104 protein-coding genes (1 of these 104 running past the window's edge) are annotated in these 115,343 nt (G+C 44.4%); 43 read left to right on the top strand and 61 right to left on the bottom strand.

The features are described from left to right. Nucleotides 1–264 carry the start of a LysR family transcriptional regulator gene (locus L4D09_RS09440; protein ID WP_428457250.1) on the bottom strand. It extends 624 nt beyond the left edge of the window, so only the first 264 of its 888 coding nucleotides appear in the window; the start codon lies at nucleotides 262–264; the stop codon falls past the left edge of the window. Between the two features lie 161 nt (nucleotides 265–425). On the opposite strand from L4D09_RS09440, the gene L4D09_RS09435 reads away from it, so the two are divergent. Continuing rightward, on the top strand, nucleotides 426–1,403 hold the full coding sequence (locus tag L4D09_RS09435) for a zinc-dependent alcohol dehydrogenase family protein (RefSeq protein ID WP_428457249.1): 978 nt from the start codon (nucleotides 426–428) through the stop codon (nucleotides 1,401–1,403). A 98-nt stretch (nucleotides 1,404–1,501) separates the two neighbouring features. On the opposite strand, the gene L4D09_RS09430 is transcribed toward L4D09_RS09435, so the two are convergent. The 7 genes from L4D09_RS09430 to L4D09_RS09400 all read right to left on the bottom strand — a co-directional run bounded on the left by L4D09_RS09430 (nucleotide 1,502) and on the right by L4D09_RS09400 (nucleotide 9,845). After that, nucleotides 1,502–2,440 carry a universal stress protein gene (locus tag L4D09_RS09430; protein WP_428457248.1) on the bottom strand — a complete coding sequence of 313 codons (939 nt, stop codon included), beginning with the start codon at nucleotides 2,438–2,440 and terminating at the stop codon, nucleotides 1,502–1,504. Nucleotides 2,441–2,710: 270 nt separating this feature from the next. Continuing rightward, nucleotides 2,711–3,448, bottom strand: coding sequence for a DUF3726 domain-containing protein (locus L4D09_RS09425; protein ID WP_428457247.1), 738 nt, complete (start codon nucleotides 3,446–3,448; stop codon nucleotides 2,711–2,713). Next, entirely contained in the window at nucleotides 3,445–5,145 is a 1,701-nt protein-coding gene (locus L4D09_RS09420) for a hypothetical protein (protein ID WP_428457246.1), read from the bottom strand. The genes L4D09_RS09425 and L4D09_RS09420 overlap by 4 nt, the downstream gene beginning before the upstream one ends. A gap of 127 nt (nucleotides 5,146–5,272) precedes the next feature. After that, nucleotides 5,273–6,847, bottom strand: a complete 1,575-nt coding sequence (locus tag L4D09_RS09415) for a BCCT family transporter (protein WP_428457245.1) — start codon at nucleotides 6,845–6,847, stop codon at nucleotides 5,273–5,275. Between the two features lie 97 nt (nucleotides 6,848–6,944). After that, complete coding sequence (locus L4D09_RS09410; protein WP_428457244.1) at nucleotides 6,945–7,934, bottom strand: membrane dipeptidase; 990 nt, start codon at nucleotides 7,932–7,934, stop codon at nucleotides 6,945–6,947. 9 nt (nucleotides 7,935–7,943) lie between these two features. Next, nucleotides 7,944–9,392: an aldehyde dehydrogenase family protein gene (locus tag L4D09_RS09405; protein ID WP_428457243.1), complete on the bottom strand. Its 1,449-nt coding sequence runs from the start codon at nucleotides 9,390–9,392 to the stop codon at nucleotides 7,944–7,946. A 60-nt stretch (nucleotides 9,393–9,452) separates the two neighbouring features. Beyond that, nucleotides 9,453–9,845 (bottom strand): RidA family protein, encoded by a 393-nt coding sequence (locus L4D09_RS09400; protein ID WP_428457242.1) that lies wholly within the window; start codon nucleotides 9,843–9,845, stop codon nucleotides 9,453–9,455. 153 nt (nucleotides 9,846–9,998) lie between these two features. On the opposite strand from L4D09_RS09400, the gene L4D09_RS09395 reads away from it, so the two are divergent. Together L4D09_RS09395 and L4D09_RS09390 are read left to right on the top strand one after the other, a co-directional pair. Further along, a complete protein-coding gene (locus L4D09_RS09395; protein ID WP_428457241.1) occupies nucleotides 9,999–10,883 on the top strand; it encodes a LysR family transcriptional regulator in 885 nt (294 codons plus the stop codon). Nucleotides 10,884–11,675: 792 nt separating this feature from the next. Further along, nucleotides 11,676–12,107 (top strand): VOC family protein, encoded by a 432-nt coding sequence (locus L4D09_RS09390; RefSeq protein WP_428457240.1) that lies wholly within the window; start codon nucleotides 11,676–11,678, stop codon nucleotides 12,105–12,107. A 91-nt stretch (nucleotides 12,108–12,198) separates the two neighbouring features. On the opposite strand, the gene L4D09_RS09385 is transcribed toward L4D09_RS09390, so the two are convergent. Next, a complete protein-coding gene (locus L4D09_RS09385; protein ID WP_428457239.1) occupies nucleotides 12,199–12,594 on the bottom strand; it encodes a DoxX family protein in 396 nt (131 codons plus the stop codon). A 193-nt stretch (nucleotides 12,595–12,787) separates the two neighbouring features. On the opposite strand from L4D09_RS09385, the gene L4D09_RS09380 reads away from it, so the two are divergent. Then, nucleotides 12,788–13,702, top strand: coding sequence for a LysR family transcriptional regulator (locus tag L4D09_RS09380; protein WP_428457238.1), 915 nt, complete (start codon nucleotides 12,788–12,790; stop codon nucleotides 13,700–13,702). A gap of 24 nt (nucleotides 13,703–13,726) precedes the next feature. Here the strand turns inward: L4D09_RS09380 and L4D09_RS09375 are convergent, their stop codons facing one another. After that, complete coding sequence (locus L4D09_RS09375; RefSeq protein WP_428457237.1) at nucleotides 13,727–14,032, bottom strand: hypothetical protein; 306 nt, start codon at nucleotides 14,030–14,032, stop codon at nucleotides 13,727–13,729. A gap of 510 nt (nucleotides 14,033–14,542) precedes the next feature. Next, on the bottom strand, nucleotides 14,543–14,854 hold the full coding sequence (locus L4D09_RS09370) for a hypothetical protein (protein WP_428457236.1): 312 nt from the start codon (nucleotides 14,852–14,854) through the stop codon (nucleotides 14,543–14,545). Between the two features lie 362 nt (nucleotides 14,855–15,216). Between L4D09_RS09370 and L4D09_RS09365 the strand changes: the two genes are divergently transcribed. After that, on the top strand, nucleotides 15,217–16,920 hold the full coding sequence (locus L4D09_RS09365; protein WP_428457235.1) for an exonuclease/endonuclease/phosphatase family protein: 1,704 nt from the start codon (nucleotides 15,217–15,219) through the stop codon (nucleotides 16,918–16,920). 114 nt (nucleotides 16,921–17,034) lie between these two features. Here the strand turns inward: L4D09_RS09365 and L4D09_RS09360 are convergent, their stop codons facing one another. The 4 genes from L4D09_RS09360 to L4D09_RS09345 all read right to left on the bottom strand — a co-directional run bounded on the left by L4D09_RS09360 (nucleotide 17,035) and on the right by L4D09_RS09345 (nucleotide 19,604). Further along, on the bottom strand, nucleotides 17,035–17,454 hold the full coding sequence (locus L4D09_RS09360) for a GNAT family N-acetyltransferase (protein ID WP_428457234.1): 420 nt from the start codon (nucleotides 17,452–17,454) through the stop codon (nucleotides 17,035–17,037). An 87-nt stretch (nucleotides 17,455–17,541) separates the two neighbouring features. Further along, nucleotides 17,542–18,138, bottom strand: coding sequence for a glutathione S-transferase family protein (locus L4D09_RS09355; protein ID WP_428457233.1), 597 nt, complete (start codon nucleotides 18,136–18,138; stop codon nucleotides 17,542–17,544). A 162-nt stretch (nucleotides 18,139–18,300) separates the two neighbouring features. Beyond that, a complete protein-coding gene (locus L4D09_RS09350; protein WP_428457232.1) occupies nucleotides 18,301–19,299 on the bottom strand; it encodes a Gfo/Idh/MocA family protein in 999 nt (332 codons plus the stop codon). Further along, the gene (locus L4D09_RS09345; protein ID WP_428457231.1) at nucleotides 19,296–19,604 is read right to left on the bottom strand and encodes a putative quinol monooxygenase; all 309 of its coding nucleotides are present in this window, start codon (nucleotides 19,602–19,604) and stop codon (nucleotides 19,296–19,298) included. The genes L4D09_RS09350 and L4D09_RS09345 overlap by 4 nt, the downstream gene beginning before the upstream one ends. A 103-nt stretch (nucleotides 19,605–19,707) precedes the next feature. Here L4D09_RS09345 and L4D09_RS09340 point away from each other — a divergent pair, with 103 nt between their 5' ends. The 4 genes from L4D09_RS09340 (at nucleotide 19,708) to L4D09_RS09325 (ending at nucleotide 23,597) form a co-directional block, all read left to right on the top strand. Continuing rightward, nucleotides 19,708–20,583: a LysR substrate-binding domain-containing protein gene (locus L4D09_RS09340; protein WP_428457230.1), complete on the top strand. Its 876-nt coding sequence runs from the start codon at nucleotides 19,708–19,710 to the stop codon at nucleotides 20,581–20,583. 104 nt (nucleotides 20,584–20,687) lie between these two features. Then, the gene (locus L4D09_RS09335; protein ID WP_428457229.1) at nucleotides 20,688–21,635 is read left to right on the top strand and encodes an endonuclease/exonuclease/phosphatase family protein; all 948 of its coding nucleotides are present in this window, start codon (nucleotides 20,688–20,690) and stop codon (nucleotides 21,633–21,635) included. A gap of 164 nt (nucleotides 21,636–21,799) precedes the next feature. Then, on the top strand, nucleotides 21,800–22,714 hold the full coding sequence (locus tag L4D09_RS09330) for a D-alanine--D-alanine ligase family protein (RefSeq protein WP_428457228.1): 915 nt from the start codon (nucleotides 21,800–21,802) through the stop codon (nucleotides 22,712–22,714). Nucleotides 22,715–22,853: 139 nt separating this feature from the next. Beyond that, the gene (locus tag L4D09_RS09325; protein ID WP_428457227.1) at nucleotides 22,854–23,597 is read left to right on the top strand and encodes a hypothetical protein; all 744 of its coding nucleotides are present in this window, start codon (nucleotides 22,854–22,856) and stop codon (nucleotides 23,595–23,597) included. A gap of 82 nt (nucleotides 23,598–23,679) precedes the next feature. Here the strand turns inward: L4D09_RS09325 and ascB are convergent, their stop codons facing one another. The 3 genes from ascB to L4D09_RS09310 form a co-directional block, all read right to left on the bottom strand. Next, nucleotides 23,680–25,110, bottom strand: a complete 1,431-nt coding sequence (gene ascB / locus L4D09_RS09320; RefSeq protein WP_428457226.1) for a 6-phospho-beta-glucosidase — start codon at nucleotides 25,108–25,110, stop codon at nucleotides 23,680–23,682. A gap of 68 nt (nucleotides 25,111–25,178) precedes the next feature. Next, entirely contained in the window at nucleotides 25,179–26,669 is a 1,491-nt protein-coding gene (gene ascF / locus L4D09_RS09315) for a PTS cellobiose/arbutin/salicin transporter subunit IIBC (RefSeq protein WP_428457225.1), read from the bottom strand. 136 nt (nucleotides 26,670–26,805) lie between these two features. Then, on the bottom strand, nucleotides 26,806–27,423 hold the full coding sequence (locus tag L4D09_RS09310) for a bifunctional 4-hydroxy-2-oxoglutarate aldolase/2-dehydro-3-deoxy-phosphogluconate aldolase (RefSeq protein ID WP_428457224.1): 618 nt from the start codon (nucleotides 27,421–27,423) through the stop codon (nucleotides 26,806–26,808). A gap of 212 nt (nucleotides 27,424–27,635) precedes the next feature. Between L4D09_RS09310 and L4D09_RS09305 the strand changes: the two genes are divergently transcribed. Both L4D09_RS09305 and edd read left to right on the top strand, forming a co-directional pair. Further along, entirely contained in the window at nucleotides 27,636–28,178 is a 543-nt protein-coding gene (locus L4D09_RS09305; protein ID WP_428457223.1) for a gluconokinase, read from the top strand. Next, on the top strand, nucleotides 28,175–29,971 hold the full coding sequence (gene edd / locus L4D09_RS09300; protein WP_428457222.1) for a phosphogluconate dehydratase: 1,797 nt from the start codon (nucleotides 28,175–28,177) through the stop codon (nucleotides 29,969–29,971). The genes L4D09_RS09305 and edd overlap by 4 nt, the downstream gene beginning before the upstream one ends. Before the next feature lie 78 nt (nucleotides 29,972–30,049). Here the strand turns inward: edd and L4D09_RS09295 are convergent, their stop codons facing one another. Then, complete coding sequence (locus L4D09_RS09295; protein ID WP_428457221.1) at nucleotides 30,050–31,057, bottom strand: substrate-binding domain-containing protein; 1,008 nt, start codon at nucleotides 31,055–31,057, stop codon at nucleotides 30,050–30,052. A 230-nt stretch (nucleotides 31,058–31,287) separates the two neighbouring features. On the opposite strand from L4D09_RS09295, the gene L4D09_RS09290 reads away from it, so the two are divergent. Together L4D09_RS09290 and L4D09_RS09285 are read left to right on the top strand one after the other, a co-directional pair. Continuing rightward, the gene (locus tag L4D09_RS09290) at nucleotides 31,288–31,689 is read left to right on the top strand and encodes a hypothetical protein (RefSeq protein WP_428457220.1); all 402 of its coding nucleotides are present in this window, start codon (nucleotides 31,288–31,290) and stop codon (nucleotides 31,687–31,689) included. 155 nt (nucleotides 31,690–31,844) lie between these two features. After that, the gene (locus tag L4D09_RS09285) at nucleotides 31,845–32,036 is read left to right on the top strand and encodes a hypothetical protein (protein ID WP_428457219.1); all 192 of its coding nucleotides are present in this window, start codon (nucleotides 31,845–31,847) and stop codon (nucleotides 32,034–32,036) included. Nucleotides 32,037–32,099: 63 nt separating this feature from the next. Here L4D09_RS09285 and L4D09_RS09280 read toward each other — a convergent pair whose 3' ends face one another. Both L4D09_RS09280 and L4D09_RS09275 read right to left on the bottom strand, forming a co-directional pair. Next, entirely contained in the window at nucleotides 32,100–32,435 is a 336-nt protein-coding gene (locus L4D09_RS09280; protein ID WP_428457218.1) for a hypothetical protein, read from the bottom strand. Between the two features lie 161 nt (nucleotides 32,436–32,596). Next, entirely contained in the window at nucleotides 32,597–33,484 is an 888-nt protein-coding gene (locus L4D09_RS09275) for a LysR substrate-binding domain-containing protein (protein ID WP_428457217.1), read from the bottom strand. Nucleotides 33,485–33,624: 140 nt separating this feature from the next. On the opposite strand from L4D09_RS09275, the gene L4D09_RS09270 reads away from it, so the two are divergent. The 6 genes from L4D09_RS09270 to L4D09_RS09245 all read left to right on the top strand — a co-directional run bounded on the left by L4D09_RS09270 (nucleotide 33,625) and on the right by L4D09_RS09245 (nucleotide 38,944). Beyond that, a complete protein-coding gene (locus L4D09_RS09270) occupies nucleotides 33,625–34,320 on the top strand; it encodes a pirin family protein (RefSeq protein WP_428457216.1) in 696 nt (231 codons plus the stop codon). A gap of 62 nt (nucleotides 34,321–34,382) precedes the next feature. Next, nucleotides 34,383–35,009: an isochorismatase family protein gene (locus L4D09_RS09265; protein ID WP_428457215.1), complete on the top strand. Its 627-nt coding sequence runs from the start codon at nucleotides 34,383–34,385 to the stop codon at nucleotides 35,007–35,009. Between the two features lie 161 nt (nucleotides 35,010–35,170). Beyond that, on the top strand, nucleotides 35,171–35,992 hold the full coding sequence (locus L4D09_RS09260) for a hypothetical protein (protein ID WP_428457214.1): 822 nt from the start codon (nucleotides 35,171–35,173) through the stop codon (nucleotides 35,990–35,992). 81 nt (nucleotides 35,993–36,073) lie between these two features. After that, nucleotides 36,074–37,174, top strand: a complete 1,101-nt coding sequence (locus tag L4D09_RS09255; protein WP_428457213.1) for a hypothetical protein — start codon at nucleotides 36,074–36,076, stop codon at nucleotides 37,172–37,174. Between the two features lie 184 nt (nucleotides 37,175–37,358). Then, on the top strand, nucleotides 37,359–38,270 hold the full coding sequence (locus tag L4D09_RS09250) for a 5'/3'-nucleotidase SurE (protein ID WP_428457212.1): 912 nt from the start codon (nucleotides 37,359–37,361) through the stop codon (nucleotides 38,268–38,270). A gap of 11 nt (nucleotides 38,271–38,281) precedes the next feature. Continuing rightward, complete coding sequence (locus tag L4D09_RS09245) at nucleotides 38,282–38,944, top strand: hypothetical protein (protein ID WP_428457211.1); 663 nt, start codon at nucleotides 38,282–38,284, stop codon at nucleotides 38,942–38,944. Between the two features lie 67 nt (nucleotides 38,945–39,011). On the opposite strand, the gene dbpA is transcribed toward L4D09_RS09245, so the two are convergent. From dbpA to L4D09_RS09195, 10 genes are all read right to left on the bottom strand, one after another. Continuing rightward, nucleotides 39,012–40,397 (bottom strand): ATP-dependent RNA helicase DbpA, encoded by a 1,386-nt coding sequence (gene dbpA, locus L4D09_RS09240; protein ID WP_428457210.1) that lies wholly within the window; start codon nucleotides 40,395–40,397, stop codon nucleotides 39,012–39,014. Between the two features lie 176 nt (nucleotides 40,398–40,573). Continuing rightward, nucleotides 40,574–41,689: an anhydro-N-acetylmuramic acid kinase gene (locus L4D09_RS09235; protein WP_428457209.1), complete on the bottom strand. Its 1,116-nt coding sequence runs from the start codon at nucleotides 41,687–41,689 to the stop codon at nucleotides 40,574–40,576. 47 nt (nucleotides 41,690–41,736) lie between these two features. After that, on the bottom strand, nucleotides 41,737–42,747 hold the full coding sequence (locus tag L4D09_RS09230) for a M23 family metallopeptidase (protein WP_428457208.1): 1,011 nt from the start codon (nucleotides 42,745–42,747) through the stop codon (nucleotides 41,737–41,739). A gap of 14 nt (nucleotides 42,748–42,761) precedes the next feature. After that, entirely contained in the window at nucleotides 42,762–43,139 is a 378-nt protein-coding gene (locus L4D09_RS09225; protein WP_428457207.1) for a PilZ domain-containing protein, read from the bottom strand. Nucleotides 43,140–43,385: 246 nt separating this feature from the next. Further along, the gene (locus L4D09_RS09220; protein ID WP_428457206.1) at nucleotides 43,386–44,321 is read right to left on the bottom strand and encodes an alpha/beta hydrolase; all 936 of its coding nucleotides are present in this window, start codon (nucleotides 44,319–44,321) and stop codon (nucleotides 43,386–43,388) included. A 10-nt stretch (nucleotides 44,322–44,331) separates the two neighbouring features. Then, nucleotides 44,332–45,528, bottom strand: a complete 1,197-nt coding sequence (locus tag L4D09_RS09215; protein WP_428457205.1) for an MFS transporter — start codon at nucleotides 45,526–45,528, stop codon at nucleotides 44,332–44,334. A 207-nt stretch (nucleotides 45,529–45,735) separates the two neighbouring features. Beyond that, nucleotides 45,736–46,938, bottom strand: a complete 1,203-nt coding sequence (fabV, locus tag L4D09_RS09210; RefSeq protein WP_428457204.1) for an enoyl-ACP reductase FabV — start codon at nucleotides 46,936–46,938, stop codon at nucleotides 45,736–45,738. Between the two features lie 20 nt (nucleotides 46,939–46,958). Continuing rightward, nucleotides 46,959–47,378, bottom strand: coding sequence for a MaoC family dehydratase (locus L4D09_RS09205; RefSeq protein WP_428457203.1), 420 nt, complete (start codon nucleotides 47,376–47,378; stop codon nucleotides 46,959–46,961). Between the two features lie 108 nt (nucleotides 47,379–47,486). Beyond that, nucleotides 47,487–49,079, bottom strand: coding sequence for an acyl CoA:acetate/3-ketoacid CoA transferase (locus L4D09_RS09200; protein ID WP_428457202.1), 1,593 nt, complete (start codon nucleotides 49,077–49,079; stop codon nucleotides 47,487–47,489). 211 nt (nucleotides 49,080–49,290) lie between these two features. Then, nucleotides 49,291–50,205 (bottom strand): LysR family transcriptional regulator, encoded by a 915-nt coding sequence (locus L4D09_RS09195; RefSeq protein WP_428457201.1) that lies wholly within the window; start codon nucleotides 50,203–50,205, stop codon nucleotides 49,291–49,293. Nucleotides 50,206–50,556: 351 nt separating this feature from the next. On the opposite strand from L4D09_RS09195, the gene L4D09_RS09190 reads away from it, so the two are divergent. After that, nucleotides 50,557–51,291, top strand: a complete 735-nt coding sequence (locus L4D09_RS09190; RefSeq protein ID WP_428457200.1) for a beta-ketoacyl-ACP reductase — start codon at nucleotides 50,557–50,559, stop codon at nucleotides 51,289–51,291. Nucleotides 51,292–51,301: 10 nt separating this feature from the next. Beyond that, entirely contained in the window at nucleotides 51,302–52,507 is a 1,206-nt protein-coding gene (locus L4D09_RS09185; protein ID WP_428457199.1) for an acetyl-CoA C-acetyltransferase, read from the top strand. Between the two features lie 102 nt (nucleotides 52,508–52,609). On the opposite strand, the gene L4D09_RS09180 is transcribed toward L4D09_RS09185, so the two are convergent. The 14 genes from L4D09_RS09180 to L4D09_RS09115 all read right to left on the bottom strand — a co-directional run bounded on the left by L4D09_RS09180 (nucleotide 52,610) and on the right by L4D09_RS09115 (nucleotide 65,986). After that, nucleotides 52,610–53,068, bottom strand: coding sequence for a methylated-DNA--[protein]-cysteine S-methyltransferase (locus L4D09_RS09180; protein ID WP_428457198.1), 459 nt, complete (start codon nucleotides 53,066–53,068; stop codon nucleotides 52,610–52,612). Continuing rightward, nucleotides 53,065–54,432 (bottom strand): DNA-3-methyladenine glycosylase 2 family protein, encoded by a 1,368-nt coding sequence (locus L4D09_RS09175; protein ID WP_428457197.1) that lies wholly within the window; start codon nucleotides 54,430–54,432, stop codon nucleotides 53,065–53,067. The genes L4D09_RS09180 and L4D09_RS09175 overlap by 4 nt, the downstream gene beginning before the upstream one ends. A gap of 292 nt (nucleotides 54,433–54,724) precedes the next feature. Next, nucleotides 54,725–54,934: a hypothetical protein gene (locus tag L4D09_RS09170; RefSeq protein ID WP_428457196.1), complete on the bottom strand. Its 210-nt coding sequence runs from the start codon at nucleotides 54,932–54,934 to the stop codon at nucleotides 54,725–54,727. Between the two features lie 350 nt (nucleotides 54,935–55,284). Continuing rightward, nucleotides 55,285–55,497 (bottom strand): transcription antiterminator/RNA stability regulator CspE, encoded by a 213-nt coding sequence (gene cspE / locus L4D09_RS09165; protein ID WP_428457195.1) that lies wholly within the window; start codon nucleotides 55,495–55,497, stop codon nucleotides 55,285–55,287. A gap of 431 nt (nucleotides 55,498–55,928) precedes the next feature. Continuing rightward, a complete protein-coding gene (locus L4D09_RS09160) occupies nucleotides 55,929–56,243 on the bottom strand; it encodes a YbjQ family protein (RefSeq protein WP_428457194.1) in 315 nt (104 codons plus the stop codon). A gap of 172 nt (nucleotides 56,244–56,415) precedes the next feature. Continuing rightward, a complete protein-coding gene (locus tag L4D09_RS09155) occupies nucleotides 56,416–58,566 on the bottom strand; it encodes a bifunctional 2',3'-cyclic-nucleotide 2'-phosphodiesterase/3'-nucleotidase (protein ID WP_428457193.1) in 2,151 nt (716 codons plus the stop codon). A 219-nt stretch (nucleotides 58,567–58,785) separates the two neighbouring features. Next, nucleotides 58,786–59,511 (bottom strand): 3-ketoacyl-ACP reductase FabG2, encoded by a 726-nt coding sequence (locus L4D09_RS09150; RefSeq protein ID WP_428457192.1) that lies wholly within the window; start codon nucleotides 59,509–59,511, stop codon nucleotides 58,786–58,788. After that, entirely contained in the window at nucleotides 59,508–59,987 is a 480-nt protein-coding gene (locus L4D09_RS09145) for a hotdog family protein (protein ID WP_428457191.1), read from the bottom strand. The genes L4D09_RS09150 and L4D09_RS09145 overlap by 4 nt, the downstream gene beginning before the upstream one ends. Next, on the bottom strand, nucleotides 59,980–61,224 hold the full coding sequence (locus L4D09_RS09140; RefSeq protein ID WP_428457190.1) for a beta-ketoacyl-[acyl-carrier-protein] synthase family protein: 1,245 nt from the start codon (nucleotides 61,222–61,224) through the stop codon (nucleotides 59,980–59,982). Before L4D09_RS09140 ends, L4D09_RS09145 begins: the two co-directional genes overlap by 8 nt. A gap of 46 nt (nucleotides 61,225–61,270) precedes the next feature. Beyond that, on the bottom strand, nucleotides 61,271–62,815 hold the full coding sequence (locus L4D09_RS09135) for an HAL/PAL/TAL family ammonia-lyase (RefSeq protein WP_428457189.1): 1,545 nt from the start codon (nucleotides 62,813–62,815) through the stop codon (nucleotides 61,271–61,273). Nucleotides 62,816–62,826: 11 nt separating this feature from the next. Further along, on the bottom strand, nucleotides 62,827–63,210 hold the full coding sequence (locus L4D09_RS09130) for a 3-hydroxyacyl-ACP dehydratase FabZ family protein (RefSeq protein WP_428457188.1): 384 nt from the start codon (nucleotides 63,208–63,210) through the stop codon (nucleotides 62,827–62,829). Between the two features lie 21 nt (nucleotides 63,211–63,231). Further along, nucleotides 63,232–64,608 (bottom strand): AMP-binding protein, encoded by a 1,377-nt coding sequence (locus tag L4D09_RS09125; protein ID WP_428457187.1) that lies wholly within the window; start codon nucleotides 64,606–64,608, stop codon nucleotides 63,232–63,234. Nucleotides 64,609–64,667: 59 nt separating this feature from the next. Then, on the bottom strand, nucleotides 64,668–64,931 hold the full coding sequence (locus L4D09_RS09120; protein ID WP_428457186.1) for a phosphopantetheine-binding protein: 264 nt from the start codon (nucleotides 64,929–64,931) through the stop codon (nucleotides 64,668–64,670). Between the two features lie 323 nt (nucleotides 64,932–65,254). Beyond that, the gene (locus L4D09_RS09115) at nucleotides 65,255–65,986 is read right to left on the bottom strand and encodes a beta-ketoacyl synthase chain length factor (RefSeq protein ID WP_428457185.1); all 732 of its coding nucleotides are present in this window, start codon (nucleotides 65,984–65,986) and stop codon (nucleotides 65,255–65,257) included. Between the two features lie 435 nt (nucleotides 65,987–66,421). Here L4D09_RS09115 and L4D09_RS09110 point away from each other — a divergent pair, with 435 nt between their 5' ends. Further along, entirely contained in the window at nucleotides 66,422–67,393 is a 972-nt protein-coding gene (locus tag L4D09_RS09110; protein WP_428457184.1) for a glycosyl transferase family protein, read from the top strand. A 99-nt stretch (nucleotides 67,394–67,492) separates the two neighbouring features. Here the strand turns inward: L4D09_RS09110 and L4D09_RS09105 are convergent, their stop codons facing one another. Then, nucleotides 67,493–69,520 (bottom strand): methyl-accepting chemotaxis protein, encoded by a 2,028-nt coding sequence (locus tag L4D09_RS09105; RefSeq protein ID WP_428457183.1) that lies wholly within the window; start codon nucleotides 69,518–69,520, stop codon nucleotides 67,493–67,495. A gap of 846 nt (nucleotides 69,521–70,366) precedes the next feature. On the opposite strand from L4D09_RS09105, the gene L4D09_RS09100 reads away from it, so the two are divergent. The 7 genes from L4D09_RS09100 (at nucleotide 70,367) to L4D09_RS09070 (ending at nucleotide 76,644) form a co-directional block, all read left to right on the top strand. Continuing rightward, nucleotides 70,367–71,335: a 2-keto-3-deoxygluconate permease gene (locus tag L4D09_RS09100; protein ID WP_428457182.1), complete on the top strand. Its 969-nt coding sequence runs from the start codon at nucleotides 70,367–70,369 to the stop codon at nucleotides 71,333–71,335. After that, a complete protein-coding gene (gene dtnK / locus L4D09_RS09095) occupies nucleotides 71,328–72,566 on the top strand; it encodes a D-threonate kinase (RefSeq protein ID WP_428457181.1) in 1,239 nt (412 codons plus the stop codon). Before L4D09_RS09100 ends, dtnK begins: the two co-directional genes overlap by 8 nt. Further along, complete coding sequence (gene pdxA, locus L4D09_RS09090) at nucleotides 72,563–73,543, top strand: 4-hydroxythreonine-4-phosphate dehydrogenase PdxA (protein WP_428457180.1); 981 nt, start codon at nucleotides 72,563–72,565, stop codon at nucleotides 73,541–73,543. The genes dtnK and pdxA overlap by 4 nt, the downstream gene beginning before the upstream one ends. Before the next feature lie 7 nt (nucleotides 73,544–73,550). Continuing rightward, on the top strand, nucleotides 73,551–74,330 hold the full coding sequence (locus L4D09_RS09085; protein WP_428457179.1) for a DeoR/GlpR family DNA-binding transcription regulator: 780 nt from the start codon (nucleotides 73,551–73,553) through the stop codon (nucleotides 74,328–74,330). A 149-nt stretch (nucleotides 74,331–74,479) separates the two neighbouring features. Next, complete coding sequence (locus tag L4D09_RS09080) at nucleotides 74,480–74,710, top strand: hypothetical protein (protein ID WP_428457178.1); 231 nt, start codon at nucleotides 74,480–74,482, stop codon at nucleotides 74,708–74,710. A 457-nt stretch (nucleotides 74,711–75,167) separates the two neighbouring features. After that, a complete protein-coding gene (locus L4D09_RS09075; RefSeq protein WP_428457177.1) occupies nucleotides 75,168–76,133 on the top strand; it encodes a TDT family transporter in 966 nt (321 codons plus the stop codon). A 124-nt stretch (nucleotides 76,134–76,257) separates the two neighbouring features. After that, the gene (locus L4D09_RS09070; RefSeq protein ID WP_428457176.1) at nucleotides 76,258–76,644 is read left to right on the top strand and encodes a DUF2799 domain-containing protein; all 387 of its coding nucleotides are present in this window, start codon (nucleotides 76,258–76,260) and stop codon (nucleotides 76,642–76,644) included. Nucleotides 76,645–76,738: 94 nt separating this feature from the next. Here L4D09_RS09070 and L4D09_RS09065 read toward each other — a convergent pair whose 3' ends face one another. The 3 genes from L4D09_RS09065 to L4D09_RS09055 form a co-directional block, all read right to left on the bottom strand. Next, the gene (locus tag L4D09_RS09065) at nucleotides 76,739–78,394 is read right to left on the bottom strand and encodes a di-heme oxidoredictase family protein (RefSeq protein ID WP_428457175.1); all 1,656 of its coding nucleotides are present in this window, start codon (nucleotides 78,392–78,394) and stop codon (nucleotides 76,739–76,741) included. A gap of 674 nt (nucleotides 78,395–79,068) precedes the next feature. Beyond that, complete coding sequence (locus L4D09_RS09060; protein WP_428457174.1) at nucleotides 79,069–80,595, bottom strand: AbgT family transporter; 1,527 nt, start codon at nucleotides 80,593–80,595, stop codon at nucleotides 79,069–79,071. A 19-nt stretch (nucleotides 80,596–80,614) separates the two neighbouring features. Next, nucleotides 80,615–81,805, bottom strand: coding sequence for a M20 aminoacylase family protein (locus L4D09_RS09055; protein ID WP_428457173.1), 1,191 nt, complete (start codon nucleotides 81,803–81,805; stop codon nucleotides 80,615–80,617). A 144-nt stretch (nucleotides 81,806–81,949) separates the two neighbouring features. Between L4D09_RS09055 and L4D09_RS09050 the strand changes: the two genes are divergently transcribed. Beyond that, entirely contained in the window at nucleotides 81,950–82,876 is a 927-nt protein-coding gene (locus L4D09_RS09050) for a LysR substrate-binding domain-containing protein (protein ID WP_428457172.1), read from the top strand. A gap of 98 nt (nucleotides 82,877–82,974) precedes the next feature. Here the strand turns inward: L4D09_RS09050 and L4D09_RS09045 are convergent, their stop codons facing one another. Then, on the bottom strand, nucleotides 82,975–84,168 hold the full coding sequence (locus L4D09_RS09045) for an acetate/propionate family kinase (protein ID WP_428457171.1): 1,194 nt from the start codon (nucleotides 84,166–84,168) through the stop codon (nucleotides 82,975–82,977). Nucleotides 84,169–84,496: 328 nt separating this feature from the next. Beyond that, nucleotides 84,497–85,387, bottom strand: coding sequence for a LysR family transcriptional regulator (locus L4D09_RS09040; RefSeq protein ID WP_428457170.1), 891 nt, complete (start codon nucleotides 85,385–85,387; stop codon nucleotides 84,497–84,499). A 103-nt stretch (nucleotides 85,388–85,490) separates the two neighbouring features. Between L4D09_RS09040 and L4D09_RS09035 the strand changes: the two genes are divergently transcribed. Both L4D09_RS09035 and L4D09_RS09030 read left to right on the top strand, forming a co-directional pair. Next, the gene (locus tag L4D09_RS09035) at nucleotides 85,491–86,423 is read left to right on the top strand and encodes a Rossmann-fold NAD(P)-binding domain-containing protein (protein WP_428457169.1); all 933 of its coding nucleotides are present in this window, start codon (nucleotides 85,491–85,493) and stop codon (nucleotides 86,421–86,423) included. Between the two features lie 368 nt (nucleotides 86,424–86,791). Then, nucleotides 86,792–87,634 (top strand): hypothetical protein, encoded by an 843-nt coding sequence (locus L4D09_RS09030; RefSeq protein WP_428457168.1) that lies wholly within the window; start codon nucleotides 86,792–86,794, stop codon nucleotides 87,632–87,634. A 549-nt stretch (nucleotides 87,635–88,183) separates the two neighbouring features. Here the strand turns inward: L4D09_RS09030 and fadA are convergent. From fadA to L4D09_RS09015, 3 genes are read right to left on the bottom strand one after another with little or no spacing between them, the layout of a single operon-like run. Further along, nucleotides 88,184–89,365, bottom strand: a complete 1,182-nt coding sequence (gene fadA, locus L4D09_RS09025; RefSeq protein ID WP_428457167.1) for an acetyl-CoA C-acyltransferase FadA — start codon at nucleotides 89,363–89,365, stop codon at nucleotides 88,184–88,186. A gap of 15 nt (nucleotides 89,366–89,380) precedes the next feature. After that, nucleotides 89,381–91,522 (bottom strand): fatty acid oxidation complex subunit alpha FadB, encoded by a 2,142-nt coding sequence (gene fadB / locus L4D09_RS09020; protein ID WP_428457166.1) that lies wholly within the window; start codon nucleotides 91,520–91,522, stop codon nucleotides 89,381–89,383. A 27-nt stretch (nucleotides 91,523–91,549) separates the two neighbouring features. Further along, on the bottom strand, nucleotides 91,550–92,857 hold the full coding sequence (locus tag L4D09_RS09015) for an acetyl-CoA hydrolase/transferase family protein (RefSeq protein ID WP_428457165.1): 1,308 nt from the start codon (nucleotides 92,855–92,857) through the stop codon (nucleotides 91,550–91,552). A 476-nt stretch (nucleotides 92,858–93,333) separates the two neighbouring features. Here L4D09_RS09015 and L4D09_RS09010 point away from each other — a divergent pair, with 476 nt between their 5' ends. The 4 genes from L4D09_RS09010 (at nucleotide 93,334) to L4D09_RS08995 (ending at nucleotide 98,838) form a co-directional block, all read left to right on the top strand. Then, nucleotides 93,334–94,356 carry a linear amide C-N hydrolase gene (locus L4D09_RS09010; RefSeq protein ID WP_428457164.1) on the top strand — a complete coding sequence of 341 codons (1,023 nt, stop codon included), beginning with the start codon at nucleotides 93,334–93,336 and terminating at the stop codon, nucleotides 94,354–94,356. Nucleotides 94,357–94,593: 237 nt separating this feature from the next. Continuing rightward, nucleotides 94,594–95,613, top strand: a complete 1,020-nt coding sequence (locus tag L4D09_RS09005) for a helix-turn-helix domain-containing protein (protein ID WP_428457163.1) — start codon at nucleotides 94,594–94,596, stop codon at nucleotides 95,611–95,613. A gap of 210 nt (nucleotides 95,614–95,823) precedes the next feature. After that, nucleotides 95,824–97,854 (top strand): oxidoreductase, encoded by a 2,031-nt coding sequence (locus tag L4D09_RS09000; RefSeq protein WP_428457162.1) that lies wholly within the window; start codon nucleotides 95,824–95,826, stop codon nucleotides 97,852–97,854. Between the two features lie 360 nt (nucleotides 97,855–98,214). Next, on the top strand, nucleotides 98,215–98,838 hold the full coding sequence (locus L4D09_RS08995; RefSeq protein ID WP_428457161.1) for a CatB-related O-acetyltransferase: 624 nt from the start codon (nucleotides 98,215–98,217) through the stop codon (nucleotides 98,836–98,838). A gap of 58 nt (nucleotides 98,839–98,896) precedes the next feature. Here L4D09_RS08995 and L4D09_RS08990 read toward each other — a convergent pair whose 3' ends face one another. Then, nucleotides 98,897–99,556 (bottom strand): CatB-related O-acetyltransferase, encoded by a 660-nt coding sequence (locus L4D09_RS08990; RefSeq protein WP_428457160.1) that lies wholly within the window; start codon nucleotides 99,554–99,556, stop codon nucleotides 98,897–98,899. Between the two features lie 76 nt (nucleotides 99,557–99,632). Between L4D09_RS08990 and L4D09_RS08985 the strand changes: the two genes are divergently transcribed. From L4D09_RS08985 to L4D09_RS08975, 3 genes are all read left to right on the top strand, one after another. Beyond that, nucleotides 99,633–100,091 carry a hypothetical protein gene (locus L4D09_RS08985; protein WP_428457159.1) on the top strand — a complete coding sequence of 153 codons (459 nt, stop codon included), beginning with the start codon at nucleotides 99,633–99,635 and terminating at the stop codon, nucleotides 100,089–100,091. 191 nt (nucleotides 100,092–100,282) lie between these two features. Then, nucleotides 100,283–100,948 (top strand): 6-phosphogluconate phosphatase, encoded by a 666-nt coding sequence (gene yieH / locus L4D09_RS08980; RefSeq protein WP_428457158.1) that lies wholly within the window; start codon nucleotides 100,283–100,285, stop codon nucleotides 100,946–100,948. A 203-nt stretch (nucleotides 100,949–101,151) separates the two neighbouring features. Next, nucleotides 101,152–102,825, top strand: coding sequence for an amidohydrolase (locus L4D09_RS08975; protein WP_428457157.1), 1,674 nt, complete (start codon nucleotides 101,152–101,154; stop codon nucleotides 102,823–102,825). A gap of 26 nt (nucleotides 102,826–102,851) precedes the next feature. Here L4D09_RS08975 and L4D09_RS08970 read toward each other — a convergent pair whose 3' ends face one another. Beyond that, complete coding sequence (locus L4D09_RS08970) at nucleotides 102,852–104,132, bottom strand: tetratricopeptide repeat protein (protein ID WP_428457156.1); 1,281 nt, start codon at nucleotides 104,130–104,132, stop codon at nucleotides 102,852–102,854. A gap of 182 nt (nucleotides 104,133–104,314) precedes the next feature. Between L4D09_RS08970 and L4D09_RS08965 the strand changes: the two genes are divergently transcribed. Together L4D09_RS08965 and L4D09_RS08960 are read left to right on the top strand one after the other, a co-directional pair. Further along, the gene (locus L4D09_RS08965) at nucleotides 104,315–104,710 is read left to right on the top strand and encodes a DUF3302 domain-containing protein (RefSeq protein WP_428457155.1); all 396 of its coding nucleotides are present in this window, start codon (nucleotides 104,315–104,317) and stop codon (nucleotides 104,708–104,710) included. Then, the gene (locus L4D09_RS08960) at nucleotides 104,710–105,840 is read left to right on the top strand and encodes an HlyD family secretion protein (RefSeq protein ID WP_428457154.1); all 1,131 of its coding nucleotides are present in this window, start codon (nucleotides 104,710–104,712) and stop codon (nucleotides 105,838–105,840) included. Before L4D09_RS08965 ends, L4D09_RS08960 begins: the two co-directional genes overlap by 1 nt. Nucleotides 105,841–105,940: 100 nt before the next feature. Here the strand turns inward: L4D09_RS08960 and L4D09_RS08955 are convergent, their stop codons facing one another. The 4 genes from L4D09_RS08955 to L4D09_RS08940 form a co-directional block, all read right to left on the bottom strand. After that, entirely contained in the window at nucleotides 105,941–106,957 is a 1,017-nt protein-coding gene (locus tag L4D09_RS08955) for a LacI family DNA-binding transcriptional regulator (RefSeq protein WP_428457253.1), read from the bottom strand. Nucleotides 106,958–107,147: 190 nt separating this feature from the next. After that, entirely contained in the window at nucleotides 107,148–108,224 is a 1,077-nt protein-coding gene (locus L4D09_RS08950; protein ID WP_428457153.1) for a porin, read from the bottom strand. 160 nt (nucleotides 108,225–108,384) lie between these two features. Beyond that, nucleotides 108,385–109,401: an ester cyclase gene (locus tag L4D09_RS08945; protein WP_428457152.1), complete on the bottom strand. Its 1,017-nt coding sequence runs from the start codon at nucleotides 109,399–109,401 to the stop codon at nucleotides 108,385–108,387. A gap of 91 nt (nucleotides 109,402–109,492) precedes the next feature. After that, a complete protein-coding gene (locus L4D09_RS08940) occupies nucleotides 109,493–110,785 on the bottom strand; it encodes an MFS transporter (RefSeq protein WP_428457151.1) in 1,293 nt (430 codons plus the stop codon). A gap of 351 nt (nucleotides 110,786–111,136) precedes the next feature. Here L4D09_RS08940 and L4D09_RS08935 point away from each other — a divergent pair, with 351 nt between their 5' ends. Next, nucleotides 111,137–112,684: a sodium:solute symporter family transporter gene (locus L4D09_RS08935; RefSeq protein WP_428457150.1), complete on the top strand. Its 1,548-nt coding sequence runs from the start codon at nucleotides 111,137–111,139 to the stop codon at nucleotides 112,682–112,684. A gap of 10 nt (nucleotides 112,685–112,694) precedes the next feature. After that, on the top strand, nucleotides 112,695–114,065 hold the full coding sequence (locus L4D09_RS08930) for an L-serine ammonia-lyase (protein ID WP_428457149.1): 1,371 nt from the start codon (nucleotides 112,695–112,697) through the stop codon (nucleotides 114,063–114,065). A gap of 94 nt (nucleotides 114,066–114,159) precedes the next feature. Here the strand turns inward: L4D09_RS08930 and L4D09_RS08925 are convergent, their stop codons facing one another. Beyond that, entirely contained in the window at nucleotides 114,160–115,239 is a 1,080-nt protein-coding gene (locus L4D09_RS08925) for a porin (protein WP_428457148.1), read from the bottom strand. Nucleotides 115,240–115,343: the final 104 nt, after the last annotated feature.

Raw genomic sequence — 115,343 nt, 5'->3', positions numbered from 1 at the left:
AGGCTGTTCTTGTAAATCATTAATCACACGCTTGGCTTCATCTAAGCTAGCAACGATCTGCTGAGAATAGCTATAGAACATTTTCCCCGCTTCTGTCGGCGATATATTACGCGTATTACGGTTTATCAGGCGCACTCCTAACTCTTGCTCAAGAGCCGCAATCTGTCGGGATATCGACGAGGGCTGCACATCAAAAATGCGGCTTGTTTCAGAGATACTACGGCTCTCGATAACCGTATTAAAATACTGTAAGCGTTTAATCATGATTTACCTTGCAAGACTAACTGACTGTCTAGAATGAACGTTAATTGACACAGTATTGCCGTGCATTGCCTAAAACGCAAAAGTGAGTTTCCTTTTTCCGCATGGATTGCGATGTAGGCAAATAATAATATTGCTGCATCCAAAGTTGAGAGGTAAAGAACATGAAAGCAATGATCATTAAATCATTAGGTGATGCCGATGTATTCGAACAAGAAGAGCGTGCTAAGCCACAGATTAAAGCAGGCCACCTTGTTGTTGAAGTAAAAGCCACCAGTGTTAACCCGCTAGATACCATGCTGCGCTCAGTCGATACGCCTTGGTCAGCCAACTTGCCTGAAATTCTACATGGTGATGTCGCGGGTATTATCTCTGAAGTTGGCGAAGGCGTAAGCCAATTTAAAGTGGGTGATGAGGTCTATGGCTGTGCCGGTGGTATTGCAGGTATGGATGGTGCGTTAGCTGAATTCATGTTGGTTGATGCTGATTTAATGGCACAGAAACCGAAATCATTATCTATGCGTGAAGCGGCAGCCCTACCGCTAGTTTCAATTACGGCATGGGAAGCGTTAGTCGATAAAATGCAGGTAAAAGCGCACGATAATGTCCTGATCCACGGTGCCACAGGCGGTGTTGGCCATATTGCTATTCAGCTTGCTAAGAGCCTAGGTGCAGTCGTAACGGCGACAACACGTTCGAACAACTATGAAACAGCTCAAACACTTGGTGCAGATCATATCGTGAACTCAGAGGTTCACAGCGTCGCTGAATATGTTGAGCTGCATACTGACAATGTTGGCTTTGATGCAGTATTGGATACCATCGCAGGCGATCACATCCAAAAGAGCTTTGAAGCGGCGCGTTATAACGGTTCAGTGGCCACTATTCTACCTATTAACGATGTGTTGCAAGTCGCATTGAAAGGCTTGAGCTTCCACAGTGTATTGATGCCAATTCCGATGGTATACGGCATTAACCGTCAAGCCCATGGTGAGATATTAACCCGCATTGCTGAGTTGGTAGACGCAGGAAAAATCAAACCATTAGTTGATGTGTCAAACTTCAGCATCTGGGAAGTAACACAAGGCCACCAGCGTCTTCAGTCAGGCAATGCAGTAGGTAAAGTGGTACTTACAGTTTAATCTATTTGTTGTTCAACGAATAAAGCCAGTATTGACTGAATACTGGCTTTATTCTATTTTTCACCATCAAATAAAAATGGCCTTTCTCGCAATTGCTATTAGCGCCCAAATACTGGTGATTTGAACGAATCAGGCTTGAGCGTAAGGACTGAGCAATTGAGTTTATTCACCATTGACTCTGCTGTATTCCCCATCAAAAACCCTGCAACTCCCGTCCTAGAAAGTGACCCAAGAATCACTAAATCGATACCGTTATCAGCAATATAACTCGGTAGAATATCTCGAGGTTCACCCTCTAATAGTTTCACGTGCTGAACAATAGGGCTACTGGCATGGTGCATCAGCAAAGAATTAAGACGTTCTATACGCTCACTTCGCATTTTTTCTGACAATAATGCAATATCAAGGTCATCATACCCATTCCATTTACGAAGAAACCCTTCCGATTCAAGCCGCCAAGCATGACATAGCGTCAATTCAGCGCCAGCGACAGAGCAAAATTCAATGCCTAAGGCAACAATACGCGCATTAAACTCGTCATCATCTTGATTTGTAAGGTCAATGGCAGCCACAATATGGTTCACATTTGTAGAATCAAGGCTTAAAGACCAAATTGGCACTTCAGACTTACGCATTAAATTCAACGTACTGCTGCCTCGTTGGCAGGCCTTATCTTTTTCTTCTCGATGTGAATCAATAACAATCATGCTCGCATTAGAATCTTTGGCTTCTTTGAGTATCTCAATGAATGGGATGCCGATGCGAATATGAGTATGGAACTGAATATTGGGATATTGCTTACTAAGCGACTGTACATGTTGCTTCAGTGTGTCTTGATAAGCTGTCGTTGCACGGTTAAGCGCATCAAGTGTCTTACTGGAGTAATGAGCTACCTCTTTTAATTCGGCTAACTCTTCAATAACGGTTAACAATGTCACATGAGATGAGCGTTGATTGGCAGACTTAAACGCTTGGTGGAATAGTTGATTTATAGTTTGCTCGGGTGCAATAGGTATTAATAGCCGACTTAAGTTCATACTCCCTCCTAACGACACTTTATTTAAGTGCTAGCGATTTGCTTGAAGAAACAATTCAGGAATGCATATCTAAAATATACGCTAGTTACCATAGATGTATATTGATCTCCGTCGCTCTGGCTCACTTTTTCGGCGTCGCCTTCGTTAAGGAGGTACACGATAATCGACGTCATCCGTTAATTAAATTGATAAAAAAACCCTCTGAGCTCCCGTTCATTGGCTCAAAGGGTTTCGGCTTATTTCTTATTCCATCACACGACAAAATACACGTTATTCAACCATTAGCTCACCCGCCCCCTTGGAAGAGACTTCACTATTCTCGACCAAGAAAACCGTTGCTGCTTGTTTTAACTTTTTCCACTCAGCATCATCAACTGCGATGCCATTTTTCCAAGAAAAGTCTTGGGTTTCACGCAGTGTTGATGCATCAAAATGAACGATCCCTGCTGAGGTTAAAGCGGGTAACGCAAAATTAGTAACCGCCAATTCAATGGTCATGTCATGGGAAGCTTGACTATCAGCCTGTATATTTGTCGATTGAAAAAGTTCTGGGTAGATACACCCTTTATTCAATATATATAGGGTTTGTTTTGAGTCTGAGCCATTTGACCACTGCGCTTTACACGCCAGTCCTTTTGCCGATAGTTTTACCAATTCACTGTACGCCAACCAACGATTATGGCAGTTACGTATCGTAATCGTTAATGGCTTGGTCTCTACCAACAATTCAACGGCATAATCAATAATATTTGGCAGATGGCACGCTAGGCTACCACCTTGCAAGTCAACGATTAGATGCCCGAGTTTAGGTTGTGTAATCGTCACAGGGACATCTTTTTCATTACCTAAAAATGCCAATGCCTTATTAAAATGGCCAACGCCATTTAAGCCAACCATTTGCAAGTCAGCCACCATATTAGCAACCACATCCGCTTCACCGCAGCATCGTCGTAACCCAAGGAAAGCCTTATTTACCGCCGCGACAAGTTCGTTATGCGAGACAATCATTTTGCTTCTCCTGCAAGTTCTTCAGCTGACGGCAGGATTGGGAACAACCACTCTCCATCATGAATTTCATCCAATAATGGGGCGCCTTGAAAAAAGGTTACCTGTACCCAACGATCTGAGCGCGGGTCAAATTTGGTCGCACCAAATATTGCTAACTTACAGCGTAGCAAATGCATGGGTAGAGCGTCTTGGCGCAAAACATTCATTTGAATGTCACCCATCACTTTATTGCCTAATGTCCATGCTCTTCTTGCTATGGCTCGAAACTGCGGGTTCACCAATAAGAATTCAGCCAACGTTTGTTGAGGTTCGCTTTGCAACAACGCGCTATATAAACGGTAAACCTGGCGGCCAACATCAAGCGGCAACTCACGGTCTTCGCCTGCTTCTTCCCCGCGCACACCTAAACGCGGTTCTTCTTTATCTTGTGACCGATACCAAAACCAGTAATTATTTTCAGGCAATTGGAAATCCGCATCAATTGCCCAGCGATATTTATCTTCAAGTACCGCCCTTAAGTCGTGTACTTTTTTACCGCTGGTCAGTGAGAGTGTCTCATCGCAGTTCATCTTGTCTTCGTAGGAGTCAGCAATTTCTGGGTACAGCTCCATGACACAAGATAGAATAATTTCTTGCGCTTCTAATCCCAACGCCTGCGATTTCGCAATAACAGCGTGCCAATTTGGTGTTGCTTCAACAGGAAGTACAGTTATCGCGTCAACAAATGTACTCAACTCGATAACCGCTTGATTATTTAATACTTGTTGATTTGCATTTACGGTAACAACTTGCGTTAAGTGGGTAATACCCTGCTGGAGCAACTGCGTTAGGTAAGGTACTTTTTCAGTATCGAACGGGCAGTCTAATATTGCCGATAGAGCTTGTTCTCGCGTTGTCATCCATTGGTCAACAATACACGGGTGGTTGATAAGGTAAGGTGCCATACCTAACCCTGTCGCATTTCCTACCCCCAAATAACGTTGCAGTGAACGGTGCAAAGTGACAGCCTTCTCACCACCACGTTGCTTCGCAAGGTAATCCACCCAATCAAGGCTGAACTCTCGTAGCAGGTACACAGCACACATCTGCGCACTGAATGACTGATGGAAATCAGGGTTTTTCTCGAGCAATTTGAAGTCTGCAATACCAAATTTACCGTTACCATAAACCGCAGTGGTACGTAGAATATAACCGACTTCAGCTAGCTGTTCTGGTTCTGGTTGCTCACCGTTCGCCAAACTTGATACAAGGTGCTCAAACACTCGCACACTTTTATTTGCTCTTGCCAAAACCAATGCGCTATTGGGATTACGTCCCGCTTCTTGTAGCGGCACGTTTGCACGCAACGTTTCTAACAAAAGCTCATCAACCTCTCCCTCAACAAGGGCAAAAGTAACATCCCACTTTTCGGCAATTACGCGATCATTGCGTTCTTCATCGCTAATTTCATCGCAGAACACCACCAAGTGGTACAGATTGGTCGGTGTTTGAAGTCGATAAGTGGCATGACCAAAACCTTTTGACGAAATTTGCCATTCATTCTGGCTCACTTGCCAATTTTTCTGCGCCATTTGGCGCATCAGGTAACGGACAAAACTAATCCTGTTCTGGTGCATGGCACCCAGCCTATCTGGTGCCATGACTACTTCTGGTTGACGTAGGGTATTATCAAATTTCAAGGAACGATGTGCATCCATATTGCTCACCACCAATTTATTATTATGTTTCAGGTTAAGGTTAGGGCGGCCAACTACCGCCCGACATTTTTCATCTTATAATCGATGCCTTACTCTCAATTGCTATTCTCACGTAATGTGTGAAGGTCTATAACCCTTGCTCTTTCGCCATTTTCATTGCGATTTTCGGTGCATCCCACAATGATGGCAGTAAAATAAGTGACACTGGAACAGCCGTTATCACAATGAAGGATTGCAAGGCTGATACGCCACCTGAGCCTAGTGAGATCAAGATAAGTGCAGTAAGCCCCATCATGACGCCCCAGAAAGTACGAATGAACGCATTCGGCTCTGTTTCACCACTTATCACCACACTAATGGTATAAGTCATTGAGTCACCAGTTGTTACGATAAATATCGTGGTCAAAATAAGGAATAGAATTGACACAATCAGTGGAAACGGCAGCTGTTGAGTAATTGCGAGTAGCGCACCAGGGAAGTTAAACCCTTCAAAAGCTTTACTCACTGAGCCTGGCTCTGCAATTTCGAATGCCACGCCAGTACCACCGACAATGGTGAACCAAAAGCACGTGATCAATGGCGCCATTACACTGTGCGTCATCACTAACTGGCGAATAGTACGACCGCGCGATATACGGGAGATGAAGATAGCCATCATCGGACCGTAACCAAGGAACCAGCCCCAGAAGAATACCGTCCACCAGCTTAACCAACCCTCATCACCACGATAAGTTGCCATCGGAATAAAGTTATCAATCATGGTACCGACACCTTGCAGGTATCCATTGATCACAAACCCAGTCGGACCAACCAACAAGATATAAGCCATCAACCCAACCGCTAAAATAATATTCCAGCGACTTAAAATCTGAATACCGCGATTAAGGCCACTCAATGCCGAGATGGTATAGATAGCAATCGCAAACAAGATAATGATTAGCTGAGTGGTAAAACCGTCAGGAATCTCAAATAATAAATTAAGTGCAAAACTGATTTGTAAACCGAGGAACCCTATCGGACCAATCGTGCCGGCAGCCACAGCGATAATGCAACACGCATCAATGGTTGCACCAATACCGCCTTTCAAAGCTCTTTCGCCTAATAGCGGATAAAGCAAAGTACGAGGCTTCAGCGGGAGGCCCTTGTCATAATGCAAGTGCATTAAAACGATTGAGGTTAAGCTCCCCGTTATCGCCCAAGCCAAAAATCCCCAGTGCATAAATGATTGTGATAGCGCGTTTATCGCTTTTTGCCATGGTGTTATAGCTTCACCGTAAAACGGTGGGTTACTAACGTAGTGTGCAATGGGTTCAGCGGCCGCCCAAAAAACACCACCGCCAGCAAGTAAAGTACAAAGCATGATGGCAATCCAGCGGAAACCATCTATTTCAGGCTTATCCAAATTGCCTAATCTGACATGGCCAGTTCGGCCAACGGCTAAAGCAAGGCTAATCAAAAAAGTCATAAGCAGTAACACTTGCCAATATGGGCCAAAGTACGTGACTGCCCATGAAAAACCCGTGTTTACGACTGATGATAAGAGTGCATTATCATAAAGAGCCAAGGTGACAAACATCGCGAGAAAGCCGCCACTAAGCCATAGCACAGGGTTACGGACCCCTAGCTTATCAATTAACGTTTCTTCGTTTTTTTCTTGTGTGTTTAAAGACTCTGCTTTTATCGTATTAATAGTGTCAGACATGTAATGTCTCCAGCGGTTAGTGGATTTGTCTGGGCAAAAAATAAAATAACGGCCTGCATGAAATAATTAGAGTGGCAGGCCGGTGTTGTGTGCGGTGCTATTCTGCTGGCTGTAAACCGCGTTGCAGGAAGTTAAACCAGTTACCACCGAGTACCTGAGCACTTTCTGCTTCACTAAACCCAGTTTTGGTCAATCCGTCATAGATATTTTCCATCCCCCGGCTACCACAGAACCACGGTAGTGCATCAGGCCAGCCAGCATTGCCAGCTGAGCCTTCACCATAGTCCATTGCTTTAGACCAACGGCCATTACGCATCCACTCCAATACCGATTGCGGTTGATTTAGGCACAAATCGCTCCCGATACCTAAGTGTTCTACACCTACCATATCTGCTGTACGAGCAATCATCTGACAAAAATCATCGAGTGAACATTGGCTTCCATTCGGTAAATGGAACGGATACAAGCTGAACCCCAGTAGCCCACCACGTGCTGCTAACGCTTTAATCACCTGATCCGATTTATTACGTAATGCATCATGGGCAAATGTTGGGTTCGCGTGGCTAATACAAATTGGCCTTGCAGACAACTCGATAGCTTCCAGCGTCGAGCGTTCCGCACTGTGCGACATATCGATGATCATGCCTACTCGGTTCATCTCATCAATAACCTGCTTACCAAAACGCGTAATACCATTGTCGTTCTGCTCGTAGCAACCTGTCGCCAGCAAGCTTTGATTATTATAGGTCAATTGCATGATCAGCAGCCCCTGACGGCGCATTACCTCAACCATTCCAATTTCATCTTCAATCGGTGAACAGTTTTGTGCTCCGAAAAAGACACCAACTTTGCCCTGAGCTTTTGCAATTTCAACATCAGCCATCGATAACACTGGCATGATCAAATCAGCATTTTGCTCAAACAATGTGTTCCATTCTGCGAAGCGAGTTAACGTTTCTCGCGTGTTCTCGTGATACACCAAGGTCGCATGCACTGCGGTGATCCCGCTGGCTTTTAGGGTTTGGAAGTACTCACGATTCCAGTTGCAATACTGTAAGCCATCTATAATTATTTGCTGCTGGTACATAGGCACTCCTTAGTAAGGACGCTGGTACGCCGTTTTCACGACTGTGTAGAATTCTTTCGCATATTGGCCTTGCTCTCGAGGGCCAAAACTTGACTCTTTACGTCCACCAAACGGTACGTGGTAATCAGTACCCGCAGTTGGAAGGTTCACCATCACACAACCTGTTTGAGCTTGCTGTTTAAACAGTGCACTGCTGCGTAAGCTCTGCGTAATGATGCCGCCAGTCAGACCGAATCGCGTGTCATTTGCTGTCGCAATCGCTTCATCAAGATCAGACACTTTAATCACGCATGCCATTGGGGCGAAGACTTCTTCTTGGTTCACGGCCCAGCTATTTTGCGTATTAAGGAATAGCGTCGGTGACATGTAGTAACCTTCATGCTGAAGGCTCAGGCGTTCACCACCAAAGGCGAGGTCAGCACCATTTTCACGCGCTTTTTCAATCCATGAGAAGTTAGACTCTAGTTGCTTGCTATCAACCACTGGCCCCATGAATACGCCATCTTCTAAAGCGTGACCCACTTTTAGCTCACTCATGCGCTTAATAAGTGCTTCTACATAAGCGTCATGAATGCCATCCATAACCACCAAACGCGATGATGCCGTACACTTCTGACCAGCTCCCGAGAATGATCCGGCAATCGTGGCTTCAACCGCAATCTGAATATCAGCATCATCCGCAATGATTAACGCGTTCTTGCTGCCCATTTCTAGCTGGCTGCGTACAAAGTTCGGTGCTGTTGCCGCTGCAACTTTACGACCCGTATCAACCGAGCCCGTGAAGCTAACAGCATTAATTTGGTTAGAATTAATTAGCGTGTCACCCACTTCAGAACCACTACCCAGTACAAGGTTAAACGTACCTGCAGGTAAGCCTTGGCGAGCAATAATTTCTGTTAGTGCAACCGCACTTGCAGGTGTTAGATTCGCGGGTTTCCAAATAACGCTGTTACCAAAAGCCAATGCTGGTGCAATTTTCCAAGCAGCTGTTGCTGTTGGGAAATTCCACGGAGAGATAATTGCAACTGTACCCACCGCCTCACGCGTTACTTCAACCGATACTCCTGGGCGTACCGATGCCGCAGTGTCGCCCATCTGGCGTAGCACTTCTGCCGCATAATATTGGAAGAACTGACCCGCGCGGTAAATTTCACCACGACCTTCAGCAAAGGGTTTGCCCTCTTCGCTCGACAACAAACGACCCAGCTCATCGCAACGGGCGATAAGCTCATCGCCAATGGCCTGTAGTACCGCTTGCTTACGCTCTAACGGTGCTTTTTCCCACTCTGGCTGCGCCAATTTTGCAGACTCGATAGCTTGCTGAACTTGCGCTTGACTCGCTTGTGCGAAATCACCCAGATTTTGACTAATGTCAGATGGGTTAATGTTGGCAATAGTACGTTGACCTGATTGCCACTCTCCGGCGATATAGAGGGCTTGCTCTGCTTGAATTGTCATTGTTACTTCCTTATTTTTCTTCAGCGTTTAGCGATATTTGATAGAGACAGCGAGGCTTGTCTATTCCTTAACAGCGGCGTAAACCACTAGCTCAACTAGCATTTCTTCTCGTGCTAGCCCTGCAACAACCATCGCTGCGCGATTTGGGTAAGGGGCATTAAAGTATTCAGCGTACACTTTATTTACCGTCGCGAGGTATTCACGGTCGGTCACATAAATCAGTACCTGCAGCACAGAATCGAGCGATTCACCAGCACACTCTAAAGTGTGAACCAAATTATCAAGCGTCTGCCGAGTTTGTGCTTCAATACCGCCTTCCACCACAACCCCAGTCTGGTCAATTGGGATTTGTGCAGTGTAAAGCGTACCGTTGTGTGTAATCGCCCACTCAAGGGGTGCCTTTGAGGCAAAAAGAGAGGTTTTAACTGCTTTTTTGTTGTCTTGAAGATTCACGCCTAGCCCACCATGTAACGAATTTGTTTCGAATTGGTTAAACTATGCACTAGGGGTTATGATATATCTAACTATTAATTTTTTACAATTGATAAGTTTTATTTAACAATTCGTTTCAGGCATTATTTTTAAAGGGCTCAAAAGGAGACGAGCATGGGAATTAAGCTTCAGCAAATGATTCATTTTGTGATGGTGGTCGAAGAAGGTGGGTTTCGCGCAGCGGCGAAACGGGCAAATCGCTCACAAGCAGCCTTATCTACATCGGTAAAAGAACTCGAAAAAACACTCGGTCAAACACTTTTTGAAACCGGTCACAAAGCCCAGCTTACCCCGTATGGAAAAACCTGTTACCCGAAAATATCCCAGTTTTTAACTATTTATGATGATCTTGATAACGATCTTAAAGCCATTGCTGCAGGCCAGCAGGGTAAAGTACGTATCGCTTGTGTTCCTTCCGTTGCCGCTAAACTGATCCCCAGTGTGCTGGCTACCTTCTGTGAGCGCTACCCTAAGGTGGAAGTGAGCTTGATTGATGATAACGCTGCCGGTGTAGAGGCACGTTTACTCGCTGGTGAAGTGGATTTAGCCCTAGGAAACTGCTCTCACTTTGACGATGCGGCCATCACTTTTACCCCACTCCTATCTGATCCTATTGGGGTCGTTTGTTTACAAGACAATCCATTAGCTCAATATAAAGAAGGCATTGAGTGGGAAGCACTATTAACCCACCCCTTTATTCGTAACGGTACATGCACGTTATTAGAGCCTACACCCGCTCGTGTTATCAGTGAAAAAGCCCTCTATTCCGTTGAAAACATAACGTCACTATTTTCCGTACTTGAACTTGGTATTGGGATCACAACCCTGCCCAAGCTGGCGTTTCCAACCAACGAAACTAGGTTGGTATGGCGGCCACTGATTGATCCGCCACTTAAACGGGATATTGGTATTTTCCGGTTAGCCGATCGCACCATTTCGCCCCAAGCCAATGCGTTCTATTCACTGTGTATTGAGTATTTAACTTACAATGGTGAGTAGTGCTTTTAGTCGTCGATAGCAATTGTTTTAGACTACAATTATTATTAAATACAAGGTGTTAATTATGGACATTTCCAATCAAGTACTTTTGATTTTGATTGCTGCAGGCATTATCGTTTTTATTTGCATAAAAATTATTGAAAAATATAAAAATAAGTAACGAAAGAACACTTCATATCAACAAACTCATCAACATATCGCGTATACGTAAGAAGCATTATCTAGCAATGATAGGAACATCAACTAGAATGATAATTCCATCAATAAAAATAGGTTAATGTCGTAATGTTCAGAGCTTATGCGATTTTTTCAAGGAATAGACCACGAGTTCATATCTTTAATCTAATAATGATGGCGCTTATCTTTTTAATTAGTAGTTATGAACTGTTGGTCAATGAAAAGTTACTCTTTTCAACAGGTTTATTCGCTGTCTCGCTAATGGTTATTTTCTTTGCTATATCATCAGATTACAAACAAAAATACATTAGTAACAAAAACTAAAAACAAATACCGATGATCTTATCGAAGGCCTCAAGCAAACTTTAACACGCTAGCCAGTCCCCCATACTATTGGCTTACCGAGCCTAATCGGTAAGCCGCCCCAACAACCTAATTAGTTATTGCTTTACCCCCGCTCTAACACAAAGCGATAAACTGATAACAAACATAAAAACAAACCTTGACTTAAAGTTAACTTTAACAACTAAGCTGTTTGGTATAGACAGAAACAAGCCGAAGACAAATACACTTATTACATTGAAATATAATGTAAAGTACCAAAAGGATATTGTTATGAGCACTTATGTCGAACATGCCAACATCACCGTTATTGATGCCAACAGTACCATTACGTTCTTACTTGCCGCCTTACCAGAATGGTCTATCCGAGGGGAAGGGGTTAATGATAATTGGCATGGTAAACCAGTGAGCTGGTATCACATCGGTGACGAAAATAGCTATATAGCAATTCAAAGCGGTGGAGAAGGAAAGAATGGTCACTGGACCGGACATTGGACCGGAGTAAAGCATATAGGTATTGTCGTGCCGGACCTTGAAGCATTAATTTTACGCTTGAAAGAAGCTGGGTTCCCTATCGATCACCGAGGTGCCGAACACCCGCACCGTAAAAATGCCTATTTTCTTGATAAGCATAACGTGCAATTCGAATTCGTTGAGTATTTATCGACTCAGCCAGAAGAAAAGAATGACTATCAATACGAGTAAACTCATCACTTTATGATAGAACCGAGCCTAGACTGTTTTAAACATATACAGCGGCTCGGTGTCATTTAACTGCTAATGGGGCAAGCCTGTTTTACCAAGCTTTATTTAAGTACTTATCGACACTCAGCTTCCCTGGGCCTGCAACCAGCAAGGCACTGAAACCACCAGCGATAGCAATGTTCTTCATCAAGTGAATCGTTTGCCCACTGTCTGATAAATCGAAATGAAACAACAAAGCAGATACAACAGAAAACCCTGCAATAACCAATGAAAGTGAGCGAGTTAAGAAACCAAACAAAATAGCTAATCCACCACCAAGCTCTAACAAAATCACGAGCGGTAACATACCACCAGGAACGCCCATCGCTTCCATATACGCTTGCGTTCCAGAAAAACCTTCAATCTTTCCCCAACCCGCTTTAATAAAAATAAGCGCCAACATTATTCGAGAGACTAACAGAACATACGGGGAAACTCGGTCTAACATATTACTTCCTTAACAACTGAATAAATTTCTAGGCAAGGTTAATCCCCATAAATCCAAAATCACAACGCAAAAATCAGGACAACTTGTTTTACTTTTTAGGTGAAACCTTTCCATACAATTTATATCTATATTCGCATTGAAAAATAAACTGATTAATTTAAGGTCTTAACGACTTTTAAAGTGGTAGTAGATTGTGAATAAGCTTAAACAAACCCTCTCGTTAGATACCGTTCAAATACTCGATGTCATTGAAAGAGAAGGAAGTTTTGCGGCTGCCTCTCAACATTTAAATCGCTCAACATCAGCCTTAAGTTACCAAATCCAGAAGTTGGAAGAAGATCTTGATGTCCTCATTCTTGACCGTTCAGGGCATAGAGCAACGTTTACTCATGCCGGCCGACTTCTAGTGGAACAAGGTCGAATTATCCTTGATGCCTCTGACACGCTGTATAAACAGGTTAAAGAATTAGCTCAAGGTTGGGAGAGTGACCTCTTCGTCAGCTATGACGGTATTATAGGATCTGATTTATTCCTCTCTCTGATGGCAGATTTTGGGCAATTAAGCCAAACAAAACTTACGTTCAAAGAAGAAATTCTAACGGGAGGTTGGGAAGCCCTGAGTGCTGGGCGAACTGATATTTTAGTCTCGTCACGTCCCGATACTTTGCCCAATGAAATCAAAACAACCTTTCTAGGAAAAGTCGAAATGATTTGGGTATCATCACCCTATAGTCCCATTATTGATGAGCCTGAACCTCTCAAAGAAAATATCAGACAACGCTACCGTGTTATTGCAGTGTCGGACTCTGCACATACTAGCCCCAAATTAACGAAAAATATTCTCTCGGATCAATCCGTTTATACGGTAAGTACCATGGATGACAAAATTAAAGCAATTAAAGCGGGAATTGGTATAGGCACTGTTCCTCGCTCATTAATTCAACAAGACTTAGAACAGAAAAACCTACTCGAGCTAGGTATTGCTCGCGAAGTTGATATTGTGGTTGCTTGGCACCGCGCTGAAATGGGGCAAGCCAAAACATGGTGTATCAAACATATACAGCACCTTTGGGAACAAAGCCAAAAAGCAAAATGCGCCCTTGTATAGGCGCATTACTGCTTATAAAAAAGCTTACTTTTCACGTGAGACGTAAACGTGCTTTGAAACTTGCTCACCTGAAGGAGTAATCGCAGTGACGCGCAGTGAGCTAGAACGGTTAGCACTATTTCGAATAAATACTCGGCCGTTATCATCCGTCACCAACTCTTCTTTTATAGGTGCATTCGTTAGCACCTCTGCTCCGATAACAGGAGAGCTATCTTCTGTAATTTTTACCCATGTGCCATGGTTAGATGGCATCGCCGTCATTTTAAGTGACGCATTTGCATTAAAGCTTGCCAATAAAATCACCAGTGCAGCACTCAGTTTTGCGTTCATATCATTTCCCTCATTAAGATTTAGATGCTTGTTTTCTATGAGGTAAATATAATTTTAATCCACGTTCAATCATAGCGAGTAAATCAGAACAACTCATCCTAGAATTCAACAGCAATAACATTCAAATATAGGCCTTACTGTTTAACGATTAAATTTTTCCACTACAAACACCAAAAAATAAAGAAATATATTAAGTAATAATTCGGTTTACCCGCATATTGGATCACGCGAATGGCTTAATCGCCAATCTCGATAGTACGCATAGCAAAATCAAACCAATAAAATGAATTTATGACCAACTACTAGAAGATATTTTTAGTGACTTTATTCTTTAACGATCTGAGCTTGGAATGGCATATACTGAAGCAGGTAAGTAACGTGCAGATGTAAGGGAGGAATAATATAGTATCTAAAATATATGATGTCTAAAATATATTCAGCTCCTCAGAAAAGAAGCCAAACGCAAATACGCCCTTTCATAGAGCGCATTCTCAGCCAATAAAGCAACGCTTATCTTTCACTTGAGCGAGGAACATACACTAACTTAGTTACTTCCTCACCGTTCGGTGTCGTTGCTGTTACCCGTAATGAGTTTGCCCAGTGGGTATTCTTTTGAATGAAAACTCTTCCGTTCTCATCAGTAAACAACGCTTCTTTTATCGGAGAATTTGTTACGATCTCCGCGCCAGCAACAGGTGAATGACTTTCAGTCACTTTAACCCAAGTGCCATGGTTAGATGGTACCGCTGTCATGTTAAGTGACGCATTTACATTAAAAGTTGCTAATAAAGTAACCAGTGCAGCGCTTAGTTTCGCGTTCATTTCAATTTCCTCATAAAGGTTTAGATGCTTGTTTTCTATGAGGTAAATATAAGCTCAGCCGAAGATTGATCATAGCGAGTAAATCAGAACAACTTATCCTAGAATTCAGAAGCAATAGCATTTAAAAGTTCGACGCACTATTTAAATAGTAAAATCGATAAATGATGTTTGAGTAAATTAATGCTAGAAATCTTTTTGTTGTGCATGACAGTTTCAACATTAAAATCATTCACTACATTAATAGCAAACAAACAACTATATAAATAACCAACCTATTAAGTACCATAAGTTTTTCTTAACACCTGTCATGAATAACCGCAACAATGTGAAAGTACTCTTTTACTTTTAAAAAGGAGATTACTTTGAAACATCTAGCACTAAGCCCGCTGGGGATATTTGTAGCCACTTCAGTTAATGCTACCGTTCTTACATTAGAAGACGATCACATCTGGCCATCTGAAGGTGTTGTTGTTAACTATTCAGCGGTTGCTGATGAGAACATTGGTACCGAGTGGGTTGGTATCTACAAAGAAGGCACTGAGCCAACTGATGGCAATCACGGTTGGCACTATCTCACAACAAAAGAGGGCCAAGTTAAGTTCGATAACATCTCCCCTGGCAAATGGTATATCGACTGCATGATCGATTATGACTACGAAACTAAGTATTGCGAACGCTTAGAACTTGAAGTCCATGAAGAGCCAACGATCACTGTTCATGTCGACGGATTACCAAAGCGAATTGCAGGGATCAGTAATAACTATTCCCCAGATCTAGCCCCCGCAGCTGCTAGCGACGTTATGAGTACAATCACCATCACCTACACAGGGCTAGGTGAAGGTGACACTATTGAATCAGTTACCGATGGCACGATGAGTCTTGAGATTAGCCAAGATGGATATCGGTTCTCAGGTTTAGCGTCAGACCAGTATCAAATTCGCTATGAACTTAACACGCAACTTTATGTTGATCGGCTACCAGAGAAAGCTGATAACGAACTACGCGTAGTCGCGGCGAACGTATGGCGGACAGACTTATACGGCTGGGATGATGATAGCTGGCAAGGCCTTCATATGGGCCGTGGTGGTCAGGTTATCCGCACTTTTGTAGAGCTCGATGCCGATGTTATCGGTATGCAAGAGTACATGCACACAGAAGTTGTAGGCTTAGATCCTGAGTGGATTGAAACCGAATTAGAGAAAGCAACCGGTGAGGAGTGGTCAAGCTGTAAGAACGAACGTATTGTTACTCGCCTTGAAGTCAGTATAGAGCATGCGCAAGGTTGTGAAATAATCCTACCGAACGGTAAACCATTCTACTTCGGCGAAGTGCATTTAGGCCTGCACGAAGATTGGTCTAATCACTACGTTCCTTACACGGCACACAAAGGTTGGACAGAAGAAGAAATTGTCACAGCCGCAGAAGCGAACTGGGGAACAGGCAACGACAATATCATTGCGGACTCTAACGCAGTTGGTAATGCAATTCCTGCATTCTTTGTTGGTGACTACAACGAACCAAGTCATAACGACTATACAGAAAAAGCGGCAGATCACGAGGCACACAAGCCACTAGCAGAGCAGAGAATACCGCTGTCTATCCCTTCCATGCCTATGTCTAACATTATGCTAAGAGAGCTGGGTTATGTTGATACCTATGATGAAGCACGGCAGCGCAGGAACGCCGGACTAAATAATGGGCTTACCGCTGAGATTAATTATCCTGGTGTCACCTGGGGAAACTATGGTGTCGCTGATGCTCACCGTATTGACTTTATTTACTACCGCAACTCTGAATCAAACCCAATGCAGATTAAAGAATCCTATGTGATTGGTGGTCAGCCCGATGACAACCCAGCCTATCCATTCGAGAATGATCATGTCGAAGTACCATACACTGCAAACATATGGCCGAGTGACCACCGTTGGGTACTCACCTCAATGACATATGACGACCCACCAGAAGAATCAGAAGAACCTGATGAAGAGTCAGGTGGTTCAACGGGTATTGTTGCTCTATTCTCCCTGCTTAGCCTCGGGTTATTCAGACGGAAAAGTCAATTTTGAATAAATAAAGCCACCATAATGGTGGCTTTCTTATCAATTGACTATAGGTTAGGTAAAGAATTCGAACATTAATATCTCTTTCATTTACCCTATCTTTAGCAATATCCATTTTCACTAAAAAGCATAAGTAAAATGATGGCTGGCGATAACAAAATCTTCTTTTAAATAGAACTTGTGAGCACCAAAGCGATGGACGCCTGAATCAAGGTGAATTTGATCCAATTGATTTAAATGAGCATAGTCTTTAAACCAGTCAATCAACAATTGCCCAGCACCTTTTGAACGGTACTCCTCGGCTGTCACTAAGTCATCAATATACATATACTTGCCCCAAGACAGTTTTTGCCCTGTGACAAAACCAGCAACACAAAGCACTTTTGCGTCCTCGACTACATAAACAATTTGGTAGCCCGCTTTTTGCTGTGATTTTATTTGTGATATTAAACTATCAAGATCATATTGTGGTCGTAGCTGCTGCAATACCAATGCAATAACACCCAATTCTTCATCTGAAGATAATAGCTGTACTTCCATTTTCATTCCCCCCAAAAGCTAATCATAGAAAGCCTCTATTATTAAGAGGCTAAATAATACGAGTTCATCGAGGGTAACAAACAATTATTACATCATGCCGACATAACGAGGATGGCTAATGATATATTGAGTCCATCGTGTAATGGCAGGGTAGCGCTCTAGCGAGAACCCACCTTCATGGGCGACATGGGTGTAGGCATATAGAGAAATATCAGCAATAGTCAAACTTTCACCAGCCAAGTATGGGGTTTGTTGGAGTTGCTTTTCCATCACCGAGAGGGCTTTGTTGCCGCCTTCTTGTAATGCCTGATATTCAGCTTTGCGTTCTTCAGGCATGCCTAAATATTTTGCAATGAAGCGGGCAACCGCAATATAAGGTTCATGACTATATTGCTCGAAGAACAGCCACTCCATTACTTTTGCTTTCTGGTAATTATCTTGCGGTAATAGCAGGGTACTTTCGGCAAGATAACAGAGAATAGCGTTCGACTCAGCTAAGCAGCGCCCATCATCCAGCTCAAGTGTTGGGATTTTTCCATTCGGATTCATCTGCAAAAATTCATCGGTATGACTTTCGCCATCGAGAATATTAATGTGATGCCAGTTGTAATCTAAGCCCAGTAATTCAAGTATTAACTTAATCTTGTAGCAGTTGCCAGACTGAATATCGCCATAGACTTTCATTATTCGTCCTCCATTGACGGGTTATATTTAATCGAATCACTCCACTGACTCAATTTAAATTCATCCTAGCGAACTAATACCTAAGTGAGAACGAAAAAATCATTTAACAATAATAAAGGGAGCATATGCTCCCTTTAAATCACCCATACCGAATCTGGTAATTTAGGCTAAATATTTTTCCACCTCTGCTTCCCAATCAGTCAAAAGCTTCATGATCTGCCATGAATCTTCTGCCGTGGCGGCTGGACGCTCAAGGGTTTTGCTCCCTTGCTCAATAGCTTCTCTGATGGCTCGAACCTGATAGAGAAAGCCATTGCCATCGGCGTTAATTGTTATTGTTTTGGAAGGCTGTTCGTATTCGGTGATCACAAGCTGGTTGTGAACATCAGGCAACCATGGATTAGTGACAACTTGTAAACTTCCCGTAGAGCCTAATACCGTAAACTCCGCATGCAGTCCGTAGTCCTCAGCAGTGTGCAGTTGACCCATCACTCCGTTAGAGAAGCGAATATTTGCCACCGACTCACAGATATTGCCATCAGCACCTCTCCGCCCCATGGCGGATAGTTCATAATGGGGAAATGCTTGATCACTACCACACTGCTGCATAACGAGGTGCATCAATGATGCAGGGTAACAACCCAAATTGTACAAAGCGCCCTTGCTGTCAGGGTTAACGAATTGAGAAATCGCAGCCGTATACTGGCCATTGATCGCACGTAGTTCACCAATAGCTCCCGATTGGATTGTTTTGATAATTTCAGCGGTAAACGGGTGATTGAGGTACATTAAACCTTCAGCAAAAAACACCTTGTTGTGTTCAACAGCAGCTAGGGCTTCTTCCGTCTTAGCCATATCTATCGACAATGATTTTTCACATAGGATGGCTTTGCCAGCATTTGCAGCTTTCACCACATATTCATGGTGTAGGTGATTGGGCAACGCAATATAAACAATATCGACCTGTTCATCGGCTATTAAAGCATCATAGTTATCGTAAATAACAGCAATATCATATAGCTCGGCAAAAGCTTCTCTTGGCGCGTCACTGCGACCCGCAACAGCATAGAGTTGAGTTTGCTGTTCTTGCTTAATGGCATCAGCCATAACGCCTGAAATAAAGCTCGTCCCTAAAATACCCCACTTTAGTGATTGACTCATTTCTCTTCTCCCACGCTCATTAAGTCGGTTTCAAACGCCTGCACCAAGTCTGTAATGCCTAGGCCAATAAAATGCTGAGTATGCTCGGCACTAAAATGCCGTTGGAATGCCGCCTGATCATCATAGCGTTCCCATAAAATAAAACGGCGAGGATCGCTCATATCTTGGTGCGCTAGCGCCAATGAACAACCAGATTCGCTATTCATTCCACAACAAAACTCGGCTATCGCTTGTTTAGCCATTTCCAAATCAACGTCAGGTTTTACTTTGATCTCTGCAGTAATAAATAAACCCGGTTCAAACATGGTCGCAATGCCTTTCTTTAATAGAATCAATCCAATTTAATTGACAAGCTAAGATTGATAAACAACGATATGCTTGGTTATTTATCAACTTATAGTTTGCAATATGGATAAGCTAAAAAGCATGCAAGTATTCGTCGATGTTGTGCAACGGGGCAGCCTTGCCAAGTCTGCTGCACACTATTCGATAACATCGACAATGGTTGGCAAGCATATCAAGTCGCTAGAAACCTACCTCGGGATCAAATTATTAAACCGAACAACCCGTAGGCAATCACTGACCGAAGCGGGTGATATGTATTTCCGCGAATGCCTGCGCATACTGGCAGAGATAACAGAGGCCGAAAACAGCCTACAAGCCATCACCAACGCACCGCGTGGGCTGATCAGAATTAACTCACCGGTTACCTATGGCAGCTTGGTCATAGCCCCTATCGTGGCAAAATTCCTTCAGCAATATCCCGATATCAATATCGAGTTGACGCTTGATAATCAGCGTATCGATCCTCTCGATGAGCAGGTTGATTTGATCATCCGTATTGGCGATCTCGAAGATTCCACTTTAATTGCCAAACACATTGATAGCTACGACAGCTTATTTTGCGCGACACCTCATTATCTAGACCAGCATGGTGTACCCTCATCGCTTGAAGTACTAACCCAATATGATTGCCTTGGCTTTAGTTATGGTGATATTCAACCAAACCTAGCGCTCCGGATCGATACTCCGGCATTCAGCCGACAGCTATCAAGGCTCAGCTCAAACAGTGGGCAGGCACTAAAAGAAGCCGCTCTTCAAGACGCGGGGATCATCTTGCAGCCAGAAGTTCTTATCAAAGACGAAATCAATGACGGGCGATTAGTTGAGATCCTTCACGAGGACCGCCCTGTCGCACGTCCAGTTCATCTGCTTTATAAAGGGAAAGCTCAACCCTTAAAAACAAGGACGTTTATTGAGTACCTTGTCCAATCACTCTTGTAAGGCGCGATAACACATTTACTGATTACAGTGAGATGACATTAAAAAACACTCACGAAAGCTGCGCTGATTATAATTAGCCATCAATATGCAAAAAATTTTCTGTTGTGACTCATATTTTGCATTACTTCGTATTGGTTGTACTTATATTCACACCCTATTCGTCAACGCTGGCAAATACGGTAACAGTGGCATCGTGGAATATGCGCTGGCTTGATAGTCAATCTGAACGTCCAGAGTCACTACGCCGAACGGCTGACTATCAAGCAATGGCAAACACTGTAAAGCAACTTGATGCCGACGTTATTGCTTTCCAAGAAGTGGCTGATGAACAGTCGTTATTATTAGTCATGGACGTGGACAATGACAGCCTATCGAATAGCCGTTACCGTATTGAACTTTCAACACGCCAAGCACATTCCAAACCCAGTCGCTCAGGCATTCGTTGGGAACAATATGTCGGATTCGCCATCAGACCACACATCGCCTATTACCGAAACCCTGATCTTATCGCTCTCGATACCACTAAACAGCATTATCTGCGTTACGGCGTTGACATCACCCTGCTCGATAACACACGGCAACCACGCCTTAGACTATTGACCGTTCACCTCAAAAGTGGCTGCTTTTCTGCCAAATCACGGAAAAAAAACTGCAAGCAACTGAAGCAACAGTTTGAGGCAATTGAGCACTGGGTCGAAAAACGCTATAAGGAAAAACAACCGTTCATAGTGCTTGGTGACTTCAATCGCTACTTAACCGCCCCTAACGATTGGCTTTGGCGAGAACTTAATGATGGCTTCCCGTTTGGATTAACACTCTACGCAGCGACATCTGGCCAGAAAAGTAATTGTACGGTGCGCCGTTATAGCAGACATAAAAAACGCTGGTTTACGCATAACTACCGCCAGTTTATCGATCACATGATTATGGGTTCAACAACCAAATCAATGATGGTAAGCGGCTCTTTTAAACAGCATGAATTTCAACCGAACTCAGTCAGTCACTTTAATACCTCTGATCACTGCCCAATAAAAGCAACACTTAATTTATAATTGGTCACACCACAAATTCGCTCACAATAACATCAAAAACAAGACGTTTAGCATAAAAAAAGCCAATAACAGCCTAATTTACAATACAGATAATGAATATATCCCACACCATGCTATTCTCTTTGTTTTATATAAAAATACAACAAATTACATTGGTAGATAACATGAGAATTGGTGTTTTATATGGAGGTGACTCCAGTGAGCGAGAGGTTTCTCTTAAGTCAGGAATGTGTATCGCCGACGCTATCGAGTCATTAGGCCACGAGGCAATCAAAATTGATCCTCGGCATATTGATATTACCCTTCAAGGTTTCTTTAATTTAGATAAAGTATTCATTGCACTGCATGGTGGCATGGGTGAGAGTGGACATATACAAGCTTTGCTTGATCTGCTCAAAATTCCATATACAGGCAGTGGTCTACTTGCTTCATCAACATCACAGAATAAGCATAAAACCAAAGAAATCTGGAAAGCGAATGGCCTAAATACCGCTGATTGGATCCAAGTGAATAAACACACCCCAGCAGATTCCATCAAAGCCACACTTAGTAACCTTACGTACCCTGTTATCGTAAAACCTTTAAATCAAGGCTGTAGTATTGGCATAACAAAGGCAGACACCCCCGACAGCCTCTTCCATGCCTTAATTACCGCCTTTGAATACGATGACAATATTCTGGTAGAAACTTTTATTACTGGTCGTGAGTACACTTGTGCGATTTTAGATGGAAAACCTTTACCTGCGGTACAGATCAAGTCTGATAGCTTCTTCGACTGGGATGCAAAATTCGGTAATCAAACTGCAACCTACCACTGCCCGTCAGACCTGACCGCGGAACAAGAACAAAAAATGCAGCAGGCTGCACTCAAAGCCTACCAAGTACTTGGCTGCCGGGGCTGGGGTCGCGTTGATACCTTCCTTGATGATGCCGGAGAAGTACACCTAATCGAAATGAATACCGTGCCGGGCATGACGACGCGCAGCGTATTCCCGATGGCAACAAAAGAAGTCGGGATGAGCTTTGAGGATACCATCGCTAAGCTACTTGATACCGCTTCATACGATGAAGTGAAATAAACCACCCCCACCTTTGACCATAATGGTGCGAACGCGCCATTATGGAAACAACCTCATACCCAAAAGGTATATTTTCAAAATATATATTCACATAGATTATACTTTCATGCTTAATTATGATTTTAAGGGAACTAAAAGCATGAAAAAGCTGGCAATATCAATGATTTCTATTTTATCTTTTAATGCAAATGCCTTAGTGCATACGGAAATCGAAGATTCACGTATACCAACCATCAAGTCTGCAGTAGAAAGCTACAACACTGAGTTTAATCAATCTCATTCAGAATTTTTACCCGATGTTACAAGTATCAGTAATAGTATCGGTAGCATGATCAATACGGCCGTCATTACGGGTAATCAAAGTCGCATGCTATCTAACTGCTCATTGAATGCGACAGGAATGGCAACACGACAAACAACCGCAAATACTGCGCTGGATGCTGAACAACTGATACCTGACACCCAATACCACTTCTGGGGAAGCTATAGCCCAACGGTAGAGCAGCAGCTTATCGGGATTTCAGAATACCTTTCGATAAAAGCACCGCAAACTCAACTCTCTTTGGCAACACCCAACGGCAGCCAGTGGTTTAAGCTTGATCAGACAGAAGTTAAAGCATCGGATGGTTGGAAGGCGATGAAGCAATATCAAGATGGTACCCGCTTCGTTGTGGGAATAGGGCTAATGGATGAGCTTATTCGTGACAACAGCCATTACATTTATGCAGAGAAGATCAATGGTGAAGTCATCTTCATTGATGGTCAAACCAATCTCAGCAAAGATATCCCACCGACATACCTCACAAATAAATTCGACTTTAGTCATCTTAATATCCCACTGGTTACTGGACTGATGTTTTGGGCGCTTGAGCCTATCAGCTAACATTCAATAGAGATAAAAAAGCCGGTAAGCAGAGGCTTACCGGCAAAACTGTCAGAGCTACCCCTCAGACAACAGAACACATTTAAATGAGATCTTCGCCATTGCTCGCAATGACTTTTTTATACCAGTAGAAGGATTTTTTGGGGGTACGATCCAAACTACCGTTGCCTTCGTTATCGCGGTCAACATAAATGAAGCCATAACGTTTGCTCATTTCACCCGTCGATGCTGCGACCAAATCAATACAACCCCATGGCGTGTAACCCATCAATGGAATACCGTCGCCGATTGCATCTTTCATCGCCTCAATATGCTCACGCAGGTAATCAATTCGATAGTCGTCGATGATCTCGCCGTTCGCCTCAACAACATCTTTTGCGCCCAAACCATTTTCAACCAAAAAAAGCGGCTTTTGATAGCGGTCATATAACGTATTCATCGTAATACGCAGGCCCTGAGGGTCGATAACCCAACCCCAATCACTGGCAGCTAGATGTGGATTTTTAATCGACTTCACCACATTTGCTTCGCTGGTATTACCTTCATTCATATCGGCAGAAGCGCAACGAGATGCGTAGTAACTAAACGAAATGAAATCAACGGTGTGCTTTAGAATGTCATGATCTTCTTCATGAATATCAAGTACGACATTCTTATCATTAAATACTTTCTGCGCATAAGACGGGTAATAACCACGCGACTGAACATCAATGAAAAATAGGTTTTCACGATCTTTTTGCATCGCGGTAAATACATCTTCCGGCTTACAAGAATACGGATAGAAGTTACCACCAGCGAGCATACAGCCTACTTGGTTATCAGGGTTAATTTCATGGGCAATCTTTGTCACCAGTGCACTTGCAACCAACTCGTGGTGAGCAGCCTGATATTTAACCTGATCTTTATTCTCGCCCTCTTGGAACAAGATACCCGCTCCCGAAAACGGGCTTGCCAATAAAATATTAATTTCATTGAATGTCAGCCAGTATTTCACCAAGCCATCAAAGGCTTCAAAACAGGTACGCGCATAACGCTCAAAGAAGCTGATCATCTTACGGTTACGCCAAGAGCCGTACTCGTTGACAAGGTGCATTGGTACATCAAAGTGACAGAGTGTCACTAAAGGCTCAATACCGTATTTCTTACACTCTTCAAATACCTCGCGGTAAAAATCGAGACCCGCTTGATTTGGCGTTTCTTCATCACCCTTTGGAAAGATTCGGCTCCAAGCAATCGACATGCGAAACACCTTAAAGCCCATCTCTGCCAGCATGGCAATATCTTCTTTGTAACGGTGATAGAAATCAATTGCTTGGTGGCTTGGGTAGTATTCATTAGGATCAAGTTCAACCGAATCTCGTTGACCCAGTTTAATTGGCATGCGGTTTTCACCGTACGGGATCATATCAACCGTCGTCAGCCCCTTTCCACCAGCAAGGTGAGCACCTTCAGACTGGTTAGCGGCAATTGCGCCGCCCCACAAAAAACCTTCCGGGAACCTAATATCAGACATGTTATACCTCTTTGTAACAAAGCCACCCCTATGAGAGGTGGCTTAAATTTATTAGTTAGACAGCAACACTAGGCAATTGCAGGTTTTGCTGGTGCAGGAATTTCATTTGATTCAGTTTCTTTATCAGCGGCTTCTTTTGCTGCCGTTGGGTTTGATTCATCCTCATCTTCAGGGATATCTTCAAAGCCAAGCAGTAAGGTCAATACGAAAGATAAAACAACTGACAGTGCCATCAGACCCAATACCCACACTAGGCTCATCGGATCGTTCACGTCAATAAACTGCACACTGGTGAATAGGCTCGGTGCTGCCATTGAGTGACTGGCAATGCCCGCCATACCCGCTAAGCCACCAACGATAAAGCCCGTAATAAGTGTCGCAATCAATGGACGTTTCAGGCGAACTAATACACCGTATAGTGCAGGCTCTGAGATACCAGCCATCAGTGCTGATGCACCCGCCGCCATCGACGTTTGTTTCAGCGCAATATTCTTGGTTTTCCAAGCAACGGCCAAACATGCACCACCCATACCGATGTTTGCACCGATTTCAGACGGCATTACCATTGCCTCGGTACCCGTTTCAGCAATTGTTTGGATAATAGTTGGAGTAAATACGCGGTGCATGCCAGTTAGAACCAATAGCGGCCATAAAGCGCCCATGATCGCAACAGCCAACCAGCCTAATGTACCGTGGATAGTGTATACCAGCGTAGAAAGTGCAGTACCGATCCAAATACCCATAGGGCCAACCAACACGATACCAATAGGTGCCGCAATTAACACGATAAGCATCGGTTTCAAGAAGTTCTTGGTCACCGCTGGAGTAATGCTATCAACCCAACGCTCGATGTACGACAGGATCCAAGTCATGATCAGCACAGGAATAACGGTATAGGTGTAACGTACAGAAGTGATTGGAATGCCGAACAAATCAACCTGACGTCCGTCCGCCGCTTGCGCCATCAAATCGACAAAGTTTGGGTGTACCAACACACCGGCGATACCGATCGCAATCGACATATTGGTTTTGAATTTAATCGAAGCGGATGCTGCCACCATAATAGGTAGGAAGTAGAAGGCACCGTCACCAATCGTATTCAACAGGATAATTGTTGAGTGATCGGCTTCATAAATGTTGAACATAAGTAGCAGCATGGCAGCCAATTTAACCATCGAGCCACCGATAATCGCAGGGATCAATGGCGACATGGTACCAACAAGTGCATCAAGCATTTTGGCGCCGATAACTTTCGGTGTCAGCTTCACTTTTTTCGCAGCAGGCGCATCAGCGGTGTTGCCACCATCTAAACGGCATAGGTTCATCACTTCTTTATAAGCATAAGATACATTGTTACCAATGATCACCTGACACTGGTCACCATTATGAACAACACCCATGACACCTTTAATCGCCTTTAGAGCAGAAGCATCAACCTTTGCTTCATCCTTTAGTACAAAGCGCAAACGCGTCATACAATGGGTTAATGCAACAACGTTGTCTGCACCACCCAGTTTCTTGACTATCGAGCGGGCAACAGTGCTGTAATCTTTCGACATTTTCTCAACTCCTGGATATCGTGGAGAATGGCTGCAAACTTAAGCGGCGCCTATTCCCTTATATTTTGCTTAAAATGTCATCAGTAAAAATGTAAATAACAATGTAAGTACTGATGACAAAAATTTGGTTTATTTTTTACTTATTGATTTCACTGACCAACTGACCAATGGCTTGCCAGTCACCCTGATCAATTAAATTATTTGGCACCATCCATGTACCGCCACATGCCACAACTTTCTCAAGCGCAAGGTAGTCATTTGCATTAACCGGGCTAATGCCCCCTGTTGGCATAAACTCCACCGGGTATACCGCAGACAGCGCTTTAAGCATGCCAATGCCACCCGAGGGCTCCGCCGGGAAGAACTTCACTGTTTTCAAGCCAAGCGACATTGCTTGCTCAACCAAACTTGGGTTGTTTACGCCGGGAATGACCGCAATATTTTTCGCCAAGCAATACTCAACAGTGACAGGGTTAAGACCTGGGCTCACAATAAAGTCAGCACCCGCCAAAATAGCTTGGTCGACCTGCTCTATTGTCAGCACAGTGCCAGCACCAATCAGCATGTCTGGATATGCTTCACGCATCAGGCGAATAGATTCTGCCGCTGCCTCTGTGCGAAAAGTAATCTCGGCGCAAGGCAACCCATTTTCCACCAATACTTTTGCCAATGGTTGTGCACTTTCTGCATTTTTAATCGCAATCACAGGTACTATTTTTAGCGCCTTCAGCTTGCTTTCGATTGTTTGTCCCATTTTTCTCCCCCTCTTCATAACACTTCCTACAGCAAAATATGAGCAATACTGGTAGCGCTAAATATGGTGTTTTTTATGAAATCTTTTTTGAGAGGTTCACAACCACTCAAGTTACGGGTAACATGTTACCAGTAACGTTAGTAAAATAAACCCGAATTTGAAGATCATCTGAAAAATGAGATCCAGATCAGAAAAAGATTCAAGGAGCTTAAATGTTGGGGAAAAGCATTATTGTGATGGGGGTGTCTGCATCCGGAAAAAGCACCATAGGCCACCAGTTAGCAATGAGTATTGGCGCTAAATTCATTGATGGGGATGACCTTCACCCTAAAGCAAACATTCTAAAAATGGCTAAAGGTGAGCCGCTGAACGATGATGACCGTCGACCTTGGCTTGAACGTATCCGCGATGCAGCATTCAGTATTGAAAGCAAAAACGAAACTGGTGTCATTGTTTGCTCAGCATTAAAGAAATGTTACCGAGAACAAATTCGTAACGGTAATAACAATCTCGCATTTTTATATCTTGAAGGCAGCCCTGAACTCATTTTGGATCGTATGCGCCTTCGCAATGGTCATTTCATGAAGGAAAACATGATCAATAGCCAATTCGCGGTGTTGGAATCACCAACCGGTGAGCCAGACGTTATTACTATCAGTATTGATCAAGGTATTGATGCAGTTATCGAGCAAGCCGTTATTGCTCTTACACCATCAACAGCCGATCAACTAAGTGGTCAGGAGACAGTGGCATGACACATCCGATAATTAGCGAAGTTACATTGCGGATAAAGCAACGCAGTGCCGAATTACGTAAAAGTTTTGAAGATAAAATTGCACAACAAGCTAAGCAAGGGAAAGGGCGTACAAGCCTATCTTGCGGTAACTTAGCACATGCGGTTGCGGCTTCAGGCCAAGAAGAAAAGCTCAAAATCCTCGATTTCACCCGCTCAAACCTTGCCATTATCTCTTCATACAACGATATGCTCAGCGCACATCAGTTGTATAAGCACTACCCCGACCAAATTAAAACAGCGCTAAAACCTTACGGACATACCGCACAAATTGCCGGTTGTGTACCTGCCATGTGTGATGGTGTTACCCAAGGTCAGCCAGGTATGGATATGTCGCTATTTTCTCGCGATTTAATCGCCCAATCGACAGCATTTTCTCTAAGCCACAATGTGTTTGATGCAACGTTATTGCTCGGTATTTGCGATAAAATCGCTCCGGGTCAACTAATGGGCGCATTGAGCTACGCGCATCTGCCAACAGCATTTATTCCTGCAGGCCCAATGCCAACAGGAATAAGCAATGAAGAAAAAGTTTCAGTCAGACAAAAATACGTTGCAGGTGAAGTCGGCAAAGAGGCATTACTAGAGATGGAATGCCAAGCTTACCACTCCGGCGGTACGTGTACCTTCTATGGTACGGCGAATACCAACCAGCTCGTTTTCGAAGCAATGGGCCTGATGCTACCCGGCTCCGCATTTGTAGCGCCACATACAGCGTTACGACTAAAACTGACTGAATATGCTGCTTTACAGCTAGCGGCAATGTCTGAAGGCAGTGCTAACTACCGTCCATTGGCTGATATCTTTACGGCTGAGAACCTAGTCAATGGCTTGGTGGCACTTCTCGCCTCTGGTGGCAGTACTAACCATACTATCCATATGATAGCTATCGCCCGTGCGGGTGGATTGATCCTGACATGGGATGACATGAGCGATCTGTCGGACGTCGTGCCATTGCTTGCGAAAATGTACCCGAACGGTCCTGCCGATATTAACGCGTTTGAACAGGCAGGCGGTGTACCCGCCCTAATGTGCCAACTGCATGATAGAGCATTGCTGAACAGTAGCGTTAAGACGGTTTTTGGTGAGTTTAACGACCAACTTTGTCTGCCTACACTCAAGAACGACGAGCTATTATGGCAAGCCTCTTCAGGCACTGCAGATCCCGAGGTAATTGCGGCTAAAAATCAAAGCTTCAATCAAACCGGTGGTACAAAAGTTCTAACCGGCAATATAGGCAAAGCGGTTGTCAAAGTATCAGCTGTCGATAAAGCTCATCAGTTTATAGAGGCACCGGCGAAAGTCTTTTTGTCTCAGCATGATGTAGAAACGGCGTATCAAAATGGCGAGCTAAATCAAGATTGTATCGTTGTGGTTAGCCATAATGGCCCAGCCGCCAACGGCATGCCTGAGCTGCACAAGTTAATGCCAATTTTAGGTAACATTCAAAAAGCAGGTCACCAAGTTGCGCTTGTGACTGATGGTCGATTGTCTGGTGCATCAGGTAAGATCCCTGCTGCCATCCATGTTTCTCCAGAAGCGTTACGTGGTGGGGCTATCGGTAAAATTCAAGATGGCGATATCATTACGCTAGACTGCCGTACTGGCGAACTTTGCGTATCTGCGGATCTAGATAGTCGCTCAGGTCGCCAGATCGATACCGAAGCAGATCAAATTACTTGGGGAAGGGATATCTTCAAAGTCATGCGCGATAACGTTTCTAGCGCAGATACTGGGGCAAGCTTTATTTTTTAATCCAGCCGCTTATTAAGGTGCCGCTGTATTGCTCTTTCTAGTAAAAGCAACTCGGCACCTTGCTCTAGCGTTTACAGGTTATAAACTCTCGCCACGGGTAATAGTAAATCCAAGATCATAAACGTTCCGTGTTTTGCGCTCACCTTCAATTGCCGACAGCAACAACTCAGCACTCTTCTCTCCGATTTGATAACGTGGTGTATAAATACTGGTTAAACGTGGCGTGATCGCTTGTCCGATATCTAAGGCGTTATAACCCACCACACTGAGTGTTTCAGGAATTCGAATCCCTCGCTCGTTACACGCTAGTATCGTACCAATTGCGATATCATCATTGGTGCAAAAGACACCATCCAGTTCTGGGCATTCAGCCAAAGCACGGCTTAGTAATTCCCCGCCAAGCGTGAAACTAGAGTGCTCATGGGTCAGAATATGATATTTTTCTAATCCAGCCTCGGTCATCGCTTTATCATAACCTTCCATACGTAGCTGGGTTCGAGTATCTAAGCGTGCCCCAAAATAAGAAATGTGCTTTTTACCCTTTTTAATCATCGCCTTAACAGCGGAATAAGCCGCATCAACATGATCAAGCCCAACCACCATATCAATCGGTTTTTTGGGTAACTCCATCGCCTCAACCACAGGAATACCTGCCATTTTGATCATCTGTAGCGTTCGTTCAGTATGGGCTGTACCCGTTAGAATAAGACCATCGACTTGATATGAAAGCAAAGAAGCGATTTTACGTTCTTCAACTTCTTCGCTGTAGCTGAAGTGTGCGATAAGCGTTTCATAGCCTCTGTCATTCGTAACTGCCTCAATACCTTGAGCAAAACTGGAAAACACTTGGTTTGACAGTGACGGTAATAAAACACCGATAGCCTTACTTGATGATTTCGATAGCATGGCTGGTGCCCGATTTTGAATGTAGCCAAGCTCTTCTACCACTACGGCTATTTTGTCACGTGTATTCGCCGACACTGACTCGGGGTTACGCATATAACGACTCACCGTCATTTTGGTGATACCAATGCGATCTGCAATATCTTGGAGGGTTGGACGCGTTTTTTTCTGTTCTTGAGTCATGGCTATAAGCTAATTAACTGCGAGTTACCGTAAAATGTTACAGTAACATACCACTACTAAATCACACAGAACAACTTAAGACCTTTTCAGCCTACGAGTTCAAAAAGTCCCCCGAACGTTAACTTTCGAGAGATCCGTCAACTATTTTCATYATAATAGCTTTTAAAATATACACTTATGGTATAAAGATCACGAATTGATAGTTTTATTAATAGTCGGGTGACAAAGGAATGGTACTGATACTGTTAGTGATCGTATGTGGCTTGTTAATCTTATTGGCCGTAAAAGAACGTGGACAATTAAAAATAATCTACGCGACCTCAGCCTTACTCATTTTTTTTATTATGACTTTTTTCCTTTTCGATCATATTAAAGAAGAGAAAAAAAAGCGTGCTTTAGTCACCTCTCCGCCACAGATAGTTCTTGAACCACAAGCTCCGCTCGATATTACCAATACTGACAATGAATTCAGTTATAACGATCTTGAAGCCATTTCATTTGAACTCTACAGGCAACTGAGCCAAACCGAGCAACAAGTTGAATCTCTCCAACAACGGCTCGATGCTAAACGCGAATTCATTCTCGAAAACTGGGATAGCGAACAACCAGCCTTTATAAATGAAAACAATTAGGACATTAAAACTAACAGCACTATTCCGCCAGCCTTAACAAGGTGCGATTAGTTTCATCGCGTGATTATTTATAACCATGAAAAAAAGCAAATCAATGCTACGCTTTAATTTGATTGACCACTATTAACACAACGCTCAATAAGTGGAGAATATTAATGAAAAAGCTCCTTATGCTAATCTGTATCACTTTCTCTAGCTTTACTTTTTCGGCAGGAATGAGCGGGGGAAGTACAGTCACAGTTCCACAAATCATCTGTATGCAAAACGGTGAAATACTTGGAACAACGGCTATGCCCGTTTACGAGTGTGGCAAGCTCAAAAAAGAACAAACAGAAAAGACTAAGTGATCTACCTGAGCGGTCAAAAACAAGAAGCTAGGTTAAACAACCTGGCTTTTTTGTTTTCTCAGTTCAGTAACTCAATTCAAACGACACCGAACCGCTATCCACTTCAAGGGTATCACTGCCCGTAAGCTCACCACCAGCTTGTACAGAGATACTGAAATCTTTGGTGGCGTTGAATTTTACCCCAGTGCCAAATTCAGTCGGATCTGAAATGTTTTTATTTTGATAAATACTGTTATCGTCAACCATCGTATTGTGTACAGGGCGGTTCCCTTCACCAATAAATTCTAGTCGTTGGCTCTCTTGCGAGCCTTCGATAAAAATTTCACCCAAAGCACGCTCTTGGGCTGATAGCCCACAAGAAAGCAATGCAATTATCATCAGCAAGCTATTACGTATCATACGCGTCCTTGTTACTCCACCACCTAACGGAATAAATCCGGTGTCAAAGTGAGTTTATGCTCCTAGATAGACTAACTGGATCATTGGCTGAGTCAATACATCAGCACGAAACCAGCGTTATTGTCACAACCATTACCCGATTAATAACGGTAAAAACCCCTTCATCGCATCCGTTCTTCAAACAATGTTTTAAGAAAATCTAAAAATACACGCAATTTTGGGGTTGCCCCGCGGTGACTTGGAAACAATGCATGGAATTCAACAGCAGGGGCCTGCCAGTCCGGTAATACGCGCCGCACCCCCTCTTTTTTTCCCATATAGTGCGGCAATAAAGCAATCCCTACTCCTCCTATAGCCAATTGATAAATTGCCGAGAAATCGTTAACCGTGCAATAAGGCGTAATAGTGTGAGTCTCTTGAACATTACCCTGCTGCAAGGTCATCGTTTGGGGTTCACCGGCCTTTCCCCCCATCATTAAAATAGGATGGTCGCAAAGCTCAGTGATATCCTTCGGCTCACCATATTGTTTAAGGTATGTATCTGTAGTAAAAAACTGATGGTAACTTTTGCCTAATAAGCGAGAAACGAGTCCAGAGTCTGGCAGGTTGCCGACCCTTATCACTACATCGACCCCTTCTTCCAAAATATCCACACGGCGGTTCGTCAATTCCATCTGTACATTGATATTGGGGTAAGAGGTTAAAAAACCGGCCATTGCGGGGGCAATGATTTGCTGCCCTGTCGTTACTGACACGCTGACTCGAAGTACACCTTGTGGCTCTGACATCATTGCCAATACTGCTTGCTCGGCATGTTCAGACTCTTCAATGATCCTCACGCAATGTTGATAGTAAATCTGGCCGATGTCAGTCAAATGAATACGCCGTGTTGTTCGCTCGAGTAACCTGATTCCGAGTGACTCCTCTAACGATGACACATGGCGACTGATATTTGACTTAGGTAAGCCAATCATCTCAGCTGCAGCGGTAAAACCACCAGCCTGTACAACCCGTGCAAATATCACCATATCATTTACATTCTGTGTCACTGCTTGATCTCCTGCTGCTTCATATACTTGCTTACTGTTCTATTTATAGAACAGTAATTCCCATAAAACACCATTTATCACATTTGCGCAACAAGCTAACCTTTTATCTAACAACCAAGAATGAGATAGAGGGACGACAAATGGACAAATTACAGAAATCACAATTATCACTGGGTGGATTTGCTGGATTAACTGAACACCGATTGATCAAGTCGCCTCAAGCATTTGGGGGAGAAGCAAACCATGACGGCAGTTGGCCAGGATTGGGTAACTTCGTTTATCTGGCTGATGCACAATTTTTACCGAAGGGCGAAACCCATATGCATAGCCACCACGAAGTTGATGTTATTTCAGTCATGGTAAAAGGCCGCATTGCCCACCAAGGATCTCTGGGGCACGGCAAAGATCTCAACACCTATGATGTTCAAGTCCAGCGTGCTGGCGGTGAAGGGTTTTCTCACAATGAAGTTAACCCCGATGATAGTGCTAACCGCATGATCCAGCTTTGGGTATTACCCGAGCAAACAGGGCAACCTGCCGCTTATAAAGTCTATCGCCCACAGCAAGGAGAGATGACACGTATCTACGGCGGCACAAGCAGCCACGCTGATTTCCCTGCAAGTACGATTATCGACACTGCACGGCTATCAGAAAATCAGTCCATTAAAATCAACGCACCGTTTATTGCCTATCTCGTCGAGGGTGAAGGCAAGGCCAACAACGAAAAGTTAATTGCAGATGAAATGATCCGTGGAACTAAGTTGAACTTTACAGCTGAAACAGAGTGTCAGCTGATCATTATTCAACTCGCAACAGAGAAGGCAACTAAGCACTAAGCACTAAGCACTAAGCACTAAGCACTAAGCACTAAGCACAGCATCCACATGGAGACAGTAAGATGACAAATATATTTGCAGAACGCCTCACCCCAGATAATGCGGTACTTGCGATGATCGATCACCAGACAGGCTTATTAGTCAGTTGCCGTGATCAAGATGTGCATTTAACGCAGGCTAATATCCGCGGATTGTGTCATACAGCCAAAGTACTTGAGCTACCATCCGTTGTGACAGCAAGTATGCCGCAAGGACCTAATGGCCCGATCATGAGTGATATTTTAGATATCCTCGGCAACAACGTGCTCGAACGGCCAGGCGAAATCAATGCGTGGGATAACCAGGACTTTAAAGGAGCGATTGAAGCGACTGGACGTAAGAAAATCATCATGGCAGGCATTGTGACTGACGTATGCTTGATGTTTCCAGCCATCTCAGCGGTGGCCGACGGCTATGATGTCTACGCTGTGATTGATGCTTCAGGCACATGGAATGAAACCGTGAGAGATGCGGCCATGATGAGAATGAGCCAAGCCGGCGTTAAAGTGACCACTTGGGCTGCCGTTCTCGCCGAATTAATGCACGACTGGCGCAGTGAAAAAGGCCTTGAGCTTGGCAGCGTGCTGGCCGAACATACCTCATACCAATGGGTATACAGCAGTTTTGTCACGGCCCAACAAACGAAGTAACAACCAATTATTGGCGGTGTGTATACCGCCAGTGACAGTGGATGCAGTTAAAGGGGCATACCCTCCATCATGTATCCTTATCTCTCAGTGTCATTAAATATTCATGCTATGTACCTAACATTAGCTAAAAGGCTCAATTTTCAATATTTAATGGCACACTCATGATTGCTTTAACAACCCGATGGCAATATGCACTGACTGTCATTTTCATCATCACTTTGCTAAGTACTAGCCTTTTGTTTGCCAGTAAACGCATTGCTTTTAGTGGCCAACCGCTAAGCCAATATAATCAAGTCAGCTGTGTAATGAACAGTAAAGGGCGAGACTCGTTCAACATTCTGGCGCCCAGCCATATGCTGGCAAAGTCATTAGCCAACCAGTTTTGCCAGCTTAGCGAGCTAGAAAACACATTCAGCCAAATAACGGTAAGCTGGCTCCCAAGAGGTACACTAGAGCCTGCTGCTATCCTTGAGCAAGAATACGAACTCATGTGGGGAAGAAAAACTCACCTTGCAGGGCTTGCTCCTCAATATAGCGATTATTACCAGTCCATTAAATCATTGCCAAGCTATGATGTCTTTTTCCTCAGCCATGAGCCGTTAGCCAAACTCACCAGAGATACTTTCATCTCCAAGCGCATTGGCTTACTTGACGACAATTACAGTCAATCTGGTTTTCAAATACCTATCAATACATTCCGCCAGTTGGGGCTATCAATAGAGAGTCTCAATATAAAACATTACCAGAGCCGTAAAGCCCTTCATCATGCCTTTAGCCAGCAAGAGGTCGACATTATCACCGCTAACTCTTACAGCCCAAAGCTCTACCGCTATCAAGCACCTTACAAACTACGAATTGCCAGTAACATTTCCTCCGGCGCTTGGTTCATTAACAAGCAGCTTATCAGCCCTGAACTTAAGGCGATTATCCGTCAGTATTTAGACCGTCCTCTGCCACTTTCGCGTATTACCCTTAACCAATAATGACATTGAGTGATGAGCTCGATTCACAGTTAGATAGCCAACACGTCAATGTCTCGAATAACAATAATAGCTAGTACCCCAATGAAAAAATTCCAATTACAGCGGCTTAATCAAGGAATACACCCACTGATTGTATTTACCCTATCAGTGATACTCTATTTCACCCTTAGCCATTGGTTTTTACAGGCTAGCTTAAGGGACCAATATTTAGCGGCATATCAACAACCACTTATCGAACATGTTTCCTCCGCCCAGCGTGATACAGGGGATACTGGCTTAACGCCGGATTTGGTTATCACTATCGCGCGACAAATAGAGCAAGATTTAACATTCAATCCTAACCCCCTGTTTGTCACGCAATGCCGTACCACTGTACTCAGCTTACTTAATCAGCCAACCAACGAAGCACAACAACCTTGGTGGTATATAACCCCAACCAGAACAGCCATAAAGCAAATCGGTTTAGTGGCCAATATTGACTGTAAGCCTCAAGTCAAAATCTGGCTGCCTATTGCGATGCTCATTGCGGCTCTGCAGACGCTACTGATCTGCCGGCTACCTCGCCCGCTAACAACCAGGCAGCATCAAGCTCAAACGTTCTTAACCCAATCAGGCATCGTCCCAACACAGGCTATCTCCCTAATACGCCAATACCCCCGCATTTTCGCCCAACTAACTCAAGATCAACTCGCATGTTTTTTACAGAGCCTTCCGCACATGCCAGTCGAGCAGGCGCTGGCCATTGCTCAACATGAATCAGACATGTTTTTTTCGACGACCAATAACCACACATTAGTGGTTAAGCTTCATGGCGTTACAATCGAGATGGCAAAAACACCGCTAATCTATTATTACTGGTATGCCCAAAAACGCGTAACGAACGAACATGAGGGCTGGTTCACCAATCCAGCAGCTAACCGTCCAGACCAAGTGTCTGCCGAGTCGTTGATTACTTTAATGGAGCAGTTCGGTGGTCATGCGAGAGCCATTAGCGATCTAAAAGAAAATGGGCTCAAAGCAAAGTCTCTCGACCAGAACCGCAGCAAGATCAAAGAAGCTATTCTCGCCGTTCTTCCTCCTTCATTGGCTGAAACTTATCTATTTGAAAAAGACAATTCTGACAGCCAACTCAGGGCGAGGTATCGTATAAAGCTTGATATCAATAAAATAACCCTAACATGAATCACAGCATAAGGTGTTGATATATATGAAATCTAAGCACTTGTAGACATCTATAAACATACCAAGATATCTTCGTCATTAAACCTTAACCACAATTTTCAACAGTAGTTCCCACTTAACAGGCACCGACCCAATATGGTGCCAAACCTACAGAGCATGTACTCATTTACAGCAGGGAACACCCATGAAACTGAAAACGAAGCTTCTCTCAACAGCCATCAGTGCTGGACTCTTTCTATCGCATCAAGCCAACGCATTGAATATTGTCCTAACCAATGATGACAGCTGGGAAACCACCAATATCCAAGTGCTGAAAACCGCACTCGAAGACGCTGGCCACGATGTCATAATGTCGGCACCCTGCACAGGACAAAGTGGTAAAGGGGGCGGGTTTCACTTTTTCAAAAATGTGTCCGTAGATACCTCAGAAGCTAGTGATAATAAATTCTGCATCGGTGATACCGATACAACGGCAGCCTTTGAAAACTATGTTGAAGGAACCCCAGTGATGTCTGCGCTCTATGGCATTGATATTGCGGCTCAGGAGAAATGGGGAGCTAACCCTGACCTACTGATTTCCGGCCCAAACGAAGGCAATAATGTTGGCTACTTGAACAATAATTCAGGTACTTTAGGCGCAGCAATGATCGCCCTTTCCCGTGGTATTCCCGCCATTGCTGTCAGTGGCGATATAAACTCAGAGCATGATCCTTCTCAGGCTCCAAAAATTGCCAAGGTTGTAATACAAATTCTTGAAAACCTCACCGCGAGCCAACTTGAAGGGCAACCTCTGCTCCCCGCGTACACAGGACTGAATATCAATACCCCTGCAGACCTTGATAACCACAAAGGCTATCGTTTCACTGATGTTGGCTGGAACGGCGGCGGTATTGCACTAACGTTTATGTCAACCACCACCCCTACTACTAATATGGTGGGCTTTGAGCTCAGTGATGTAGGCGATAGCAATGAAAGCTCAGAAGGTGTCGCCATCCAAAACGGCTATATCGCCGTCAGTACCATTGATGGCAATATCCAAGCCCCAAGGGCAAAAGTCGCCCATATCCAGCAACGCTTAACCGAGCTAACAAAATAAGAGAGGTTCGCATGAAATATTGGTATCTCGCTATTGCTAGCGCCCTAATGTTAGCCGGTTGCAATAGCAGCGATAGTACAGACAGTGATAGCAACAATAATGGGGAGCTTGTCGTTTCAGGCTTTTTCAGTGGCGTTAGCAACGATATCAGCGGTCAGCCAATCCGGGTAGATGCCGCGCTATTATCGGAGTCTGACTCATTAGTTACCCTATGGGACGATAGAGATAACCAAACTAACTATATCGCTCACATAGGTTCAGATCGCCAGTCCTTCTCCTTTGCCAACGGCCAGTATCAATGTACGTTAGAAGTGCAGGCATTCAAATGTCGCGCTAATCAGGGGGATTTCATTTTAGAAAAACAAACAGAGGAAAAAAGCGATATTGCGTCATTGGCTGGCCAATATACCGCGGTTAATAATACTGGCGACCTACAAATAATGACACTTGAAGCCTCAGGTTCACTCACAATTGAAACGGGCAACTGTGAAGTTCAAGCCAAATTATTAGAGCATGCCAACAAGACGTTGCTGAAAATATCACAGGATGAAAAACAGTGCGGCTGGCCTGAATCAATCACCTATGCCACACCCGTTACCACCAGCTATGACTTAACCAGTATTGACGTTCAGTCGAGTGATCCTGCATTTCCACAAGTGTGGCTAAAACAATAGATAATAAAAAGCCCGCTTATTCCTAAGCGGGCTTTCTGGTGATTGTTTCTTTTCACAAAAGGCTTAATTAGCTAATGTGACGAACGCGGAAGCTACGTCCTTTCATTTTGCCACTTTCTAGCTTTTTCAATGCAAAGCGTGCCACATCACTTTTAACCGCAACAAATGCTGTCATGTCGAAGACATTGATCTTACCAACTTGGTCACCACGGATACCATTCTCACCCGTAAGTGCACCTAAAATGTCGCCAGGACGTACTTTTTGTCTTTTGCCACCACTGATCTGCAAAGTCACCATTGAAGGGCGATGTGTTGGTTGATCAAGCAAATCGAGAGAAGGTAACGCTTCACTTTCAATCGCTTTATCAAGGTAGTCTTCTAATAATGCAATCTTGTAGTGCTCTTTGTCACTATAGAACGAACAAGCAATACCTTGGCTACCAGCACGGCCTGTACGACCAATACGGTGAACGTGTACTTCAGTATCACGGGCAACGTGGTAGTTAATCACACAGTCAAGGGCATCAATATCGAGGCCACGAGCCGCAACATCGGTTGCCACTAACACTGAGGCACTCTTGTTTGCAAAACGAACCAACGTTTGATCGCGTTCGCGCTGCTCAAGATCACCATGCAATGCAATTGAGCTGAAGCCGTAATGCTCTAGATCATCAGAAACTTCCTGTACTTCACGTTTGGTATTACAGAATACCACGGTTGATTCAGGGCGGTGTTGTGACAGCAACAAACGCAGCGCGGTCATTCGGTCTTCATCCGAATCAACTTTATAGAAATGCTGATCAATGCTGCTGTTATCGTGAGTCGATTCTACTTTCACCATTACTGGCTTATGCATAATACGGCTAGCAACTGATTCGATCTGCTTAGGGAATGTCGCACTAAATAGTAACGTTTGACGATCCGCAGGAGCGGCATCAGTGATCGCATCAAGTGCATCTTGGAAACCCATTTCCAACATGCGGTCTGCTTCATCAAGAACGAGTACGTTCAAATCATCAAGCGACAAGAAGCCTTTACGTAAATGCTCTTCAACACGCCCCGGTGTACCCACAATAATGTGCGCACCGTGTTCTAACGAGCCAATTTGCGGACCAAACGGTACACCACCGCACAACGTTAGTACTTTAATGTTGTGGATTGCACGAGCAAGCTTACGGATTTCTTTGGCAACTTGATCAGCCAACTCACGCGTTGGACACAAGACTAACGTTTGAATGCGAAAACGCTTAACGTTGAGGTGATCAAGCAGACCCAAACCGAAGGCAGCTGTTTTACCAGAACCTGTTTTACCTTGTGCAATCACATCTTTACCCGCAAGAATGTGCGGCAGGCTTTGCGCCTGAATTGGGGTCATTTCGTCATAACCCAATGTTGATAAGTTGCTTAGAAGACCAGGCTTCAGGTTTAAGTTTGAAAAAGCATTTTTGCTCACGGGCAGTATCCTATCATCCCCTGCGTGCCAACATACGACGGCCACAGGCTAAAAAAACAAAGTCGGTAACATAGTGACACTGTTCATCGAAATACAGCACCTATCACCTCAAGGGCAGCGACACTAACAGCCTTCAGCCTAAAAAGATAGCAATAATCGATACAGAACAAACTGAGTTAATCGGCGGGGTAAATGACACCAAGCGAGGCTGGTTTAGACGCACCCGTCACTTCAGGAATATTGCTCGGTAAGTTATGAATACGTTGATGGGCAAGCCAAGCAAATGCCATAGCTTCCATGTAGTCTGGATCGCCCCCCTCATCGCGTGTATTACCCACCCGCCAATCCGGCAGTAGGCTCGCCAATCGCGACATCAATAAAGGATTACATGCCCCTCCACCACACACCAATAACTGAGGCGTAGTTCCCACGGCAAAACGTAAAACGTCAGTGGCAATAGTCACTGCCGTGAATTCCAATAAGGTGGCTTGTACATTTTCCGGCGACAGCGGCTGCGAAAGCAGTGATAGTTGAGTTTGCAGCCAAGGAAGATTGTAATGCTCTCGCCCTGTACTTTTTGGATAAGATTGCGCGAGGTAAGGATCTTTTAATAGTTGCCCTAGCAACTCGCGATTGACCGTGCCTCGCTGAGCAAAGGCAGCATCTTTATCAAATTTCTCACCAAGGTGCTGACTGACCCAAGCATCCATCAGCATATTCCCAGGCCCAGTATCAAAGCCCAACACTGTTGAGTTAGGTCGGAGTACCGAAATATTGGCGATACCACCAATATTCAAAACCACGGTCGATGAATCTTGCTGTGAGAATAAGTTTCGATGAAAAGCAGGCACCAAGGGTGCCCCTTGCCCACCAAGTGCCATGTCTTTACGGCGAAAATCTGCGACTGTTGTAATGCCGGTTTTAGCCGCAATGATATTGGCATCCCCAAGCTGGAGCGTAAACGGGGTATCACCTTCAGGCTGGTGAAAGACCGTTTGACCATGGTTGCCGATCGCCGTCACCTTCTCAGGGACAATATTTTCACGCTCTAAAAGCTGATGAATTGCGTCAGCAAACAAGTGGCCAAGAAGATGGTCAAGCCTCCCGATTTGCTTTAATGATGTTGCTTGCCCTAAGCAAACACTCAACAATTCATCTTTTAAGCTATCTGGCATCGGGTAGCAATCACTCGCAATAAGAGATACCCGTTGATCTCTCATCTCCACTAACACTGTATCAACCCCATCAAGGCTGGTCCCCGACATCACGCCAATATAAAGAGCTGGTTCCATTTTGCTATATCCTTCTATATTGGTTGATAGCAGTGCTATTAACAGTATTACAATTTGGAGGTATCACCACTGCTCATCGTTTCAGCTACCAGTTCATTACTCGCTGTTTCCATCGGTCGCACCGAATGAGGAGACTGAGTTAACTGTACTTGCATCGACACAACGTTGTTGACCATTTCTAGTAATGAAGCCCACTGAACTGTTTTCTCTTTATCAAACAGAGAATCAAAATTGTCCGGCGTCCATTCGACAAATGGACGAGGATTAAGCGCTCGACCAAGAAAACGAATTTCATAATGAAGATGTGGGCCAGTCGATAGTCCAGTATTGCCAGTCCAGCCAATTAAGTCACCCTTACGGACAAACTTGCCGCGCTTAACATTAAACTTACTCATATGTGAGTAAGTACTGGCAAAGCCCATGGCATGGCTCAGTTTTAAAAAGTTGCCCGACCCTTTATTGCTCGGTCTAATAACTTCTATCACACCATCGGCAGGGGCGTAGATCTCCGTGCCAGTATTGGCAGCAAAATCAAGCCCAAGGTGGCGTTTACGTACCCCCGTAACTGGGTGAATACGCGTTCCAAACTGCGATGACATCCGAATGTTCGGCGTCGGATTGCCATTAGGGATCATACGAAACAAGGTGCCACGAACAGCAGAGCTAATTGCAGCACTGTCTACCCGTTGTTCTAATGAAATATCATCACTGCCTTCCGATGTTTGTAACCCTAAGATAGTTTCAACATCGTCTACCCGCTGCGTTAACACAGAAAGCTCTGCTTTTTTAAAGTTAAGCTCTTCAATCAGTGCTTGCTTGGCTTCATTTTCCGCAGTTAGGGATTCACTTAATTGCTCAGCTTGTACATTCAGCAAGCTAAGTTTCTGCGAAGAAAACAGGTTGTCTTGATAAAGGGTATAAACACTAAAACTACCCGCTCCGATCATGGCTAACAAAGAGCCAGTCACCAAAGCGGCGTAACGTTTTTTTAGGCGGCTTATAACATAATGAGAAGAGCCTCGGCGATCTGACACCGAGATACAAATATTGTCTGACATGGATTTTCCGACGACTACTCGTTTAAATGTTTTTGTAAATCAGCAAGCTGTTCTAGCTCTCGATGTAATAGTTCGTCAGTTCCAACGTTCAGTTCGACCAGACGTCGGAGGTATCCGACACTTTCAATATCAATGTGATAAATATGCATACGTAAATAGTGCGCGTCGTAGTGGATCAGTTGCGTTTCCATCGTCAACTCTATATCACTCTCATGCAGGTAAAAGCTGACGAAATAATGATCATCGGCGCTTACTTCCCACCCTTCAGGACGAGTTAATAAGATACCCTGCAATGATAAATCCCGGACCTCAGCCTGCCACTCGTCACCAGAGTGCTTCAGCGATGCCGGTGTTTGATAAAGAATGCGACTAAAATGACGACGTTCCACCATAAACACTTCATTTTTTGTTGTTCTTTTATTGAGCTAAGTATAAAGAAATTGAGATATTTCTCCATCTTTTTACATCCAACTTACAGACAGATTTAATAATTTATGATCTATAGCAGAAAGGATGCATTAGTCGAGTGAATGCATAACATAAAAAAACCGCCAACTGATAATCAGCTGGCGGTACTAAAGTAAGCATAACAAGTGTTACCTAACGTAGAATCAAGTAATACAAATCAGCCTTCAAATTTAGTCGTGAAGAAAACGGGAAATCGTTTGATAAACCTGATCACAGTGCTCTTTTACCAAGTCTTCCATATTCAAAAAAGTATGGATCATATCTGGGAAATGCATATATTCGATGGGGACACCTGCGGCCTTTGCCTTTTCACAATAACTGATGCCTTCATCGCGTAACGGACAAAACTCAGCCGTAAACAATAAGGTTTCCGGTAGTGCTGAGGTAAAACGACCATATAATGGTGAAGCCAGTCGACGATTTTCATTATGTTGGAAATAATTATCAAAATACCACGCTATTTTTCCTTTCTGGAGCAAATAGCCTGTGGCATTTTGCTCCATTGAACCTGAGTCCATGGTGTAATCAAGGCTCGGATAAATCATTACCTGCTTGGTGATATCCACCGTTTCATCAAATTGCGCCCGCCCACTGACAGTCGCCACAAGCGCCCCGCCACCGGAATCACCGGCAATGACCAGCCTACGGAGATAGTTTAGTTGACGGCTATCTAATGTTGACCAAATGTTTTGCACCACGGCGTAAGCATCATTCACACCTGCCGGATATGCGCATTCAGGCGCAAGTCGATAGTCAACGGCCACGATTATATGCTGGGTCGCATTGGCCAATTTACGGCAAATAGGGTCATACACTGTGACACTTCCTGCCATGTGGCCGCCACCGTGATAATAAACCAGCACTGGCAAGGCCTGCTCTGGACTCGGGTGGTAGATCCGCACAGGTACGTTGTATTCGTCATTAAGAACCAAATCATCCTGTACCCACGCAACGGCAGGAATATCGGTCACCAGCCCCTTCGTTAGATTAGCCAATCCTTCACGAGCATTAGTTGCCGTCGGCTTAAAACCATTCTCGACTAATATTGCGACTTGCTGGTTGAAGTTTTCAAGCCACGGTTGTAATTGTTGACTTACCTGACGCATAGCGTGCTCCTTATGCTTTACTGGCTACGGCGTTCGTTAATACAGGCTTTTTTCCAGTCTCAGGTAGGAAGAAGCTCGCAAGGAAGAATGTTGATGAACAAACCACGGCGAAGGTAGCAGAAAGCGCAATATTACCCGTGGTATCAGCGATAACACCCGCAATGTACATCAGACCAGTTTCTATCATATAAGATATCGACCAGAACATCCCAAAGACAACAGTGATCCGAGCTGGCGTCATGTTCGGCAACTCTTGAGGCAAGGTGATCAACGCAGTCATAGGAACAAACATAAAGAAACCAGCCATAAATGCAGCGCCATACGCAACTGGCGCACTGGATGTCGTGATCATCAGGGCTGCAAATAACGTCATTGCTAAGCCACAGTAGCGGATCACCGGGATACGCATTGGATAACGCTTCGCGATCATGATCCCTGCAATAGTACCAACCATACCGGCACCAATCATGATTGATGATAGGTACTTGGCTTCAGCGGCAAAGCTCGGTACCAACGGGAACAAAGCAAAAACTGAAATATAGCAAAACAACAAACCAGAATAGGCAATCGGTAACCACAAATTCACTGGCTCTTTAAATCCATCCTTCAGCGTATACGCCGCTTGTTCGTTGCCGTTACCAGTTGATAGAGAAAAGTCATCACTGATCAGCCACCAAACTACCAACACCGCGAGGCTTGCCATCGAGATCGCTAGAATCACATTCTGCCATGTCGCGAGCGTAGAGAGTAATGTCCCAGTTAACAAAATAGCCAGCAAGTTACCCATATTAAAAGCGGCTGCATTAATGCCATTTATCATTGGACGCTCCTCGGCAGAGAAGTATTTGATCACAATTGGATTGAAGTACACAATCGCAAATGCTCCACCAAACCCCATCACCAAACGAGAAAATACATACAGTGGATAATTAGAAGCAAATGCCCCCACAGCACCTGCAACTATTAATAATGATGCCATGGCAAAGGCTTTTTTCGGCCCCATTTTAACCAACAACCATGCCGCGGATAAGTTACCGATGATCTTCGCGATGGTGATCGCATTTGTCATCCATGTCGCTGCAGCCATACCCTCAATACTATAATACGCCATGATGTCTTTGGTCATCATTGAACCGGCAACCCATGACATAGCAAACAATGCATAAGTCATGAATATGATAAATTCAATCCCGTGTTTTTTATTCATAAAAAGTGCCTTTTAAGGTCATTATCATTAATATCTTCAGCCTTAATCATACCGAAATTAACTGACCCGATTATCCTGATTTCGCAATAATGAATCATGTGAAGCCAACCACAAACCCAAATAAGATTATGATTAATAAAACAAAAACACCAAACACAAAAAAGCCCTGCAGCATGACAGGGCTCAATAACACGCAGTCTATTGAATTTATGGTACTAACTTAATCAATTCATCAAGGCTAATATCCGCTTGGTAGTCAACCTCGTCCAAACAGAAGCCATTCAGCTGCATAAAGTCTGTCTTATAGCCTGAGTAGTCCCCCATCGTAGTAAAATTTTCTGGGGTAATTTTCGCCATCAACTCGCTCACCTGTTGCTGAATATCATCGTCCAATTCCCAGTCATCTACCCTAATCAAACGGCTGTCATCTACCAGTACTGATTTCCCTTCACCATAGAGGCGCTGTGAAAAAAGTCGCTGCATCTGTTCAATGCATCCCTCATGCACCCCTTTGTCTTTCATTACTTTAAACAAGGCTAAAATATAGGGAGAAAAAGCTGGAATAAAGACGCTGGCTTTGGTAACCAGTGCTTTACACACCGAGACATAAGCCTCGCCACCAAGCGCGGACATTTTGTTATTGAGCAGATCAGCCGTGGCATGTAAATGCGCCTTTGCCCTGCCGAGCGTCCCTTGATGATAAATAGGGTATGTGGCTTTTGGACCGACATACGAATAGGCTACCGTTTTACACCCCGTCGCCAAGACACCAGCTTCAGACAAGATCTCAATCCAGCTTAACCAGTCTTCCCCACCCATCACTTTTTCAGTGGCTTCAATCTCGGCTTCTGTCGCCGTACCAATCGTCATTTGCTCCATGGTATCGGTTTCAATGTTTATCGTAGGCCCTGTTACCGGTTCACCAATGGTTTTAATTGATGATCGCCATAGCTCTCCTGTTTCGGGGTTCGGACGTATTCCCGTCGCCAAGCTGTACACCACGAGATCTAACTGTCCACCAAATTCAGCTTTAATGTAGTCGATCACCTGCTGACGCATCTGTGGTGAAAAAGCATCACCAACAAAATTCTTACCAATCAAGCCTGCTTTTTCTGCTTCATCCCGAAAAAAGATATTGTTATACCAGCCAGCAGTACCGACACCTTTTTCACTCGGTCCACGCTCGAAAGAGACTCCAATAGTATCAGCTTTCGCCCCCCCAAAAGCCAAAGAGATGCGTGATGCCAAACCGAAGCCCGACGAAGCGCCTAATACCAGTACTTTCTTCGGGCCGTCGGTAACAGGCTCGGCTTCGCGTACATAGTTAATCTGGTTTCGGATAGCTTGCTGACAGCCGAATGGATGGGCAGAGCGTGCAACAACCCCTTTTACAACTGGTTCAATAATCATGGGTAATTCCTAATCTTTGCTTAATGTACTTTTGGGGGCATTACTGTAGCAACGCCTTGGATCACGACTTTGTCATGCTGGTTGATACTGCGCGTATGCAACTTAACGATATTTTTATCCGCATTTATTTCAGCCACTTCAACTTCAGCACGAATGGTATCGCCAATATATACGGGAGCGGTAAAGCGTAATTCTTGGCCCAGGTATATAGTTCCTGGCCCAGGTAGCTGCATCCCCAATACGGCTGACGTCAGCCCTGACACTAAAATCCCATGGGCAACACGGTTACCAAAGACACTTTTCTGCCCCGCCAGTTCGCTGACATGAACAGGATTTATATCACCACTGATACCGCAAAACATCTGAATATCAGATTCACTGATAGTTTTTTCAAAATATGCCCGCTGACCTATCTCGAGCTGATTGATGGTGTAACTCATGATTCAATCCCTTCTCTAAAATAACTTTGCTATAACCCTCTTGCATAGCGAAGCTATCTCATATCGAATGCCCACCTTGTTAAATAAAATGCACAAGGTGGGCGTTTTTTACGCTGCGTAATCAGATGCCACTGGCGATAAGTGCAAGGGCTCAATCACCAATCCCATTGGCTCATCACGGAAAATACGCGCATCCATTAATTTCAAACTTGCACTTACCACAGGGGTAAATTCCATTTGCGCCAAAACATCACGTTCCAGATCGATTCCAGGTGCAATCTCAATCAATTCAAGTCCTCCATCAACTAAACGAAATACAGCTCGCTCCGTGATATACAGCACTTCTTTATTATTTTTCCGAGCTATTTCTGCAGAAAATGTTACTTGCTGAACTTGGTTGATTAGCTTCTTAATATGACCATCTTTCACTATTGTTAGCAGGCCATTACCCGTCTCGATTTGGAGCTTTCCGGCAGTAAAAGTGCCACAGAAGAATACCTGCTTGGCATTTTGGGTAATGTTAATGAAACCACCGCATCCGGCAATTTTAGGTCCGAATTTAGAGACATTGAGATCGCCATTTTGGTCGCACTCGGCAAGCCCAAGAAAAGCTTGGTCAATGCCACCACCATCATAAAAGTCGAACATTTGATCTTGCGTTATAACCGCTTCAGGAAAAGCCGATGCCCCAAAGCTCAAACCACCAGCGGGGGTACCGCCAATCGCCCCAGGCTCAACCGTGGCAATCATCTGGTCGGTGATCCCCTCTTCATCCGTTACCGCTGCAATGACCTCGGGTACACCAATACCATAATTGAGGATAGCCCCCTGCTTTAGCTCCATGGCAGCACGGCGCGCAATGATTTTTTTAGCGTCAAGCTTACGGGGCTGAGAGACATGGTTGGCTACAGTTCCTCGCCCACAATAGGCTGGGTTCATCGGCTCAGCGAAAGTCTGCATATGACTCTCATCATCTGCTACAACGATGGCATTGACAAAAATACCGGGGATCCGCACTTGCTGCGGATCTAATTCACCAACTTTAACCACCTTTTTGACCTGAACAATGACAGTCCCACCCATGTTAGTCACCAGTTGGGCTGCTGCTAGATTCTCAAGAAACAAGCACTCATCTTCCATGGTAATGTTGCCATTCTCATCGGCAGTAGTGCCTCGAAGCAGTGCGACATTGGCATCAATCCGTTTATAAAACAGGTATTCTTTTTCCTCAATTGTCATCAGCGACACACGATTCTCTTGAGTGACAGAGTTAATTTTCCCGCCACCAGCACGAGGATCGATAAATGTACCCAAGCCAACGTGTGATAAAGTGCCGGGCTTGCCTGCCGCAGAATCTCTTAGTAACTGAGCAATCACACCTTGCGGGAAGTTATAACCCGTGATCTGATTATCATTCGCCAACTTCTGCAATCGTGGAATAAGCCCCCAATGGCCTCCACATGCCATGCTGACCATGCCAGGGTGTGCAAGGTGATTGGTGGCTCGGCCAACGCCATCCCCCTGACCTGCGGTAAAGTAAAGCTCTAAGTTTCGAGGGTGCCCTGTCGCTAAGAAGCACTCTCCAACAGCTTGTTCAATTGCCTCAGGTACAACAGCACCAATAAAGCCACCTAAAATAACTTTGTCCCCATCGCTAATCAGCGATGCCGCTTGCTGGGCAGATAGCACTTTAGCCTTCATCACGCTTTCCTTCAGAATCAAAAAATATGGAGGTCAATATCACGATGCAGACGAGATTGACGATGGAGACAAGTCTATGACGTCATGATTAATGAAAAAATAGGCAAAATGCGGAAAGATAATTGCATTTATGGGCTAATAAACTTCATTGTTTTCAGGCATAAAAAAGGCAAGCCAAATCAGCTTGCCTCAAAAAAGTGAAATTAAATGACTACGAGCCTTCTTCCTCGCTAATTTCCCTTACTCGCCTTATTAGGTAGTCCTTGAAGTTCACACAACGCACTGGCATCTGTTTGCGCGGCCTAAAGTAAAGGCTAAATTCGAATTGGCTATTAATATAATCTTCAAGCAGAGGAACCAATGCCCCGCTTTCCAATTCATTTTTAATTAACCTAATAGGTAAATAGCCAATGCCTCCACCATTAAGCGCGACCGTCTTAATAAACTGGCTATCCTCGACTTCAACCGTCTGGGCGATATCTACTGTAGTAAATTCACCGTCACGCTCGAACACCCACTTATTGCCACCAACCAACGTCGAGGCGTAGAGGCAATTGTGTTTTCTTAAGTCTTCTGGCTGCTCTGGCTTGGTGTATTTTTCAATATAGCTAGGGGCACAACACGCTTTAAGCGGGTAACGCAGCAAAGAACGCTTCACCAACAAACTGTCTTTTTCTTGAAACCCTTGATATACCGCACTCGCTCGAATGGCAAAATCAATTTCATCGATATGATCCATGTCGAAGGCCGTTTCAATGACCCGAAAAGTCACATGCGGGTGGTCCTGTAAATATTCACCCACGATACGGCTTAGAAAGTCCTTCGCAAATAACGGGGTACTGGCGATACGGATAATCCCCCGATCATCATTCCCCAAGTTTTGGATTTCAGTAAAGATGTCGTCAATTTCACTGTTTACATGCGTAAAGCGCTCATACAGGCGTAGCCCAGCTTGAGTGGGTACAACCTTGCGGGTTGATCGTTTCAGTAAGCTGACCCCCATATTCTCTTCCAGCTCAATGATCCAGCGACTGCCAGCAGACGCTGAAATACCATACTGCCGGGCGGCAACACTGAACGATCCTGTGCGGACGACATGAAGAAAGTAGACTATTTTATCGAGCATAAATGCACCACGATTATTGCAAATATAGGGCAATAGGATTTATAAACCGAATGTACTCAAATAGCGACAAGCTTAAAGCAAAAGTACTATAGCTGGTCACATAAAACCCTAAATCACCTATGGTTACAGCCCCTAGGCTCATACTCACCTATTTGAGTACACACTTACTCATTATTTCTCTCGCAAATCTGTATGAAAGACTATCCCATGTATGCAATTTTGTTTTGCGTCGGTATCTGTAAACATTCTGCTAAGCCATGCATAGAATAGCCTCAATCCAAAGCAAGTATCGCCAGCGTATGTATCCGGTGTTTATTAACTTGCTTACACTCTCTATAAGGTGACAGAAGTATGCTTACCAATAAAATCTGTATCGTAACCGGTGGCGCACAAGGGATTGGCCGTTGCATCGTTGAAACATTCGCTCGTCAGGGTGCTGCCATGGTTTATGCCTGTGATATGAATCTTCAAGTTATGGAAGATCTCGAGCTCAGTTATGACAATGTCCAAGCCAAACAGCTGAACGTTTGTGATCGCCAAGCAATCAGTGCACTGATTGAAGAGCTTAAAGCAAAGCATGGCAAGATTGATGTACTGGTAAACAACGCAGGGATCACCCGTGACAATCTACTCGACCGTATGAGTGAAGACGACTGGGATATGGTACTGAATGTCAACCTTAAGGGCGTATTCAACATGACTCAAGCCATCGCCCCTATCATGATTGATAATGGCGCTGGCTCAATTATTACCATGTCTTCTGTGGTTGGTACCGATGGAAATATTGGTCAAAGTAACTACGGCGCAACCAAAGGTGGTGTCATTGCGATGACCAAAGGCTGGGCAAAAGAGTTCTCTCGAAAAGGCGCACAAGTGCGTGCCAATTGCGTGGCGCCGGGCTTTATCGAAACCCCAATGACTATTGAGCTACCAGAAAAAGTATTGGATTACATGAAAACTAAAACCCCGTTAGGCCGTATGGGTAAACCACAAGACATTGCAAACGGGGTGCTCTTCTTAGCCAGTGACAATGCCAGCTTTATTACCGGACAAACGCTGAAAGTCGACGGTGGCTTGGTTATTTAAGGGGAGCATGATGAACAAAGTTTATATTGTTGGTTCTAAACGTACCGCACTGGGCAGCTTTGGTGGCAGCCTCTCTTTAACCCCCGCTTTTGAGCTAGGCGGCCACGCCATACGTGCAGCTCTCAGCCAAGCTAAAGTCGCACCAGATTTGGTCGATGAGGTCATCGTTGGCAATGTACTCAGTGCAGGACAAGGTATGGGGCCAGGCCGTCAGGCGGCAAAATTTGCTGATATCCCTGAAAGTGTGCCTGCTTTTACACTCAATATGATCTGCGGCAGTGGCATGAAAACCGTCATTGAGGCCGCAACCAAAATTAAGGCCGGTGATGCAGAGATTGTTGTTGCGGCAGGCATGGAAAATATGTCCAGCGCTCCGTATTTGGTTAGTGGCCAGAACCGTTTCGGTAGCAAAATGGGCAACCAACAGCTAGTTGATACCATGGTACACGATGGTCTAACCGATGCGTTTAATCAGTACCACATGGGGATCACGGCTGAAAATATTGCGGATAAGTATAGCATTAGCCGTGAACAACAAGATGCATTCGCCTTACGTAGCCAGCAACGCGCAAACCATGCTGTTGAAAGCGGTCGCTTTGACGATGAGATCGTTGCCGTCGAAATTAAGCAGCGCCGAAAAGCCGTGGCCTTTGCCCGTGACGAATACCCACGCAGCGATACAACCATTGAAAGCCTAGCCAAACTACGTCCAGCGTTCAAGAAAGAAGGGAGCGTAACAGCAGGTAATGCCTCAGGCATCAACGATGGCGGTGTCGCATTTGTTGTCGCTTCGGCTAAGGCAGTTGAAAAATACAACTTGGAACCACTCGCAGAAATTATTAGTTACGGCCAAGGCGGGTTAGATCCTGCCTATATGGGCCTAGGACCAGTACCAGCGATCAAGCATGCACTGTCACGCTCAGGAATGTCACTCACAGATATCGACCTGCTTGAACTTAACGAAGCATTTGCTGCTCAAGCCCTCGGCGTGATGCACGGGTTATGTGATGATCACGGGGTCGCTATGGATTGGTTTGACAACAAAACCAACGTCAACGGCGGTGCAATTGCCCTTGGCCATCCGCTAGGTGCTTCTGGTGGTCGTGTACTGGCTTCATTGCTCTATGAAATGAAGAAAAAACAATCGACCTATGGGCTTGCCTCTTTATGTATTGGTGGTGGAATGGGTACAGCAATTATCATTAAACGCCTTTAGGCAGCTAACGGATTATCATAAAAAGGCTCACTATGAGCCTTTTTAATTTCATATAACCTTAACCCAGCGATTAATAGTACCCACAAAGCCAATTAACCATTATTAAATGGATAATTTACTTTCATGCGCCAGCAACCAGACCTTCATATCTAACCCTCCAGCATACCCCGTTAACTTGCCAGAGCTGCCAATCACACGATGACAAGGGACGATTATAGGAATGGGATTTTTACCATTTGCAGCACCGACCGCACGTACTGCCTTTGGGTTACCAATCAAATTTGCAATGTCACCATACGAGCACGTTTCACCATAACCAACACTATTAAGTGCTTGCCATACCGTGCGTTGGAAGTCTGTCCCCTGCATATTTAGTGGCACATCGAATCCTGTTCGTTCACCAGCAAAGTATTCAGCTAACTGGTCGCAACAACGCTTTGTCATCGTATTCGGAGATTGTGGTTGATGCGGCTGTGCATCAAATTCAATCATGCTAACGCTCTTGTCGTCAGCAATGATATTTAACCAGCCAATAGGGCTATTAATAAGTTGGTTGTTCATGACAAAGTATTCCATAAATAAAGAGTTAAATAGCTTCGCCAAGGCGCAGCTAAATCAGCATCGCAAGGGGTATTCACCAGGGCTTTTTTAACGCCGAGATCACCATCGAGGAAAATATCAGGATCACTGAACCCTCGCATCCGCATATAGTTCACCGTCCACGGTCCAATGCCCAGTAGTGCCAATAACGCTTTGCTGTCGCTCAGTGACTGATCCACAGCATAATCTGAGAAAAGACGGATTGTCTCACGTCGACGTTGCGGCATACCAAGACTATCGAGATCAAGTTGATTAACTTGTGATGGTTGCGGAAAGTACAAATGCTGGTCTGTATTTTCAGGGTTCATTGCGACTAACTTAGAGACTAAATTTTTCGCGGCAGTCACCGATACCTGCTGACCAAGTATGGCTCTAATACCAGCTTCAAATGGGCTCCATATGCCCGGTAACCGTAACCCCTCGATAGCAAGTTGCTGATGCCCCGTAGCTTGAGCGATCCCATGTTCAATGAGTTGGATATTTACATCAAGATCTAAACAGCGACGAATATTAGCGATGACTTTCGGCAGCATAGAAAGATCTGACAGCTGTATATCGACCTTAAACTGTGACTTTTCCGGCAAGTGATAAGCTGTAAACCAGCCAGAGCTATGTTCATGGCTAAATGTACGCCCATAAAAATCGTCACCGATCCATTCCAACCCTTCAATTAAACGGGCTGCAAAAAAGCGGTGGATATATTCCCAGCTATAAGGAGGACGATAAGACAAACTGATGGTGATAGCTTTGCCCTGAGTAACACCACCAGCAGTCTGCTTTCGCAATTGAGAAGGAGAAAGAGAAAACTGCTTTTTAAAACAATCATTAAAACGGCGAATACTGTTAAAACCACAAGCTAAAGCAATATCAGTAATGGGTAAACGCGTTTCATGCAGTAGCTTTTTCGCCAACAAACATTGGCTATACAAACCGTATGCTTTAGGCGACAGCCCAACTTCATCACTGAATAACCGACGTAAATAACGATCTGTTATACCAAGTCGATTAGCGAGATCCGTTAATGTGCCATCAGCCAAGGCACCTTGATCGATTAATTTCATAGCGCGTGTTAGCGTCGTGCTTTTCCCCTGCCATGCTGGCGAACCGGGAGCACTATCAGGACGGCAACGTAAACAAGGTCGATAACCCGCTTTGGCTGCAGCAAACGCCGAATCAAAATATTCGACATTCTTTTCATGGGGAGCAGGTGCAGGACAAATCGAACGGCAATAGATACCGGTTGTTTTAACTGCAGTAAAAAACAACCCATCATAACGGTGATCTCGGGCTAACCGAGCTTGCTGGCATTGGGTTGAGGTCATCATAGCGAAAGTCTCGATTGCATAAAGGTAATACAGATAAGTGTATCGCCTTCATCAATCAATACTAGCCATAAACGGCACTCAATTACTTCAGTTTTACAGCTAAGAGATTAGCCAATGCTGTGACCACAATACCGAACTAAAAAGCAATTAGATTTTTCTGATTAAGAAGAGGAGTTTATGTCAGCTATTGCTCAGCTAAAGCATTCATTTATTATTCATTATCTTGCTAGAAGTGCAGTTTAGAGGAGTAATATATTGCCAAATATCGCAATTAACTCAATATTTATAAGTATTATAACGGAATGGAGAAATTACCAATAATTTCATTATCACCATTAACAATTCGACCTTCGCATGTTTTTTCACAGTACGAGAAGTTTACATTATGGCTGTCGACATGGCCTTTTATTAAAACCTGGCGTAATAGTACATCGCTGTTTAATTGATGAATTAACGCATTCCAAGAAACGTTACCTTTAAATATATTAAAATTTACTCTCATTTATTTACCTCACTGTGTGTTGTATTATTTCCTTGGCTGCGTTGTTGAAACCAAAAGCGTTTTCGACCGATTGAACGAGACATAAGTATCCTTAGTTTTATGATCAGAATGATAAAATGCAATAAGTCCAAACTTAAAGATAAGTTTTATCCACTGATGTGCAATATTGATGTGTATTTTATTGATGTGTATTTTATTGATGAAAATGTAACGAAGTAAATATGAGGTATATAGACAGGTATACGGGGTAATACTCTGAAATTTTTATACTTTTTAGTTACAGCATTGACCGTTTAACATTTTAAAGCGGGCGTAAAAGATACGAATATCTCTTACGCCAACTTACGAAATTATAGCGCTACTACGTTAGCAGCTTGCAGGCCTTTTTGACCTTGCTCAACTTCGAAGCTTACTTTCTGGCCTTCAGCTAGAGTTTTGAAGCCTTCTGAAGCGATAGCACGGAAGTGAACGAATACGTCAGCACCGCCGTTGTCTTGAGTAATGAAACCAAAACCTTTCTCTTCGTTAAACCATTTTACTAGACCAGTAGTTGCATTAGACATGTGATGTCCCTTATGTTTTTGAATTTATAATTTTATCGCGAATTTGCGATACGCTGAGAGCATGAATTATTGAATGCTAAAATGAAGCTAAGAGAAACACTAAGGAGAACGACACTAACGAAGAAATTCTGAGGTTTTACTTTTACTTGATATTTCATTAATAACTCTGTCAACAGAGCAAGGCAGATACTACCTCAATACCATTCGTTGTAAAGCTTTATTTCAAATAAAACGTCAAAATCACCACCTCTATCTCATAAAAAAGCATATCGCAGCGATAGATAACGTTGGATAGGTAACGTTGAATTCTGGGCTGACTCTGATAGGCATAGAAGTGTCCTAATACCGCCTAATGATTTGCTGTAAACAATTAGGACACGCTATGGTTGTTAGTATCGCTTATGGGCTGCAACGCCATGTTCAGCACTCAATTATTTAAGCTTCACTGCCGTGCCATAAACTAAAATCTCGCTCGCACCCTGCATGATGGCCGATGTGGTAAAACGAACATTAACGATGGCATCAGCCCCGATAGATTCCGCTTCTGTAATCGCACGGTGTAATGCTTCGTTACGGGCTTCAGTCAGCATTTCAGTATAACCTTTAATTTCACCACCAAAAATGGTTTTGAAGCTCGCCATAATATCGCGACCTACGTGCTTTGATTGCACAACATTACCAGTAACGGTGCCTAGAGTTTCCGTAATTTCCCTACCGGGTATATCAGGTGTTGTGACGTATAACATGGTGGTTTCCTCAGTGAAATATATTCAAATACTGCTAAACATTTCGACCAATTACAATAGTATAGGTTCATTCAAAATTAAAAAAGCCAGTGGCCGTAGACCACTGACTTTTAAAACTCATCATAATAGTTTCAAATAGTCTCCCAAGACGGGATTCAAACTTGTTAGCTGATTAATTAAATGAGTATTTGTAAACGCTGTAACCCGTGTTATCCCCAACACTGCCGGTTTCACTAGTATGATCAACATTTTCTAGTGTTTCTGCATAAGCTTTACCACGCGGATCAGATAAGAACTTCGCAGAGATGCCAGCAGGACCTGTCAGCTTGTAGTTATTAGCATTTTCAAATTGAATCAGAGGCACTTCCTCTTCATGTTCTGCAGCAAGCTCTCGCAAGTATTGATCGACAATCTCACGATTAGAAAATGCAGCATCTTCCAAAACAAGTTCAGCATTATCTACACCAGGAATCCAAGTGTTTGTGGCGCGGTAGTTATTGGTCACAACATAGAAGACTTGGTCGTCATCCATATCAACACCGCCGTAGGTGAAATCAGTGATACGGCGAACGTCGTTTGGAACTAACTCACCATCGTCGTTGTAAATCAGCTCACCAGCGTCATCTACGCTATAACGTGGTTCTTTACCAACGTCGATAGTGTAGCTCATCTCAATCTGTTCACCTTCTGCATCCCAACCACCATAGAAAGCATCGAAGTTATAGCTGCGGAACATTTGGAACAAAAGGTCATCACCGTCTTTGGTAACAGTACGGTATTGCTGAGAAGCGATTGTTTCTAACCATTCTTTCATATCGCCAGCAGTTAGCTTAAGAACAGCAGGAGTATTATTATCAAAGTTATAAAGATCAGCGACACTCGCGTTAGTTAAGAAGTCACCATCAATGTTGGTGTAATCGTCACTACCGTTACGGCCACCTTTAAAGGGTGCAGAAACAGAAACGAGGATTGCCCCCTCTTCTATTTCTAAAGATCCACTCTCAACTTGCTTAACGCCCCAGTTAAATTGCGCTTCATTTACTATTTGAATTGACAAGTCAGGTTCAACTGCAGAGAAGAAGCTATTGATCGGTTGGTCGATAGCAACAATGGCTTCACTCATAAAGTCGACAGTACTGTTATGATCATCTTGTACTGCTGCAATGATGTCTTCTGCAACGGAATCTGGGTTTTCAGGTAAGCCACGCAGTTCGGCAGTACTTTGTGGGTAATTGACGGCCCAGCTTTCCCCACCATCTTCAGTCTGAAGAACGAGATCAATCACACCGACGTTATCACCTAAAGAGCCTGGCATCACCGCTGGTTTGCCGAAGATCTTACCTTTAGGGCCATTTACGCCCTCCATACCATCATAGGTACCAGCTTCGGTTGGGAAGTTATTGTGGTCGTGTCCAAACATAACCGCATCAATACCGTCAATTTGTGCCAGTTCCCATGTAGCATTATCTTGGAATGGCGTTGCATTGTCGCTATTCGTTAGGCCACTGTGAGGTACGGCAACAATGATATCAGCACCATCTTCTATCATTTTTGGAACGTAGTACTCAGCGGTCGTTTTTATATCAGAAACGAGAACTTCACACTCAAGGTGAGTTTTATCCCAGCCCATAATCCCTGGTGGTGTAAAGCCGATCACACCTACTTTAACGGTGTAAGATTCACCATTTCTTGCTTTAAATGTACGGTCGAGAATTTCGTATGGCGCGACGGTGTCGAATGCTGACTCAGCAAAGTCATAAAAATCTTTATATTCAAGACGTGGTGAACAGCTATTTTCAAATGTCCCGTAAGCACCAGCAAGCGATTCATCGTATTTCCAAACATTTGATACAACGTAAGGGAAATTAGCACCGTCGATCGAGTGCTCCATGAACTCAATACCGTAGTTAAATTCATGGTTACCAATATTAGCGGCATCATAATCTAAAAGGTTCATCGCCTTGTAAACAGGGTGACGTCCTTTTTGATCAAAATAATCAAGCCCAAGGTTGGCAACATAATCGGCCATTGGGCTACCTTGAATAAGGTCACCGTTATCAAACAGCATACTGTTTTCAACTTCACCACGAGCATCCCGAATAATAACGGCTGCTCGGGCTAAGCTGAGGTTACTATTTGCTTTATTTTCGAAATAGTTGAATGGCATCATGGTGCCATGTAGATCTGTTGTTTCCATTAAGCGTAAGTCTAGTGTTACGTCCATATCTTTTACGGTGTGGTCATTTGAGCTGCTATTGCAGCCAACTAAACCGGCAATCACACTTGCCAATGCTGCATCTTTAAACTTTTTATTATTAATCAAAACCAGTTTCCAAATTTACTTTCAAAGTATAATTGGGGTGAAGGTTAATTATTTTGTATTTAACAAATATTACAGTTTTTATTTTTACCACTTATCGCTCCCGCAGAATATTATCAACATCAGGAATTACGTGGAGTTAATGGATTACATGAAGATTATCTTACATAAAAGCACTATTTACCTAGCTTATATAAAATCTTCCCCTTTCAGTCATATGATTCAGACTAATCCTCCATTAACTGAAATTACCTGCCGCGTTATATAAGCCGCAACATCTGACATCAGGTAGCTCACTAACCCTGCAACTTCTTCGGGCTCCCCCATACGTTGTAACGGCACTTGTGGCAAAGCATGCTTTTTAACATGCTCATCAACCATACCAGTATCGATCAATCCTGGTGCGACACAGTTGACGGTAATTTTCCGCTTAGCCAATTCAAGAGCCAATGATTTCGTCGCACCAATGACACCGGCTTTGGCTGCACTATAATTGGTTTGCCCACGATTACCCGTAATACCAGATACCGAGGCAAGAGTAACAATGCGGCCACCTTTACGTTTTTGCACCATTGGCATCACACAAGGGTGAAGTACATTGTAGAAGCTGTCGAGATTGGTATGGATCACACAATCCCACTCTTCTTCAGCCATCGCTGGAAAAGCCTTATCGCGAGTAATTCCAGCATTACTGACCACACCGTAATATGCACCGTACGCGGCAATGTCTGCCTCTAACTGTTCACGGCACTGCGCACGATCACTAATATCAAATTGAATAACACGCCCCACACCACCCATCTGCTTAATATCATTCAACGTTGATTCTGCACCCACTTTATCGCTCATATAGTGGACGACAACGGTGAAACCATCTTTGGCGAGTTGGAGAGCAATCGCACGCCCAATACCTTTGCTTGCGCCTGTGACTAAAACCTGTCGAGTCATGATTCATCCCTTTCGCTTTGTGCTTTGCCTAGCATCGAATCAAGCTTCTCTACTGAAGGGACAAACACATTAAGTTGGCATGTTGCAATTTCCTGCTCTTCGCATTCAATTCGGCAACTGAATATCGCCATACCGTCATTTTCCATCAGCCGCTCCGCATAAATATCAAGCACGCTGTGTTCAGGAAATTGGCTCACAGTGGTTTGATAGAGACGACACCCAAGTAAGAAGCCAATTGATGCTTCTTTACCGGCTCGCCAAGCATGGTAGCCCGACCAACCCGCAACAGATTGCGCCATAAATTCAATACCAACATACCCCGGAATGGCCCGCGTTTCAGGTTTGAAAAATAAGCATTGTTCGCTGATGGTTACACGGCAATGTATGTGTTCATCACCAACACCAACCAAGTCGTCGACCAATACCATTGGCATATCATGAGGAAGTAGTGCGTACAATGGTGGAGTGTTAGTCATTAACATACCCAAATATCAAACTAATATTATTACCGCCAAAGGCAAAAGAATTGCTTAGCACCGCTTTATTATTTAGAGCCATCCCAGGGGTTGCCAGCGTAATAGGCAGTGCATCGCTTTCACCGTCGTTCACTTGGTGTGGTAGCGGCAGCCGATAACGTAAAACATGCCAGCAAATGGCAGCTTCCACTGCACTCGCGGCCCCTAATGTATGTCCTGTTAAAGGCTTCGTTGAACTTACAGGTGTACGTAGGCCAAATACCCGTGAGATCGCTTTGGCTTCCATCTCATCATTTAACGGGGTCGCTGTACCATGTGCGTTAATATAGCCAATATCATCTGTACTGAGCTGCGCGCTCTCAAGTGCTTTTCGCATCGCGACCTCAGCACCGTTACCTTCAGGGTGAGGCGCTGAAATATGATGGGCATCAGAACTATCACCAGCGCCAAGTAACGCAATTGCAGGCAGCGAAGGCTCAATGTCAGGAGCTGTCTCTTGAGACAGCAACATAAATGCAGCCGCTTCACCGATATTAATGCCTTTACGGTTTACGCTAAAAGGATTACATAGTGTGCCTGACAATGCCTCTAAACCATGGAAGCCATTTAGCGTCAAACGGCATAGTGAATCAGCCCCGCCAACAATGACGGCGTCAACAATGCCTGCTGACAACAAGCGCCTTGCCGACAAAAATACCCGACCACTCGAAGAGCACGCTGTAGAGATGGTATAAACCGGCCCCTTGAGCTCGAAATAGTCCGCAATAAATTGCCCAGCATTAGCCAGCTCTTGTTGGCTATAGTGATAAGGTTTAGGAAACTGCCCGTTATGCAGATGTTCTATCATGGCCGTTTCACCATCAGCAATACCAGAGGTACTGGTACCGATCACAACAGCCACTCGCTCATGACCAAACTGTGCGATGGCCCTTTGGATCTGCGGCTCTATTTGCTGCAATGCCGATAATGCCAAACGGTTATTACCCGTATCATAGTGCTTAAGACGAGCAGGCAGAGCAGGTCGTCTACCTGTTGCTTTGCCGATTACTGTCTCAAAGTCATCGTTGAGCCAGCCACAACCAGCCTGCATGTCAGGCGAGAAACCATCAGCGAGACATTGATGAATTTGCTCGTGACTATCGCCCAATGCAGAATGAAAGCCGCATCCCCAGATATAAACTGGTGCTGGGGCTATGCTTGGAGTGAATCGTTTAGTGCTGGATATATTCTTTGTCATCGCGATCTCTCGCATTTGTTTAATTTATAGAGTGCTAGGCAACCAGTTAATATAGAGCCCAGTGCTGGCGTTGGATCATGGCAATAAACTTACGTAGGTCTTGCTCTAAGGGTCGATCTTCCTCCACAAAGGAAAACTCTTCTGATACCGCGCTAGCCATGGCTTTTAAGGCCGGACTAAAGTGTGTTGCATCCAACTCATTGTTGCGTGTACGGATTTCAAGTGCCTGAGTTGCCGCTAATAATGACGCCGAAGCGACTTGCTCTGTCAGTTCTAATACCCGCAAACAATCTCGCGAGGCAATGGTTCCCATGCTGACCTTGTCTTGGTTATGGCACTCAGTTGAACGAGAAAAAACACTCGCAGGCATCGTGTGTTTCAACGCTTCAGCGGTCCAAGCTGAAATACCTATCTGCACCGCTTTAAAGCCATGGTTTATGGGTAAACGATCACCCTTCGCCCCCGTTAAGTTGAACGGTAAACCATTATTAAATTTATAATCCATCAACTGAGCCATCTGTCGGTCGAGCAAATCCGCAATATTGGCTATCGCGGTTTTTAACGTGTCCATCGCCATTGCGATATGACCCCCATAAAAATGGCCACCGTGTAGTACACGCTCATTTTCACCATCAATAATCGGGTTATCGTTGGCACTGTTTAACTCATTTTCAATCATTTGCCGTAGCCATGGCAGGCTATCTTGCAATGTGCCAATCACATGCGGTGCACAGCGGAGCGAATAGCGATCTTGAAGGCGGTCGCTGTTACGAGGGGGGCGCTCAGCCTGTAAATCTGAACGCAGCCAGCTCGCAACTTGCTGCTGGCCTGGGTGAGGTTTAACCGCAAACAATGCTTCATCAAAATGGAAGTCGTTACCATGCATTGCCACAGACACCATCGCGGTAATTTTACTGGCAAGCTGGGCAAGATACTCGGCACGTTTAAACGCAATACAGGCTAATGCGGTCATCACTGATGTACCGTTCATCAGTGCAAGCCCTTCTTTAGGCTTCAATTTAATTGGCGTAATATCTAACTGGGTAAATACCTCTGATGTTGCACGAATTTCACCTTTATATAAGACTTCGCGCTCACCGATCAGGGTTGCAGCTAAATACGACAACGGTGTTAAGTCACCGCTAGCGCCAACGGACCCTTCTTGGGGGATCCTCGGTGCAATATCATTGTTAATCAAAGTAACAATTTGATTTAGCAAATCGTGCGTCACCCCAGAGACACCTTGTGATAACGAACACAAACGGGTTGCTAATACTGCTCTTGACTGAAGATGTGATAAATTTTCACCAAGGCCACAACCGTGAAAACGGGTTAAATGTAATGGCAGCTCATCAACCAACTCAGGAGGAATAGCTACCGTACAAGAATCGCCATAGCCTGTCGTTACCCCGTAGATCACTCCTTCTTCTTTAAGAAGACGCTCTAGGAACGCAACGCCTCGATCAATTTTTGCGGTAAAAGCAGGTGAAGTATCCATCTCCGCTGGCGCGCCCTGAGCAATCGCCATAACATCTTCAATGGTTAGGCGATCAGCCCCAAATTTTATTGTTTGTTGAGAATTGGTTGTCATTTTTCTTCCACTTAACTGCCAGAAATTAATTGGTTGTCGCCCATCATCAGCCGGCCAGAGGCGTGCATCCGAACACTGTCGCCGACTTGGCCGGAGCTATAGCAAAACTGTAATTTTCCTTTATCGTGAAGCCATCTCAGCTCCAGTAGAACTGACATCCCAGGTAAGATTGGCTCTTGGAATTTCAGAACTTCCATACCGGTGAAATAAGGGGGGGTATCAAGAAGCTGCACCGCATAAGACACCGCCCAGTCGATCTGACTTACACCCGGCAAAACTGGGTGTGAAGGAAAATGGCCTTGAAAATCCTCGATATCATGATCAACATGTAGTGTTAACCGAGCTGTATTACCGATGATCTGCTGGTCGATAATGGTTGGTTTACGTTTCATCATTTTGTCTTCTTGGGTATCGCGTTAATCAATAAATAGTTGCTCTAAATCGTACATCAGCCGTTTACCCTGACTATTGAGCGGAATTTGCTGTACTACCCTGAGTCGCCTAGGAATACCAACAGGCTCAATCCACTGGCGTAATGCCTGCCGGAGCGTCAGCCAATACTTTCCTTTGCCTTGTTCGTTGATTGCCGTTTGGCCGATAGACGTCAAGGTGATCACTGCAGCAATGACCAAGCGATTTTTTTGCTCTAAAGGCAGTACCGCCGCTTCATCAACCCCATCCAACTGACATAAACGTTGTTCAATTTCTGATAACGAAATCCGTTTTTCTTCAACCTTAATAACACGGTCGATACGCCCTTTAACTTCAAACTGTTGAGGGCTTAGTAGCAGGCATTGATCAGCGGTTTGATACCAGGTTTCTGGGTTAATAAAAGGCGAACGAAGACTCAAGCATTGCTCGGCATTGAGTTGTATTTCAACAACAGGGAAAGCTTGCCAAGGCGTATTGCTGCCTGCTTGCTGCCGATAGGCGATCCCGCCGGTCTCTGTACTACCAAATACTTCTATCGGTAATTGCTGTAGCAAAACGAGTGTTTGCTGCGCCGCTGTAAGCGTTAATGGTCCACCAGATGAAAAGATTGCTCGGTAGCCTTGCGTCGATGGCAGTCCATCTAGCCGCTTTAACAAAGCCGGACTACTGACCAGAACTGAGTCAGAAGAAAGTTGAGCCATAACTTGTTCAGGGTAAACGAAATCATAACGAGCAAAGCCTCGCCCCGTACACAGCGGCCACAAAAGGCGAAATAAAAGACCATAAATATGTTGATGAGAGACAGTACTAACAACTTTGCTATTTGCTGTTTTTACCCCCCACATCGCCTGCAACTGAGAAAGCTCAGCATCAAGTACATTAAGGCTTTTCTGGATTGCCTTTGGTGCACCGCTCGAGCCTGACGTAAACAAGGTTAAGAAAACAGCAGCAAGGTTCAGAGGTTGAAAATCATATTGCTCCTCATCATGTGCAAACAGTACTGTTTCTGATTGGTTTAACAGTAATGCAGGCATGCCGAGTGGCACCTCTACTTTGTTGTCGTGCAAAATAGCATCGAAATGTTGTGTCAGCTCTGCAAGCGCTGCCGGCTGTAAATTACCCGGTAAAATGATATGACGTCCAGTATGTGCCGCAGCCATAAAGGCAACGGCAAACAAGTAGCTATCTTCTGTACATATCGCCCAGCGGTGAGCAGAATGATGCAATAACTGCTGACTTAGCACGTACACATCCGTTTGAAATTGCTCCCATGTGATACAGCCTGACGGACAGAAAGAGACCACACAGGCGGGATCCCGTTTAGTTACCATCAGTTGTGCTAATGAAACAATTTCATTCATATATACCCATCCTAGTGTTGATGTTTACAGCAAATCCATTGCTGTACTGACCACATGCTTTAAAGCTGAACTTTATTGGCAGAGATAAAAGCAGCTAAGTTTGCAACTGACGCAAAATGTTCACGAGTGTTAGAATCATCAGCATCAATAACAACGTTGTACTGCTTTTTAATCGCTAGACCGAGTTCAAGCGCATCAATTGAATCCAACCCTAATCCATCACCAAAAAGCGGTGCTTCAGTTTCAATGTCATCAACACTAATATCTTCAAGGTTTAACACATCAATAATCAGCACTTTTATTTCATTCAGTAATCGTTCCATTTCATTCACCTAATATATTTAGAATATGATTTTTTGTGCTTTAATATAACTAACGATGAAAACTATTAATTTCACACCGTCATTATTATGCTCGCCATTAATTTTAAAATTTATGCCAGAGTGATTATCAAACTAAGTATTGACACTTGTATAAACACGAGTCAATTAACATCTAACCAATTTGGCTTGTGAAGCTTGTGGTAATAAAGCACTTGAAACACCACAGTAATAATTAGTTAGAACAGACAAAGCAATTATTACTCCTAGGCTACAACCAGATATCAAAAACATTTTCTGTACGACACTAAGCCCTCACTATGTACTCAACGTTGCCAATACCAGTACATACTCTTGCCAGCCACAGTCCATTGCACCTTCCCCTCAGCTGAAAGGTGAGATAAAACCGTTAATGTCTGTGGGTAGGTCCCTTCGAGTGTTAGGCCACTTTCAGAAGGCATCGGCTGCCACGATAGCCTTACATTTTCTCCAGCCGTCAATACCATACCAACGGCATAACTTTGATGGCGTACATCCTCATACTGCTCATAAGGTGGCGGCAGTGGCTCATCAAAATCAACAAGCAGTACACGGTGACTAGGGTTCTCATGCAAATAGCCGGCAGCTTCGATTAACGCGTTATGTAGCGTGTGCTCACCAGCGGCAAGCGAAGCTACCGGAATGGCTTGCTTGGTGGCAATCGTAAATAACCCAGCGGCGGTGTTATGCACCGATTGTGAAAAAGCAGTCGGAGAGGCATCTTCACCACTCATGATCCCTTGTAGCAATTTTGCTGTTCGGTTTAACTCACCATGGCGACTAGCAAACACCAAGTAGTCTATGGTTTGACCCTTCGAGGCACTGATAGCCGCCTGTAAAGCCAACTTACTTAATGTACTCATTCTACGTCGCATCATTGGAGGAATTAACTTAAGCGAAGGTTTCTCATTGCTGTCCAATGATCCTTCGTAACTTGTCCAACGCTTCCAAGCTTCCTCGCCAAATAAATCAGGTGAGAATGCATACCAATTTAGAATATTAAAACATACAGAATTCATTTATCAGATATAAACCATAAATTTATAAACTCAGTAAGGTAGGTTATATAATGCCACAAGATTAACTTCTATTAATAATATTGAATTATCCGACAGACAATACCTTTAATAAGCACGCAATGATAAGTTCAAGGAGAAAGTATGAAGCCCGCTGGTAAAACCATTAATTATACTGGAAAATTTAAATAGCGTTTGAAACTCCATGAAAATTATAATTTAGCTATTTTTCAGAATGTCGACATTACGTTTTATTTCATACTCTACTCAATTCAGTCTATTCGAATGAGGTATAAAGAATACAGTATAATGATTCATTGTTGGCTTATAAAAGCCAATATATCAATTGATGATATTGATTTCCTTTTTCAGCAGACGCTGATCCCCAAGACGCTTAATGCTACTATCGTGGTATATCAACCTTACAGGGAGTGTAACATGACCGCCTTTTCTGAATTTATAAAGCATGTGGGTCGAGGTGAGAAAGGACGACGTTCACTCACTCAGCTAGAAGCAAAAGAAGCATTGAGCATGTACCTCGATGGCAAAGCTGAACGACTACAATTGGCGACTTTGCTAATGCTACAGCGTGTACGGTGTGAGACGAGTGAAGAAGCTGCGGGCTATATTCAGGCTCTACGTGAGCGCATACCATCAGAGTGGCAAGATTTAGATGTTGATGTTGACTGGCCTTGCTTTGCTGGTAAGCGTCGCCAGCCACCCTATTTATTGCTTGCTGCAAAAATACTGGCACAAAATGGTATCCGAGTGATGCTCAGCGGTCATGCCGCTGTCGATGCCATCAAATATCAAATTGAAAGTGCCTGCCCCGCACTAGGGATCAAACAAGCGACAACGCCAGAGGAAGCAAGTGAAATCCTTGCCAGAGATAATATCTGTTACATCCCACTATCAGCCTATTGCGACCCATTAATCGAACTATTAGCACTTCGTGATTTAGTTGGATTGCGAACACCATTAAATACTGTGGCGCGCGCGCTAAACCCAACGGCAGCAACGTTTGCCATTCATGGTATTTTCCATCAGGGCTATGAGCAGCTTCACGCCGAAGCCGCACAGTTGGTTGGCGACATGAATATGGTTGCTTTCAAAGGTGAAGGCGGTGAAAGCGAACGTAATCCTCGCACTGCCTGCCGCATTGCAGGTGTTAGCCAAGGTGAACTCTTTAACGAGGAATGGCCAACCTATTTAGAAGGCGCTTCAGGCAAACATGGTGAAATAACAGGCGAGTTTCTCGAACAAGTTTGGCTAGGTCAGGTAGACAATAATTATGGACAACATGCCGTTGTGTCTACCTTAGCCATTATTATTAAAATGATGGGAGTTTGTCCTGATCAAGCTTCGGCACTTGAACAAGCTGAACACTGGTGGCATCAGCGCTTAGCTTAGTAATTTAATAACTTGTAGCCAGAGCCAGAGACAAAAACACCGGCCTAAAGCCGGTGTTTACTTAATTACACTTTCTTAATTACACACTGCTAACTCAATTTAGTCAGCCCGCATAGACAACGATGTCGGCTGTTCAACCTTAAATTCATTCACTTCTGACGCCAGTTCTGACATGCGCATTTTCACCTGGCCCATCTCGTCATGAATATTCGCGATGACTTCCATTGTGTTTCCAGCCAGCTCTAACAAACCATCAACGTCACTATCGACACTACGCGCTGTTTGCGATTGCTGATCAGAGGCTGCGGCAATACTCGCATTATACTGTGCAATCTCATTTACATTGCCAATCAAGCCTTCAACCAGCGATTTGGTTTCAGAAACAACCTGCTGGGTTTCGAAGCTTGCCTCACGGCTCTGTTGCATATTTTGATATGACGTTTTCGCCTCATTCGATATGCCATTTAACAAGTGGCGAATATCCTCCGTCGACTTCTTGCTGCGTTGTGCGAGTGTTCTCACTTCATCAGCCACTACGGCAAATCCACGCCCTTGCTCACCTGCCCTTGCGGCCTCAATTGCCGCATTTAAAGCGAGCAAGTTTGTTTGCTCAGAAATCGCATTTATCGTGTCTAATATTTCCGAAACACTGCCCATTTGTTGTTCAAGTGATTCAATGCATTGATATGTTTCATTCACATTATCGAGAAGGCTAGTTGTTGAAGCTAATGAACGCTCACTGTGAGTGAAGCTAGATTCGGCACTAGATCGGACAGAGTCAGTACTTCGCTGCGCATCATTTGTCACACTTGCGACTTCTTGGCTAGTTTGCGCCATTTCAGTCATGGCCGTTGCTATGCTGTCGCAGCGTGTATGGGTTTGCTCACTGTCACTTCGAGCTTGAGCAATTAATGCCACCATTGCTTCAATCTCGTTTTGAGTCAGCTCAGCAACTTCATGTGCCTTATGTAAGGTTTCTCTCATACTGCTCGTTAAGTGATCAAGCAACCTCGCTATCTGACCAAATTCATCTTGTTGGCCGTCAGACACACGAATAGTCAGATCCCTATTTTCGGCCATCGCTGAAAGCTTACTCGACAAATTCTCAACGCGCAGGGTTATCTGTCGTAACGACATCAGCGTTAACACGACTAATGGGATAATAACCAGTGCAATAATAGCAAAATAGACCCAAAGTATTTGTAGGGTCAGAGACTTATCGTGCGTTACCGTTGCCATCAACTCGGTAGTTATCTGATCGCGAAGTGCTTTAATCATTCCAATACGATCTGTCGCCAATGCAAACCATTGCGAAGCATCAGGCCCTTGGACCGCAGTCAATGATGATTTTTGATCTAAAAACTGTTGCTGAAGCTGCATTACCTGCTGCCATTGCTGGCTCGATGTTATACGACCCAGCTCTGTCGATATGTTACCCGTTAACAACAGCTGAGCCTGACGTAATGCATAATTTTCTGCTTTTATATAACTATCAATTTGCGCATAACGTTCTAAGTCAGTCTGTTTGGCCGCAAAAACACCATTCAGTGCCCCCCTCGCCATCCCTGCCTGCTCTTTAATCACCAATAGCTGTAACAGCCCCTGCATTTCTTGCTTTAGCTCAGCATTGCTAATATGAGACAGCAATATTGATAAATTATCTAAAGCCAACTGGTTCACATTCGAATAATAAGCGAAAGGAGAGTCAATCAAGGTTAGCGTATCCACTTGGCGTCGAATATCTTGCCGTCTATCCAGCTGCTCTCTAACAACACCCATGAGTTGGCGCATGTCATTTTCATTAAGGTACTCGGGTTGAAAGCTTAATAATGCCTGATAAGCCTGATCGGCCGCAGCACGCTGTTTCGTGAGGGCAGCAACTTGTGGCCCTTGCCCCTTAGCACCAAGTACCCCTGCAGTTAAACCACGTTCGACCGCAAATTGGTGTGCCACCTCATCATAGCGATTAAACAATGCTACGGTTTCTTCCGCTATTCGAGCTTCTTTTAAAGAGGAAAATTGAGTCTGTATTTGTAATGAAAGAAAAGTTAACAATAACAGGGTAGGGACAATAAATACGACCTGTAAAGTACGTCGAACAGTTAAGCGACGGAGTGGGTTAAACATAACTAACCTCTTTTTATTTGTGGGAACTTATTATTGAATCAAAACCAATAAAGACTATACCTACAAAGGATTAATATGCCTAATAACCTTTACTTTTATGATGAGAATCAATAACAATTTTTTACTTTTAAGTTGCATGTTCTTTATACCGTCACCATTACTAATATGTTCTATTGAACATCAAGTTACCCACTGATTTTGTGGATAACGCAAAATAATCAATAAAAAACAATATGTTAATAAAATCAATATACCATGGTGACTTTTATTAAAGGTAATAGATGCAGCAACAACAGCTGTAATCTGAGATATGAGAGGAAGGGTAAGACGGGTTACGTTTTTCATGTACCCCTCAGGAATAAACTAATGCAGTACCTTAAAGAACTTAGGTACATCAGTACGTTCAAGAGTCACTACTGAAAGCAAACAAAATGCCTTACAAACCATACATTCACGTGCAAACACCAACCACCGTACCATCATGGGATATACAATTGCTGTGACACCATGACCACTCCTTCCCGCATGCTATGAACTGGCGAGCGTCAAAGCCATCGATTCAGCCCCCCAAACATATAACGACTCCAAACCACTGGGCTACTGACCGATTGGCCGGTATTCACATGTTCTAGTGATCAATGGACAGAAGGCTCCTCAATTTCATCACCTCGATGCATTAACACCTACTCCATATAAAGCAATAACTTAAACTATCATGATTATATTTGATTGGCTTTGATTGAAAATGATTTAAAATGATTGAGAGTGATCACATAAAAGTTATATCCACTCAATTACAATCAGAATAATGACGTGAAACACAACAAATATAAAAAGGGATATAACATGAACATCAAACAAAAAGTTGAAAAAATCCCAGGAGGGATGATGGTAGTACCGCTCATAATCGGTGCGACTATCAATACCTTCTTCCCTGCTGCACTTGAGATTGGCGGCTTTACAACTGCCCTATTTAAGAACGGTGCAGCACCATTGATTGGCGCATTCTTGCTTTGTATGGGCGCGGGGATCAGCGTTAAAGCAGCACCTCAAGCATTGAAACAAGGCTCTGCTATTACCGTTTCTAAATTAGTTGTTGCCGTTGCACTTGGTATGCTGGTTCAAACCGTATTTGGTGAAGCTGGCTTATTCGGGGTTACTGGCTTAGCAGTAATAGCGGCGATGTCGAACAGTAATGGTGGCCTATACGCGGCCTTGGTTGGCGAGTTCGGTAGCAAGAAAGATGTTGGTGCTATCTCGGTGATCAGCCTGAACGACGGCCCTTTCTTTACCATGATTGCACTGGGCGCTGCAGGCATGGCTTCTATTCCATTCATGAGCTTGGTTGCTGTACTTATCCCAATTGTTATCGGGATGATTTTGGGTAACCTTGATAAAGACATGAAGCAATTTCTAACCAAAGGTGGCCCGCTTCTTATTCCATTCTTTGCCTTTGCACTGGGTGCTGGTATCGACCTGTCAGTACTACTACAAACAGGCCTAGCCGGTGTTGCTCTAGGTGTTGTTGTTACGTTTGTTGGCGGTTTCTTCAATGTCTATGCTGATAAATTTGCAGGTGGAACCGGTGTAGCTGGCGCGGCAGCGTCATCGACAGCGGGTAACGCAGTCGCTACTCCAGCTGCTATTGCATTGGCAGATCCTAGCATGGCTATCGCCGCACAAACCGCAGCTCCACTCATTGCCGCCTCGGTGATCACGACTGTGATGTTAACTCCGGTACTGACCTCTTATGTGGTTAAGAAGAACAAACAAAAAGGAACCGATTCTGGTGAGGGAGTTGAAGCCAATGCCTAAGTTAATTGTCATTGCCGATGACTTCACCGGCTCGAACGACACAGGTGTTCAACTAGCAAAGAAAGGGGCGTTGGTTGCCGTATCGCTTACCGATAAGCCTGTCGCCTGTGATATCCCTGTGATCAACACTGAAAGCCGAGCCGTTTCTGCGCAAGAAGCCGCCGCCAGTGTCACGACAGCCTTTGAGCAAAATGCCGCTAAAGATACACAAGTGGTATTTAAGAAAATCGATTCAACATTTAGGGGCAACATTGGTGCCGAAATCGAAGCCGCTGCCCGTGCATTCGGCGCCAAACTGATTATTGTTGCAGGAGCTATCCCGGCTGCTGGGCGCACTACAGTCAATGGCACTTGCTTGGTAAACGGCATACCGGTTGTCGATACCGAATTTGCTACTGATCCAAAAACACCGGTCCACCATGCCGAGATCGCCAATATTATTGCCAGCCAGAGCAAACTGCCTTGCCGTAATATTACCGTGTCCGCCATCAAGGAAGGTGGACTAGATAAAGCAATTCTCGAGGTGATAGCGGGGGATCTGCCTCAGGTATTGATCCTCGATGCCGAGACCGATGACGATCTTGCCCACATCGCCAGTAGCCTTGCCAATACAACCGCCAAAATGGTGCTAGTTGGTGCGGCGGGTATTGCTAACCAGCTACCAAAAAGCGTATTCCTAACCGAAGAGAAAGCCCCTGTATTGGTATTAGCAGGGTCGATGAGTGCCGTGACGCAACAGCAGGTTGACTACTGTCAGGAGAAAGGCCTGCATGTGCTCGATATTGATGCTCAAGCTATCTGGCACCACCCTGATATCACATTGACACAAGCGGTTGAGCAAGCAGGCAATCTATTACGCCAAGGCAAGCATTGCGCCATTCGGACAGCCCGCGATCAAGCAGAACGTCAGCGAGCACACCAATTCTGCCAGCAACAAAAAATTACCGGTACCGACATGGGCAATGCCGTTGCTCAGTTCCTAGGCCGATTAGGCAAAGCACTAATGGAGAGCCACCCGCTATCAGGTGTGCTATTTACTGGTGGCGACATTGCCACAGCAGTTGCCGCAGAAATTGGTGCTGATGGCTACATCATCAAAGGCGAAGTACAACCTTGTATTCCCTACGGTCACTTTACCGACCATCACATTCCGGTTGTGACTAAAGCCGGCGGCTTTGGTCACGCCGACGCAATTGAACAAATCATTCAGCATTTACAGGACAACTCATGAAAGTAATTGGTATTACAATGGGCGATGCCGCTGGCATCTCCCCTGAAATCACACTTAAAGCGTTCGAAGCTGAAGAAATTCAACATACACCCTTAGTGATCTTTGGCTGTTATGAGACCTTCATAAAACAAAATGAAGCCATGCAGATCACCCAAAAAGAGCTGGTTAAGATTGAGCGTATCAGCGAGGCTGATTTCACGTCAGGGCAAATACACATTATTGATGTGCCGCTTGAAAGCCCATCAACACTGGAAATTGGTAAAGTACAAGCACAGGCAGGCGCAGGAGCTTATCGCTGCATAGAAAAATCGACCGAGTATGCATTGCGCGGTGAGATAACAGCGATTGCAACAGCACCGTTGAACAAGGAAGCATTACACTTGGGCGGCTATCATTATGCTGGTCACACCGAGTTACTTGCCGAACTTACCGGTACCAAAGACTTCGCCATGGTGCTTTATACCGATCGTCTACGTGTTATTCATGCCACTACGCACATTTCGCTGCGTAAGATGCTTGATACACTCAACCCACAAAGACAGCAGACAGTGGTTCGTATTGCCGAAGATTTTCTTGCACGCATTGGTGAAGAAGGGGCACCAATCGCGATAGCAGGGATCAACCCGCACGCTGGCGAAAGCGGCTTGTTTGGCAGTGAAGAGATTGAGGTCATTAACCCAACAGTCAAAAACCTACAGGCACAAGGAAGCAATGTTTTCGGAGCGATCCCGCCAGATACGGTCTTCCTTCAGGCCTATGAAGGCAAGTATGCGATGGTGGTTGCCCAGTACCATGATCAGGGGCATATCCCACTTAAGCTTATGGGCTTCCATGACGGGGTAAATATCACCGCTGGCTTGCCATTTATCAGAACATCGGCCGATCACGGCACAGCATTTGATATTGCAGGTAAAAATATAGCAAAATGTGACAGTATTCTTGAGTCTATCAGACTCGCAATCAAGCTCGCAGGATAAACCTATAGTGCAACAATCAAAACGAACGGATCTCATTCTCGAACACGTTAAAAAACATAAGCACGCCACTATTCAGGAGCTGGTTGATATCACGAGCTCCTCACCCGCCACTATCCGCCGAGATGTTAATAAGCTCGCGGATAACGGGCTTGTGTTTCGTGAACGCGGTGGGATCTCGTTTGGCCGCGCCATCAATCGCCAACCGACAACCGCCGAGAAGCAAGCTGAAAACCTCAATGTGAAGAAGGCAATAGCGTATGCCGCGCTTAGCCATATCAAAGACGGGATGACGGTGTTCCTTGATGCTGGAACAACCAACTTCGAGCTCGCGACCCTGCTGATTGAGCGTCACGATGTCACGGTAATTACCACCGATCTGCGTATTGCCTTTCACCTCTCTGAAGCCGGTAACAATCAAGTGATTATCGCCGGGGGTAACATCGACAACTGCAGTCAGTCGGTGATTGGTGCCTACAGCGAGCACTTGCTCGACAGTATCATTCCTGACATCTGCTTTTGTACTTGTAGTGCCTTTGATAGTAACAATGGCGTCACAAGCCCAACGCAGGAAAAGGCCGTATTAAAACGTAAGTTAGCAACGCTGGGTAAGATGAACATCCTGCTTACCGATAGCAGTAAACTCAACTGTGTCGGCACACATAAAATCGCGCCATTGAGTACCTATGACTTGCTGATATCTGACACCGTTCTGCCAGATAAGGCCCACAGTAGGCTAGAGGAAGAAGTGCCGTTAGAACTGGTTGAGGTCGCAACAGCAGGTGAGTAATTGCCTTGCTACGATTTCATTATAAAGGGCGCACCATGCGCTCTTTACCCTTTAAATTTTCAGTGCCGTACATCACCCAAAGCGAATGAGCTGCCCATATAAGATTTATCTTTAGATCGGTACCAATAGAAGTAATTTAGGTAAGAGGCATGCTATACCGATGCACGGAAATACAGGCAAATAAAAAGCCGCACCATTGCAGTGCGGCTTGTAGTTATATCTCTATTCTGATGCCATCATGTACTTACTCGGCACATATCAGGCGTGAATGTAAAGTTTCACTACTTGCGGCTTCGCCACTCATTACGTTGAGTATGCCGTGCCCGGATACAGTCACTAATTTAAAACGGGCATCTTTCTCTATTGGCGAAGAAGTATAATTGTCATTTGTGTTGCATACCAAATTGTAAACTAAGCAATAAAACACTTAGCGTCTTGCGTGTTTACGGTATTGCAATGTAACTGTGTTTCTTTGTACGTCTTACTTTTCACGGTGTAGCAATGTAACAGTGTTTCTATGTACGTCTTACTTTTCACGATGTAGCAATGTTACTTTCACAAGTGGTTGATTTTCATCAACCTGATTCCTGTACCCCTGAGCCAGTAGAAAACAGCTCAATCCTCCGTAAGCTTTGAATGATGCAGCTCATTTACAGGTCTCACAATAAATATGGTACCAATTTTCACTTTTAGCAAACCAAATTTGAAAAATAATATTCTGATACGAAATCCACCCACTTATTGTCTATTAAATGCACAATCCGGCCACCGCAAACCACCTTTCTAGTGTAGAATGCACGCCTTTGTTGGCGACTCATTACAAGGCTTTTTTAATCAATGACTGCGATAGCTAAGACACTGCTCCAAATCCCAACCGCGCAAGCTGCACTTGCACTTGCGACAACAGGGTTAGGACTGGCATGGTCTTTATTTTTCCCTGAAGAGGCTGGATGGATAAGAGGAATTTGTGCCTTTTTAGGAGCAGTGCTTCTAGCACCTGTTATTGTGAAATACGCTTTCAACCCGAAACGATTTATTGAAGATCTTCGCCACCCACTGTATGGCAGCCTAATGGCGCCGATGTCGATGTCATTACTGGTACTTTCAGACTATCTTTCTTCATTGAATGTGGAAGTTGCAAAATTACTCTGGTTTCCTGCGTTGGCTCTACACTTTTCAATGATGAGCTTTTTTTTCTTTTGCCAGATCAAATCGTTCCGACTCGTCAACCTTTATCCAAGTTGGTTTCTTTATCCTGTTGGCGCAATCAGTGGGACGTTGGCAGGGCCACAACTGGGCCATATTGAATTTTCACTCGCAGTAACAAACATTTGCATCAGTATTTATTTCTTAATGCTGCCAGTGATGCTTTACCGACTATGTTTTGCTGGCCGCTTGCCACGTCCGGCAAGACCAACCTTGGCGATTATGGCCGCACCAGTCAACCTCTCTTTAACGGCTTATTTAGTTAACGTTGAACAGCCAGATCCAATCCTAACAGGTGCGCTGGCAGGCATCGGTATCACCATGACAATTCTGGTGTATCTGTGCTATTTCTACCTGCTCAAACAACGTTTTCAGCCATCGTTGGCAGCCGTAACGTTCCCATCAGTAATTAGTGCCGTAGCCCTTGAGCGCTTAACACAATGGCTAGCCACCGATTATCCACATTGGGAGTGGCTTGAGCGTTTAGGTATCTTTGAGATTATCGTGGCGACCTGTTTAGTCTTGTGGGTGAGTTGGAATTTTCTTGGCTATTATTGGCCCAAAGCCTCCCCAAAAAAATTACTTTCATCACAATAAATTGATCTACGACTATAAAGGCCTTCTAAATGAAGGCCTTTTTCTTTAATGGATTTATACTTATAGATGCGCCATACCATTTCACTTCATTCTTTTGCTTACTATTCGCTTTAGGAGGTAGATTATGAAACTGCTTATTATATTTGTGACGGTATTCGGCCTTATTGCCTGCTCAGGCCAATCCTACGACTCTGAACTTGCGCAAAAAGATCAATGGCAAGCTCTCGGACTTAATGATGGTGAATCAGGTCGGTTAGTACGCAGCCAATCTGAATTAGAACAACTTCACTCGATTACCGATCAATCCGTCGCGCAATACCAGCTTGGCTACCAACGGGGGATTGAAGATTTCTGCTTACCTTATAAAACCTACAAACACGGAAAAAAAGGTCAGCAATACACAGGGCAATGCTTAAATACAGCCAATGAAAGATTGGCAGTCGAAGGCTGGGAAGTCGGCTATAAAGAATATGTCGCAGGGCAAGATTTACTTTGGCTAAATAATGAATAACCGCTAAATCCACACCTAATAATAAACGGCTGCGAGCGAAATGCCCGCAGCCAGTTTTTCAATGAAGCAGTGTAAAAACCTCAATCACATGTCTTTATCTTAATTTAAAACGATCTTCGAGGTGGCTAGTTAGATCAGAAAACGGGTCTGTATGTGACGGCTCTTCCGCACCACCTTCCTCGCCTTCTTCCTCTTCTTCAGCAAGTAACAATATGTTGTTATTTACATAATCAACCAGTGCCTTTTTCTTGCTCGTTGGGAAATTTGTAAAGGCAGTACGTGACCATGCCGCTTCACCACCGTGGTGCATAATGGCATCGGCAATCGTAGGAGAGCGGCCGTCATGCATATACGGAGGTGTCGAGCCTGCACCCCATAAAGGCTGGGTGATAAACACTGATGCACCAGTATCTTTCTCATCCACATCTTCAGCCACATCAGGGCCTAGGTCATGACGCTTTAGATCTGAGAAAATATTAACAATTGCACGGCCTTTCTTATCAGTTTTGAAATTACCCAAGTGCACCACGTCGCCATTAGCCAGCTCCATCACGTTATCTGGCATATCCTTGGTTAAATCGAATTTAATCGCTTTCTCAGGGGTCAAGCCATGATCGGCTGGGTTATCGCCACTCGGAAACGTTTCATCTCGGTACGCTGCCTGTTGGCTTGGTTCACTGAAAATTGGGTCATCAAGGTATAGCGTAGGTCTATGGCACGTGTCGCATTTAGCTTGTTTAAAGGCCTTCTTACCATTCTTGATACTCTTCTTCTCTTGTGAAGACAGCTCCATCAAGCCAAGGCTTGCCAATTCAGTCTTCGTGACAGGTCGAGGCTGACCCGCTTGGTAAATAGCCAAGGCTGTGATATCACCGACCCCAATTTCATTGGCAACACCGTCATGATCGGCATCGTTATCCATGCCCACTAACTCAGTTGCCTGTAATCCAAGTTCGTTGTTCTCGGCATCTCTGACGAAGCCTCGAATATTCAAATCAACACCTTTCCATTGCAGTGGCTTAATCGTTAAATCATCATCAATCCCGTCCACCATACTAACGTCAAGATAGCCGTTGGGCATCGCCGTGATCTTGCCGAAAGAAACGCCTTTGGCTTTTAAAGGCCTAGTCACGGGATTACCGGTATTTTGCGCCTTCGCTATTGCGGCATCCCGTATCGCATGTAACTTAGCAGTCATTTCTTCCGCTAATTTCTGCTTTGCCCCAATACCAAAGACATGCGGTGGTTGGCGAGTGATAAACTGCGAGATATCACCAGTACGTTTTGGATCTCGTACATTGTTCCCGGCAATTGAGCCCGCACCATCATTAAACGGCCTCAGGTGGCACTCGTTACATGCCTGGCCGTTTGGACCCGTAGTCCTCGCAGGCATATGAGCAGCCCATTGGCCATACCCGTCAAGATCCATCCGGGGGTATTTTGCAAAACGTTCGCCATTACCCACATTGGCACCCACACCATCACTTTCATTGGCTTGAATTTCAAATAGCTCATCACCAACATCGAACGCCAGAATGAAAGCGGCAAATGGATCAGTTGCAACCAAGTCATTAAGCTCAGATTGCTCAATATGTTCTAGTGCAGGCTCTTGCACCTCTCCACTAACCCCAAGATCTGACGCCAAGTCTTTCGCGACAACACCTGCGACAGATAAAGCCAGTGGAATACCGACGCAATAAGCCATGAGCTTCAATTTAAAATGTGTTTTTTTCTTTGACACTGCTTTCATCATTCACCCCTTATTAAATACCGCTTAGCGCACAAAAGTGCTTTATTGTTATTTTCAGAAGCGAATCTGTGCTCGCTCCTCATTCAAAAGAGTAATGCGATAAAGAGTGTCTTTTTTATTATTATCAAGAATAGTCGGGAGAATATTATTCTTAAGAGAGTCTCAAGAAATAGATTAATGCAGTTGATTTAATGATAAGAAATGAAAAAACGGCCCTGAACTAGTGTTCAGGGCCGTTTCTCGTTCTGTAATTATCCTGTGTTCCAAGCAGGATAGCTGGGTGCCCCCAGCACACTCGATAAGCACGATCTGACGTGCTATCGATTTTACAATTCCCCTTCCTACAAAAAGGGCAACTGCATAAATGTTTTCGATTTGTATCTCTCAAATCTGGTTGCAATTTATCACATTTTTTTAGTTATGCAAAAAATATTTTACCAACCCAAACTAAATTTTATCAAATCATACATTCTGTACCTACTCACTCAATTAGACTCATAATACCTCACAATATCATCAAACCAACTAACACACTGATTTCAAAGTTTTAATTGAAATATCGATTTAGATCTGTCCACTCGTTGTCACAGGCTCTCTTATCCTCTATCCCTTAGATGCAATTTAACATTTCAAAAAAATTGACATCAATAGTTCTTAAGTCGCTTTCTTGCGCCTTATGAATAGATCCCAAATGGAAGCCCTACCCCATACCAAGCAAAGTACAGAAGCATCCATCCTGAGAGGATTGCCACAGAATATGGTAATGCTGCTGTCAACAGGTTGCCTATCGTAAATCGGGGGTTATACGTGTGAATAAAAGTTAAAATCAATGGTAGGTAAGGGTTGATCGGCGATATAACATTGGTTGATGAATCTGCAATACGATATGCAGCCTGAATAGCTTCCGGCTCTAGCCCCATCAGCATTAACATCGGTAAAAAAATCGGAGCCATAAGCGCCCATTGAGCAGAGCCACTGTATATAAACAGATTAATAACTGCGGCGAGTAGAATAAAACAACCCAATGCCACCAAAGCTGGCATGTGAATATTCATCAACCACTCAGCACCATTGACCGCCCCAACGATGGCTAAATTTGACCAATTGAACACCGCGATAAACTGCGCCACCATAAATACAATGACAATAAACCCACTCATATCGCGAATAGCTGCCCCCATCAGGGCTGGAATATCCGATGCATGTTTAATTGAGCCAATACAAACACCGTAAGTGATGCCACATAAGGTAAAAAATAGCATCAAAATTGGCACGAGACCTTTCATAAATGGAGATGGTAATAAACCGCCACTAGCGTTTCTCAACCCTGATGATTCTGGCAGCACCAACATGGCAACAATGGCGATAAACCCCAAGGCAACCAGCCCTGTCTTTCTCAAGGCCCGACGTTCAATTTCGGTGAGTTCAACCGATATTGGATCACTGTTATGAGAACCGTCGCCCTCGTAACTGAGCTGCTTCATCTTCGGCTCGGTGAACTTATTGGTGATGACAGTAATGATAAAGGTTATAAAAGGGACAGACGCACACATGAAAAACCAATTGGCTAATACACTGACTTCATAATCCGGCCTGATCCCTTGCACCACCTCAGTTGAAATACCCGACAATAATAGATCGGTACCAGCAATGAATACGTTGGCAGTAAACCCAGCAAATATTGAAACAAACGAAACGATGATCCCAACCAGCGGGTTACGACCTACCGTTTTAAACATTAATGCGGCCAATGGCGGAATTAAAAACACCGCAGCGTCTGAGACTAAATTACCCATGATGGATGTTATAACCACAGCGGGTGTTATCCATCTCGCTGAAACTCTGCTTAGCATCCGCTTGATTGTTGCCTCTGCCAATCCCGTCTGCTTAATCAGCCCTAATGACAACATAAGTACAATAACCACCCCTAGCGGTCTAAAGCCGGTAAAATTTGATACCGTATGCGTCACCAAGTAATTCACCCCCTCCCAAGATAGGAGGGATCGAATTGCTACGATTTGCTCCGTCGCGGGATGCACAACAGGACGGATAACGGCACTTAATATCGCCGATAACACAATCGTGGCAATATAAAGTATGAAAAACATAATAAAAGGGTGGGGTAGTCTATTTGCCATACTTTCTATCGACGCCATTATCCCTGGCAATGAATGTGTGGACTGAACGTTACTCTCTTCCATGACTTTCTCCATAAAGTGTTCAGTTTATAGGCAGCTCTTTTTTAACTATCCCGACAAAAAGCGACGCACCAACAGGAATAATCTCATCGTTAAAGTCATAGCTTGGGTTGTGCACACATACTCCCCCTCTCTCTCCGTCGTTACCATTGCCGACCAACATATAGCAGCCAGATACAGCTTGGAGCATAAATGAAAAATCTTCACTGCCTGATAAAGGCAAACAATTTGCATTGACCTTATCTGTCCCAACGACCGAATTAGCAACCTGTGCCACCAGCTCTACTGCCGACTTATCATTAATGGTCGCGGGATAACTACCAGCCTTGATGTGTAACTCGGCTTTAGCACCATATGAATCGGCTATCTGGCTAACAAGGTGCTTTAATCGTTCAATGGTATTGAGGCGGACCTCTTCATCAAAGGCACGGATACACCCTTTGATTGAAGCACTATCTGGAATAACATTGTGGGTTCCCGATCCTGCGTGTACATCGGTAAAAGAAACAACAGCGGGATCCAACGGTGAGGTATTTCGACTAATAATGCTCTGAGCACTCAGAATGATGTTACTCAGAATTAATGTGGGATCGACAGATTTATCTGGCATAGCGGCATGCCCGCCTTTACCCATGATCTCAATGGTAAATCTATCTGAGCTAGCCAAAATTGCGCCAGATTTAAGCCACACCTCCCCCTGCGGAATCCCAGGCATATTATGCAAACCATATACTCTGTCACAAGGGAAACGATTAAACAGTCCCTCATCGATCATGACTTTTGCGCCACCCAGCCCTTCTTCTGCGGGTTGGAAAATGAAGTTCACCGTGCCCCTGAAATCACGATGCTGTGATAAATACCATGCTGTCGCGAGTAAAATAGCGGTATGGCCGTCATGGCCACAACCATGCATTTTCCCTTGATGGCACGATGCATGGGCGAACTGGTTTTCTTCCTCCATCTGCAGTGCATCCATATCAGCCCGTAGACCAACCGTGCGGTCTGAGTCATACCTCCCTTTCAGTACCCCGACAACCCCTGTTTGGGCGATACCGGTATGTACTTCATCAAACCCCCACTCCTTTAACTTTGCCGCGACTAAACTTGCAGTCCGGCATTCTTCAAACCCTAACTCTGGGTGCTGATGAATATCTCGTCGCCACTGAGTAAACAACTCGTTATTAACTTGGAATACTTGAGTCACTTCAATCATATGATTTCCCTTGCACACAGCTAAGCCATACCAAAAGGTAATAACCATGGCTTTTTCATTAATAGTACGGATGAATAACTACTGTATACTTGGAGGGGAAGTAAGCGCCAATGACTTGTTACCATCAAACCATAAGGAAATGTTATGGCATCGCGTGGCTTTACTGACAGCCAAATTGAAGCATTTATGTGGATTATGCGCACCAATAGTGCAACAGAAGCAGCCGAAAAAATGCTTATCACCCAGCCGGCCATCAGTCGATTACTAAAACAACTCGAACAGAGGCTCGACTTCGCCTTATTCGACAGGACGAATAATCGCCTGATACCCACTCGACGTGGGAAGCTATTCTATGATGAGGTTAATAAGGTCTATTCGGGCTTATCGCATTTAAAATCTTTTGCCGACAGGCTCAAACAGCAAACAGTCGGTCAAGTGAGCATTGTGAGTATGCCAGCTTTTGCCGTCAGCCTCCTTCCCGAACTGGCAATAACCATAGATGAATGCTTTCCCGGCCTAGACATCGGTTTATACTCTTACCGTTCAAACCAAATTATCTCCGATATGGCTGCACAACGCTTTGATTTTGCGATAACAACCGATCTCACGGTAGATCCTCGCTATCAGAGCTTTTTCTATACCATTCCAAGCGTTTGCCTAATACCCAGCCATCATCCACTCAACAACAAACAAAGTATCCAGCTTGCCGACTTTGAAGGCGAAACCCTGATCACAGGCGAGCCCAACGATCAAATACGCTCTCCCCTGCTTCAAATGCTATCCGAATCACGGATCACCCCACAAAAAATCTGGACCGTTTCTCTGAATGATATTGCCAGCCAACTCGTCGCTAATGGTAAGGGGATCGCGGTGCTAAACGGGATTTCGGCCATGACACAACTGAGCGGAACGATAGCAAAACCTCTCACGGTTCCTGTTGAATACAATATCCAAGTCATTTTTCCTTTGGATAAAGATATGGACGATTTAACCAGAGAGGTAAATCATAAGCTGCTAGGTATCGTTGAAGACAAAATATCGGCAACTCAGCAGTGGTTCTACCCTGCTTGAAAATTCTAACGGCAGTTTACACTTATAAAGAAACCGCTGATAAAAAAACCGCCAGCAAGGCTGGCGGTTTCTGGTATTTATTGAAAATGGATACGCAATTATGCGTGTAGCAATTCCATTGATTCTTTTGCGATTACCCACTCTTCGTTGGTAGGGATAACCATTGCAACTGGTGTGTTCGGCTTGGTAATAATACCTTGGTTTCCGAAACGCGCTGCTGCATTGCCTTCTTCATCTTCACGGTAACCGAAGATCTTCAGGTTTTCTAGGATCTTGCTACGGATAGGCATAGAGTTTTCACCAATACCTGCAGTGAAGATGATGCTATCTAGCTCATCTAGCGCAACCATGTAAGAACCGATGTACTTAGCAACACGGTAACAGAAAAGCTCAAACGCTAGCGTTGCACCCTTATGACCGTTTTCCATTGCCTCGATAATGCCACGGCAATCGCTTGTTAGGCCAGAAACACCAAGTAGACCTGACTTCTTATTTAGCTCGTCGAATACTTCTTCCTGAGACCAACCTTTTTTCAGCAAGAACTCGATGATACTTGGGTCAAGGTCACCACAACGTGTGCCCATCATCAGGCCAGCAAGTGGCGTGAAGCCCATACTTGTATCAACACTCTTACCGTTTTTGATTGCACATACAGAAGCACCGTTACCCAGGTGAACCGAAATAAAGTTGCTTTCATCAACTGGCTTGTTGATTACTTTTGCCGCTTCACGACTTACGTAGTAGTGGCTAGTGCCGTGGAAGCCGTAACGGCGAATACCGTAGTCATTGTATAGCTTTTGAGAAATCGCACCCGTATATGCTTTTTCAGGCATTGTCTGGTGGAAAGCCGTATCGAATACTGCGTACTGAGCAAGTGTTGGGAATGCTGCCATTGCCGCACGCATACCAATAACATGTGCAGGGTTATGCAATGGTGCTAGATCGCTAAGGTTATCAATTTCTGCAAGGACGCTTTCGTCAACTTTTACTGTTTGAGTAAATTTCTCTCCACCGTGAACAACACGGTGACCAACAGCAACGATATCTTGCTTCATACCCATTTCTTCAAGCAAGGTCACGATACGGTCAACAGCTAGCTGGTGGTGATTACCAGAGTCGTCAAGTTTGTATACTTTCTTTTCACCGTCAATCTTCCAACTAACGTTAGCTTCAGGCATGCCAAAACACTCGCCTAAACCGCTCAAAGTCGCTTCACCGCTAACAGTGTCGATTAATGCAAACTTCAGTGAAGAACTGCCAGAGTTGATTACAAGTACTAGAGAATTGCTCATGGTTATCTCATCAGGAATGTTGAGGGTTCAAGGACAAAGTTGTCCCGTTACACGTTTTCAAGACTACAGAGGAAAATGTGTGGAGCAGCATTTTCTCAGCATTATATATTATGGTTACATTATTCAATTTTTTTTGAATAACTCAACTTTTGTTTTTGGAAAATTGTAAAAAAGTTAAATTTAGCTGGTTCAGATCAACTTTATCACCACGAAAACGTTTTCATTCGCTTAATTATTGACCATTACGCCCAGTAACCACTAAAGTTTTTTTATATGCAATCAAATTATATCGGGGTTTATATCTTAAGGACATATCGGAAAGGCCGTCTCACGTGGTGGTGTTTTTGAACCATTTACTCAAAAATTCCATCAAATAGCGGATACGTGGATTAATGTGCACATCTCGGTGACATACTAACCACCATTGCACATCTGGAATAGACGCATTTGGCAGTACAGGAACGAGTTCTGGGTATTGCAGTGCCACCGACTTAAACACCACGGCAATGCCTGCTTTTGCCCGTGCTAATTCTATTTGCATTTTGTGACTATCAGTACGAAAACTAAATTGTGACTTGGTCACGGTATAACCAATCACTTGTGCCGACTTCAGGTAATAGTCCAGCTGATCATAGCCAATAAGATTAAACTCATCATTATGTAGCTCTCTTAAGGAGTTAGGGATACCCGCTTCTAATAAATATTCGCGGTGGGCAAAGAAGCCCAGAGGCTCTTGATGTAGATGACTAACAACCATGTCAGGTTGCTCAGGCTTATAGCGCGATATAAGTAAATCAGCCTCGCGCTTATTTAAATTTGCACCTTGGTTATCAACAAGTATTTCAACTTCAATAGAAGGATATTGTTGATGGAAAGCCTTTAAGGCTTCAGGCAAGAAGTAAAATCCCGCCATTTCACTGACAGCTAAACGTACGTGACCTTCCTGAGATAAGGTACACGCATTTACCTGGCGTAAAAAAGCCTCAGCGCCCGATGCCGTTTGCCTTGCGGTTTCAAGTAGCCCTTCCCCCATAGAGGTCAACGTTAACCCCGAGCAAGAACGATCAAATAAATTAAACCCTACTTTCTCTTCAAGCGCTAAAACCTGCCGACTAACAGTCGGTTGAGACATTCCGAGTACCTGTGCCGCTGCAGACATACTACCAGCCTCAACAACGGCAAGAAAAATCCGAATGCTGTCCCATTCCATTCTATTCATTTTCACATACCCACTATGCCGTTTTGTCTATTTACTATACCGACCAAATGCATAATGATGCATCTACATGAGTATGAGATGAATCGCAAGGTTAAGGGTAATTATGAAGAAAGCCTTAGTTTTGGACGCGGGGCAAGATATGGGGCATCACTTATGCCAAGCCCTCGTCAGTTATCAATGGTCCGTAACTGCGGCTGTTAATGACCCAAGCCAACCCGTTTCACTCCATCATGATCTAACCCTTGCTGAAGTCACTAAACATGATGTTGGCTTACTTGCACAACTCATCAAGCAAACAGATACCATTTTCCTGCATCTGCCTGAGTCGCCGCTGACAGGGCAGATGACTTTTTCGATCGATACTATTCTATCGCTCATCACCAAATACCACCGCCATCTTGTCATCACAACCAACCAATATGAACGTGAAAAAACCAGATTGTTCTCAACCCTATTTAAGCCAAAAAGTAAGCCCGTTTCGATTAAATTACCCGATAAGTTAACGGCACAGTTACAACAAAGCGCTGATCGTGGTGCTTCAATTACGGTTATTGGTTGTGGGCATAATTTAAATTTAACCTCGCGCTGCAGTTATTTAAAACTACTGATCAAAGAAACCCATAAACAACTGATCATTCAATCACCCAGCAATTACGGTACCCGCCATTACTGGACCTACCTACCCGACTTAGCTAAAAATATCGTACACAAACTCTCCACTCGCCCAAGTACTTGTCCATCGCTCGATATCAACTTCTACCCCGGCCATCAAGCAAGCATGAAAGATATTGCTCGTTGCTTAGCATTATCCAGTGGTAAACCTGTCTCTGTTACCAACCTCCAATGGACGGTAATCGAGGTCATCGCTCTATTTTCGCCCCTATTCAGGCAGTTTTTTCGAATGCGAATATTATGGCAACAAGGAGGGCTACAACCTCAAGCAAGCAATGACTGGGGAAGAAAAGCACTTGTGCATACACCACTGGAACTGGCGTTACAGCGCAGCTGGAACAACAAAAACAATCATTACCCTTAACAAACAACGCTTTATATACAGCAAAAACGCCCATTGAAACAATCAAATATTACCCGCCAAACACCTCACAATTAAATATTATTAATATAATAAATTAGCTACCTTAATTTAAACAAACACCAAGATATTGTTAAATTTAAATATTCAATAATACGAATAACATTGTATTTCAAATTGTTAATGAGAGGTATTTTTTGTGCCATTCACGACAATCGTTTGATGCAATACGCCGTCATATATGAGGGATCGAAGCTGTCACAGTTCATCGATAATTAAAGATTTAATATACCCGCATGAAACAAGAGTCTTTATCTCCATCACGAAAAATAAAACCAATTAATAGGTTAGCTATGATATTAAGAAATAAAATGCACATTAGTTGCATTGCATTATTAGCGAGTTTTAATGCCCCATTAAGTGCAGAAGAAGTAAACCAACAACCATACTGGCAAAATTACAGTACAACATCAGCAATATACGCGCAATCGACCTCGGCGACCGCTTCTAAGGTCGATGAAGGCTACGATGTATCGAGCCAAAATATTATGGTTGATACATACACACTCGGCCGCCTTGGCAACAGTACTTACTTTGGCTTCGTTGAAGCTATTTTTGGTAAGCTTGATGATACCAGTAATGGCAGTCATAAGTCGCCTTACGGCAATGATCTCATGCAAATACGGGGGATGATGAGTCAGCAATGGCGCATCAATAAATCTTTTAGTATGGGCTGGAACTACTATGGTATCGACCGCAACCTAAAGCATGTTGCAGACGGAAAATTTGGCTATAGCTTCGACTCACTGGGAGTGATTGCTAACTATCAATGGAACAAGTGGACATTTATGCCACAACTAAACTATGTGTTTAATGGTGATATGGGTAAAGACGGATTAGCCAGTTCGATTGGTTTAGGCTCCAGCGACTTTGATGGCTTCTTTTTCTTACCCGTTGTAAGACGACAACTATCGAATAGCGGTAGCTACTTCACTTTGATGCCTGAATATTTTGCTGGTTACGGTGACCATGACACTGAAGTTAAATATATGAAATGGCAACTTCGTGTCGGTGCACCAATCGGAGAAAGTAAAAAATGGTGGATCAATGGTCGATTTGAACATACCTCTTATCAGAAATATGATTACTTCGGCATTGATATTAATCCATCACAAGATACCGCAGTATCGGTTGGTATCCAATATAATTGGTAATTAAGATTATTCATTATAAAAAAGAGCTTTAATAAGCTCTTTTTTATATTTGTTTATACTGTTCATATATAAATAATATCTATAATAACTCAATACAAATACAACATAATAAAAACAATAACCAAACTAATATTTCGTTTTTTATTTAAGCCAAGTCCTTACATGATAATTTCACACTCATAATAAATACAGACAATCAGTAAAATCACCATGCTGTTTTATACCGCACATGTGGCGTGAACAATACTCCACATAGCGCTTAATCCCATCAAGTGTTCCATTATTTTTCACTCATAATCGCGCTAATCCCCTAAGTAAAGCTCAGCGATCACTTTAATAAAATCACGACGTTCCATATAGTAATATCCTCAATGCGTTAACCTCTTTACTTTATCAAACCTCTCTAAAGCGATTTACCGTAACTGCCACATGCTTTGCTTAGCATGCCACATTCCATAAACCCCGAACCATGTCCCATGCCACAACCAAAAAAAAGGGGCTCATAAGAGCCCCTAATATCGATATCAACGAAAGTTATTTCTTTATGTCTTAACTGATTTTTTCAGCTTCTACTCTCTCAATAATGGTAGCAATTCCCTGCCCCATACCTATACACATGGTCGCTAAGCCGTAACGACCATGACGTTGTTCCATAATATTGATCAGCGAGCCAACAATACGTGCCCCAGAGCAACCTAGAGGGTGCCCAAGAGAGATTGCACCACCGTGCAGGTTTACCTTCTCTTCGCGGTCTTCCCATAGGCCTAGTTCGCGTAGACATGGAATGGCTTGCGCAGCGAATGCTTCATTCACTTCTGCAAAATCAATATCATTAATTGTGAGGTTTGCTTTCTTCAAAGCTTTTTGGCTCGCAGGAATTGGCCCTACGCCCATAATCGCCGAAGGCACGCCAGCCGCCGTCGCAGCAATAATACGAGCACGCGGTATTACCCCTAGCTCTTTTGCTTTCTCTTCGCTCATAACCAGCAGGCAAGATGCCCCATCAGATAGCGCAGAAGAAGTACCCGCCGTCACTGTGCCATTAACAGGATCAAATACCGGACGTAGTTTACCCAGCGATTCAACCGTTGTTTCAGGGCGAATCACTTCATCAGTTTTCACCAGTACAGGACGACCTGATGCATCGTGCCCCATCATCGGCACAATCTCATTACTGAAACGGCCTTCAACTGTTGCTTGATGTGCCAGGCGATGAGAACGTGCACCTAGTGTGTCTTGCTCTTCACGAGAGATCTTGTGGATCTTGGCAAGACCTTCCGCGGTAATACCCATAGCGGCAGATGCCTGAGCCATGTTCTTATCAAGCGCAGGGTTGAAGTTCAGCCCTTTCGTCATCGGTACGTGACCCATGTGCTCAACACCACCAACAAGAATAATGTCAGCGTCGTCTGCTTTAATCGCACGAGCAGCCATATGAAGCGCGTCCATTGACGAGCCACACAAACGGTTAACCGTTGTGGCTGGTACTTCAACAGGTAAGCCTGCAAGAAGTGCCGCATTACGCGCAAGGTTTACGCCTTGCTCTTCTGTTTGCTGTACACAACCCCAGATAACATCATCAACAAGTTTAGGGTCAACATTCGGCTGACGCTCAAACATTGCTTTCATTAGGTTTGCAGACAGGTCATCGGCACGTGTATGACGGAATACGCCGTTCTTAGAACGCCCCATCGGGGTACGAATCGCATCAACAATTACTACATTTTTCATCATCATATCCCCGGATTAAGCGTAAAATTTCTGGTTGTTATTAGCGCGTTCAATAAGCCCTTTCGGCGCTTGATAAAGTTCACCAAGGTGGCTAAATTTCTCAGCCGCAGCAACAAGCTTATCTAAGCCCATTTGATCCATGTAGTAGAATAAACCGCCACGGAAAGGAGGGAAGCCTGTACCATAAATCATGGCGATATCCGCTTCTTCCGGAGATGCAATAATGCCTTCATCAAGACAGCGAATCGCTTCAAACATCATAGGAAGCATCATGCGCAGTGTGATGGTTTCAGCATCGATAGATGTGGCACCTGTACGTAAAGATTCGATAAGAGCATTAGACTCTTCAGACGCTGAAGGCTTGATACGGCCACGACGATCTGGTGTATGAGCGTAAAAGCCTTGTGCATTTTTCTGGCCTAAGAACTTGTTATCAACGAATGTCTGAATAACATTGATTTCAGGCTTGGACATACGACCAGGGAATGCTTCGTCCATAACATCAATACAGTGAGCGGCGGTGTCTAGACCAATTACATCAAGAAGGAAAGCTGGGCCCATCGGCCAGCCGAAGCCTTTGCTCATCACTTTATCAATGGTTGGGATGTCACCACCGTCAACGATTAACTGGTTGAATGCCATGAAATAAGGCGTTAAACAGCGGTTCACAAGGAAACCTGCACAGTCGTTAACAACGATAGGCGTTTTACCTAGCTGTGCCACATACTTAACCGCTTTAGTGATGGTTTCATCACTGGTTTTCTCACCACGGATAACTTCAACAAGTGGCATGTTTGGCACTGGGTTGAAGAAGTGGATACCACAGAAGTTTTCAGGCTTTTTCATTGCCTGTGCTAAACCACTGATCATGAGTGTCGATGTGTTTGACGCAATCACCGCGTTTGGTGCAACGGTTTCAAGCTCAGCAAGCACTTTTTCTTTGATCATTGGGTTTTCAACAACCGCTTCAACAACAAGGTCACAGTTTTCTAATGCGTTGTTGTGCAGCGTTGGCTGGATACGGTTAAGTGTCTCCCCCATCTCAACGGGTGTCTTGCGACCTTTTGCTACTTGTTTCGCTAGCAGCTTATTCGCTTCAGAAAGGCCAAGGTTAATACCGGCTTTGTTGATGTCTTTCATGACAACATCCATGCCTTTATCAGCAGTAACGTAAGCGATACCACCGCCCATGATACCCGCGCCAATAACACCTAGCTCTTTCGTTGCTTCAGCGCCTTTTGCGAACTTCTTCGTTTTGGCCTTCACCGCCATGTCGCTTAGGAAAACAGAAACAAGTGCATCAGCAACGCCGCTTTCAGCACATTTGGCTATACCCGCACGCTCAATGCTTAACGCTTCTTCACGCGCACAGTACGCCGCCTTTTCAATCGTGCTTAGCATAATGCTTGGTGCTGGGTAATGTTTACCCGCAACTTTAGCCACCATGCCGCGTGCAACATTGATCGACATGCTAAGCTCATACTGACTTAATTTAAGGGCTGTTTTTTTCTCGGTTTGACGTGCAGCCCAGTCGAAGTCACCTTCGATGCAAGAAGTCAGTACAGCTTCTGCTTCTGCGATTGGATCGGCTTTCGCATCGATAACACCATCAACAAAACGGTGTTCTAGTGCTTTCGCTGCACGGAAATTTTTACCTGTAGTCAGCCACTGCAGAGAAGTATCTACGCCAACGATACGAGGTAGGCGCGTCATGCCTCCCCAGCCAGGCATGATGCCTAGTTTAACTTCAGGTAGGCTGATTTTTGCATCAGCCGTTGCGATACGGTATTCAGCAAGCATAGACAGCTCAACACCGCCCCCAGCCGCAACACCGTTGATAATGGCAACTTTCGGCATCGCTAGATCTTCAAGGCTGTTGTACACCGCATGAACCCACTCAAGGTATTCATTGATTGCAGCTTCACCACCAGTGAACAATTCACGGAATGCTTTTACATCAGCACCAGCACTGAATAAGCCTTTACCAGAGCGAATGATTAGGCCTTTCGCATCTGATTGTTCCAATACCGCAATTGCCGCTTGTAAATCTTCGACTGCAGGTTTACGAAGTGTGTTTACAACGTCATTTTGGTCATCGAAAATCAGCTCAGCAAACTGACCACGTGCGACAACCTGAAAGCTTTGTCCTTGGTACATAAAATTATCCTCGTTAATTCGGTCAGATTACTTGCAAAGGCCAGCAGAGATCGCTTCGTCGCGTAAGGCACCACGGAAGTCTGGGTGAGCAATATCAATAAGCGCTTCAACACGTTGTGGAACAGAAAGACCACGGAGGTCTGCACTGCCGTATTCTGTTGCAATGATCTGTACGTCATTACGTGGGGTTGTAACAGGTGTGCCTGCTGGTAGTGCAACGCGGATCGTCGACTCTAGGCCATCTTTCCCTTTATGCGTAGAAGCAAGGCAAAGAATACTGATACCGCCTTTCGACATTTGTGCGCCACGAATAAAGTCGACTTGACCACCAGAGCCTGAAATTTGGTTAAAGCCAACACCTTCAGATGCAACCTGACCTGTTAGATCAGCCATGATGCAGGTATTTAGTGATACGAAGTTATCGTTTTTCGCAATCTCATACGGGTTAACCACGGTCGATACATTACCCATTTCGATTTCTGGGTTGTTATGCACGTAGTCGATTAGATCTTGTGAACCCGCAGTAAATGCAGTGATGATTTTGTTTGGCTTGTAGTTCTTGTTGTCACCGCTAACAGCGCCAGCTTTACACAGCTCCATCATTGACTCGGTGAACATTTCGGTGTGAATACCAAGACCTTTATGGCCTTTCAACGCCATGCCCATGGCGTTAGAAATGGTACCAATGCCGATTTGGATCGTCATACCATCCTTAACATAAGGAACAACATGTGATGCAATGGTCTTTTCTAGTTCAGATGGCTCGCCACCTTTTGGACCTGCTACAGGGTGGTGACCTTCAGTAATATGAGTCACTTGATCAATGTGAATAAGGTTCTCTTCGCCGCCAATAAATGGCTGCTGGTTATTGATAACCGCGATAATGGTATCTGCATATTTCATTGCTTCTGCATTACCCACACCACCACAAGCACCCATGCTCATGTAACCATCTTCATTCGGTGGTGTCATTTCAACAACCATCACATTGGGTTGAATGTGGTTAAATAGTTGAGGGAAGTGAGAAAAATGGAAGTTGATAGTTTCAACGTTACCAATTTTTTGCATTTTGCGCTCAAGCGGCCCCATGAAAAGACTCATATGCTTGAAGCTACTACGAAATTCAGGCTTCAAAAAACCATAGGGATGAGTGATAAGGCCTGTGTATAGTTCACAGTTTTTAACGTCTTCGGCGCGTTTTTCTAACTCAAGTAAAAATAGAACAGGGGTGCCTAATAGGCCACCAGCCCAAACTGTATCTTCTGATTTTATTAGCTTCGTTGAATCAGTCAGTGAAATTAGCTTACTTTCGTAGTTCTGTTGCCAAAGTGTCATAACGACCTCTCAGATATATAGCAACTTATTGACTTTCTTCCTTACGTTTAAATAAATATCCTTTTATATATTCGGGAAGAAACAAGTTGCGAATGTAGGGTTCAGAAATAACTCCTTTTCTGTAGCGTCAATATATGTCGAGGAGGGAAGAGTTACTTTGCATTTCAGGCCAAAAGTATGACTTCATCAGTCAAAACTCACTAGCATGACACAGCTCACAATTATCCCATCTTCGCCGAACGTGACCGCAAAGTAAGACAATAAAGACAGATTAAATAGACTTTAACTTGTCATTTCCAGCCAAAGGTTTGATAGCTCAGGTCAGAAAAGACAATTGTCGATCTCCATCAACTATTTTTATTTAAAGCTAATTATTATTAATAAACATTATTAGTCGACTAATAAAACATACGTCTTATAAACGAAATGTCCTGCTAGTTATTTATTTTAATTAATAAATTTGGAATCCTATGACTATGAAAAAACTACTTATTGCAACAGCTATTGCCGCTGCGTCATTCACTACGGCATCACAGGCTTGTACTTCTATCGCGTGGAATACTGACTTTGGTACATTAACGACTCGTACGAATGACTGGGTTGAATCAACCTCGCCAATTCTAGGGACGATTAAAGCCGGCAGCGAGCGATTAATGCATGGCGTAAAAGGTCACGGCACGACCTATAAAACCCAATACGATATCCTCGCGATTCTCTCATACGGTGGCCTTGTCCATGACGGTGTAAATAGCGAAGGCTTGCAGGTCAACACCATGTATTATGCGCCAATGAGTATGCAAGACACTGGCAGCGAGACCATCTCGCAGCTTGCTCTTGGCGAGTACCTGATCGCGAATTACGCCAATGTTGAAGAAGTTGTAGAAAACATTCAAAACCTCAAAACAGAGCTGGCCTCTCACCCAAGTATTCCTAATGCGCCGACATTCCACTGGGCGCTAACCGATAAAACCGGTGATCGCGTCGTTATTGAGCACGACGAAGATGGAGTCTCTATCTACCGTGGTGATGATGCGATGGTCATGACCAATCAACCAAGTCAACAAAGCCACCTTGATGCTTGGGGCAATGCATCAGCTAAAATCACGAAGACATGGAGTGAGGCTGACTTCGGCTCTACCGGTAATACCAACCCAAGAGATCGTTTCCTACACGCGTCTTACTTTAGCGAGCAACTAGAACAACCTAGCTCTTCGGTTAATGGCATGATGAAGCTGGCAACAACGGTATTCCGTATTCCACATGATGCCGCCAACCGAGAAGTCAATGGCGAAATGGCGGGTTATGCAACAGAGTGGTCACTCACCCAAAACTTGAACAGTGGTGATGCTGTATGGGAGTACCTATGGGGTGATACTTGGAGTAACGTGAAGTTCAACTTCTATGAGGTACTTGAATCAGGTAAAGATATCCATTTCAAAATGGATTCTCCTAATTTAGCAGGCGATATCACCAAGCAAATTATTGCCTCTGGTAAATAACCAACCGTTAAAAAAAAGCGAATACACAGCCGCCACTTCGGGGGCTGTGTTTTTTCATGTTTAAAAAAGCCACCATAATCAACCATAATTCAAATTAACAGCACAATAATAACGCTTACCACACAATAGATATGGTTAATTTGTCACCTTGGTCACAAAAACTATTCAATACATGAAAAGCCAGCGAACAACAGCGATATCATACCTCTACCAACGCTAAAATAGGGCTCTAAATTGATGAGTAACAATACCTTACAGCCTATCACATCAATGTCTATCCATAAGGGGTGGGTTAAATTAATAAAGCAAACAGCTCTACAGAACAATTTGGATATCGATCATTATTTCAGCCAGCTTGATGCCTCAAGCGACCAACCTGATGTACGTGACGTCAGAGCGATTCTTCACCAAATGACCCAAGATAGTGGCGATCCTCTATTTCCCGTTCAAGCTTCTATGCATTTAAACCCACTAACATTTGGCTGTTTTTCACTTGCCTTATGGACCGCTCCAAATCTAATGCAACTGCTTAAGGATGCGTGTAAATACAGCGTTGCCATTGGCTCACCGATTCGACTGCGTTTTCATGAAACGCCCCAAGGGGATGCGGAGCTTTGGATCATAAACCATGAGCCACTAAACAAAGAATCACATATCACTTATTCAGGCGTTACCTTATACATATCCGCGATATTGCAAGTGATCCACCAAACCACAGAATTTAGCCTGCATGATATTCAAATCAAACTGATCCAATGGCCTTATGACAACCACCTCTGCGCCGAGTTTGAACAGAAAACACAATGCCAAATTTCGCTCGGTTCACCGATAAGAAAAATTTGTATTCGCCGTCAGCACCTATTTACCCCACTATCGACCAGCGATCCTGAGCTTTACCCCGTTACACATTTATTATTACGTCAGCATGCTGCTGAAATAGAAAATACTGATGTCGTTTTACAGGTCTATAAAGCACTCGATGATATGCCATCGTTAACGGATATCTCAGGCCAAAATATCGCGGCTAAAATGCTGATAAGCATAAGAACACTCAACCGTAGACTGGCAGATGTGGGGACCAGTTATAGGGGTGTCGTTGAAAAATATAAGCTTGAAAAAGCACTGCAGTTGCTCAATCAACCCAATGTGAACATGACAGAAATTGCGTTTCAGTTAGGTTTTTCTGATTTAAGCACCTTCTCTAGGGCATTTAAGCGCTGGACGGGGAGCAGTCCATCCCACTCCACTCTTCGCTAGATATGTGCGCTAGATACGTGCGTCATTTTCCACCACACGGGCACAAATGTGTCCCTATGTATGATCAAAATCAAAAGGAAGATGGATGGCATTTAAAGCTATCCTTTTGGCTTAAAATGCCAAGTTTTAACGCTCAGTTCTTGTTTTAATCATTGCCAGTTAATGCGGTAACAACAACATACCGCTATAAAAATACTGGAGCGTAAAGCTATGATGAAAGAAACACATAGAGTGTTATTTGAGCCAATGAAAATTGGCTCTCTAGTCCTCAAGAACCGTTACTCAATGGCCCCTATGGGTACACTGGGCTGTGTGGATAATGATGGCGCATATAATCAACGTGGTGTTGAATATTATGTCGCCCGAGCTAAAGGTGGGGTCGGCTTAATCATTACTGGTGTACAAATGGTCGAGAATGAACTCGAACAGTTTCCAATGCCTTCTTTGCCCTGCCCAACGAACCACCCAACGGCTTATCTTCGCAGTGCCAAAGAGATGACCGAACGTGTCCATGCTTACGGCACTAAAATTTTCGCCCAACTCACTGCGGGATGGGGACGCTCTTGTATTCCCGGCTTTTCACCTGAAGACAAACTCGTTGCACCCTCTCAGGCTGCAAACCGTTTTGACCCATCCCTTAACCACCGTGAACTCACTACCGACGAAGTGAAGTACTTCATTGGCAAATTTATCGAATCTGCAGTTATCGCCCAAAAGGCAGGGTACGACGGGGTTGAAATCCATGCAGTGCATGAGGGATACCTGCTCGATCAGTTCACAATGGAGTTCTTTAATCAGCGTACCGACCAATATGGCGGCAGCTTTGAAAACCGCTACCGTTTTGCGGTCGAAATTGTACAAGGCATCAAAGCGCTGTGCGGTGACGACTTTCCTGTTTCATTGCGCTACTCAGTAAAAGGGAATATGAAAGGCTTTGGTCAGGGGATCTTACCGGGGGAACAAGCGGAAGAGGTTGGCCGTGACATGGAAGAAGGCCTGATAGCCGCCAAATACCTACAAGATGCGGGATTTGATGCCCTGAATGTCGATGCTGGCACTTACGATTCATGGTATTGGAACCACCCGCCGAATTACTTCGAGCCGGGGATGTACAAGCCATACTGTAAAGCAGTCTCTGAGGTAGTTGATATTCCCGTACTAATGGCTGGCCGAATGGAAGATCCTGAGCTTGCCAGCCATGCCGTAAGCGCTGGTATTGCAGATGGTATTTCAATGGGCCGACCACTGCTCGCCGACCCTGACGTGGTCAACAAAATCCGCCGAGGCCGTTTTGAAGAGGTGCGTCCATGCCTATCATGCCACCTTGGCTGCCTTGGCCGTATGGCTGAAGTGGGTAACCTCTCGTGTGCTGTGAACCCAAGCTGTGGCCGTGAGGATGAATACAAACTAACGGCAACACATAAAACCAAGAAAGTGGTGGTGGTTGGCGGTGGTGTCGGTGGCATGGAAGCCGCTCGCATCGCCTCTGAACGTGGGCATGACGTGGTTTTATTTGAAAAGTCAGATAGCTTAGGCGGAAATGTTATTCCAGGCTCACAAGCCCCATTTAAACATGATGATAAGCAGCTTATCACCTGGTTTGAAGGTGAAATGACGCGTAAGAATGTTGATGTCCGCATGAATACGGCAGCAACAAAAGAAACAATTGAGGCTGAAAATCCAGACAGCATTATTTTTGCTACCGGCTCTCGTCCTACTAAGCCTTCTTGGTTAGCAGGACAAGATAAAGCAAATGTTGCTGTTGCTGAAGATGTACTCATGAACCCAGAGCAGATCACCGGTGAAACTGTCGTGGTCATTGGGGGTGGTTTAGTGGGCTCTGAAACTGCATTGTGGCTGGCTCAGAAAGGTAAGAAGGCAACTCTGGTTGAAGCCACTGACGATATAATTGGTGGCCCTCACGGTACGTGTTTTGCTAACTACCAGATGCTTAAAGAGCTATTGGTGAAGGAAAATGTTGAGATAAAAACATCCACGTTCTTAAAATCAATCACTGATAACGGTATTGAAGTGTGCTCTGCAACCGACGAGACAGTAATGGGTGAAATTAACGCTGAGCACGTTATTCTCGCTATGGGCTATAAAGCAGAGCATAGCTTGTTTGATGAATTATCGAACCAGCTCGATGTTGAAGGGATCTTTAACATTGGTGATAGCCAAGAAGCTCGTACCATCATGGCTTCTATTTGGGATGGCTATGAAGTAGCACGCTCAATTTAACAATAATAATAACAACAATAATAAAGATACGTTGTCTCCTTTGGCTGCCCCCACCGACTGGGCAGCCTTTTTTATGCCGCAACAATATTAATTGTTACCTTATGGCACCAATTGACAGCACAAGTACTAAGAGTATTATACCAACACTTACTTTTTGAACAGGAGCGCCCATGCCAGTATTACACCGCTGTATGACCGAGAACGCTTCTGTGGTCGTAATTGCTTACCTCAAACAGCCCCGTATCGCTTAGCTAAGGCAGTGAATCGTTATTTCATTCACTGCCACAAAGACTCATCACATATTCTGTTTTTGTGGCCTTCTATTTGCTTCATATTTTATGATTAATGCAAGGCACTACTATGAAACACTGGTCAAAAATGGAGATGCTCCATGAAACCGTCACCAACGAAAACATCATCTTAAAAGGCACACATAGCTACTATAGCGATGCCTATGATAATGGATTTGAGCGGTCGGTTGTTCGATATTTACACGGCGACGAAGTAAGCCGTAACTGGGAGCCTCGCTGGGAAATCGATAAGCTGTATATTGGCGATTACGTCTGCATCGGTGCCGAAGCGGTGATCTTAATGGGCGGTAACCATACTCACCGCACAGACTGGTTTTCTCTTTATCCATTTATGGAAACTATCGAAGAAAGTTACCAGTCAAAAGGAGACACCCTACTGGATGATGGTTGCTGGATAGGCATGCGGGCAATGATCATGCCCGGCGTACACATTGGCGAAGGCGCTATTATTGCGGCCAATAGCGTCGTGACTAAGAACGTGCCCCCGTACACTATCGTTGGCGGCTCCCCAGCCAAAGCAATTAAACAACGCTTTTCGCCAGAGATAACAAGCCGTTTACTGGCATTGAAGATGTATGACTGGTCAGAAGAAAAGTTTGAGGCCCTCAAGCCATTGATTTGCGCACCTGATATTGATGCGCTTGAACGTGCCCATCAGCAATACGGTTCTTAACTGCAACCACAAGAAACCGGTCAAGTTACACTGACCGGTTTTTAGGTGTTTTTAACAATTACCGCGTTTCCTGAAAACGTTGATACAAAGCTTCAATATCACTGCTGCACATAATATCCATATTGGCTTGCAGTTGTTCGAGTGACCAGTCCCACCACTTCATTTCAAGTAACATCGTAACTTGTTCCGCACTAAAACGCGGTTTAATCACCTGACCAGGGTTCCCCACCACTACAGAATATGGCGGGATATCTTTTGTGACCACCGCTCGCGCACCAATCACAGCACCATCACCAATAGTAACTCCCGGCATGATCACACATTCAGAGCCAATCCAAACATCATTGCCTACCACCGTATCACCAGCACGTTCAAAGCCTGACTTTACTTTATCGCCAAACTTACTCACATCAAATGGAAATGATGATACCCAATCGTGGCGATGCCCTTGATTGCCAGCCAACATGAATGTCGCTCCAGATGCAATGGAGCAATACTTGCCAATAATTAACTTATCGACCTCACCAAAGATACCCGACTCCCATACGGCCTTGCTTGAATGGTCCCCGAGCAAATAGCGCACACAGTGATCTTCAAAATGCTTATCATGGTAATAACCAGAATAATAGGTGTAATCACCTACCACTATATTTGGGTTACGAACATGCGCTTTGATCTCATAGCCACCCAGCCATGATGGAAAGATGGAAGAAGACATAGCTACCCCTTATAATAATTGCCGAACCGCTCTCCCAATAGCAAACATCTAACCGCTGAGCAACACAGGTATACCCATGCATTTAGAACAACTGTATTCTGCCTACCTTGGTGAACGTTACGGCATTGCCTTTTTCTCTGCTTTTGCCCAAAAGTATAGCGATGATAATCACATCAATAAATGGCAACTTCTGATACAAGTCGAAGAAATTACCGCTAAAAAGCTGAAAGATGGCTTGATCCAGCGAGGCTTTAACAACTTCGGCGACGAACAAGCGATGCAAGATAAAGGAATTAGAGATGCAGAGCAGTGGGTACATTTAGAATGGAATACACTGCTAAAGACCCTGATCCCTTGGGTAAAACCCTATGCCATTAAATACCGCGAACAAGCTCTCGCAGCCACCGAGCATCAAGAGCTGTACCAGCTGGTACAGCAGCATGAAGATGCTATTTATGACTTTCTGCTGTCTGAGAAACAAAAAGTCGATACGGGAATAGCAATACTGGAAGACTTCATTGCCTCACAGTCATAATTTATCTTCTTTAACAGCTAAGTAATTGTTATGAAATGGTGGGCAAGTAAATGCGCTTGCCGCCACACTTTTTCCATCACGGTAATCACACTCAGCGATATAGGTAACAAAACACCAAACTGTTTATTGTCGAAATGCCATCTCTGTAATAACAATCACTCATCGTTATAGGCAAAAGGCTCAAACACTTTATGGATAAACCACATAAAATCCGCTGTGTAATTTTTGACTGTGATGGCACGCTCGTCGATAGCGAAAAGCTGTGTAACCAAGCTTTGGTTAATATCTTTTCAACACAAGGTGGTACATTGAGCCTTGATGAGTGTATTCGCCATTTTCAAGGCGGAAAAATCGTTGATATTCTAGCAGAAACCCGAAAGCGTACTGGCGTAACGACGCCAATAGACATCCTTGAGCCAATGTATCGCCAAGAGTGCCGCCAGTTATTCGAAAAACATTTAGAGCCCATTGATGGTGTGCCGGCGTTACTGGTGGCACTGGAAGAAATGGGGATAGAAATGTGCATTGCCTCGAATGGCCCAGTATTCAAAATGGAACACACATTAGGGCTGACCAATCTATTGCCTTATTTCGAAGGCAAACTATTCAGCGGCTTTGAGGCCAGCAGCTGGAAGCCTGATCCAGATTTACTTCATTTTGCCGCCATGAATATGGGATACAGCTTAAACGACTGTGTTTTTGTTGACGATACCGAGAAGGGTGTACAAGCTGGCATTAATGCCAATATTCCGACCTTCCACTACGCCGCGAATGAGTATGCACCCGAAATCAACCATCCGACGGTGACCACCATCAGCACGATGCTTGAATTACTTGAGTACATTAAGGCCAAATAACTAATACCCCTCCAGTTATGTCACCAAAGCCTAGCCGGGATAAAATGAACTAGGCTTTCAACTCCGCCAGCATTCAGCTATCCAAAAACTCTGATACTCAGTATTTTTCTTTTGTTTTTGAGCTTGCGTACACTTTCTTTACCCCTGATAACCAAGCTCTCCCTATACTCAGAATAATTGTGGGGGCATAAAAGGAACCAAGCATGCATCAAATTTATCCCGTGGCTGTTATCGCAAGCCTCTCGCTCCCCCTTCAAGCACAGGCGGTAGGGGCTGCCGATATATTGCTAACAAACGCGAAGATCTACGCTCATAGCAGTGCCGATACGATTGCTATTCACGATGGTAAAATTGTGTTTGTGGGTAACGCTGCGGCAGCAGCTAGTTACCGTCAAAAAAGCACCGAGGTTATCGACCTTGAACAAGCTTTTGTAATGCCCGGCTTTATTGATAATCATAACCATGTATTTGAAGCCGCTTCAGAAGCAGGAGGAAACTGCGAGCTGGATATGGATGCATCGCTTGAAGATCAAATCCCGTTGCTAAAATCGTGTCGACAACAAGCAAAAAAACAAGGCTGGCTAATGGGCTATGGCTTTTCTCTAGATGCCGTTCTAAACGAAGACAATCGCTACACCCCACTTGAAGTCATTGATCGTATCTTCCCCAGTCAACCTGTCGTGCTGATGGAGCAAACTTCGCACTCGATGTGGGTTAACTCTGTCGCACTTGAGCTAGCTGGGATCACTAAAGATTCTCCCGAGCCCCAAGGAGGCAAGATCCTCAAAGATGAAGCCAGTGGTGAGCTCAATGGGATCCTGTTCGATAATGCTGGTGACCTCATTATGGAACTCGCATGGAACAGCTTAGAAAACCAATTCGAGCAAAGCTACGATGGTTTGATGACAGGTCTTGAAGAAGCCGCAGCCCACGGTATAACCACCATAGGTGATGGCCGGCTCTATTGGAAACGAGGATGGTATGATGTCTGGCGACAAGCCGAGCAAGACGGTGAACTGACCGCCCGAGTCTCCCTACGGCCGTGGATTTACCCAACAGATCCAATGGCGCCACAACTCGCCTTTTTAAAAAAAATACAGTCGAGTGATAAGTCGCGTCTGCTATTAGTCGATCAAGTAAAAATGTATAGCGATGGCATTATTATCAACGGCACGGCCAAAACCCTAGCACCGTATCTTGATACCTATATTCCTGATGAACCCAACGGCATTAGCTATATTCCACCAAGCCAAATGAAAAATTGGCTAAGCGAATTAGATGCTATCGGCTACAGCGCCCATATCCACGCTATCGGTGACGGTGCCGTTCGGGAATCACTCAATGCTATCGAATATGCACGTGGCCAAGGCTCAAGCAAACCTTATACCCTAACTCATGTCGAGCTGGTTGACCCTAAAGACATCTCTCGGTTTGCCAAATTGGAGGTAACAGCTGATTTTCAGGTTGGCTCAGACTACATCGCCCAACATGACCACCAATGGGCAGACGCTTTTTTAGGTACCGAACGTTCACATTCGATGATGGACCTAAGCGCTATTTTTGATACAGATGCCAATGTCACCCTAAGCAGTGATTGGAATGTCCATGATATCAACCCATTAGTTGGAATAGCCAATAGCTTAAAAATGGGTAAAACCGGCTTGCCAAGTGTGACAGATGCCATCGATGCCTACACGATAAACGCCGCTGAAAGCCTTGGGATCAGCGATATTACGGGCTCCATCAGCGTAGGTAAATCGGCCGACTTTGCCATTCTGGGCCAAGATATTACTCATCTACCAGCAGATGATATCGCCGAAACAGAGATCCTAATGACAATATTACAGGGCGCGATTGTTTTCGATGCTGAAGACTAATACCGCGCTCGCTTTGAGCTTACCCGCTATAGCTTTTCGCTTTCGGTATTGAAGCTATCCCAAGACGATTGCCATACTTGCTGTTGATATTCTTTATTCGCAGACGCATTTTGCTTGGGCTCTTTCGTTTTATCCGAATCGGTTATACTCGTGGTCTTCGCTAGCGATGCGTCTCGTTGGGTATGTGGAGTATTGTCATTCACTTGATCTAAATGCTCATCCCACACTTCCTCCACCAACGGTTGTTCTTCCCCTTGCTCACCAGACAAATCACCTGACGCGAGTACGGCAAGCTGCTCAGCTGAAGGTCGATAACCTTCTCGGCCATAGACTTTATCAAGTAAATCGATCACTGCATGTGCCTGTACCTCGCCGACCTTAATCACGCGATAAATCGAATTAGCGACATTCTGCACCCCCAATATTGCATCAATACCGATGTGCTGCACCACTTCGTCACGCTCTGCTTTTGCCGATTTATTTCCCGCCGCATAAGCCAACGACAACCAAATATAAGCAACTGCGGCATCATTAGCACCCGCACCAAGATACATTTTGGCCACTAATTGCTGCGCTTCGGCATCACCCTGCTCTGCGGCACGCTCAAGCCAATAAGTAGTACGCAGCTTATTTTTGGCCACCGCAATACCGGTTTGATAACAATATGCCGTTTTCAAACAAGCTCGAATATCGCCTTGTAAGGCACCACGAACTCGCCAAATAAAGGCTTCATCTGGGGCTTTATTTTCCGCTATATCAGAGACATACCAATCGCCTAAAAAAGATTGAGCGGGTATATATTCAGCCTCTGCAGCGGCATGGATATTTTGAAGGCCAGCTTCAATATCGATTTCTGTGCCAAAGCCACGAATTTGATAGCGCCCTAATTCAAACTTTGCGGCAATATCATTATTATTCGCTTTAACGACATGTTCCCAATAGATTGATTTCGCTTCGCCTTCAGGATCATCAATATCCATTTTACACAGGCGAGCCAATGCATTTTGCGCGATGGTATTCTCTTGCTTTGCCGCTTGATAATACCAACCGAGAGCTTCCCGCACGTTGGTCAGTTCATATTCTTTTGCTAACGAAAGCTGGCTCGATACATGCCCTGTTTGTGCCTTAAAAATCTTATCTTCACGCTCTGCAATTTTTGCTCTTTCAAGCACTCGTTGATAATTATCGTCTTTCAAGCGTCGCTCTATTGCGAGTTTACTGTTCATTTTCTGAGTCGAAAAATAGCGGTAAACCACCCAGCTGAGCACACCACCAGCAACACTCAAACCAATAAGTAGGTTAGACATAATTCCTCAACTGCATAAAATAGAACACTCACCCCTGTATTATCGACTCTCAGCTTCAAAACTAAAGTGATATCACCATTAATCACCGCTCAAAATACAATTTAAGCCATTAAATCAACAATAAAAGCATAAGGCTGCTAAATTTATTTATGGTTTATTTGGATATATCGCAAGGAGAAAGGATGTTTCTCGACTATTTTGCGTTAGGCGTATTGTGTTTCGTGGCTGTTTTTCTGTTCTACGGGATCATTGCTATTCACGATATACCTTACGAAATTTCAAAAAAACGTAATCACCCGCATCAAGACGCCATTCATTATGCAGGTTGGGTCAGCCTATTCACCCTGCATGTGTTATGGCCATTTTTATGGATTTGGGCAACATTGTGGCGTGAAGACCGCGGTTGGGGATTTACTCAAATTCAAAATGAACAAAATGAGCTCCATCACGAGGTTATAAAGTTAAGTGAGCACGTCGAACGACTCACCGAAAAAGTGGCCAAATTGGAAGTTGCTCAAGCCCAGCAAATGAATGCCGCAGCCTCTGTAAATAAGCCCGAACAAGGAGATGAGCGCTAATGGATTTATTACTCATTCTCACTTACACCGCACTTTGTATTGCCGTATTCAAAATATTTAAGATCCCGCTCAACAAGTGGACCGTACCGACTGCCGTTCTTGGGGGCATCATTCTAATTGGTACCCTGATTTTACTGATGAATTACAATCACCCGCATACCAACTATGGTGGACAATTCTTTGTTACCACGCCTATCGTCCCTGGGGTTAGAGGGAAGGTCATTGATGTACCTGTTAACGCAAACGACCCCATTAAAAAAGGCGATATGCTATTCAAAGTCGACCCAACGCCGTATGAGGCAGAGGTTACTTTACTTCGTGCCACATTGGCAGAAGCCAAGCAGACGGTACTAGGACTAGAAGCCGCTTATAAAGCCGCTCAAGCCAGCACCGCCAAAGCCATGGCCGAACGTACCCGAACGCTGACTGAGTTCAAGCGTTATGAGAAAGGCTTCAAACGCGGCGCTTTTACCGCATCAGAAGTGGATAATCGTCGGCAATTCTATCGCAGTGCTGAAGCATCACTTGCTGCGGCAAGGGCAGAAGAGCAACGGGCAAAGCTGGCTTACGAATCTGAAATCATGGGCGAAAATACCGCTGTAGCCAAAGTACGAGCACAGTTAATTCAAGCCGAATTTAATTTAAATGAAACCATTGTTTATGCCCCAACCGATGGCTACGTCACACAAGTCACTTTACGACCTGGAATGATGGCAGTACCGTTACCACTGCGCCCAGTTATGACATTCATTCACCAAGAAGAGCAGTTTTATATCGGCGCGTTCCGCCAGAATTCGTTACTGCGCCTAGAGCCTGGGTTTAAAGCTGATTTCATCTTTCGTGCCCTACCGGGAAAAACCTTTGCTGGCGAAGTTGTAGAAGTATTGCCCGCCATAGGCGAAAGCCAAGTACAGGCTGCGGGGGTTCTTTATGGTAGCGAGCAGCTTCTCCGCCAAGGAAGGCCACTGGTCAAACTCAAGATCACTGATGACCTTACTCCTTATCACCTACCACAAGGGACCAATGTTGAAATTGCCGTTTATTCCGACAGCTTCGAGCATGTTTCGGTTATGCGTAAAGTTTTGATCCGAATGAAGAGTTGGCAGAACTACTTGTTCCTTGATCATTGATCCGTAGCTGAAAATAAAAAAGGGCTGCGCTGTGTATCACACAGGGCAGCCCTTTTTTTAAATTCTAGCAACAAAGCCGCTTATCACTAGATGAAAAATCTTATTGGGCTTTTAATGTTCCGCGCTCAACCAATTCGACCGGGATCATCAATTTCATCAACGCCCGGTCATCACTTTGTACTTGGTTTAAAAGTAGCTTCACCGATTCTTTGGCCAAGCGATTAAAATCCTGTTTGAACGTCGATAGTTGATAGCCAACCCAAGCTGCTTGCGGAATATCATCAAACCCGAGAACTTGGAAATCCTCTGGGATCGACAGGCCAAACTCAACTTTAGCCACATCCATCAAGGCGATTGCCAGCATATCGGTAGAACAGAAGAAAGCATCTGGTCGCTCACTTTCACTCACAGATAAAGCCTTTCGAATACCGTCTAACGCCAGCTCATAACTATAACTAGCATTAATCTCGCTAGGAGCATGGCCTGTAAGGTCAAGTAACTCTTCAGTGAAGCCATCAAAACGCTCGGCATTAGTATAAGACGGAATATCACCCGTTAGGTAAGCCGGCTTTTTCGCACCACGTTCAACAAACACACGTGCAGCCATTTTCCCAGCACTGTAGTTATCGCTGATGGCCGAACTACATGACGTTCCTTCCTCAACCCGAGCAAATTGGACGATGGGAATATTGAAGTCTTTGCACTCTTCATAAAGCGCAGTATTGAACTGGGCAGACGCCGCCATAACACCGTCAACGCGGTATTGAAAAATATTGGGAATAGAGTGCTGTTGCTGATCATCCAACACCCAAGGGATCAGTACTGCCGAGTAACCATTCTTTTGTAGCTCTTTACTCAGTAGCTGCAAGGTTTCCATATGGATGGGGTAATCAGAATCAGGGAAGACTAGGCCAATCAGCTTCGACTCATTAGTCGTTAGACTGCGAGCAAATGCATTAGGACGGTAATTCAGCTCTTTAGCAGCAGCAAACACCTTTTCACGCGCAGTCTCAGAAACTGAGCTACCATCGATGAATACACGGGACACCGTTGACTGGGACACGCCAGCTAACTTAGCAACATCGCTCGCAGTAACAGGTTGTTTTTTAACGGACATATCAGGGCTTCGTTGAACAATACTGACACAATTATACCAAAATCCTCTTTGAATGCGCATGCAAAATTATATCCTCCGCCGGAAAAACATAAATGCCGAAATAGAGCCTATTGAATAACGCCAGCCAAACACAGAAAAGCCGCTACCAGCGCTCGGACTGGTAACGGCTTTTATCGTTTTTAAACGGTTATTAGAAGTAGTAACGAATACCAGCAGAGAACTTGTCGTCAGCATTCACAAATTCGGTACCGCTCAACTTATCTGTCCCTTCATCAAACTGGTATTCAGCCCAAAGTAGGAATGTGTTCTTGGTGAAATGGTATTCCATCCCCGGGGTAAACGTCTTACGCTCATAGCCCTTAGCACGACCATCGGTTTCCGTCATGTAGTTAACATTAAAAGTTGGGCGGAAGCCGTTTTCAAAGTGGTAGTGGGTGTATAGCTCACCACCGCGTGAGTCAAAGAACTCCTTGTTACTCGCCACTTCCCAGCTATCCGCCATGTGGTAAGTCAAGCCTAAGAAGTAATTCGCAGTACTATAGTTAAGGCCAACCAAACCAATACGGGCGGTATCACCATTCTTCATATTGCTCTGAGCAACACCATCCAGATCTGTCACTTCATTCTGATGGTATGCAGCACCGACCGTCAGGCCTGGTGCGACTGGGTATAGTACTGATGCACCAATACCGTTCTTCAATGTTGCAGTTGCATCACCTGCCAGTGCAACATCTGTACGTGTTGTCTGGTAAGTAAAGCCGTATTTCAATTCACCAAGGTTGTTGCGGTAAGTCAGTGAGTTAGCCGCGCGGCCAGTACCACTGCTGATACCCCAGTCAGAAAGGTTGTAAACGTTGGAGCCACGAGTACCGTAAGTACGGCCCATATCAGTGAACCAAGCTACATCATAAAATGTTGACCACTGCTTAGTACCCGCAGCAATTTTTCCGTATTTGTCGTGCTCAACGCCGGCATATAGAAGACGGTCATAAATATCGTTACCGTTAGAGCCTGAGTTATAACCCCACTCGGCATGACCAAACCCCTGCCAGCCATTGTCTAGCTGCTTCACGCCTTTCAGGCCAAAGCGCGAACTGCCGCTGTTCCATACAGGATCGGTATCACCGCCATTATCTTGGTAGCGTGCTTCAAAACGACCATCGATCGTTAGACTATCACCATTGTCATTCACAAACGTGTGGGCAGCAAAAGCAGAGCTAGAAGTCAGTGCTGCTAATACAATTAGAGAAAGTTTTGTTTTATTCATCATACTGCTTGTCTCACGATCAGGCGTCAGCCACCCTCAGGCTGATTCCCGACAAATTGATAAATTGGAATAATATTTTTTATAAAAATGGGCGCCCTATAAGGGCGCCCAACGTCGCACAGGCGTGCTACCTTTCACAAAAGGATCAGTGGAGCGCTGATTACAGTGAAGGGTTTAGGATTTGTTGAGTACGCTCAAATACATCCAAACCTTGCTGCTTCAGCCAGTATGGTAGGTCGATCAGTACCCAGTTTTCAGATAGTTTGTCACCGTCACGGTAATAAACATCAACAACTTGCATGTCGGCACGGACTTCACCACCTGTCATACCCAAGAAACCACCTGTTGGCGTATTTGATAGGTTTGGCCAGCCGAAGAAGCACGAGAAGTTGCCTTCAGCAAAACGGCAGACGTGGCCGTTAAACTTCTTATCTTTTAGGTTGTTACGGAATGGTAGCTGGTGCTGCTGCTGGTAGCGTGGAATGGTGTAAGAAGCACCGATACCGCACGGGCCGTACCAAATCATGTCTTCAGACCAGCTCTTCGCTAGTACTTCTGGTGGACAACCCATTGCACCGCTTTCGTTAAGTGCAGATAGATCATCAACCATCTTGTTAACAAGAGCCAAAGTAGCAACACCTTCTTCTGGCGCCGCATCTTCGAACAATAAGCCGTCGTGGTTGCGAGGGCCAGGGTAAACAAAGTGCTTACCGGTTGACGGTGGCAGTGGGTAGCAACCAGCTTGATCCATCATGCCAAGCAAGTCTAAGAAAAGACCCGTCTTCGTAATTTTACCGTTTTCAACACAGTTAAACTCTGCATAGCGAACGTTCATGATCTTGCCTGTTGGGCGCATTCCTAGGAATTCACCGTCTAGTAGGCCCATGAAGTGGCCCATACTCATAACCCAAGTTTCACCAGCCGTCACTTCGTTCTCACCGCCGATGAAGATGTCTTGACGACGCTGCATGCGAGTCATTGACTTCATAAGTGGCGACCAGAAAGTGTCAGCAGCCGCTTGCGCGCCTTCTTGCTCGCGGAATGGGTAAACGCCGCGCCATAGGTAATCTTCAGAAGTGTGTGCCTTCAGCACTTCAGCAACATTCTCGTGAGTTGCATTTTCAATCGCATCGAAATATTCACGTACGATGCGTTTAGCTTCTTGATACTTGCTCATTATGCAAATTCCTATCTTGATACATATTGGCTGTTTTCAGCCAAGAATTAAGGTTGCAGGCTCCGCATCTCACGAAGCCTATAAATCTGATTTAAGCGGTTACTTGTGCTTTCTCTTTCTTGGCAAAAACACCGGTTTTTAATGTTTCTGGCAGGGTTAGCCATAGTAAGCCAGCTAGCACCCAGACGATTGGAGAGCCCCACATTGCTGTCTGAAGATCTGAGCGCTCTTGAATGTAGATCAATACCATCGGTGCCCACATACCAATCAAACGGCCGCCGTGGAATAGTGCCGCACCGAAGCTACGTAGATGAGCTGGGAATAATTCAGAGAAATAGCCGCCCCATACCGCACTTGATGCCAGGCCGAAGTTGTAAATCAGACCTAGAATGGCAAGCATGTTCAGGCCCATGAAAGTAACGTCTGACGGTGCGATAAAGAAGATAGATGCCATGATACCGGCAAGAATAAAGCCGAACGCATTAACCTTACGACCCCATTTATCAGCAACAGCTCCCCATACCCAAGCACCCAGTAGGCTACCAAACGCCGAGATAGAGAAGATGATCCCCATGGTCTGGCCATCGAACATACGCACTTCTTTTAGGTACGTCGTAACAAAGCCACCGAAAAATTGGAAACCGTAAAAATTCAAGCCAGATAGTAATAGGCAGGTTAAAGTGATCTTAAGGTTACGGCCACGGAACATCTCGCCCCAAGAGCCCTTTTTCACCTCAATGTCTTTACCGTTTGCGTCTTGTTGTGCTTCTTCACCAAACGCAATCACTTTTTTATCACTTGGCAATATAAAGATCATGGCTGCTGCAGCAACTAGCGGTGGAACACCACCAACAATCATCATGTTTTCCCAAGATGCATTGATACTAGATAGATATGCTGCATACGCACCCATCGCCATGACCGCAACAGAGAACATACTTGATGCAAAAGCCGTCAATTTACCGCGTACAGAGTCGGTAAATAGGCCGATCATCAATGACACCGCAACCGTAAAGTAACCACCTAACGCAATACCAACGATGAATCGCATTGCAGCCCAGCCTTCGTAGCTGGTAAAGGTCATGTTAAGAATTGTCGCTGCACCGTTAATGGCCGTGATCGTGATAAGGACGTTTTTTTTGCCGAAACGGCTCGCGAACCATGCACAGCTTAGTGCACCAATTAACGCCCCTAATGACTGCCAAGTGTAGAACTGCGCGGTGTGTGCCAGCGTAATGCCTTCATATTGGTCGACGATATAAGGTCGGACGTAATCAATAACCACGAAGTTATAACAGTAAAACACGTAACCAACCAGAATCGCAAAGTAGGCTGCCGCGCGTTGCACCATTGGAACTTCGTTCATGTGTTTCTTCGTTGTCATGAGCGAATAATCCTCTAAATTTATTTGTATCACCTTTGTTAATACTTAAGGCGATCGAAACAGTTTTGTGGAAATTTACCCTCCCCTGTTTCTTGAGGCAGATATTACACACTCACCAAGGGTAAAAACTGTGACATGAATCAACTTTAAATGAATGCGCACCCAAAAGAGGTTTTTACGGGATATTGATCACATCGAGTATAATTACTGAGCAATATCGCATTTTCACGAGAAAGAATTGATCGTGATCACGCAAACAGCCCGTTTTTTACGCGAGCCATCGTTATTTAGGTAATATTCAGCTCGAGAATCACTCGGGCTCAGCCCATAAAAGAGAAGGTAAAGCCATCGATGGTTGCGCATTCAAGCATTTTAGTTATGGTGATATATATTGCATTCACTATATTAATTAGCTACTTAGTCAACAAAAAATCATCGAACAGTGGTGATTTTTCTACTGGAGGTAAACAATTTGGCTGGTTAACGGTAGGTATTTCAATTCTTGCCACCTACATCAGCGCAATGACGTTCGTAGGCATGCCGGGCTGGGTTTATAGCGATGGAATGAAGGCAATTGCTATCCACCTCAACTATCCGATTGTGATTTTCTTTGCCGTAGTGTTCTTTATCCCCGTTTTCTACAAGCTGGGGCTCACTTCTATCTATGAATACCTAGAGCACCGCTTCGGGGTGATAACTAGAACAATAAACTCTTTAGTTTTCATTGTTGTACAGTGTATTTCATCAGGCATAATTTTATATGCTGTATCACTTATCCTCATACGCGTGCTGCCTATCTCGATTGAAGAGGCCATCATTTATATCAGCCTGTTTACCGCGATTTATACTTTTGCCGGGGGTATATCGACCGTAATATGGACAGATGTAATGCAATCGGCCTTTCTGCTCGTGGGGTGTATTGCCATTTTCGTCACATTATTGATGAACATACCTGAGCTGGGTACGCTCCCAGAATTATCAAGTAAACTAACGATGGCTAACCTATCAACAAGCTTCAGTGATGACACAACCTTAATGGCAGGGCTCATTGCTGTCAGCTTCTTGCATCTGAGTGTTTACGGCTCCAATCAGTTAATTATTCAAAGAACATTGGCAACGAAGTCGGTTGAAACCGCTCAGCGCTCGATGCTGGTTTGCGGCTACGGTGCTTTCTTTATTTATTTATTCTTTAGCGTTATCGGTGTTTTGCTGTTTATTTTCTACGGCGGTGAGCAATTTGAAAATAGCAATAATGTCATTCTCGACTTCGTGTTTAACCATACCCACCCCATTATTGTTGGCTTAGTCATGGCATCATTATCTGCAGCCGCCATGTCAACGTTAGATTCGTCCTATAATTCAATGGCGACGGTAGCAACATTCGATATCTATAAACGCTTTTTCAAGAAAGAGGCGTCAAACGCGCACTATGAAAAAACCGCAAGGCTATTAAGCATTGCCTGCGCGATTTTTGTAATCGTGCCTGCGATGCTTGCAGTATCAAATGAAAGTGTACTGAAAAGTATTGCCAGCCTAACGTCGATTTTTGTCGGCATTCGTCTGGGCTCTTTTTTACTTGGGTTATTTTCACGTAAAGCCAATGAAATTGGCATCATTGCCGGAAGTATCACAAGTATCCTTGCGATTCTGGTTTGCTTTAATAGCAATGTAGCCTGGCCATGGTTTGCCCCTGCTGGCACCGTCGCTTTTGTTGCGACTGGATTACTGGTTAGCCAGTTCAAGGGTGAAGTCACCACCGAACAGCACGCTTTTATCCAAAAACAAAAAACACTATATAGTGCACCAACCGTTAGCCAGTATATGCTTTTAGTATTCGCTGCTTTTACGGTTGCATCTTGTTTTTATCTGCCGACACTGCTGGCGAACGTACTAAATTAAGGAAGTTACTATGTTATCTATATTCGATATCTACAAAGTGGGGGTTGGCCCATCCAGCTCACACACCAATGGACCTATGTTAGCCGGTTATGATTTTTATCAAAAAGTAGCGAAGCAACTGGATAGCATTACCCGAGTACAGGTTGATCTATATGGTTCACTTTCTCTCACGGGTAAAGGCCACCATACCGATCGAGCAAGCATTCTCGGATTAATGAACAACAAGCCAGATTGCATTGATATTGTTCAGGCCAATCAAGCGATAGCAGAAGGGAACGAAAACAAAACCCTACACTTCGGTGGTAAGAAAACGATCCAATTTGATACTGACACCGACATGCTTTTTCACACTAGCAACTTGCCGTTGCATGAAAATGGTATGACAATCAGTGCGTTTGATAAAGCTGGTAAGCAGCTTTTCATTGAAACCTATTATTCAATTGGTGGTGGCTTCATCGCTACAGCTGATGAATTGCAAAAAGGGAAAGCCACCAGTGATGTGACAGTCCCATTCCCCTTCCAGTCTGCTGATGACATTTTAACTACAGCTGATACAAACGGCATAAGCATTGGCGCAATGTTTCTGCGCAATGAACTGGCCTTTCGCTCGCAAGAAGAGCTCGATTTCAAAGCCAATCAAATTTGGGAGGTGATGACATCTTGTATGCAGCGTGGCTTTCAAACCGAAGGCATTCTAGAAGGCGGGCTCAATGTTGTACGCCGTGCGCCTGCGTTATTGAAGAAGCTGGAGTCAAACAAAGACATAGATAATGACCCTATGACCATTCTTGATTGGGTGAATGTGTTTGCTTTTGCTGTAAGCGAAGAAAATGCTGCTGGAGGGCAGGTAGTCACCTCCCCGACCAACGGTGCTGCTGGTGTCATTCCTTCAGTGTTGATGTATTACAACAAATTCATCGGTGAGCTAACGCTACCGCAGATCAAAGATTTCTTGGCCGTGTCAGCGGCGATTGGCATGCTGTATAAAATGAACGCTTCAATATCTGGGGCAGAGGTTGGCTGTCAGGGCGAAATCGGCGTGTCTTCATCCATGGCTGCCGCTGGGCTTACCGCTATCCGTGGTGGCAGCAATGAGCAAATCTGCATGGCTGCCGAAATTGCCATGGAGCACTCACTGGGTATGACCTGTGACCCAATCGGCGGTTTGGTACAGATCCCATGTATCGAACGTAACGCCATGGGCGCGATGAAAGCCATTAATGCCTCGCGTATGGCACTAAAACGAAACAGCAAATCGTTAATTTCACTCGATAAAGTCATTGATACTATGTACCAGACGGGTAAAGACATGAACAAAAAATACCGTGAAACCTCACTTGGTGGTTTGGCGATGATCCACCTAGCGCCGCCCTGTGAATGATAACGATATAAGAGTGGTCTGAACCACGATAAGCACCATGAAAAAAGGGCTGACATATTGTCAGCCCTTTTGTATTTTTAACTATCGCTACGTCTTAGAATACGTAAGCGAAGTTGAAGCCACCACCGTTGTCAGTCGTGCTAGATGTGTTGCTGAATTCGTTCAGCTTGTTGTGTTTCGCTTCAAAAGACAGGATTGTTTTCGGTGTGAACGCGTAAGATACGCCTACTGCGTAAACTTGACGGTCACCCGTTACCTCACCTTCGCCATCGAAATCAACGTGCGATGCATAAGCATACGGACGGAAACCAGACTCAAGTGCGTAGTGTGCGTACACATCGACAGCGTTAGCGTCTGCCCATTCAGCAGTAGGACCACCTAGTAGACCGGCTTTATGGATGTTTTCACCCATGGTGTAAACCGCTGCGACTTTCAGGCCACCAGCAACATACTGACCACCCAGAGTAACTGCTGTTTGCTTGTCACCGTCTTCAAGACCATTCACGTTTTCGCCATTTTCAACTTCGACCTTATTTTCAAGGTAGGCAACACCAAGGCTCAAGCCTGAATCAAAGTCGTAGCTCGAAGATACCGCAACGTTGTAGTCACGTGTTACTGTTTCCTCGTCGGTTTCACCATTACTGGTGAAGCCGTAATGCGCAGATACGTTCAAGCCATCTCTGCTGTAACGGTATGCTACTAGGTTATCACCACGACCTGTCGCAGCAAAACCACCGTCAGTACCTTCTGAGTAGATTGGCGTTGCATCTGGGTCGATGATGATCATGTTGTCCATGTAGCGAGCAACATCGTGATAAGCAGACCACTGCTTACCAAAACGCAGGCTACCTTTGTCTTCATGAGCAACAGTGAAGTAACCCAAACGGTTACGGAAGTTATCACGGCCTGAAGTAGGGTTGTTCAAGAACTGATCCCACTCTAGTTTTGCATCCAGCGCCCAACCATTTTGTAGCTGACGTTCGAAACCAAAGTTTAGAATACTACGGCTTGCTGAGAAGACATCATCTTCACCCCATACAGGCTGAAATGCGTCAAGGACAAAAACACCGCCTACGTCAAACTTATTTTGATCGTCTTCATAAAGGGTATAGGCAGATGCTTGGCCAGCTAGCAAAGCGGCAGGAATTAATAGCGCTGATAGTTTAAGTTTCATCAATAAATACTTCTAATGATAGGTTTGACAATATTTTTCTGTGTGAGAAAGGTATCAAACTTTTCACCACATTGTAATAGTAAACTAGTACATTATACTTATTT

This window comes from Photobacterium makurazakiensis, from assembly GCF_050336715.1.
Taxonomy (GTDB): domain Bacteria; phylum Pseudomonadota; class Gammaproteobacteria; order Enterobacterales; family Vibrionaceae; genus Photobacterium; species Photobacterium makurazakiensis.
This window is presented reverse-complemented; position numbering and strand designations above follow the sequence as displayed.

Bases quoted from the DNA above. Each gene is read 5' to 3' on its own strand.
- L4D09_RS09435 (WP_428457249.1), top strand. From the start codon at position 426: ATGAAAGCAATGATCATTAAATCATTAGGTGATGCCGATGTATTCGAA.
- L4D09_RS09430 (WP_428457248.1), bottom strand. From the start codon at position 2,440: ATGAACTTAAGTCGGCTATTAATACCTATTGCACCCGAGCAAACTATA.
- L4D09_RS09425 (WP_428457247.1), bottom strand. From the start codon at position 3,448: ATGATTGTCTCGCATAACGAACTTGTCGCGGCGGTAAATAAGGCTTTC.
- L4D09_RS09420 (WP_428457246.1), bottom strand. From the start codon at position 5,145: ATGGATGCACATCGTTCCTTGAAATTTGATAATACCCTACGTCAACCA.
- L4D09_RS09415 (WP_428457245.1), bottom strand. From the start codon at position 6,847: ATGTCTGACACTATTAATACGATAAAAGCAGAGTCTTTAAACACACAA.
- L4D09_RS09410 (WP_428457244.1), bottom strand. From the start codon at position 7,934: ATGTACCAGCAGCAAATAATTATAGATGGCTTACAGTATTGCAACTGG.
- L4D09_RS09405 (WP_428457243.1), bottom strand. From the start codon at position 9,392: ATGACAATTCAAGCAGAGCAAGCCCTCTATATCGCCGGAGAGTGGCAA.
- L4D09_RS09395 (WP_428457241.1), top strand. From the start codon at position 9,999: ATGGGAATTAAGCTTCAGCAAATGATTCATTTTGTGATGGTGGTCGAA.
- L4D09_RS09390 (WP_428457240.1), top strand. From the start codon at position 11,676: ATGAGCACTTATGTCGAACATGCCAACATCACCGTTATTGATGCCAAC.
- L4D09_RS09385 (WP_428457239.1), bottom strand. From the start codon at position 12,594: ATGTTAGACCGAGTTTCCCCGTATGTTCTGTTAGTCTCTCGAATAATG.
- L4D09_RS09375 (WP_428457237.1), bottom strand. From the start codon at position 14,032: ATGAACGCAAAACTGAGTGCTGCACTGGTGATTTTATTGGCAAGCTTT.
- L4D09_RS09370 (WP_428457236.1), bottom strand. From the start codon at position 14,854: ATGAACGCGAAACTAAGCGCTGCACTGGTTACTTTATTAGCAACTTTT.
- L4D09_RS09360 (WP_428457234.1), bottom strand. From the start codon at position 17,454: ATGGAAGTACAGCTATTATCTTCAGATGAAGAATTGGGTGTTATTGCA.
- L4D09_RS09355 (WP_428457233.1), bottom strand. From the start codon at position 18,138: ATGAAAGTCTATGGCGATATTCAGTCTGGCAACTGCTACAAGATTAAG.
- L4D09_RS09350 (WP_428457232.1), bottom strand. From the start codon at position 19,299: ATGAGTCAATCACTAAAGTGGGGTATTTTAGGGACGAGCTTTATTTCA.
- L4D09_RS09345 (WP_428457231.1), bottom strand. From the start codon at position 19,604: ATGTTTGAACCGGGTTTATTTATTACTGCAGAGATCAAAGTAAAACCT.
- L4D09_RS09340 (WP_428457230.1), top strand. From the start codon at position 19,708: ATGGATAAGCTAAAAAGCATGCAAGTATTCGTCGATGTTGTGCAACGG.
- L4D09_RS09330 (WP_428457228.1), top strand. From the start codon at position 21,800: ATGAGAATTGGTGTTTTATATGGAGGTGACTCCAGTGAGCGAGAGGTT.
- L4D09_RS09325 (WP_428457227.1), top strand. From the start codon at position 22,854: ATGAAAAAGCTGGCAATATCAATGATTTCTATTTTATCTTTTAATGCA.
- ascB (WP_428457226.1), bottom strand. From the start codon at position 25,110: ATGTCTGATATTAGGTTCCCGGAAGGTTTTTTGTGGGGCGGCGCAATT.
- ascF (WP_428457225.1), bottom strand. From the start codon at position 26,669: ATGTCGAAAGATTACAGCACTGTTGCCCGCTCGATAGTCAAGAAACTG.
- L4D09_RS09310 (WP_428457224.1), bottom strand. From the start codon at position 27,423: ATGGGACAAACAATCGAAAGCAAGCTGAAGGCGCTAAAAATAGTACCT.
- L4D09_RS09305 (WP_428457223.1), top strand. From the start codon at position 27,636: ATGTTGGGGAAAAGCATTATTGTGATGGGGGTGTCTGCATCCGGAAAA.
- edd (WP_428457222.1), top strand. From the start codon at position 28,175: ATGACACATCCGATAATTAGCGAAGTTACATTGCGGATAAAGCAACGC.
- L4D09_RS09295 (WP_428457221.1), bottom strand. From the start codon at position 31,057: ATGACTCAAGAACAGAAAAAAACGCGTCCAACCCTCCAAGATATTGCA.
- L4D09_RS09290 (WP_428457220.1), top strand. From the start codon at position 31,288: ATGGTACTGATACTGTTAGTGATCGTATGTGGCTTGTTAATCTTATTG.
- L4D09_RS09285 (WP_428457219.1), top strand. From the start codon at position 31,845: ATGAAAAAGCTCCTTATGCTAATCTGTATCACTTTCTCTAGCTTTACT.
- L4D09_RS09280 (WP_428457218.1), bottom strand. From the start codon at position 32,435: ATGATACGTAATAGCTTGCTGATGATAATTGCATTGCTTTCTTGTGGG.
- L4D09_RS09270 (WP_428457216.1), top strand. From the start codon at position 33,625: ATGGACAAATTACAGAAATCACAATTATCACTGGGTGGATTTGCTGGA.
- L4D09_RS09265 (WP_428457215.1), top strand. From the start codon at position 34,383: ATGACAAATATATTTGCAGAACGCCTCACCCCAGATAATGCGGTACTT.
- L4D09_RS09260 (WP_428457214.1), top strand. From the start codon at position 35,171: ATGATTGCTTTAACAACCCGATGGCAATATGCACTGACTGTCATTTTC.
- L4D09_RS09255 (WP_428457213.1), top strand. From the start codon at position 36,074: ATGAAAAAATTCCAATTACAGCGGCTTAATCAAGGAATACACCCACTG.
- L4D09_RS09250 (WP_428457212.1), top strand. From the start codon at position 37,359: ATGAAACTGAAAACGAAGCTTCTCTCAACAGCCATCAGTGCTGGACTC.
- L4D09_RS09245 (WP_428457211.1), top strand. From the start codon at position 38,282: ATGAAATATTGGTATCTCGCTATTGCTAGCGCCCTAATGTTAGCCGGT.
- L4D09_RS09235 (WP_428457209.1), bottom strand. From the start codon at position 41,689: ATGGAACCAGCTCTTTATATTGGCGTGATGTCGGGGACCAGCCTTGAT.
- L4D09_RS09230 (WP_428457208.1), bottom strand. From the start codon at position 42,747: ATGTCAGACAATATTTGTATCTCGGTGTCAGATCGCCGAGGCTCTTCT.
- L4D09_RS09225 (WP_428457207.1), bottom strand. From the start codon at position 43,139: ATGGTGGAACGTCGTCATTTTAGTCGCATTCTTTATCAAACACCGGCA.
- L4D09_RS09220 (WP_428457206.1), bottom strand. From the start codon at position 44,321: ATGCGTCAGGTAAGTCAACAATTACAACCGTGGCTTGAAAACTTCAAC.
- L4D09_RS09215 (WP_428457205.1), bottom strand. From the start codon at position 45,528: ATGAATAAAAAACACGGGATTGAATTTATCATATTCATGACTTATGCA.
- fabV (WP_428457204.1), bottom strand. From the start codon at position 46,938: ATGATTATTGAACCAGTTGTAAAAGGGGTTGTTGCACGCTCTGCCCAT.
- L4D09_RS09205 (WP_428457203.1), bottom strand. From the start codon at position 47,378: ATGAGTTACACCATCAATCAGCTCGAGATAGGTCAGCGGGCATATTTT.
- L4D09_RS09200 (WP_428457202.1), bottom strand. From the start codon at position 49,079: ATGAAGGCTAAAGTGCTATCTGCCCAGCAAGCGGCATCGCTGATTAGC.
- L4D09_RS09195 (WP_428457201.1), bottom strand. From the start codon at position 50,205: ATGCTCGATAAAATAGTCTACTTTCTTCATGTCGTCCGCACAGGATCG.
- L4D09_RS09190 (WP_428457200.1), top strand. From the start codon at position 50,557: ATGCTTACCAATAAAATCTGTATCGTAACCGGTGGCGCACAAGGGATT.
- L4D09_RS09185 (WP_428457199.1), top strand. From the start codon at position 51,302: ATGAACAAAGTTTATATTGTTGGTTCTAAACGTACCGCACTGGGCAGC.
- L4D09_RS09180 (WP_428457198.1), bottom strand. From the start codon at position 53,068: ATGAACAACCAACTTATTAATAGCCCTATTGGCTGGTTAAATATCATT.
- L4D09_RS09175 (WP_428457197.1), bottom strand. From the start codon at position 54,432: ATGATGACCTCAACCCAATGCCAGCAAGCTCGGTTAGCCCGAGATCAC.
- L4D09_RS09170 (WP_428457196.1), bottom strand. From the start codon at position 54,934: ATGAGAGTAAATTTTAATATATTTAAAGGTAACGTTTCTTGGAATGCG.
- cspE (WP_428457195.1), bottom strand. From the start codon at position 55,497: ATGTCTAATGCAACTACTGGTCTAGTAAAATGGTTTAACGAAGAGAAA.
- L4D09_RS09160 (WP_428457194.1), bottom strand. From the start codon at position 56,243: ATGTTATACGTCACAACACCTGATATACCCGGTAGGGAAATTACGGAA.
- L4D09_RS09150 (WP_428457192.1), bottom strand. From the start codon at position 59,511: ATGACTCGACAGGTTTTAGTCACAGGCGCAAGCAAAGGTATTGGGCGT.
- L4D09_RS09145 (WP_428457191.1), bottom strand. From the start codon at position 59,987: ATGACTAACACTCCACCATTGTACGCACTACTTCCTCATGATATGCCA.
- L4D09_RS09140 (WP_428457190.1), bottom strand. From the start codon at position 61,224: ATGACAAAGAATATATCCAGCACTAAACGATTCACTCCAAGCATAGCC.
- L4D09_RS09135 (WP_428457189.1), bottom strand. From the start codon at position 62,815: ATGACAACCAATTCTCAACAAACAATAAAATTTGGGGCTGATCGCCTA.
- L4D09_RS09130 (WP_428457188.1), bottom strand. From the start codon at position 63,210: ATGATGAAACGTAAACCAACCATTATCGACCAGCAGATCATCGGTAAT.
- L4D09_RS09125 (WP_428457187.1), bottom strand. From the start codon at position 64,608: ATGAATGAAATTGTTTCATTAGCACAACTGATGGTAACTAAACGGGAT.
- L4D09_RS09120 (WP_428457186.1), bottom strand. From the start codon at position 64,931: ATGGAACGATTACTGAATGAAATAAAAGTGCTGATTATTGATGTGTTA.
- L4D09_RS09115 (WP_428457185.1), bottom strand. From the start codon at position 65,986: ATGAATTCTGTATGTTTTAATATTCTAAATTGGTATGCATTCTCACCT.
- L4D09_RS09110 (WP_428457184.1), top strand. From the start codon at position 66,422: ATGACCGCCTTTTCTGAATTTATAAAGCATGTGGGTCGAGGTGAGAAA.
- L4D09_RS09105 (WP_428457183.1), bottom strand. From the start codon at position 69,520: ATGTTTAACCCACTCCGTCGCTTAACTGTTCGACGTACTTTACAGGTC.
- L4D09_RS09100 (WP_428457182.1), top strand. From the start codon at position 70,367: ATGAACATCAAACAAAAAGTTGAAAAAATCCCAGGAGGGATGATGGTA.
- dtnK (WP_428457181.1), top strand. From the start codon at position 71,328: ATGCCTAAGTTAATTGTCATTGCCGATGACTTCACCGGCTCGAACGAC.
- pdxA (WP_428457180.1), top strand. From the start codon at position 72,563: ATGAAAGTAATTGGTATTACAATGGGCGATGCCGCTGGCATCTCCCCT.
- L4D09_RS09080 (WP_428457178.1), top strand. From the start codon at position 74,480: ATGCTATACCGATGCACGGAAATACAGGCAAATAAAAAGCCGCACCAT.
- L4D09_RS09075 (WP_428457177.1), top strand. From the start codon at position 75,168: ATGACTGCGATAGCTAAGACACTGCTCCAAATCCCAACCGCGCAAGCT.
- L4D09_RS09070 (WP_428457176.1), top strand. From the start codon at position 76,258: ATGAAACTGCTTATTATATTTGTGACGGTATTCGGCCTTATTGCCTGC.
- L4D09_RS09065 (WP_428457175.1), bottom strand. From the start codon at position 78,394: ATGAAAGCAGTGTCAAAGAAAAAAACACATTTTAAATTGAAGCTCATG.
- L4D09_RS09060 (WP_428457174.1), bottom strand. From the start codon at position 80,595: ATGGAAGAGAGTAACGTTCAGTCCACACATTCATTGCCAGGGATAATG.
- L4D09_RS09055 (WP_428457173.1), bottom strand. From the start codon at position 81,805: ATGATTGAAGTGACTCAAGTATTCCAAGTTAATAACGAGTTGTTTACT.
- L4D09_RS09050 (WP_428457172.1), top strand. From the start codon at position 81,950: ATGGCATCGCGTGGCTTTACTGACAGCCAAATTGAAGCATTTATGTGG.
- L4D09_RS09045 (WP_428457171.1), bottom strand. From the start codon at position 84,168: ATGAGCAATTCTCTAGTACTTGTAATCAACTCTGGCAGTTCTTCACTG.
- L4D09_RS09040 (WP_428457170.1), bottom strand. From the start codon at position 85,387: ATGAATAGAATGGAATGGGACAGCATTCGGATTTTTCTTGCCGTTGTT.
- L4D09_RS09035 (WP_428457169.1), top strand. From the start codon at position 85,491: ATGAAGAAAGCCTTAGTTTTGGACGCGGGGCAAGATATGGGGCATCAC.
- L4D09_RS09030 (WP_428457168.1), top strand. From the start codon at position 86,792: ATGCACATTAGTTGCATTGCATTATTAGCGAGTTTTAATGCCCCATTA.
- fadA (WP_428457167.1), bottom strand. From the start codon at position 89,365: ATGAAAAATGTAGTAATTGTTGATGCGATTCGTACCCCGATGGGGCGT.
- fadB (WP_428457166.1), bottom strand. From the start codon at position 91,522: ATGTACCAAGGACAAAGCTTTCAGGTTGTCGCACGTGGTCAGTTTGCT.
- L4D09_RS09015 (WP_428457165.1), bottom strand. From the start codon at position 92,857: ATGACACTTTGGCAACAGAACTACGAAAGTAAGCTAATTTCACTGACT.
- L4D09_RS09010 (WP_428457164.1), top strand. From the start codon at position 93,334: ATGAAAAAACTACTTATTGCAACAGCTATTGCCGCTGCGTCATTCACT.
- L4D09_RS09005 (WP_428457163.1), top strand. From the start codon at position 94,594: ATGAGTAACAATACCTTACAGCCTATCACATCAATGTCTATCCATAAG.
- L4D09_RS09000 (WP_428457162.1), top strand. From the start codon at position 95,824: ATGATGAAAGAAACACATAGAGTGTTATTTGAGCCAATGAAAATTGGC.
- L4D09_RS08995 (WP_428457161.1), top strand. From the start codon at position 98,215: ATGAAACACTGGTCAAAAATGGAGATGCTCCATGAAACCGTCACCAAC.
- L4D09_RS08990 (WP_428457160.1), bottom strand. From the start codon at position 99,556: ATGTCTTCTTCCATCTTTCCATCATGGCTGGGTGGCTATGAGATCAAA.
- L4D09_RS08985 (WP_428457159.1), top strand. From the start codon at position 99,633: ATGCATTTAGAACAACTGTATTCTGCCTACCTTGGTGAACGTTACGGC.
- yieH (WP_428457158.1), top strand. From the start codon at position 100,283: ATGGATAAACCACATAAAATCCGCTGTGTAATTTTTGACTGTGATGGC.
- L4D09_RS08975 (WP_428457157.1), top strand. From the start codon at position 101,152: ATGCATCAAATTTATCCCGTGGCTGTTATCGCAAGCCTCTCGCTCCCC.
- L4D09_RS08970 (WP_428457156.1), bottom strand. From the start codon at position 104,132: ATGTCTAACCTACTTATTGGTTTGAGTGTTGCTGGTGGTGTGCTCAGC.
- L4D09_RS08965 (WP_428457155.1), top strand. From the start codon at position 104,315: ATGTTTCTCGACTATTTTGCGTTAGGCGTATTGTGTTTCGTGGCTGTT.
- L4D09_RS08960 (WP_428457154.1), top strand. From the start codon at position 104,710: ATGGATTTATTACTCATTCTCACTTACACCGCACTTTGTATTGCCGTA.
- L4D09_RS08955 (WP_428457253.1), bottom strand. From the start codon at position 106,957: ATGTCCGTTAAAAAACAACCTGTTACTGCGAGCGATGTTGCTAAGTTA.
- L4D09_RS08950 (WP_428457153.1), bottom strand. From the start codon at position 108,224: ATGAATAAAACAAAACTTTCTCTAATTGTATTAGCAGCACTGACTTCT.
- L4D09_RS08945 (WP_428457152.1), bottom strand. From the start codon at position 109,401: ATGAGCAAGTATCAAGAAGCTAAACGCATCGTACGTGAATATTTCGAT.
- L4D09_RS08940 (WP_428457151.1), bottom strand. From the start codon at position 110,785: ATGACAACGAAGAAACACATGAACGAAGTTCCAATGGTGCAACGCGCG.
- L4D09_RS08935 (WP_428457150.1), top strand. From the start codon at position 111,137: ATGGTTGCGCATTCAAGCATTTTAGTTATGGTGATATATATTGCATTC.
- L4D09_RS08930 (WP_428457149.1), top strand. From the start codon at position 112,695: ATGTTATCTATATTCGATATCTACAAAGTGGGGGTTGGCCCATCCAGC.
- L4D09_RS08925 (WP_428457148.1), bottom strand. From the start codon at position 115,239: ATGAAACTTAAACTATCAGCGCTATTAATTCCTGCCGCTTTGCTAGCT.